The organism is Neoroseomonas lacus, assembly GCF_014644535.1.
Classification (GTDB): Bacteria; Pseudomonadota; Alphaproteobacteria; order Acetobacterales; family Acetobacteraceae; genus Neoroseomonas; species Neoroseomonas lacus.
The window spans coordinates 499,854-611,788 of sequence record NZ_BMKW01000002.1 but is presented as its reverse complement, the minus strand read 5'-3'; the positions used below and the strand labels follow the sequence as shown (position 1 = coordinate 611,788).

Genomic DNA, 111,935 nt, shown 5'->3' with positions numbered 1-111,935 from the left:
GACCTCGCCGCGCTCCTCCGCAAGATCAACGCCACCAGCACCAGCCAGGGGTGATGCCATGACCTACGACATGAACGATGCCGAGTTGCCGCGTGGCTCTGACCTCATCCCGGACGGCAGCTTCGTGAAGGTGACCATGCACCTCCGCAAGGGCGGGCTGGACGGCCAGGGCGAGGCCGATCGCGGCCTGCTCAAGGCCACCAAGACTCCTGGCAGCGACGTGAAGATGCTGGACTGCGAGTTTACGGTCACGGCCGGCCCGCACATCCGCCGGAAGTTCTGGCAGACCTTCACCGTCATCGGCGGGAAGGTGGACGAGCAGGGTGTCTCGATCGGCTGGAAGATCTCGAAAGGGGTCTTCCGGGCGATGATCGACAGCGCGCTCGGGCTGGACTCGCAGGATATGAGCGAGGCGGCGAAGGCCAGGCGCATGCTGCGCGGTCTGTCCGATCTGCACGGCATCACCTTCGCGGCCAAGGTGCGCGTCGAGCCCGCCAGCGACCCCCGGTATTCCGACAGCAACCGGCTGGACCGCGTCGTGCTGCCGGGCGAGCCGGAATACGCGCGGGTCATGGCGGGCGAGGCCGTGCCGGCGCAGCCCAGCAACCGGTCGGCGCGTCCGCCCGCCGCGACTGCAACCACACCGCCCGCCTGGGCCGCCCCGGGCGCAGCGACGCCATCTGCGGCCGCGCCCCGCATGTGGGAGCGCCCCGCTGCCACCAGTCCCGCCCCCGTGGCGCCTCAGCCCGCAGAACCGTCTCTCACTGCGCCGGCCATGGGCGGCCCGGCTTGGTTGAACGGGTGATGCGTCGGTGGTTCGTCGCCGCTGGGCGCGGTCGGCACCGCCGCGTGCCGCGGTGGCAGCGCCAGCGCCAGCGCCGCTTCCCGGCTGCACGCCCGCAGATCAGGTCCGACGGCTCACCTGCGCGCTGTGCCGACGTGAGGCGAAGGGCTTCGGCTACGTGCACGAGATGCGGCTCGGCATCCACCCAAAGCTGTCCTTCTGCTCGATGCGCTGCTGCGACGCCGGCAGCGCGCTGGCGCGGCGGAGCGGCGGCGTGATCGACAAGACACCCATGGAGGCACGCGCGGTGAAGGACGCGCGCCGGCCGCTCGCGGAAGTGCTGGTCGAGCTGAACCTCATGGCGCCGTTCCACGACCGCAGCGCGGCGGAGATCGATCGCATCATCGAGGCATGCGTCGATGGCTTCCAGGCCTCGATGCAGCGCCAGGCTGCCGAGCGGGATCCGCTCGACGACCCTCTCCCGTTTTGAGGATGATCATGGTCCTCGACCTCAATCATCAATCCGGCCTGGTCTATGGACGCGTCGTGCACGGCGCCGCCGACACCACCGCGAGGATCAACGCGCATGTCGATGCCGCGCTGATCGCGCGGAACCGCGAGCAGCGACCGCGTGACTATCTCGGCGGCAGCCGCATCGGCGAGGCCTGCGCGCGCAAGCTGATCTACGAGGTGGCGCACGCGCCGAAGGATGCGGGCCGCGATTTCGACGGCAGCATCCTCCGCGTCTTCGATGCCGGGCACCAGTTCGAGACCTTGTCCATCCGCTGGCTGCGCCAGGCGGGTTTCGACCTGCGTGATCGCGGCGCCGATGGCGAGCAGTTCGGCTTTGCCGCCGCGGGCGGAAAGCTGCGCGGCCATGCCGATGGCGTCATCGTCGCGGGTCCCGATGTCGGCATCCGGTGGCCCTCTCTCTGGGAGCACAAAGCCCTCGGCCAGAAGTCGTGGAACGACCTGGTCAAGCACGGCCTGCGCCAGTCCAAGCCGGTCTACTTCGCGCAGGTGCAGCTCTATATGGCCTACTTCGAGCTCGAGGTGGCGCTGCTCACGGCGCTGAACCGCGACACGCTGGCGCTGCACCACGAGGCGGTGCCCTTCGACGCAGCCGAGGCACAGCGCCTGTCCGATCGCGCCGTCGACATCCTCCGCGCTGCTGACGCCGGCGAATTGCCGCCGCGCATCGCCGCGCGCGCCGATTTCTACCTCTGCCGCTTCTGTCCCTATGCGGCGCGCTGCTGGGAGGCGCCGGCATGAACGACATCACACCCTCCGACACCCAGCACCGCGCCATCGCTGCGATCCGGGCATGGTTCGAGCACGGCACCGAGAAGCAGCAGGTGTTCCGCCTGTTCGGCTTTGCGGGCACCGGCAAATCGACTGTCCTGAAGTTTGCGCTGGAGGAGCTCGGCCTCGAGCCGCATCGCGACGGCGGTGATGGAGAAGGCTGCGTGTCCGGCGTCGTCACCGCCACCTTCACCGGCAAGGCCGCGCTGGTCCTGCGCCGCAAGGGCACGCCGGCGCGCACCATCCACAGCCTGATCTACAGCGTCATCGAGGCGACCGAGGAGGAAGTCGAGGCCGCCGAGAAGAAGATCACCGAGGCGATGGCCAGCGCGCGACAGCTCTCGGGCTTCGACCGCACCACCGCCGAGGCGACGATCGAGGTGATGCGCCAGGCCGTCTCCGAGATGAAGCGGCCCCGCTTCGCGCTGAACCCAAAGAGCGACGCGGCGCATGCGAGGCTCATCGTGCTCGATGAGGTCTCGATGGTCGGCGAGGACATGGCGCGCGACCTGATGAGCTTCGGTAAGCCGATCCTGGTCCTCGGCGATCCCGGCCAGCTTCCACCCATCCAGGGCGAAGGCGCGTTCACGAAGGACGCGCCTGACATCATGCTCACCGAGATCCACCGCCAGGCCGCGGAGAGCGCCATCATCCGCCTCGCGACCATGGCCCGCAAGGGCGTGGCGATCGGCTTCGGGCAGTACGACACCCACGTCTGGAAGATGCGCAAATCCGACGTGACGCCGGAGCAGGCGCTCCGCGGTGGCCAGGTCATCTGCGGCATGAACGCGACGCGCCTGCAGCTGAACAACGCCATGCGTCAGGCTGCCGGCTTTGGGCCAGGCTCGCTGCCAACCGGCCCGGCCGAGAAGATCGTCTGCCTGAAGAACCAGAACGACCTCGGGCTGATCAACGGCATGTTCCTCTCGCTCGACGCCGTCGTCGACGAGGGGACCCACTACTTCTCGGCGGTGGTGACCGATGAGGACGGTAATCGCATCGGGCCGCCGCAGCAGGACGGCAGCCGCGGTCGACTGCGCATCTACAAGGGACACTTCGAAGATCACATCGCCTTCGACAAGCAGCGCCACGACCGCGACTGGAAGACCAAGCGCGCGCTGACCGAGGCGACCTTCGGCTGGGCCATCACCGGCCACAAGAGCCAGGGCTCGCAGTGGGAGAACGTGGTGGTCTGGGACGATGGTCTCGGCCGCACGGAGCTCGATCGCCGTCGCTGGCTCTACACCACGATCACCCGCGCCGAGCAGGGCCTGGTGATCCTGGCATGAACGCCGAACCCCATCCCGCCGCCACCGCACCAGCATGCATCGACCTCAACGATGCCGGGCCCATGCTGCCAGTTCGGCATGACCTGGCCGAGGTCCGTCGCAGGCTCGCGGACACGGCGCGGAACTGGCTGCCGGCGCTGTTCCCGCAGGCGGTCCGCTCCCAGGACCGGAAGACGCTGCGCTGCGCCGATCTGTCCGGCCGCCGCCCCCGTGGCGAGGGATCCTGCGTCCTGCACCTCGAGGGTCGCTTTGCGGGATGGGGATTTGACCATGCAACCGGCGAAAGCGCCGGGCCGATCGACATGGTCTATCACGCGACGGGGCTGACGGAGGCGCGGCTCTTCGCCGAGGCCGCGCGGCTTGCCCATATGGAGCGGTCGGCGGCGAGCCAGCGGCCGCAGGAGCCGAGGCCAGACCATAGCCGCGAGGTGGCGCGCTTGCTGGAAGGCTGCCAGACGCTCGTCGGCACGGTGGCCGAGACCTATCTGCGCGGCCGCGGGCTGGAGGTGCCGGACAGCCCCGACCTGCTGTTCCACCCGGACCTCCCTGACTTCGAGACGAAGCGTGGCTGGGCGGGGATGGTGGCAGTCGTCCGTGATGGCGCCGGCGAGCCCACCGGCGGCATCCATCGCACCTACCTGCTGGACGACGGCTCTGCGAAGGCGCCGCCGGGGAAAAAGATGCTGGGGCCCGTGGCCGGCGGCGCAGTGCGCCTGGCGCCGTTCCCCGCCGACGGCCGGATTGGCGTTGCCGAGGGCATCGAGACCGCGCTCTCGGCGCTGGCGATCTTCGGCGTGCCGACCATGGCTGCGCTCTCCGCAGATGGGCTGCGCCGTTGGCGGCGGCCGGACGGCACCACTCACGTCACCATCTTCGCCGATGCCGGCCTGCCGGGCATGCAGGCCGCGGCCACGCTGGCGGACCAGCTGAACCTCGCCAATATCCCTTCACGAATCGTCGCGCCGCTGCATGGCGACGACTTCAACGACGACCTGCGGCAGGGCGTGACGGCCGAGCACTATGCGGAGCCGGCAACAGCGTCTCCAGCTGAAGCAGGCGCGCTGCCCGCTGACACCGCCACGCTGGACGACATGCTCGCCGCGGCATCGGCGCTGACGAATCCACCGGATATGGCGCCGCTGTCGACGCTGCTCGGCCGATTGGTGACAGCGCGGCTGGAGCCGCTCCCCGAACGGCAGGTCCTTGCCGCGGTGAAGTCCGCCACGGGCATCGCCGTCTCCATCCTGGAAAAGCAACTGACGGAACTTCGCCGCCGGCTGAATGCCACCGGCGATGTCCACACCGCGCCGATCCGGCCGCGCTGGTCCTCTCTGCTGCGCCTCGACCTCAGCGGCATCCCTGAGCGCAACGAGGCCAACGTCATAACGGCCCTGTCCCTGGATCCCGCGTTCGCCGGCGCACTGGCATTCGACGAGTTCAGCCAAGAGATCATGATCACCCGCTCGCTGCCCTGGGAGGGCACCGAGATCGCGCTGCCGCGCCCGTGGGGCGATGCAGACGATGTCCGCTGCGCCGAATGGCTCCAGCGCCACGAGATCAATGTGCCACCCGTCGTGGTCGGCCGCAGCGTCGTGGCGGTGGCCCGCAATGTCCGCCTGCACCCCGTGCGGGACTATCTCAATGCGCTCGCCTGGGACGGCACACCGCGGCTCGAAGCCTGGGCATTGACCTATCTCGGCGCAGCCGACACGCGCCTGAACCGTGCCATGGCGTCGCTGTGGATGATCTCCGCCGTCGCGCGGATCATGCAGCCCGGCTGCAAGGCCGACCACATGCTCATCCTGGAGGGGCCGCAGGGTATCCGGAAATCAACGGCGCTGAAGGTCCTGGCTTCGGAGCCCTGGTTCACCGACGAACTTGCCGAACTGGGATCGAAAGACGCCGCGCAGCAGATGCGGGGCGTGTGGATCATCGAGATGGCCGAGCTCGACGCAATGGGCCAGGCTGATGTCTCCCGCATCAAGGCCTTCCTTAGCCGCACGACCGATCGATACCGCCCTCCCTATGAGCGGTACGTCGTGACTGTGCCGCGGCAATGCGTGCTCGCCGGAACGGTGAACCCGGACACCTACCTGCGCGATGAGACCGGCAATCGGCGCTTTTGGCCGGTGCGCTGTGGCGACATCGACCTCGACGGGCTGCATCGCGATCGCGACCAGCTCTGGGCCGAGGCCATCGTTCGCTATCGCGCCGGCGCACCATGGTGGATCGAAGACCGGGCAGTGGTTGCCGAGGCAAGCGCCGCGCAGGAGGAGCGCTACCAGGGCGACGCGTGGGATGGGCGCATTGAGCGCTGGCTGGCCTGCGAAAGGCACCCGGTCAATGTTGGCTTTGGGCAACACGAGGATTGGCAGGATCGCTACGTGCCGCGGCAGAAGCCGCTGACCGATGTCTCGATCGGCGAGGTGCTTGAACAGGCGCTCGGCATCGAGGCCGCCAAATGGACGCGCGCCGACCAGATGCGCATCGGGGCGTTCTTCCGCGCGAGGAAGTGGGTGAAGTATCGGACGAGGACCTCACCTCGTGAATGGCGATACGTGGCGCCCGGGATGCCGGTGCCATGACGCGGCCGGTCCGCTGTCCAACCTCGTCCAACCTTGTCCAACCTGCTCGGCGGAGGTTGGACAGCCGGAAGTCCAGGTCTTCTGGGACTTTCCGCGTGTCACGCCGTCGTTGTCCAACCTGTCCAACCTTTTCCCTTAGAGCCATATGCGAAGGGTGTAGGTCGGCCAGACATACATTCTCCTATACGGGTTTAGGGAGATGGTCGGCAGGTTGGACAGGTTGGACGGATCACGCCAACCCACTGATTAGTAATCGAAATTCCTGTCCAACCTGGGCGAGCCAGGTTGGACGGGGTTGGACGGCCAGCCTCCGGCAGCGTCGAGGCCCGATCGCCCGAGCGCCGCCGGCACCTCGATCAGTTCCTCGAAGCCGGGCGACGACGGCGAGCTCCGCCAAGAACCGCGCCGTCGCCGCCCTCACCACGATCATCCCCTCTCGGAGACCATCATGGCTCTTGCGACTCTCCCTATGCCCGCCACGCATGCAAGCGGCCCGCCCATCGCCCTCCCGCCCGCGATCAGCCTGGCGCATCACGCCGTGCTCGCCCTCGATCTTGGCACCACCGCCGGCTGGGCCCTGCGGTCGCGTGACGGCGGCATCACCTCCGGCACCATGACCTTCAAGCCGACCCGGTTCGAGGGTGGCGGGATGCGCTTCCTGCGTTTCCGCGGATGGCTGGCCGAGGTCGCCGCCCTGTCCGGCGGTGTGGCGCGGATCGTATTCGAAGAGGTGCGCCGGCACGCCGGTACCGACGCCAGCCACGTTTACGGCGGCTTCCTCGCTACGCTCACTGCCTGGTGCGAGGAACACGAGGTCCCCTACGAGGGGGTTCCGGTCGGGACGATCAAGCGCTTCGCCACCGGCAAGGGCAATGCCGACAAAGCGAAGATGGTCGCCGCCATCCAGGCCCGCGGCTTCCGCCCCACCGATGACAACGAGGCGGACGCCATCGCGCTGCTGCTCTGGGCGACCGAGCCCACGGGAGGCCGCGCATGAGCATGCACGGCGCACCGCTGCCGCCCCGCTCCTGCCTGGACCGTGGCACGCGCAGCCCGACCAGCGACAGCGAGGTGAACGCCATGCGCGCCGCCGCTTGGCATCGGCACGGCGTGGCCGCTTTGCTTGTGGCCGAGATCACCGATGACTGGCTGCGCCAAGCCATCATCAACGAAGCCAATCGGCGCTGGGGGCGTCGCAATGGGGAGAACCATCATGGCCGGTAAGCGCAAGCCGAAGCGGGTGATCGAGGACCTAGCGAAGCCATCGAAGTGGCGGTTGCAGCATGGCGACTTTTCGGAGCCAACGCGGGACGCCGATCCTGAAACCGGCACGCCCGTGGCGCATCGTCGCGCTGTGGACACGCTCGGCCAGATGCTCCTCAACGGCACTATCACGCCGCAGATGCACGAGGCGGGGTGCATCTTCCGGACGCTGTTCCGCTCCGCCGCGCTGGACGGCATTGCCACCACGCAGTTCGTGCGGCTCGGCGGCGCGACCGCCGACACCATGTCGGTCCGGCAGGTCGATGCACGACGACGCGTGGCGCGGGCTATCGACGCGCTGGGTGGGCACGACAGCCCCGCCGGCTCCTGCGTCTGGTTCGTCGTGGGCTTGGAGATGTCGGTGCGCGAATGGGCTGCACGCCGTGGCTGGAGCGGCAGGCCACTGCCGCAGCCAATCGCAGGGGGCATGCTGGTCGCTGGCCTCGGCATCCTGGCGATGCACTTCGGGCTGACGCCGCGTTCACAGGCGGCGTGATACCGCCAATGGCAGGGCTGCTGCGCGGGTAGACGCGGCTCAGGCGATTCCTTGAACGGCCCAAGCGCGGGCCGTGAGGCCGATGCTGCCGTTGGGCTCTGTGGGCAAGGAGGCGCGGAGATGTTCGCGCAAAGCAGCTCGGCGGTCCTCCGGAAGTGACATGCAATAGGCGGGCGCCGGGGCGCCGCCCGCCAGGAAGGGACGCCAGTAGTCGTCGAAGTCGCGGAAGACGGTGGGCACTTCGATTGCCGCCACCTCCACGTTGCTTAGCCCCGCCCGCTCGAACAATTCTCGCAGCGGGTCGGGACGGCAGAGCGCAAATCGCAGCGCTTCGTCCTTCCCTCCGGCGCCCTCAGGGTCGAGCGCGGCTGCTGCGTCCCAGAAGCGACGCATCATCTGCATGCCCTCAGCGTAGTCCCATACGTAAGCCGCGACGCGCCCGCCCGGACGGGCAGCGCGGCGCATCTCTGCAGCCGCCTTGGCTTGGTCCGGCACGAAGTTCAGCACGAGACCGCTCACCACCACGTCGAACTCATCGTCCGTGACGGGCAACGCCTGTGCATCTCCCAGGCGAAACTCTACCCGCTTGTCCGTGACCCGATGTCGAGCATAGGCCAGGAAGGCCTCAGAGGGGTCCACGCCCAGTACGGAGGAAGGGCCGAAGCGTTCGAGGACGGCGCTGCTGAGCGCCCCGGTGCCGCAGCCGACGTCCAGCCAGCGAGCGCCTTTGGGCACGCCGAGTTGATCGAGAAAGTCTGCGGCGACGAGCCGGCTCCAGCGTCCCACGTAGGGCTCGTAGGCTTCGCCTGCCGCCCACAGCTTGTCCGCTACACTCGTCCGCGGGACTGCCTTGTCGTCGGTCATCGCGTCCATCCTTGGCCGCCACGCGCCGATTGTAGCGGATCGGACGGCGTGAAACGAGCGGCAGCATCGGTCTGAACGCCTTCGTCGCGCTGTTACAATTCACACCATGGCGGCGCGCAAATCGAGTTGGCTATGATGGTGACACGTCGAGAAGGTGCGTCGGGCGCTGCGGCTCCCGAGCCACTCGCCAGCTGATCAGCCACTGTGGCTCTCGAGCCGCAGGGTCCTTCCTGGCCCCGCTGTATGCGGGGGGCGGAAGCGCGCTAGGTCGCTAGCGCCAGGCCGGAAATATGGTTTGCGGTTTGCAGCCTTTCCCTGCGCAATCAAACGGATAGCTGCAAACCACGCCGCGCCAGGTTGGCAGCCGCGGGCCGCATGGTTTGCACCCACCCCAGATACCGGATGGCCAGATGAGTCTCCCCTGGATGGCGGCGAAGATCTTGCTGCGTCCGGTGGTGGAGCTGCGCCCGCATGACGGCAACGCGCGCGTGCACAGCGCCGCGCAGCTCGAGCAGATCAAGGCCAGCATGCTGGCCTTCGGCTTCACCAACCCGCTGCTGGTGGACGAGGACGGCGTGCTGATCGCGGGCCACGGGCGGCTGGAAGCTGCGTCCGCACTCGGCATGGCCAAGGTGCCGGTGATCGTGCTGCGGCACCTCTCCGCGGCGCAGAAGGAGGCGCTGCGCCTCGCCGACAACCGCATCGCGGAGAACGCAACCTGGGACCAGGCGCTGCTGCGTGATGCGCTGGCCGCGGTGCGGGCGGCGCAGGACATCGACCTCGGCGCGCTCGGCTTCTCGGCGGATGAGCTCGCGGACATCCTCGCGGCGGCTGGAGATGCCGTGTCCGACGGCGACGCGCCCGAGGCTCTGTCCGCGACCGACGCCGAGAAGCCTTCCTCGCCCGCCATCGGCACCGAAGCGGATGCCGACGTCGATGATCCCGCTGATGCCGATCCACTTCCGCCGCGCCAGGCCGTCACGCGTCCCGGTGACCTCTGGGTGCTGGGCGACCACCGCCTTCTCTGCGGCGACAGCACCGACGCCGCCAGCGTGGCGCGCGTCATGGGCGACGACCGCGCCGCGCTGCTGTTCACCTCGCCGCCCTACGGCAATCAGCGCGCCTACACCACCGGTGGCATCTCGGATTGGGATGCGCTGATGCAGGGCGTCTTTCAGCACCTGCCGGCGATCCTCGCCGAGGACGGCCAGGCGCTGGTCAACCTCGGCCTGATCCATCGCGACGGCGAATGGCAGCCTTACTGGCAGGGCTGGGTGGAATGGATGCGCGCGCAGGGCTGGCGCCGCTTTGGCCTCTACGCCTGGGATCAGGGCCCCGGACTACCGGGCGATTGGAACGGCCGCTTTGCGCCGGCCTTCGAGCTGGTGTTTCACTTCAACCGGAAATCCCGCCAGCCGAACAAGATCATCCCCTGCAAGTGGGCTGGGACGGAGAACAAGGGCAGCGGGTTGCGCGCCGCGGATGGCGAGGTGAAGGCTTACACCCATGCCGGCCTGCCGGTGCAGGAGATGCGCATCCCCGACAGCGTGCTGCGCATCACCCGCCACAAGGGCCGCGGCATCGAGACCGAGCACCCGGCGGTGTTCCCGGTCGCGCTGCCCGAGTTGCTGCTGCAGACCTACGCCATGCTCGGCGATGCGGTGTTCGAGCCCTTCGCCGGCTCCGGCACGACGATCCTGGCGGGGCAGCGCACGGGGCGGAAGGTGCGGGCGATCGAGCTCGCGCCGGCCTATGTCGATCTGGCCATCGCGCGCTACCGCATGGTGTTCCCCGAGCTGAAGGTCACGCTGGCCGATGATGGCCGCGACTATGACGCCGTTGCCGCGGCGCGGACGGAGGTCAGCGCCAATGCAGCTTGATCTCGTCGTCTCTAGCCTGCCGGTGGCGGCGCTGGTCCCTTATGCCGAGAACGCGCGCACCCACTCGCCGTCGCAGGTCGCGCAGATTGCCGCCTCCATCGCCGAGTTCGGCTTCGTGAACCCGGTGCTGGTCGACGCGGAGGGCGTGCTCATTGCCGGCCACGGCCGCGTCATGGCGGCGAAACAACTGGGGCTCGCCTCAGTACCGGTGCTGCGGCTCGGCCATCTCTCCCCGGCGCAGGCGCGTGCGCTACGCCTGGCCGACAACCAGATCGCCCTGAACTCGGGGTGGGATGAGGCACTGCTCGCCGCCGAGATCGCCCGCATTCGCGACGAAGCGGTGGTCGACCTGGACGTGCTCGGCTTCTCCGGCATGGAATTGGATCGGTTGCTGGCCGCGGCCGATGCCGGCCTCGGCGATGATGCCGATGACGCCCCGCCACCGCCCGTTGTGCCGGTGAGCCGCACCGGCGACCTCTGGCGCTGCGGCGAGCATCGCCTGCTGTGCGGGGATGCGACGAAACTGGCCGACGTGCAGCGCGCCCTTGGCGCCGGCCACCTGGCCGACATGGGCTTCGTCGATCCACCCTATAATGTCGCTTACGAGGGCGGCACCGCGGCCAAGATGACCATCGCCAATGACGCGCTCGGCGGCGGCTTTCCCGAGTTCCTGCGTCCGGCCCTGGCCAACCTGCTCTCGGTCACGAAGGGCGCCTGCTACGTCTGCATGTCGTCGTCGGAGTGGCCGACGCTGCATCGCGTCTGGCAGGAGGCGGGCGGCAAATGGTCCAGCACGATCATCTGGGCAAAGAATACCTTCGCGCTCGGCCGTGCCGACTACCACCAGCAGTTCGAGGCCATGCTTTATGGCTGGAAGGCCGGCGCGCAGCATTATTGGTGCGGCGCGCGCGACCAGGGGAACGTCTGGCACTTCGACAAGCCAGCGCGGAACGACTTGCATCCGACGATGAAGCCGGTGGCCCTGGTCGAGCGCGCCATCCGCAACAGCAGCAAGCCGCGCGACACCGTGCTGGATTGCTTCGGCGGCTCCGGCACCACCATGATCGCGGCAGAGCGCACGGGGCGGCGCGCCGTGCTGCTAGAGATTGATCCCGCCTATGCCGATGTGATCGTACGGCGCTGGCAGGAGACGACCGGCGAAGCCGCGGTGCTGGAGGGTGACGAGCGGGTCTTCGCGGACATCGCGTCGTGCCGGGCTGCCGCCTCGACGTAGGTTGTCAGCGCCAGAGGCGGCGGACGCGCAGGAAGACGCGGTATCCGATCTCCAGGACGGGAAGCACGATCGGCGATGCTGCGAGCCTCCCGGCCCATGCGAGCTTCGGGAGTTGCTGCCAGATTTCGGCGAAGGCGGCGGCACCGGACGCCAAACTGCCGTCGGCGCGCCGGACATGCATGCGCGCCAGCGCCGCGTCGCGCGACAGACCAGGACCGAGACCATTCGCATCGCACGCGGTGACGTCAACGAAGTCGAGCCGTTCCGCGCCTGGGACCTTGCGGTACTGACCGATCTCGCGCGAGCAGATCGGGCACGCGCCATCGTAGTAGACGGTCGTGGTGGGCGCGGCGCTGGACGTGTTCATGCCGCAGACATGGCCCCTGCGTCGCTCAGCACCAGGCCGCCGGTATCGTGAACGGACAGGATCATCTGTCGATCCAGAATACCCAATCATAGCAACAAGATAACGCTGTATCGCGCTTGGCTCGTGCGCGCCACAGCGCGAATGGTCCGTCACACGCAGGGGATGCCCTGCACCACGACGGAGACGACCATGACCGACCGCGAAGCCTGCGCCGCCCGCAACCAGGAACGCAGCCTGGTCGCCTTCCTCGCGAAGAAGGCTGAATTCGACGCCCTCCTCGCGGAACTCACCCAGGCCAGCGCGGACCATTTCGGCGCGGACCCCGAGACGGTGGTTTGGGGCGAAGCGGCCTGGCTTTCGGATGCCACCGCGAAGCTGAAGGACATCGCGGACCAGCACTTCCGCCGCGGCGAATACGCCTGCTGAAGCGGACTGCCCCCGCACCGCCCCGACCGACGAGGCCGGCGGGGCTCCCGGCAGTAGGGGCCGATGACCGGCACCCGAAACCGGAGACCACCACGATGACCAAGCTTTCCGACACGCAATCGATGATCCTGCTCGCCGCCGCGCAGCATGAGATGGGCATAGCCCACGCGCCAAAAACTCTGCCGGCCGCGGCCCGCAACGCGGTGTTCCGCAGCCTGATCAAGAACAACCTTCTGACCGAGATCAACGCGCCGCGGGAGCATGTCGGTCTCGGCTGGCGCCAGGACGACGACGGCACCTGGATCGTGGCGCGCATCACCGACGAGGGGCTGCGCGCCATCGGCATCGACCCGAACGAGGGCGACGCAGGGGCCGGCGAGCCCGACTGCTCCGGCATCGAGGGCAGCGTGCCCTACACGGCGCCCACGGTGGCGCCGGCTGCGGAGCCCGCCACACGGGACGCCACGGTTGCCGAAGCCGCCCAGGCCGCGCCCCTGACGGAGGAGATCGCCATGCTCGACCAGGCCCTCGCGGCACGCGCCGTCGCGCCGCGGACCAGCCTGCGCGACGCCGCCGCGGCGGTGCTCGCCACCTGGGATGACGAGGCAAACCGTGCGGGCGACGGGATCGGCGGCCTGAACGCGCCGATGGAAGCCCTGCGCACCCTGCTCGTCGGCAAGCCCGCCCGCGCCCTGCGCGAGCCTGGCGCGCCGCGCAAGCCGCGCGAGGGCACCAAGCAGGAGCAGGTCCTGGCCATGCTGCGCCGCCCCGAGGGGGCGACGGTCGCGCAGATCGCCGAGGCCACGGGCTGGGCACAGCACACGGTCCGCGGCTTTTTCGCCGGGCTGAAGAAGAAGGGCCACACGATCGAGGTGAAGTCGCGCGAGCGGATGGTCGGCCCGAACAAGACCGGCGCGAATGGGTCCTTCACCATCTACGCCCTGGCAGATTAAAGCCGGGAGCGGTTGGTCAGGGATCGCCGCTGGAAGGCGGCGGACCCTGATGCCGTTCCCAGGGCTTCAACTTCGGCTTCGGGGGATCGAGGGCCAACAGCAATTCCTCCACTGTCCATCCTTGACGCTTCGCAGCGTTGGCAACGCCCTGCAGCACCTCGCGCGCATCATCGATGTACAGCTTCACAACACGCGGTGTGCCGACACCGTTCCCCGCCAGAGCCAGCGCTTTTGCCGTCGCGTAGATCATCTTCTCGATGTCTTTCGGTACGTTCCGCTGTGGCATCTCGGCCGTCCTCTGCTCGCCCCACGATGTTGCACATCGCGCGTCTCGGCGACCATCGAAAACCTAGTAGATAAGACCTGACGCGTGGCACCCGACGAATATGGCTGTTTTCGACCCGAAGCCGACGCTCGCCGCCTTCCCGACGACACCCCGGCGTTTCCGAAAAGGATGGTGTAATGGGAATGGTCGAGCGGCGGCAAAATTCGATCACGGCTGAACGCCTTTGGCCGTCCAAGCCGCCATCTCGCCATCGGCTAGGTCCTAAGCGACGCCTCAAATCACTTTGGGAAGTGAATGCCGCAAAGCTTATTGCCATCAGGATCACGAACGTAAGCCAGCTCGATCGTGCCCATGGAAGCTGTCTCCCGAGGTCCGGGGGGAGCCTCAATCGACGTACCGCCGGACGCTACCGCGACGTCGTGGAACTGCTTTACCTGCTCAGGCGAATTGCACTGGAACGCAACGGTGCCACCATTGGCGACGGTTGCTGGCTCGTCGTTGATGGGCTGAGTGACGATAAAGGCGGTACCATCCTGACCACGGTAGATAAGCCGGGTATGACCACTATTGGCCACGTTTAGCATCGCTTCTCCCACCCCAAGGGTGCCGAGGACGGTGTCGTAAAAGCGCTTGGATCGATCAATGTCGTTGGACCCGACCATGGTGTGGAAGAGCATGCATCTTCTCCTACTGAGATGTGTCACTATCTCACGCTATCTGTATTCCCAACAGTAGCGGAAATTGGGCGCCGGATAGACGGGGACGAGCGTACCGATTGAGCCTTTCGGCCATTCCCGATTAGGAATGTCCAGCGGGAAGCCCGCTTCCCAAGCGGGGCAGGACGGCGGGAGCGGGTATCCCTTTCCCGAAACCTGTTCCCAAATCGTCTTTCCCGAAGTTGCTCGACGCAGATGGGAAAACGGGAATGGCTCAGGCACGGTTGCGGCCCCTGCCGCACACGGGAGCTATGACCGCTTCCCACCACAAGCTGACCTGTGGCCATGGGTACCAAGCGTCAGGTTTCGTCGACTAGCGACCTTCGTCCGTTGTGAGAAGGCCGGCATCGCCATCACGCGCGGCGGGAGGTCGCCGCCATGCCCGAGCTCACCCCATCTACCCGCGAGGCCGCCCGGCGCCTTGGCGTGAGCGACACTGCCATCCACAAGGCCGAGCGTGCGGGACGCATCGCCCGCGAGCCGGATGGTCAGTGGGACATCGACAAGACCCGACGCCGCCTGGCGGAAACTGCAGATCCCGCCCGCTCGCCCCTGGCCAGCGGTGGCGGCGCGGAGGGCACGCCCTTCGCCCGGCTGAAGGTCGCGCAGCTCGCCCTCAAGGTGGAGGCGCAGCGCCTCTCGCTCGACGAGACCAAGCGCCGCCTGCTCGACGTCACTGAGGCGAATGCCGCGCTCGACGAGATCGGCAGCACCATGCGCGACGCGCTGCTGAACTGGCCCGCCCGCGTCTCAGGCCTGATCGCTGCCGAGATCAGCGTCGACCCGCACCTGCTGCAGACCATCCTGCAGAGCCACATCAACGACCTGCTGACGGAGGCGGCCGATCGCTTCGACCCAGCAGGCCTCGGAGGGGACCGGTCTTCGCAGCCGTGACCATGTGCGCCGGCGTGTCGGCGCCATGCTCCGCCCGCCGCCGCAGCTCACGGTTTCGGAATGGGCCGAACGGCATCGCATGCTCGGCAGCCGCGCCTCGGCTGAACCGGGCCCCTGGCGCACCAGCCGCACGCCCTACCTGAAGGACGTGATGGACGCGCTGTCGGCGGTGCATCCCGCTCGGCGCGTCGTATTCATGAAGGGCGCGCAGGTCGGCGCGCCGCTGGCCATCGACACGCCCATCCCGACGGCGGAAGGCTGGGCGGCAATGGGCTCGCTTATCGTCGGCGATACGCTGTTCGATGAGCGCGGTCGACCCTGCCGCGTCACCGGCGTGTCGCCGATCATCATTGGCCGTGCGTGCTACCGGATCACCTTCGACGATGGTGAGAGCGTTGTCTGCGATGGTGAGCATCGCTGGCCAGTCTGGGACTTCACCGATGGCGAGAAGCCGGCCGCGCGGGTTCTGCACACGCGGGAGATGATCAAATGGGTCCGCATCGGGCGTGGCCCGCGCTATCGCTATGCCATCGACTGCTGTGCTCATGCGGAACTGCCGGACCAGGACCTGCTCATCCATCCCTACGTGCTCGGGATGTGGTTGGGCGATGGCTCCTCGGCCATGAACCATATCAGCGTCCACGAGGAGGATGCGGAAGCCGCCGAGCACCTCCAGGCCTGCGGCGTGGTCGCGCAATTTCGTCTGCCCCGATGGCGCAAGGGCCGCTGTGCCAACATCGTCATCGACCCGACATTCCGGCTGGCCGACGATGGCGAGACGCTGGCCAGCATTCAGCACCGCTCGCAGTTTACGACGCGGCTGCGAATGCTGGACGTGCTGGACAACAAGCACATCCCCGCCGCGTATCTGCGCGCGAGCCGGGAGCAGCGGCTCGATCTGATCCGCGGCATGATGGATTCGGACGGCACCATCACGCCGGACGGCAAGCGCTGCGAGTTCTCGAATGCCGATCGCCGCCTGGTGGATGGCATGCTCGAGCTGCTGCGCAGCCTCGGCTACAAGCCGACCGTCTACTTTGCGGCGTCGCGGCGCAAGGTCATCAACGGTCAGGACCGGAGCTCTCTCGGCTACTGGCGGGTGTCGTGGACAGCCTATTGCGAGGAGCCGATGTTCCGGCTCTCCCGCAAGGTGGCGCGGATGCGCTCTATCGCGCGCGGCAGGCCCGGCAAGAGCCGGCGACGCCGCATCGTCAGCATCGAACCCACCAATAGCATGCCGGTCCGCTGCATCGAGGTGGACTCGCCGAACCACCTCTATCTCTGTGGCGAAGGTTGGATCCCGACGCACAACACCGAAAGCGGCAACAACTGGCTCGGCTACATCATGCACCACGTGCCGGCACCCGCGCTGGCGGTGCAGCCGACTGTGGAGCTGGCCAAGCGCTTCTCGCGCCAGCGTATCGACCCGCTGCTGGAGGAGACACCCGCGTTGCGGGAACGCGTCGCCCCGGCTCGGGCGCGCGACAGCGGCAACACCATGCTGTCGAAGGAATTCCCGGGCGGGATCCTGGTGCTGACGGGGGCGAACAGCGCGGTCGGGCTGCGCTCGATGACGGCGCGCTTCCTGTTCCTGGACGAGGTGGACGCCTATCCCGGTGATGTCGCCGGAGAGGGTGACCCGATCGCCCTGGCCGAGGCGCGCGCCCGCACCTTCGGCTGGCGCCGCAAGGCCTTCCTGGTCTCGACGCCGACCATCGCAGGCCGCAGCCGCATCGAGCGCGAATACGCTGCCTCCGACCAGCGACGGTTCTTCGTGCCGTGCCCCGAATGCGGGGAGATGCAGGGGCTGCGCTTTGAGCGGCTGCTCTGGGAGAAGGGTGCGCCGGAGACGGCGCGGTATCACTGCATCGCCTGCGACCATCCGATGCAGGAGCACGACAAGACCGCCATGCTCGGCGGCGGGGAATGGCGGGCGACGGCCGAGGGCCAGGATCCGCACACGATCGGCTTCCACATCTCGGCGCTCTACTCGCCGGTCGGCTGGCTCTCCTGGGCGCAGATCGCCCGGGATTGGGAGGCGGCCCAGGGCAAGCCCGAGGACATCAAGACCTTTCGCAACACCGTGCTGGGCGAGACCTGGCAGGAACAGGGCGAGGCGCCGGATTGGGAGCGCCTGGTCGAGCGGCGCGAGGACTTCCGGATGGGCGTCGTGCCGGCCGGGGCCCTCTGCCTCACCGCGGGCGTGGACGTGCAGGACGATCGCCTGGAATGCGATGTCTGGGGCTGGGCGGAGGGCTTCTCGTCCTGGCTCGTTGATCACGTCGTCATCACCGGCAGCCCGCGGGACCGCGAGCCCTGGGACGATCTGTCGAAGCTGCTCGCGCGCGACTGGCCGCGGCAGGGCGGCGGTGCCATGCGCATCGCCCGCCTCTGCGTCGACACCGGCGGCCGCGACACCGCCGCCGTCTATGGCCACCTGCGCCGCCTGCGGGATCCGCGCATCGCACCGACCAAGGGCATCGACGGCTGGAACCGGGCGCAGCCCGTGCAGGGTCCGACGCCGGTGGATGCGTTGGTCAACGGCCAGAAGCTGCGGCGCGGCCTGAAGCTATGGACGGTGTCGGTCTCGACCTGGAAGGCCGACCTGTACCGCCGGCTCTGGCTCGGCCGCGGCGACGCGGAGGAGGTGCCGCCCGGCTGGGTGCATCTGCCGCGGGGCATCGAGGCGGAGTGGGTCAAGCAGCTGGTCGCCGAGCAACTGCGCACCACCAACGATCGTCGCGGCTTCGCCCGGCAGGAATGGGCGAAGCTCAGGGAACGGAACGAAGCGCTGGACTGCGCGGTGCTCGCACGCGCCGCCCTGTGGCTGCTCGGTGCCGACCGCTACGGCGAGCGCTTCTGGCAGCAGCTGCGGGACCAGATCGCCGATGCGCCGCTGCGGCCGAGCGAGCTTCCCGCCGCTGGGAATGTCGCCCACCCACCGGCGTCACCGCAGGCCGAACTGGCGACGCCCGCAACACCACCCAGCGCCCATCGCCCGCGTGGTTGGCTCGCCCCGCGCCAGGGCTGGTTGCGCTGACACTGGAGATTCTGATGACCGCGATCGTGCCCGTGCGCACCAGCATCGCTGCCGGCCAGGCGCTGAGCGGACCCGTCGCCAGCGTCGGCTACGGCGTCTGCCTGCTGCTGCTGCCCGTCGCCTGGACCGACGCCCCGTTGACCCTGCAGGGCTCACTCGACGAGGGCGAGCCCGCGGCCTGGGCCGACCTGCATGACCATCTCGGCAATGAGGTGGTGCTGACGGCCGCCGCCGGCCGGGCGCTCACCCTACCGCCGACGCTGCTGCTTGGCTGGCGCTGGCTGCGGCTGCGCTCCGGCCTTGCCGCCGCGCCAGTGAATCAGGCAGCGGAACGCCTCCTCACCCTCGGCATCCGGCCGCTCGCATGACCGCGCTGTTCCAGCACTACCTGCCGCCCGCGCCAGCGATGCTGCCCTACGTCTCGGGGCGCTTCTACGCCTCGCAGCACGCCCGCGCGGTGGGCGGCGCGGTCGCGATGACGGCGAACCGGCTGTACTGCGTCCCCTACGTGCTGGCGCGGCCCGGGCTGTTCTCGGCCATGGCGGTGAGCGTGACGACGGGCGCCTCGGGCGTTCTGCGCATGGCGCTGGCTGCCGACAATTTCGCCGGCCGGCCGGGGGCAGTGATCGAGGAGCCGCTCGCGGACGCCGACACCACCTCCGCCGGCAATGCACTCTGCCCCTTTGCGCAGCCGCGCTGGATCTCGGCCGGGGTCTGGTGGCTGCTGCTGTACTTCTCGGGAGCGCCCTCGGTGCGCGGCACCAGCACGCAGGCGTTCAGCGGGGGGAACACGCTGCTGCTCGGCTCGGCCGCGGCGGATGGCGGCGCCGGCGGTGGCACCACCGGGAGCGAGAACGGGTTCTTCGCGTCGCTGCCCCATCAGGCCGGCGTGCCGATGATGCCGAACCCGCCCACCGGGCTGTCCTATCTGGTGAACGCCGCAGCACCGCTGCCGACGCTGCGGGCGGCGTGATGGACCCTGCTGTTCTCGCCTGGGCGCTGGCGCAACCTTCCGGCAGCCGTGCCGCCACCCTCGCGGCCGCCTACACCGGCGGTACCACGCGTGTGACTTTCGACGGCCGCACAGTCGAATACCGCTCGCTGGATGAACTCGGGCGGGCGCTCGCGGTGCTCCACGCGGCGGAGAACAGCGCCGCGCGTCGCCCGAGCGTCACCTTCGCCAGCTTCGCGCGCGAGGGAAGCAGGTGATGGGCCGTCTCCGTGATGCATGGAATGTCCTGCGCGGCTATGCCGCCGCGCAGGACCACCGCACCTCGGCCTGGGCACCTTCGGGCGGCAGCGCCAATGCCGAGGTCGGCATGGCCGCTGCGACGGTCGCGCGGCGCGCCCGCGACGCTGTCCGCAACGATCCCTATGCCAGCCGCATCGTCGATCTCTGGACCGGCAATGCTGTCGGCGCCGGCATCACCACGCGCTGGCCGGACGACGCGCACGGCCGGGCGTGGCAGCGTTGGGCGGAGAGCACCGCCTGTGATGCCGAGGGGCGGCTCGATCTGTACGGTCTGCAGGCGCTGGTCATGCGGGCGGTGGTCGAAAGCGGCGAGTGCTTCGTGCGCTTCTTGATGGTGCCGCCATCGTCTGCCAATCCGATCGGCTTGCGGCTGCAGATGCTGGAAAGCGACCATCTCGACACCGCGCGCAACGGCATGGTCGACGGCGCCGCCACGATCCAGGGCATCACCCTCGGCGAGGCCGGCGAGCCGGTCGGCTACTGGCTGCATCTGGTGCATCCCGGCGCCGCCTGGATGCTGCCGGGCGCGACCTGGCAGAGCAGCCAGCGCATCCCGGCGTCGGAGGTGCTGCACGTCTATCGCAAGCGCCGGCCTGGCCAGTTGCGCGACGTCTCGTGGCTCGCCCCGGTGCTGCTGCGACTGCGCGACCTCGGCGACTATGAGGCCGCGCTGCTGATGAAGGCCAAGATCGAGGCGTGCCTCGCCGCGGTGGTGACCGAGGAAGGCGAGGAGGCGCTGACGGGTGCGGCCGCCGGTCTGCTCCGGGATGCGCAGGGCCGGACGGTCGAGAGCTTTGAGCCCGGCATGATCCTGTATCGCCGCGGCATGGGCTCGGTGGAAGTCGTGAACCCCTCGGGCGGCGGCAGCCACGCCGCTTTCGCCCGTCGCGCCCTCGAGGCCGCCGCGGTTGGCGCCGGCCTGACCTACGACCAGGTGTCTGGCGACCTGACCCAGGCGAACTACTCCAGCCTGCGCGCCGGCAAGATCGAGTTCCGCCGCCTCTGCGAGCAGGTCCAGTACGGCATGCTGATCCCCATGCTGGTGCGCCCCATCGCGGAGCGCTTCCATGCGCAGGGCGCCTTGCTCGGGCTGTGGGGCGCGGACATGCCGGACGGCGTCAGCCACGTCCCGCCCGCACACGAGATGATCGACCCGCTGAAGGACACCACCGCGCTCATCGCCCAGGTGCGCGCCGGCTTCGTGCCGCAGCCCGAGGCGGCCGGGGCCTTCGGCTACGATTTCCGCGCCGCGGTGGAGATGATGCGTGAGGCCAATGCCCTGCTCGACGAGGCCGGCATTTCCCTCGACACCGATCCGCGCAGGGTCGCGAAGTCCGGCGCCGCGCAGGACGCGGCGCAGATGGCCGCGGTCGAGATCGCCGCTACCGGCGCCGCGGCACCGGTCAGAGGCAACGATGCCTGAGCGTTCTCGTAGACACAGATCAGTTAGGCGGCACGGCGGCCCGCGTAGCGAAATCGACACCTGACTGCATTGGCCGGTGGCCAGTCATAGACATATTCGAGATTGAAGCTGCCATAGTCGATCTGACCACGCGATTCACCGACCACGCCGCTGTCGCCCTCCCACCGGAGTTGTTCAAGGCCTCCGTTAGCACTTACCGGGCCGAAAAGACCTCTGCCGTTACCAAGCAGCAGCATACTCGCAGCACCTCGGGCGACGTTCATTGTAACCGGGAACTCGGCATTGCCGCCCGGGCAGCCAGTCCCAGAAACGAAGCGACCTGTCCCTTGATATCGGCCGTCATACGATGAGGCAGCTTGGGGCAATGCCCCTGTACTAGGAGCCGTAGAGCTGGTTGATGCAGTGCATCCAGCGAGCGCCAGGAGCAAGGCAAGAGCACTTGCGCTCCGACGGCAATCGACCATTCGAGTCTCCCTGACCTATCTCAGCGGTGTGCCGCCACTCAGCCTGTCACCGAAATCGTTACTGATGCAGTTGCTCCCTGTCCACGCGCAACCGAGGGAATAGGCATCTCGCTCGACACCGATCCGCGCCGGGTGGCGAAGTCCGGCGCCGCCCAGGACGCCGCGCAGATGGCTGCGGTGGAGATCGCTGCAACGGGTGCTGCGACCCAAGGATCCGCTGACCGGCCGCGACCCGATGAAGCGCGCATCATCTCGGACGGCGACGCCGCGGGGCGCTCCTATGTCGCCGAATAGAAGGTCTTCTCACTTATGGACCACCCGCCATCATCCCGCCGGATCATGGAGAGGAAGTCGGTGTAGTCCCGACCGTTCCAGCGCATCGACACTCTCACGACAGCAGCACGCCCGGCGCGTTCGATCGAGAGAATCTGCATGTCGAATGGCTCACCGACCGCTTGCCTGGATCCCAGGTCCGCGGCGTAACCCACGAATTGCTCGCGTGTGAGGCCTCGCCAGTCGCCGCCTCGGTATCCCTGGATCCGAGCTGTCGGATGGAAAGCAGCGTTCAGTTTCTCTGGGTCGCACTCGTGCATGCCGTCCATGTAGAGCCAAGCGACGCGCTCAATATCCGCAAGATCTGCGTCCCGCATCATACCCTCCCTTGCCAACCTGCCCTGCAGCGTATCGCGGGATAGGGTTCCACGGGATAGCCCCGTAGCGCCGAATTGCGCGGCGCAGAAAGGCACGCAGCTGGGCGCGGTCGAGATCGACGCCACCGGCGCCGCGGCTCCGCCGCGCGAGACCCCAGCACAGGGCTGAGCATGACCGAGACCACCGAACCGGGCGGCAGCGATGCTGCGCCGGATGCCCCATCCATGACCATCGTGGCGCAGCGCGCACTGGCGGCCCCGGCCACTGTCGATCGCGCCGCACGCTCCGTCGAGGTCGTGTGGTCCACCGGCGCCCGCGCGCGCAACTTCGTCCCCGCCCTCGGCCTGATCACCGAGGAGCTGGAAATGTCGCCGAACGCGGTGCGCATGGACGCGCTGCGCTCCGGCCAGGCGCCGGTGCTCGACACCCACCGCCGTGGCGGCGCGCGCGATGTGCTCGGCCGCGTCACCGCTGCCCGCCTCGAGCGCGGGCGCGGCTACGCCACGCTGCAGTTCAGCACCGCTGCCGATGTGGAGCCGGTCTGGCAGCGCATCGCCGACGGCACGCTGCGCGCGGTCAGCGTCGGCTATCGCGTGCACCGCTACGAGCCGCGGCCCGATGCCGCCACCGGCGAGACCGTCCACCGTGCGGTGGATTGGGAGCCCTTCGAGATCTCCGTCGTGCCGGTCCCCGTGGACCGCGACGCCGCAGTCCGCGCGCAGGGGGAGCAGGGCCTCCCCGCGCCAGCGATCGAGCCCGCCCTGCCTGATGAGGATCCACCCATGCCCGAGACGACGCCGGAGACCCCGGCTGCTGCCCCGTCGGCGCCGCCGTCCGCCGCGCCGTCCACCACCCCGCCCCAGGAGGCCACCGTGACCACCACGCTCAGCGCCCCGGTGCCCGCGCCAACCCGCGCAGCACCGGACCTCGACGCGGTGCGCGCCGAGGCCCAGCGCGCCGAGCGCGAGCGCATCGCCGGCATCGACGCCGCGGTCGACGCCGCCCGTGCCCTCCTGCCGGCGGACCGCATCACCCCGGTCCGTGCCGAGGCCATCGCCCAGGGCTGGACCGGCGACCAGGCCCGCCGCGCTCTGTTCGATGCCCTGGTGGTGCAGGGCCCGCGGCCGTCCATTCCCGCCCGGCCTGAGACCGGCGCCGGCCACGACGACCCGGCGCAGATCCTCGACGCCATGGCCGAGGCGCTCGCCGCCCGCGCGATGCCGGGCTACCAGCCCCAGGGGGAGAATGGTCGGAGCGGCCGCCACGCCGAGTTCATCGGCTGGCGTCCCTCCGACATGATCGGGGAGTTGCTCCGTGCCCGCGGCGAGCGCGGCGTGCCCCGCAACCCGACCCTGCTCGCCGAGCGCGCCTTCCACACCAGCTCTGACTTTCCGCTGCTGCTGGCGGCGGCAGCCAACAAGATGCTGCTCGCCGCCTATCAGCCGGCGCAGCCCACCTACCGCCAGGTCTTCCTCCGGCGCGACTTCCGCGACTTCAAGCCGCACCGCCACCTGCGCATCGGCGACTTTCCGACCCTGCTGCCGCTCGCCGAGAACGGCGAGATCCAGGTCGGGACCATGTCCGAGAGCCAGGAGATCGTCCTGCTGCAGACCTTCGCGCGGCGCATCCGCGTCACGCGGCCGATGCTGGTCAATGACGACCTCGGCGCCTTCACCGACTTCGCCGCCGCCATCGGCCGCCGCGTCGCCGAGTTCGAGAACGCCACCGCCTACAACCTGCTGAACTCGGCCAATGGTGACGGCCCGACGCTCTCCACCGGCAGCGCGCCCGTGTTTGCCACCGGTGCGGCGCGCGCCAACAAGGCCAGCACCGGCACCGTGCTCGACACCTCGACCATCGGCGCCGGCCGCACCGCCATCATGAAGCAGCGCACGCTGGACGGCCTGCCGATCTCCATGGGCCAGACCATGCGCCTGCTGGTCGGGCCGAACCTCGAGCTCGCCGCGCGCCAGGCGACGGTGGTGGTGCAGGCGAGCGAGATTGGCAAGGCGAACGTCTTTGCCGGCTTCGTGCAGCCGGTGATCGAGCCGCTGATCCAGGCGAACCGCTGGTACCTGTTCTCCGACCCGGTCGCCGCACCCGTCTATGTCTACGGCTACCTCAACGGCGCCGAGGGGCCGCAGGTGACGACCGGCCCGGTGCATGGCGCGGATGGCGTCGAAGTCAGCGTGATTTTCGACTTCGGCGTCGGCGCCATCGACTGGCGTGGCGCTTGGTTCAATCCGGGCACCTGATCCTTCCCACCACGCAGCAGCTTCGTCGAGGGCGCCCGTCCCCCGGGTCCCCAGCCAAGCATCCGCTTGGCTGGGCGGGGTGGGGCGCCTTCGGCGTTTCAGGAGACCCTTCCATGCGCAACTGCATTCGTCCCGACGCGCGCTCCATCCCGATGGTGGTGCCCTATGCCGGGGGGATCCTCTCCGGCCAGGGCATGCTGGTCGGCGCGTTCTTTGGGGTGGCGGCGTCCGACGCCGCGCAGAACGCCAGCGTCGACTGCGAGACCCGCGGCGAGTTCGAACTGACCAAAGAGCCCGCGCTCGCCATCACCCAGGGTGCGCGGGTGTTCTGGGACAACACGAACCGGCGCATCACCACCACGGCGACCGGCAACTTCCAGGTCGGCCTCTGCACCGTCGCCGCACTCGCCGCCGATGCCACGGTCCGCGTGATGCTGGCCCGCGTGCCGGCCTCGGGGGCGTGATGAGCGCGCTGCTGCCGCGCGACCGCGCGCGCCTCGAGGGCGTGCACCGCGACCTGGTGCGCGTCGTCGAACGGGCCCGCCTGGCGGTGCCCTTCATCGTCACGGAGGGGCTGCGCTCGCGCGAACGCCAGGCCCGGCTGGTCGCGATCGGCGCCTCGCGCACGATGAACAGCCGGCACCTCACCGGCCATGCCGTCGATCTGGCCTACTGGCTCGACGACGGCGACGGCGCGGTGGAACAGGGCGAGATCCGCTGGGACTGGCCGCTGTACGAGCAGATCGGTGCGGCGATGAAGGCTGCGGCGAAGGACCTCGGCGTGCCGATCGCTTGGGGCGGCGACTGGGCCTCCTTCCGCGACGGGCCGCACTTCGAGCTCGACCGCACGGCGTATCCGTGACCGGCGCCGCGATCCTCACGCTGCTTGGCCGGCACGCGCTGCCGATCGGTCTGGCAGCAGCCGTCGCCATGATGGCGCTGACCGCCTGGCACTTCCGATCGCAGCGCGACGCCGCCCGCGTCGATGCCGCGACGGCCAGCCGCACGGCGGAGGCGAACGCGGCGGCGCTGGCCCGCGCCACCACCGAGCACGCGCGCCATGTCGCCGCGCTGACCGGCGATGCCGAGCGCGCCCGTGCCCAGGCCGCGCGCCTCGGCGCCAACCTGGAGGCCCTCCGCCGTGATCCGAGCCACGCTGCCGGCGCTGCCCCTGTGCTGCGCGATGCTGTCGAGCGCCTGCGCGCCAGCCGTACCGCCGGAGATCCGGCTGCTGCCGCTGCGCCTCCCTGACGCGCTGCTCGTGTGTGCAGACGCGCCGGAGCTGCCGGCCACGCAAGAGTTGAGTCAGGGGCAGGTGGCGGAGCTGCTGCTGGCCTACGACGCGGCCTACGCCGACTGCGCCGGGCGGCTGGCGGCGGTGCGACGGCTGAACCACGCCGACGGGAGCGAGCAGTGAGCGCCTTCGCCGACGCGATGGCGACCCTGGTCGCCGATCCAAATCTCGGGGTCGAGGCGGTCTACCGCCAGGGCGGCAGTGGCATGCCGATCGCCCTTCGGGTGCTGCGCTCCTCTCCGGATCGCGTGGCCGATGCCTTCGGCACCGAGATCCTCTCCGCGACAGACATCCTCTCGGTCGCCATCGCCCAGCTCCCCGACCTCGCCGCCGGCGACAGCTTCGCCCTCGGTCCCGACCTGCTGACCGTCACCCACGCCGAGCGCGACGCCTCCGGCACCGCCTGGCGCGTGCTCTGCCAGCGATAGGAGTTCGCCATGCCGCAGAACGCTCTCACCCTGCTGGAGATCCTGCGCGACCTGCTGCTCGGCGCCGCCGCCGGCCTGGCCGGTGGCTTCGTGCGCTGGAACAACCCCGAGCGCCGGCGCTTTGGCTGGTGCCTCGCTTGGGAGGTGCCCTCCGCGGCCTTGGTCGGCAGTGCCGGCTATGCCCTCGGCGGCTTTCTCGAGTTCAACGAATACGGCCGGTTCCTCTTCGCCTTCGTGTTCGGCTACCTCGGCCAGGCGGCGCTGCACGACCTCGCCGTCGCCATCATTCGCCACCGCGCCGGCCTGCCGCCCGGCGGCGGCGGCACGCCGTGAGGCTCGCCGCCCGTATCGTCGGCGACCTGCGGCAGGTGCTCGCGGCCGAGGTCCGGGCCGGCGAGCGCGCCGCGATGGCGGCGATCCGCGCCGAGACGGAGCAGGTGAAGGCCGAGTTGCGGCGGCAGGTCACCAGCAGCTTCGGCGGCAACGCGCGCGGGATCGCCAATGCCTGGCGCTCGCAGGTGTTCCCCCGCTCGGGGCAGTCGCTGCGGCCCGCCGGGCTGGTCTGGACCAAGGTGCCGAACGTGATCGACGCCTTCGAGCGCGGGGCGCTGATCCGCGCCAAGGGCGGGCGGAAGTTCCTCGCCATCCCGACCGGCTTCAACGCGGCCAGGGGACGCCGAGGGCGTGGGGAGAAAGGCGTGCGGGTGACCCCGGCGCAGATGGTGGCGTCGGGGCAGGCCTTCCTTCGGCCGTTCCAGTCGGGCCGGGGCTTCGTGTGGTGCCTGCCGCTGCGCCAGGGCGAGCAAACCGGCAGGCGACGCCGCACCCGTCTGCTCGCCGGGGGCTTGGCCGAGATCGGCACCGGCAACCGCAAGGGCCGCGAGGCCTGGGCGCGCGGCATGCTCCAGCGCGGCATGGTGCCGATGTTCCTGCTGCTGCCGCAGGTAAAGCTCGCCAAGCGGCTGGACGTGAAGGGTGCGGCGGAACGCGGCCTGCGTCGTCTGCCCGGGCGCTTCGTGGCGGCCTGGGAGCGCGAGAGCGGGAGGGCGGCGCCGTGAGCATGCGCGAGGCCGCAATCGCCGCGCTGCACGGCCGGTTGGCCACATCCTTGGCCGACAGGAGTCCGGCGCCGCTGGTGCTGCGCGGCGAGACCATACCGCAGCGGCTGCCGCCGGGCGGGCTGGTCGTCATCCGCGACGGCGAGACGGTCGAGGAGACGGCAATCCTGTCGCCGCTCACCTGGGCCATCGAGCATCGCGCCGAGGTCGAGGTCACTGTTGGTGGCGCGACGCCGGCGGCGCGCGCCATCCTGCTCGACGCCCTGCTGGTAGACATCGCCGCCGCCATCACCGCCGACCGCACCCTCGGTGGTGCGGTGGAATGGGCGCAGCCCGGTGCGCCCGACTTCGAGGATGTCGAGTTCGAGGGCGCTGCCGCGGCCCGCGCGGCTTCCTTCCCCGTCACGCTGTTCTTCACCGTCGCCGGCTCGCCGCTGGCCTGACGCTTCCCCCTCCCGCTGATCCCGGAGATCTCCGATGCCCCGTGCCATCGGCGCCAATTGCCGTCTGCTCATGACCCCCGAGGCGACCTACGGCACCGCGCCCGCGGGCGACTGGCTGCGCATGCCGTTCCTCTCCTGCGATCTCGGCGCCGAGCAACCGCTGCTCGATGCCGACGTCATCGGCGTCGGCAGCAGCCGCGATCCCGCCGCGCCCTTCCTCGACACCGTCACCGTGCAGGGCCAGGCGGTGGTGCCGGTCGACCTGGTCAACATCGGCCACTGGCTACGCCTGCTGCTCGGCCCGCCGACCACCACCGGCACCAGCCCGAACTTCATCCACAGCTTCGGCTCGGGCGCCGCGGCGCTGCCCTCGAACAGCATCGAGATCGGCTACCCCGACGTGCCGAACTACGACCTGTGCACTGGTGTGCGCGCGGACACGCTGGAGATCGATTTCTCGCCGACCGGCCCCGCTACCGCCACCTTCGGGCTGATGGGGCAGGGCTCGACGCGCGGTGCGTCAAGCTCGGGCGGCACGCCGACCAGCGCTGCCTACACCGCGTTCAACAAAGCGCAGGGGGCGATCAGCCGGAACGGTTCCGCGCTCGCCCAGGTGACCGGGGCGCGGCTGACCTACGCGAATGGGATGGAGATGGTTCGCACCATCCGCGCCGACCGGAAGGTGGAGGGCGTGGATCCCGGCATCGCCCGCGCCACCGGCCAGATCACCGCGCGCTTCGCGGACACCTCGCTGCTGACCCAGGCGCAGAACAACGCACCGGCGGAGTTCGCCTTCAGCTACACAATCGATGCCAACCGCAGCCTGACCTTCACGCTGCACGAGGTCTACTTGGCGCTGGCCAAGACCCCGGTCGGAGGGCCGGGCGGGGTCGAGGCAAGCTTCGAGTTCCGGGCGGCCTTCAACGCGACGGCAACGCGCATGATGACCGCCGTGCTGAAGAACCAGCAGGCGGGGACGGAGTATGCGTGACGTCCATGGCGCTGCGTGAAGACGGCTTCGGGCAGATTTCAGACCTTAGTGCAAGGCCGTCCCGTCGCGCCGCAGCGGGAGGTCTGGGCACAGGACGAGCTTGCCCGCGAGACCGCCCGCTTCGAGACGGCGGTGCGCCTCGGCGACCTCGTCGAAAGAGATCCGCTCAGCGACGCGTGGCCGGATGGCGCCAGTATCTAACAGCTCGAAAAGCCGCTCTAGGTCCTCCCGGAACCAGGCGGGATGGCGCGCCCGCATCACGTTGATCGAGTAGAAGCTGGCACGCTTGCTGCCAGGCAACCACCTCCATAGGTACAGGCGCGCAATCCACATCAAGATGCTGAGCATGCTGCGCTGCGCCTGCACGCCCGCCGAATAGCCAATGGCACAAAGCAGGCCGCCGCGCCTGAGCGCCGCGAACGAGCGGCGGTAGCCGTCCTCGCCGATGCCGTCGACGACGACGTCGAACCCGTCCGGCAGGACGCGCGTGAAGTCTTCGCGTTGGTAGTCGATCGGCGAGGCACCCAACTCGCGGATCAGCGCCGCGTGCTCGCCGCGCGCGGCGCCCCACAGCTCGAGGCCGGCCAGCCTGCCGAGCGCGAGCAGCGCTTGGCCGACGGCGCCGGCGGCTCCGTGCACGAACACGCGCTGGCCTCGCTGCACCCGGGCGGCGCGGTGCAAGAGCTGGTATGCGGTCGTCCAGCTCAGGATCAGCGTGGCCGCCTCCGCCGCGTCGAGACCCGCCGGCACGCGGGCCAGACGGTCGGCCTGGAGCGTACAGTAGGCGGCGTTCGATCCGAGGACCGTCATGTCGGCCACGCGGTCGCCGAGCTGAAAGTCCGTCACGCCGTCGCCGAGCTGATCGATTTCCCCGATGACATCGTAACCCAGCACGAACGGAGGCCGGCGGCGCGCGGTTTGCGGGTAGAGGTGGCGCCGGATCAGCACGTCGGTGTAATTCAGGCTTGAGGCGAGCACGCGGACCCGCACTTCGCCCCGGCCGGCCGTCGGCAGAGGGGCGTCGACCACCTCCAGCTCTTCGGGACCGCCAAAGCGCCTGACTCGAACAACCCGGTTGCGCGGCTCCATCATGGGCGTAGTCCTTGCAACCTCGCAATCCAGCGCACAGGCAGGACAACGTTCCGCGACGGCTTTGCCGGCCGTCGTCTCACCGCCATGTCGGACGGTCGGGCTAGTGTGAAATTCTAACTCGCCTGCCCCCAGCCCGCCCTTGATGTTCCGCAAAGTCTGCGAAGGGGAGCCGGCGCGCCGCCCCAGCGCGAGCCGGGCCCCGCTTTCGTCCAGGCCGCGCCCGCGACTGATCTGGCAGTGTGGGTCCGCAGACTTCGCGCGCAATGACGAATGATGGCCCCGGCGGTGGTCCGTGCCCCACTGGCATGTCCGCAACAGGTCGAGGCCAGCCGTGCGACGGACGTTGGTGACGGCATGCTGCCCTCGGACAGAGGGGTGTTCGGCTGACGCGGCGTTCTCTCGCCGGTGAATCACTCGTCGGCAACACAGCCGCGCAGCCATCTCGCGGACGGTGTGGCCGCAGTTCCTGACGACCTCAAGGCTGGAGAAGCCCATGCTCACCCTTGACCTCCCGGCCGAGCCGTACTGGCTCGACCTGCCACGCGACGTGCGTGTGGAGATCCGCCCGGTGACGACGGCCGTCATGGCTGCGGCGCAGGCCGCTGCCGCGCGCCGCCTCGCCGCGATCCGCATCGCCGATCCGGACCTCGACCCCGACATGTCGCGCGGCCTGTCCTTCGCCTTCCTGGTCAAGGCGCTGGCCCGGCACGCCGTCACCGCCTGGGACGGCGTTGGCGACGCCGCCGGCAAGCCGCTGCCGCTCTCGCCCGAGGCGGTGGAGCGCCTGATGGACCTCGACGACATCGCCGCGTCGTTCTGGGACCGCGCCACGGCGCCGGCCGCCGCAGTGGCCACCGAGGGAAACGGCTGAGGGCCCGCGCCGCCTGGCACTTCGGCCGCGGGCCCGACTACTGCCGCGGCTGCGCCGCCCTGGAGCGCGACTGCGCCGACGCCTGCCCCTACGCCGCGCACGCCCCCACCAGCATCCAGGGCCACGCCTGCTGGTCCGCCGGCACCGCTTGCGCCGAGGCGACCATGGCTGGCCTGACCCTCGACACCGCCGGCGCACTCGCCGCAGCACGCGAGTTGGGCGCCACCGGCTGGACCGCCGCCGAACTGCTGCTTGCCGTCCGCATCGGCATGGCCGAGGGCAGCACCGCCCGCCGGGACGGGGAGGGAAAGCCGCATGGCGGATAGCACGCGCCGCGTCTCGGTCCGCCTCTCGCTGGACGACGCTGCCCGGGTCAAGGCCGGGCTACGCGAGGTCGGCGAGACCGGCCAGCGCTCCCTCGACCAGATCATGGGCGGCGCCGAGCGCGCCTCGCGCTCGCTCGACCTGCTCGACGTCGCGGTCCGCGGCATCCATCTCGCCGGCGTGGCGGTCGCGGTGCGCGCGCTGGTCCAGGCCGGCGACGCGCTGACGCAGAGCCTCTCCCGCCTGCAGAACGCCACCGGCTCTGTCGAGCGGGCAAGTTCGGTCTACGAGGCGCTGTACCGCAACGCGCTGGTCACGGGCGTTGCCGTCTCCGAAAGTGTCGACGCCTTCCAGCGCTTCTCGATCGCAGCACGGGAGATCGGCGCCACCTCCGATCAGGTGGTCCGCCTGGTCGGCGGCCTGCAGCGGGTCGCCATCGTCTCCGGCGCCTCCACGCAGGAGATCTCCTCGGCGACGCTGCAACTCGCCCAGGCGCTGGCCTCCGGCGTGCTGCAGGGCGACGAGCTCCGCTCCATCCTCGAGGCCATGCCGCTGTTGGCCGAGGGGCTGGCCAAGGAACTTGGCGTCTCCATCGGTGAACTGCGCAAGCTCGGCTCCGAGGGCAAGCTCACCGCCGAGCGGGTCTTCCCGGCCCTGCTGCGCGCCACCGAACGCCTCGGCGCCGAGCTCGACCGCGCGCCCCTCTCGCTCGGCCGCGCCTTCGGGCAGCTGACGGCGGCGACCGAGAACTTCCTCGGCCAGCTCGATCGCGCCATCGGCCTGTCCACCGCGCTGGCCCGGGCGCTCTCGGCCGCCGCCCGCGCGGTGGACGGCGTCCGCCAGGGTGCCGGCATGCTCAGCGAGGAGGAACGCTTCGCCGCAATGCGGCGCCAGGCCGAGGCGCTGGCGACGCAGATCGCTCGGCTGGAGAGCCAGCAGGACGGCCGCGCCAGCCTCACCGCCCCGGTCCGCCGCGGCAGCATCCGTCCCGGCCTGGTCGGCGCCGCCGAGCAGCAGGCCGGGGTCGATCGTACCGCCCGGCTGGAGGAGTTGCGCCGGCAGTACACGGACCTCCAGACCGAGATCACCCGCGGCGAGCAGGCCGCCGGCGAGCGCCTGCGCAGCGAGCAGGAGAGCGCCGCCGCCCAGGCCGCCGAGGCCCGCCGCCGCCGCGCGACCCAGGACGTCCAGGAGCTCACCCGCGACCTCGACGACCGCTTCCGGATCAACCGGGAATACGAGGAGCGGGTCCGCCGCCTGCGCGAGGCCGAGGCCGCCGGTGGCGTCACTGCGGCCGAGCGCACCCGCCTCGAGACCCTGGCGCTGCAGGAGCGCGACGAGGCACTGCGTCGCCTCGAACCCCGCGTCGCCGCCGTTCGCCGCGCCAGCAATGAGGGCGCGCGGGAGGCGCGCGAGGCCGAGCGGGAGCTCAACGAGCTGCTGCGGGAGCGCGAGCGGCTGATCCAGCAGAACGAGACCGCCTATGAGCGCTACCAGCGCCGCCTCGCCAATCTCTCCAGCCTGGTGGAGCGCGCGGAGCGGGCCGGCCGGGCGGTGCCCGACGAGACCATCCAGCGCGAGGCGGTCGCAGCGATGGAGGAGCTGGAACGGGCGGAGGAGCGTGTGCAGCGCGGTGCGGAACGCACCTCCGACACCGTCCGCGAGCTGGGCCTCACCTTCTCCAGCGCCTTCGAGGACGCGATCGTCAAGGGCGAGAAGTTCTCCTCCGTGCTCGAAGGGCTGCTGCAGGACATCACGCGCATCCTCGCCCGCAAGATCATCACCGAGCCGCTCGGCAATGCGGTCTCGGCCGGGCTTTCGGGCATCTCCTTCGACAGCATGTTCACCGATGTCGGCTCCTGGCTGGGCGGGCTGTTCCGCGCCGAGGGCGGACCGGTCACCGCCGGCCAGCCCTATGTCGTCGGCGAGCGCGGGCCGGAATGGTTCGTGCCACGGCAGGCCGGGACGGTGCTCCCCAACGGCGTGGTGCCCGGTGGGGGCGGCCCGACCATCCACACCAGCATCACCATCGACGCCCGTGGCGCGGATGCCGGCGTCGAGGCCCGGCTGCGCCTGCTGGCCGGGCAGATCGCCCGCCAGGCCTCGGCCATGACGCTGGACGCGATCCGTCGTGGTGGGGCGGCCTACGACACGGTGCGCGGGTAGCAGCCAATCTGTTCCATTGGATCATCGGCGTGGTGACCGCGGCGTTGAGTCCTACACCGCCACCGTGGCACGATCTGCGCGGCATTCGATGCGGATCGGAGCTCGTCAGGCCATGCACGACCAGGCTGATCAACCCGCTTCACCGCCCACGGACAACCCACACACGTGGCAGGCCCGCTATTGGAACAGCGCGGCTACGGCGCCCTGGGTGAGCCTTCAGACGCGGCTAGACGAACTGCTCGCACCGCTCACGCGCGTCGCTCTTGATCGGGCGGCGCCCGGTCCAGGCGAGCAGGTGCTCGATGTGGGATGCGGGTGCGGCGACACGACCCTGGCTCTCGCCCACCGTGTCAGCGCGTCTGGTCGAGTTGAAGGCGTGGACATCTCGGCACAGATGCTGGCCAGAGCGAGAGAGCGCGTTGCCGCGGGAGATTTTCCACAGGTGGGTCTCACGCTAGCGGACGCCTCCAGCCATGCTTTCGAGCCGGCCGTCTTTGACCTGATCTTCTCCCGGGTCGGCGTCATGTTCTTTGGCGATCCGGTCGCCGCTTTCGCGAACCTGCGTCGTGCGCTGCGTCCTTCGGGGCGCCTCGTCTTCGTCTGTTGCCGCACGGCCGCAGAGAATGGCTACATCACGGCCGCCGTGCGCGCGGCCTTGCCGCTACTGCCGGCCGGAGCGGTGCCGGTGCCAGGGCCGGATCAGCCGGGCATGTTTTCATTTGCCGACCCAGCGCGGGTCCGGCGCATCCTTGAGGGCGCCGGTTTTTCCGAGGTGGAACTGACGGCGCATGACGAGCCCATGCGCTTGGCCGGCCCGGGCGGCGCCGCTGATGCCGCCGATTTCTCCATCCAGTTTGGGCCGTTGACGCGCGTTCTGGACGAGGTCGCGCCTGCACTGCGAAGCGAGATCCTCGCCGCTATCACGGAGACCTATCGTCAGCTCGAGGGCCCTGAGGGGGTGGTGCTTCCAGGCGCCTTCTGGATCGTCGCCGCGCGTCCATGACCAATCGCGCCATCGCTGTTGAGTGCAAGGGCCCCGGACTCACGCGCTGATCGGCAGGCCGGCTTCGCGCCCCTGGCCGAGGCGCGGCTCATCGCCATTCCGCGAGAGAAGGTGCTGTGACCGAACATACCTGGCCGACAACGCTGCGACCGTCGCGGCTGAGCTTCTACCTGCAGCACAACACGCTGCGCTTCGTCTCGCCGGTCAGCCGCGCCACCCAGGTGCTGCGCCGCGACGGGGCCCGCTGGATCGCCGAGGCCAGCTTCGATCCGCTGAACCGTATCCAGGCCGGCGAGCTGGAGGGGCTGCTCGCCGCGCTGGCCGGCTCTGCCAACACGGTCCGTATCTGGGACTGGCGGCGCGAATACCGCACCGGCGATCCGCGGAGCCAGGGCGAGGTCCCGAGCGGACCCTACTCCTTCTCGGACGCGACCATCTTCACCGATGGGACGGGGATGGTGGTGGGATCGGGCACGCCGTCGCTCGCCGCCGGTGCGGCGCGCGGCGCCCTCTCCCTGCAAACCCAGGGCTGGTGGCCGAACACGGTCGCGGTCGGCGCCGGCGACCATATCGGCCTCGCCGGGCGGCTCTACATGGCGACGGAACAGGTGATCGCCTCCGGCGCCGGCACCGCGACCATCCCGATCGCCCCGCCGCTGCGCGCCGCCGCCCCGCTCGACGAGCTGCTGGTGCTGACCACACCCACGGTGGCGATGCGCCTCGCCTCCGATGACGAGGGCGCCAATCCCACCCGGCCCGGCCGCTTCACCGCCATCACCATCCGCCTGGAGGAGGTGCTGCCATGACCGACGGTATCGCCGCCACGCCGCGCCTTTCGCCCCAGGCCGCGGCGGCGGCGAGCGCCCCGGTGGCGACGCCCGTCGTCCTTGTCGAACTCGACTTCGCCTCCGGCCCCATCCGCGCCTGGACCGGGCTCGGGCCGCTGCACTGGGCCGGTGTGACGTACGAGGGCATGGGCACCATCGGCGCCGTCTCCGACATCGAGGAGACCGCGGAACTTAGGGCGGTGCGCATCACCCTCACGCTGTCGCCCGTGCCGCAGGAGGTGGTCGATATCGCACTCGCCGAGCAGTCCTTTCGGCTGCGCCCGGCGCGGCTATGGGGCGCGCTGCTCGATGCCGAGGGCGCGTTCGTCGCCGACCCGTTCCCGCTCTGGGCCGGGCTGATGGACACCATGCAGGTGGTGGACGGGGCCGAGCCGCGCATCTCGCTCACCTGCGAGAGCCGCCTGGTCGACCTCGAGCGCGCCGAGGTGCGCCGCTACACCGATGCTGACCAGCAGGCGGAGTATCCGGGCGATCGCTTCTTCGAGTTCGTCCCCGCCCTGCAGGAGGCGGAGATCCGGCTGCCGGGAGCCGGCTGAGGGACCCACAGGCCGATGCGGTGGCGCCTGAGTGGCGACTACGCTGGCGGGATAAGCGCCTTGCGAAAGATGATCTTGTCTTCGCCTGCCCGATAGAATTCCCGGATGCGTGCCTCTTCGGCGTAGCCAAGCCGCCGATAGAACGCGCGGGTGCGCTCGAACTCGGGCAGACCCGACGTCTCGACCAGCAGCACCCGTTCGCCGGATGCGGCCAACGTGGTCTCGATGTGCCGCGTCAGCTTCGCCCCGACACCCTGTCCCTGCCGCGCCGGGTGCACCGCGATTAGCAGGAGGTTCCACGTCCCGTGGGTCATCCGCTCGGAGGCGCAGTACGCGACCGCCACAGGGCCGTCCTCGTCAACCGTGAGCCATATCTCGCTGGGTGAGCCGCCGTCGAAGTGGCCGGCCGTCATCTCGTCCAGCATCTCGGCGGGAAACAGTCCAGTCGCATCAATGACGGCCTTCAGGCCGGGCATGTCGTCGCGTGTGATAGCTCTGATCGTCACTGGCTCTCCCCGGGCTTCAAGCGGCTCCGCATCGGCATTCGCCGTTGAACGGTCGAGAGTTACAGCCTGCGCGAGCACATTGCGCGTGCCAATCGCCGGAGCCACACGCTCCGAGCCTCGGTAGTGCGCGGCCGCGGGCCAGGCCGACTGAAGCGGAGCCCAGATGCATGGTGATCGCCCGCCGTCCGGACTGGGCGGCGCGGCTGGCAGCCTTGCTGGCCGCCGCCGAGACGCGTCCCTTTGATGCGCATCGCTGGAACTGCGGGCGGTTTGCATTGGCGGCGGTGATGGCTACGACCGGCCGTCGGCCGGGGTGGCGCAGCCTCACCTCGCTGGAGGCCACGGCCGACAGCGCCGGCTTCCCGCGCATCCCGCCGACCTTCGCACGGGCTGGGGATGTCGTCCTGGCGGGCGATCCGCCGCGCCTCGGCGTCGTCGTCGACGGCGGCCGCGCCGCCTTCGTCGGGCCCCGCGGCCTGATCCGCATCTCCCTGACCGATTGCACCACCGCCTGGCGCATCGACTGACGTCTCGGAGGACCGCGCCCGATGCCTGCCGCCGTCCCCCTCATCGCCGTCGCTGCCGCCGGTATCGCCTCCACCGCCGTCGGCGGCGGCATCATCGGCGCCGTGGTCGGCGCCGGCGCCGCCTTCATCGTCTCCGCCATCGGCCAGTCGGTCTTTCCCCAGAAGCAGAAAAGGCAGGCCAGCCTCAGCCCGCAGGCGGCGGCCATCGCCGGCTTCGACGCCGGCCAGCCCGGTGCCGGCCGCACCCAGGCTTTCCGCCAGCCCGTCACCGAACACCAGATCGTCCTCGGCCGCTGCAAGGTCTCCGGCCCGATCGTCTTCCTGCACTCGGCGACTGACGATGAGGGCCGCACGGACGGCTACTTCTACTCGGTGGTCGTGCTCGCCGCGCACCGCGTCCGCGCCATCGGCGCGGTCTATCTCGGCGACAAGGTCGAGAGCGATGGCTCGCTCGCCGGGCTGGCCCGCATCGACCGCCATCTCGGTGATCCCGACCAGGCGGCCGATGCCAACCTGATCGCCGAGACCGGCGGCCAGTGGACCAGCGAGCATCGCGGTCGCGGCCGCGCCTATGTCGCCGTCCGGCTCAAGCTTACCGCCGAAGCCTTCCCAGCCGGCCCGCCCAATATCGCCGCCATCGTCGAGGGCACCGACACCATCCTCGACCCGCGGACGGGGATGGTGGGCTGGTCCGACAACCCGGCCCTGCTGCTCGCCTGGTACCTCACCGCGCCCTTCGGCTGGCGGGCCTCGTGGTCCGACATCGACATCCCCGCGCTGATCGCCGCGGCCAACATCTGCGACGAGTTGGTTGGCACCCGGGCCGGGGTCTACGAGCGCCGCTACACCGCCAATGGCGTGCTGTCGCTCGCCGAGGGCAAGATCGCCATCACCCGCAAACTCGCCGCCTCCATGGCTGGAGCATTGGTTGTTAGTGGGGGGCGGTTCTTCATCCATGCCGGGGCGCCGGCGCTACCGGCGGCCACCCTGACCTCCGACGATCTCCGCGGCGACGTCACCATCCAGGGGGCGCGGCCGCGGCGGGATCTCTTCAACGGGGTGCGCGCCGTCTATGTCGAGCCAGCGGCCAACTGGCAGCCGACCGACGCGCCGCCGCTCCTGGCCTCCAACTATGTCGCCCAGGATGGCGGCGAGATGATCTACCGCGACCTCGAATTCCCGCTGACCACCTCGGTCAGCACGGTGCAGCGGCTCATGAAGGTCGAGCTGGAGCGCAACCGCCGCCAACGCACCGTCGCCTTCCCCGCCAACCTCTCGGCGCTGCGGCTACGGCCCTGGGAGGCGGCAGCGGTCGCCCTCGACCGGCTGACGCCTTTCCCGGCGCGGGTCACCGCCTGGTCGCTGGCGGCCGAGGGCGGTGTCGACCTCACCCTGGAGGAGGAGGACGCCGCGGTATGGGACTGGAACCCGGCGGTCGATGAACGCGCCACCGGCAGTAACCCCGCCGTGGTGCTGCCCAACCCGGGCGTCATCGCCGCCCCCGCCAGCATCGCGGTGGAGACGCCGGAGACGACGGCCTTTGCCGTCCTGGCCGTGTCCTGGGCCGCGGTCGGCTCCTCCCATCTCGCCGGCTACCAGGTCGAGTTCCTGCCGGCCTCCGTGGCGGCCTGGCAGGGCTACGGTGGGTCGCTCGGCGCCACGGCGGCGGTCCTCCCCACGGCCGAGCCGACCGGCTTCCGGGTGCGTGCCGTGGCGCGTAGCGGCGCCGTGTCAGGCTGGCGGCAGGCGCTCGTCCCGGCCGCGGTGGCGGCGCCCACGGCGACGGGAATTGCCGGCGGCATCCGCCTCGCTGGTGGCTTTCCGGCCGACGCCGTCCGCCTGCAGGTGTTCGAGGCCAGTTCGAACAGCCTCGCCGCAGCAACCAAGCTGCCCACCGAGCCGACCAGCCTCTTCTGGGACCGCACCGGCCTCAGTGTCGGCGACACCCGTTGGTATTGGCTGCGCGCCGTCTCGGCCGAGGGCAACGTCTCCGCCCTGGCCGGCCCCGTCACCGCCACCGCGCTCTGAGCCGGAGCATCCCACATGCCCGCCCGCATCGACGACCTGCTGGTGCTCGACACCGCGGTCAGCAAGACCGATCTCGCCAAGTACCTGCGCGACCGCGAGACCGTGCTGCCAAATGACTTCGGCGGCCTCGGCGATGGCGTCGCCGACGATCGCGCCGCCATCCAGGCCGCCTTCGATCGCGCCGCGGCGGACCAGAAGTTCGCGGCCATCCCGCCCGGCACCTGGAACGTCTCTGCCGGCGTCACCCTGAGCGGTAGCGCCCGCGGCCTGATCATGCACGGCATCATCCGCTACACGGGATCGGCCGCGGCCTCCGTGCTGACCCTTGGCGACGGCGGCACCACCCGCAATGGCGAGAAGCACTATGCCGGGCTGCAGGTCATCCGGCAGACCCAGTCCGATTGGCTCGACGAGGCCGATATCGGCATCCTGGTGCGCAACATCGACGCCTCGGTGGTCGAGCTGCGCCTGGTCTCGGGCTTCACCATCGGCATGCGGACACTGGGCGACGGCCGCGGTGTCGAGGACAGCACCTTCCAGCTGGGGCGCATCCTCAACAACCGCATCGGCCTCGACATCCACTGCGCCACCGCCACCGCCTGGAACACCTCCATCCGCTACTATGGTGGCCACTTCGCGATCGCGACCGGGATCAACCCCACCATCGACCGCTTCGGAATCCGGCTGTCCAAGGCGGACGGAGCCTATTCCAACCACAACCGGCACGTCTTCGACGCGCCGAACTTCGAGCTGCGCCAGCTCGACCCGAATGTGGCGATCCCCTTCCTGAACGAGACCAGCGGCTCGGCGATCATCGGCCGGGCGCTGCGCATGGAGGCCTGCTCGCCGATCGTCGCCCGGCACACCGCCGCGGCGCAGGACTGCGAGTACGAGATCGCCTGGTCCAACACCTACCAGGTTGGCATCGACTACACCGCCACCGCCACCCGCTGCGGCAACACCGTGATCAACCGCCACCGCGCGCCGGCGTCGCGCCATCTGCGGCTGCTCGGGGCGGTGCCGAACGTCCGCGCCCAGGCCTTCCGGCACAGCGCCACCGAGATCGGCGTCGAGGGGCTGGCGGTGGTCGCCACGTCCACGACCAGCGCCACGACGCTCTCCGGCCTGTCCTTCAACGGCCTGGACGACATCACGCCGACAGGGCGCGGGCTGCTGCTCGCGGCACAGCGGGGCCTGGCTTTCGTGGTGGAGTGCTCACAGGCCAAGGAGTTCGCGCTGGTGCATTCCCTGGTCGGCGGCGCTGACGGCGGGCGTATTTTCGTGCGCTGCTTCGATGCGTCGATGAATGTGCGGGAGAATGGCGCCGGCGACGCGCTGGCCTCGATCACCACCCTGCTGTGGAACGTCCCGTCCAAGGCGTGGACCGGCGGGGCGGCCATGGCCGACGCATCGCTGAACAGGCGTATGACGGTGCGGCTCGGCGCAGGCGTGGCCTTCGCCCAGATCGGCATCGTCGGCTTTGACGGGCAGATCGAGCTCGAAGCGCTGCGGCTCTACGGGCTGCCCGAGGCGGCGCCTGCCCTGCTGTGTGGCACGCCCGCTCTACCGGCGGGGCAGCGGGAGTTCTCCGCCGAGGTGTCCTGGGACCTGCCGAGCCTCGCACCGGGGGCGACCAGTCTGCTCGACGTCACCGTCAACGGTGCTCGGCAGGGGGACCTTGCCCAGGCGGCGCTGGCCTCGTCGACGCGCTTCGTCGAGCTCAACGCCGCGACTTGGTCCAACAACACGGCGCGCGTCATGGCCAGGAACATCTCGCCGGCAACGTTCGATTTGGCGGCGGCGACACTATCCGTGGCCGTGACGAAGCGGCGGGTGCCGTGAACGAGCTCAGAACACGCGGCTGGCGATCATTAGCAGCCTGTCGGGCCGGCCGGCGCTACGACAAAGCAGAGGCACAGGATCCCGATTCCATGTTCTGGCATTCTGCTTGTGCATGGGGTCCCGTGAGGTCGTCGCCGCGCCTGCTTCCCCGCAGGACCTAATGGCGCTCACGAGCAAATTGGAGCGGGTGAAGAAGGTTTCTCCATCGCCCGCAACCTCTGGGCCATCATCGATGACAATGGTCTACGCGGACCGCAATGTCTCGCAGAGAAACCAAGCGCGGCGCTCAGCGTCGTCGACCCATACCTCGATGAGGCTCGCCGTCGCCACGTCCTTGTGTTCGTTGCAAAGATCATGCGCTGCAAGCAGCACGGCAGCGTAAGCCTCATTGTCTTCCAAAAGCTCGGCGAGCATTTCCGCGGGGCCAACGTGGTCCACTTCGTTCGGCTTGACCCGAGACATCACGGCCGCCTGATTGATCGAGCGGAGCGTTGTGCCGCCAATCTTGCGGACGCGCTCGGCAATGTCGTCGGTGATGGCAAAGATCTTGTCGGCCTGGTCATCGAACAGGAGATGATAGTCCCGAAAGTTCGGACCGGAGACGTGCCAATGGAAATTCTTCGTCTTCAAATACAACGCCAGACTGTCAGCGAGCAGCATGTTGAGCGCGTCGGAGATGTCCTTGAAGGCGTCTGGGCCGAGATGAGTTCGCGCGCCGAGGCCGCCGCCCGAGCGCGGGGCTGGGGTCATCATCGTCAACTTCCGTCCTTCCTTTGCATCCGAATCCGGGTCAATCGGGTCGGCATCCGCCATCGTCCTGCCCGGACGCGGCAACTGCTGCGGCTGGCATATGGGACCTTCGTCCTGCCCGCTTGGTGCGGCGTGGACGTGCCGCTGCGCTAACCGGCGCGAGATCATCGCGCCGCGATCAGCTTTGCAGGAAGCTGAGCATGTCATCGTTCAGCTTCTGCTTGTGCGTATCGGTGATCCCATGCGGGGCCCCGGCATAGACTCTCAACCCTGCATGCGGGACGAGGCGCTTTGCAGCTCGGGCGGCTGCATCGATCGGCACGACCTGATCGTCGTCGCCGTGCACAATCAAGGTCGGCTTGTCGAACTTCCTGAGATCATCGGTGAAGTCCGTCTCGGAGAATGCCTTGATCGAGTCGTAGGTGTTCTTGTGGCCACCCATCATGCCCTGCAGCCAGAAGCTGTCGATCATACCCTGGGAGGGCGTGGCGCCGGGCCGGTTGAAGCCGAAGAAGGGCCCGCTCGCGATGTCCTGATAGAGCTTGGAGCGGTCGGCGATACTGGCCGCGCGGAGGCCGTCGAACACCGCGATAGGCAGCCCACCTGGATTGGCCTCGGTCTGCAGCATGAGTGGCGGCACTGCGGAAATCAGGCCCAGCCGCGCGACCCGGCCCGTCCCGTGGCGGCCGACGTAGCGCGCGACCTCGCCACCGCCGGTCGAGAACCCGAACAAGGAGACCGCACGCAGGTCGAGAGCCTCGATCACCTGCGCCAGGTCATCGGCATAGTGGTCCATGTCGTTGCCGTCCCAGGGCTGACTGGATCGGCCATGGCCGCGGCGGTCATGCGTGATGACGCGAAACCCGTTGCTGGCCAGGTGGAAGGCCTGCGCCTCCCAGCTGTCCGAGCTGAGCGGCCAGCCATGGCTGAGGATGACGACCTCGCCATTGCTCGGGCCCCAGTCCTTGAAGTAGATCTCGACGTGATCGCGCGTGGTGAGTCTGGGCATGGGCGTGGCTCCGGTGCCGGCAAGGGTGCCGGGATGTGTTGCGTGTGCGGGATCGCTGGCCAGCGTGGCTGCGGCGGTGAATGCGGCACCCGACAGGAGCAGACTCCGGCGCGACGCGAGCACCATGACTGCTGCCTCATCGGCGGTTCGGGCTTCGGCCGCCTCACCCTCGCGCCGGTCGTGCCGTGCATGCTGGTTCGTCATGCGGCCAACACGTCCTCGATGCGGATCGGAAGGTCGCGCACACGTTTGCCTGTCGCGTGGAACACCGCATTTGCGATTGCGGGCGCCATGCCGACGAGCGCGATCTCGCCGAGACCCTTCACGCCAAGCGGATTGACATGCGGGTCGTGCTCTTCGACGAACAACGCCTCGAGTGCGCCAATGTCGAGGTTCACCGGCACGAGATACTCGGCCATGTGCGCATTGACCGGGCGGCCGTCTCGCTTGTCGAGCAAGGTGCGCTCCATGAGCGCCATGCCGATCCCGCCGACCATGCCACCGGTGCATTGGCTGGCAGCAAGGCGGGGATTGATGATGCGGCCGGCCCCATAGGCGCCAACCGCGCGACGCACACGGATGGTCCCGACATCGGGATCGACTGCGACCTCGGCGAAGACGGCGCCGAATGCGTGCATCGAGTACCGGCCCGCCACCTCCGGATCGCGTTGCGCCGATGCGTCGGCCTCGATCGCCTCACCCGCACGGACCACGATGTCTTGGTAGCTCTCGCCATACGATGAGTCGCCGTGGCGACGCAGGCGTCCCTCGTGCCAATGCAAGGCGTCGGGCGTTGCGTCGAAGAAGGCGGAGCGCCGGTCGGCAATGGCGCGGCGCGCCGCCTCCTGCTGCACCGCGATGCAGGCCGCACGGATCGCCGAACCGACGGACGCCATGGTCCAGGAGCCGCCATGCGACGGCGTCGGCGGATAGTCCGAGCGGCCCAGCCGGAAGCGAACCTGACTCGGCGGAAGACCCAGCGTCTCGGCGGCAACCTGCGTCATCGACGTGTAGGTGCCGGGCCCCATGTCGCTCGCCGCAGCCTCGACCTCGGCGGTGCCGTCGGCCTGCAGGCGGACCCGCGCGCTGGCCGGCGCGTGGTAGGCCGGATAGCTCGCGGAGGCCGTACCCATTCCAATCAGCAGCCGGCCATCACGCATGGAGCGAGGCGCCGGGTTTCGCCGCGACCAACCGAAGCGCTCAGCCGCCGTTGCGTAGCATTCCATCAGCGAGCGACTGGAGAAGGGCTTGCCGCTGCTCTCGTCGACGACGGGCTCATTCAGGCGCCGGAGTTCGATCGGGTCGATGCCGAGTTCGTAGGAAAGCTCATCCATCGCGCATTCGAGTGCGAAGATGCCGCTCGCCTCGCCCGGTCCGCGCATGTGGTTCGGTGTGCCGGTGTCGAGCTGCACCAGGCGATAGCGCGTGCGCAGGTTGGGGCAGGCATACATGAGGCCCGAGGCTGCGGTCAGCGCCTCCATGAATTCCTCGTGTCGGCTCGTCTCGCCCATGCCCTCATGCACGAGGCCGGTCAGTCTGCCATCTGCGGTCGAACCAAGGACGATGCGTTGGTGGGTGCGCGGACGATGGCCCGTCAGCGAGAACATCTGCTTGCGGGTGAGAACGAGCTTGACGGGCCGCGCAACCTCGCGTGACGCCATGGCTGCCAGCGTCACATGCGGCCAGGTCCTGAGCGACGTCCCGAATGCGCCGCCGATGAAGGGGCAGATCACCTGCACGTCGTCGGCGGGAATGCCGAAGACGGCGGCGATCTCGGCCTGCTCGTTCACGACGTACTGGCTCTTGCTCCACAGCGTCAGCCGGTCGCCGTCCCACGCAGCGACGGTCGCGTGAGGCTCCATCGGGTTGTGGTTCTCGCGAGCGATGCCGTAGGCCGCATCGATCCGCACGGGCGCGCGCGCAACCGCGACGTCCGCATCGCCACGCGAGGTGTCCGCGCGAATCCAGGCATCCGGCTGAATGCCCGCTGCAGGGATGACGGTTGTCGCGCCTGGGCCGACCGGTTCGACAATGGGCTCCTCGGCGATGTAGCGGACATTGAGGCGGGCAGCGCCATGGTCCGCATGGTCGAGCGTATCGGCGATGACCACCGCGACCGGCTGGCCCTGGAAGTGCACGAGATCGTCCTGGAGCACGTGCAGGCGTTCGCCGACCGCCGGGTCGATCACCGCCTTGTGGGGCAGGTAGGCGAGCCGGGGCGCATTGAGATGCGTCAACACCGCGATGACACCCGGCATGCCGAGAACCTCTTCGGCGTCGATGCCCGAGACGCGGCCCAGGCCGATCGTCGCACCGACGATGACCGCATGGGCCTGGCCCGGCTGGTTGAAGTCGGCCGCATACTGGGCGCTTCCCGTCACCTTCGCGCGCCCGTCCACGCGAGCGAGTGGCTTGCCGATGATGTTCGTGGTCATGCCATATCTCCGGCCATTTCGAGGGCGCGGACGATGGTCCGCCGCAGCAGGTCGACCTTGTAGTGATTGCCGGACAGCGGCCGCGCACCCCTCACGGCCAGTTCCGCGGCGGCCGAGAATGCTTCCCGAACCGGCGCCTTGCCGATGAGTGCGGCTTCGGAAGCGCGCATGCGCCAGGGCCGCGTGCCGACGCCACCGGCGGCGATGCGCGCGCTCAGGATCCGGTCATCCTGGATGTCGAGTACCACTGCCGTGGAGACGAGTGCAAACTCGTACGAAGCCCGGTCGCGCACCTTGAGGTAGCGGGCTTTCCGGGCCGGTGGACCGTCCGGCACCCGTACCTCGACGATCAGTTCGCCGGGCATCAGCGTGTGCTCGAGGTGTGGCGTCTCTCCCGGCAGACGAAAGAGATCCTCAACCGGGAAGCTGCGTTCGCCTTCCGGCCCGCGCACCCGCAGCGTCGCGTCGAGGGCGACAAGTGCCACGGCCAGGTCCGAGGGATGCGTTGCGACGCAGTGTTCGCTCGTGCCCAGGATCGCATGGCCGGCATTGAGCCCGCCGATGGCCGAGCAGCCGGTTCCTGGCATGCGCTTGTTGCAGGCTGCGTCGCGCATGCGGAAGTAGGGGCAGCGCACGCGCTGCAGGAGGTTGCCGCCAATCGAGGCGGCATTGCGCAATTGAGGTGATGCGCCTTCGAGCAGGCTCTCAGCGATGAGTGGATGCAGCCGCAACGTCTCCGGATGGCCCGCGACGTCGGCCATGCGGGCAAGTGCACCGATCAGCAGATCGCTGCCTTCCGCTCGGATTTCCGCCAGCGGCAGCGCATTGATGTCGACCAGGTGCCGAGGTTGCTCGATCTCTTCGCGCATGAGGTCGATGAGGGTCGTTCCGCCGGCCAGGAAGCGCCCACCTGCCGCCGCGGCCCGTAGCGCCTCGTCCTCGGTGCGGACCTTCTCTAAGCTGAAAGGGAACATTTTCAGCTCCTCCCGGCCGCTTGTGAGATGGCCGCGATGATCCCCGGGTAGGCACCGCAGCGGCATATGTTGCCGCTCATCCATGCCTGAATCTCCGCGGCGGAACTCGCGTGCCCCTCGTTGATGCAAGCGACGCCCGACACGATCTGGCCCGGCGTGCAAAAGCCACATTGCAGCCCATCACAATCAATGAAGGCGGCCTGCAGCGGATGCAGGGCGTCACCGGTCGCGAGGCCCTCGATCGTCGTTACCTCCGCGCCGTCGTGCATGAACGCGAGCGTGAGGCAGGCATTGATTCGCCGACCATCGACAAGCACCGTGCAGGCGCCGCATGCGCCCTGGTTGCAGCCCTTCTTCGTGCCAGTTAGGTGCAGGTGCTCCCTCAGCGCGTCGAGCAAGGAAGTCCGCGGATCGCACTCGATGGATCGCGCTTCACCGTTGACCGTGATGGTCACCCCTCGTGTTGACATGGCGCTGCTCCTTCAATGGGCGATCGGGTTGCGGGTGATGGCGGCGGCGCTGCAGGCATCGTGCTCGCGACGAGCTGCGGCGTGGCCGCCGCAGGCGAATGACCTGACGGCGGCAAGGCTTTTTCGGCGGCTTCGCCACCAGGCACGGGCTTCGGCAAGAGATTCGATGGTTCGCTCACGCGTGGTCGCTCGATCTCGTTGGTTTGCGGCCTGAAGATCATCGGACGTGCAAGGAATCCCTAGTCATTCTTCCTGCGGTCGTGTTTAGTTTTTCTGATGCCAAACAGAGCGCGTTTGCCCCTTGGCGCGTTACGCGCCTTCGAATCCGTCGCTCGTCTTGGCGGCGTCCGTCGCGCCGCTCTGGAACTGTGCGTGACGGAAGGGGCAGTCAGTCAGCAGCTCCGCACGCTCGAGGTGGTGCTGGGCGTGCCGCTCGTCTCACGCGGCCCTGATCGACGCCTCACGCTCACGGAGGAGGGCACTGCGATGCTACGCAGGCTCACTCCAGCCTTCGATCTGATGGAATCCGCAACACGCGACGCGATGACTGCAAGCGGGCCACAGCGTCTGCGGGTCCGCATGCTGCCGACGCTTGCGATCAGGTGGCTTGTTCCTCGCCTGGGGCAGTTCTTCGAGCGCCATGGCGACATCAATATCGAGGTGTCCACTGCTGCCGAGCGGGCGGCGGCCCTGCGTCCCGATGACGATTTCGTCGCATGGCAGGGAGATGGCTCATGGCGTGGCGTACACGCCGAGTTGCTCTTTCACGACGCCCTCGTCCCCGTCTGTTCGAGCCACCTTGCGCGCACGGCGCATGAGCCAGCAGCGCTCAGATCGGCCACGCTCCTGCATTCGATGTTGCGCCCGGAGGCATGGCGAATTTGGCTCGATGGAGCGGGTGTCGAGGGTGTTGATGCAACGGCGGGACGGCAGTTTGCCAACGCCTCGCTTGCCTACCAGGCAGCGATGGACGGGCTTGGCGTGGCCATTGCGCAGCGTGTCTACGTTGAGGCGGACCTGAAAAGCGGGCGACTGGTCGCGCCTTTCGAGAGGACGGTCGTCAGCGGCGAAGGCTACTACCTCATCTGCGAGGCAGAGCGGGCAAGCCTTCCTCGTCACCAGGCTTTCCTATCCTGGATCCGAGACTGCGTCAGGAAGGACATGCAGAAGGATGACCGTGAGGTGGTTTCGCGCCTCATCGGCGCGGAGCCCTCGGCCAAGCCCGCCACGCGGACCCGTCGTCGTTCCTCATGATCGTGGCTCACACAGGGCGCCGCCGCCCAAAGACGGATGTTGAGATTTGGTAGGTACTTGGCCGTAGCCGCACCTTTAATTGCTCTCCAAGGCTCCAGCCTGGAGACCGCCTGTACCGAGTCGCACTTCCTTCGCCAGAACCTCCCCAAGCCATCCCCTACCAGACACCGAACCCAAGGTCTTTCTTGGGTTACAGCGCGAACGGTCCACAATCGTCCGCAACCCGCGCTTCGACAGGACCGGGGGAGATCCGGGGGGGCGGATGGGCGAATGAAGGGTCCGCCCAACCATGCCGCGACCGACCAAGCAGAACGACGCAGCAACACCCCGCCTTGGCGCCTCCGACATAGAGGGGCTGCCGCAGGGTCGCCATCCCGTCCATGACCGTGCCGTGCCCGGCCTCCATGTCGAGGTGAAGCGCAGTGCCGTCCTTCATCTTGTCGGCCTCATCGACGGCGATCAGCAGGAGCAAAGGGCGATGCGCGCGGCGGCAAAGATGCAGGATCAGCGGGACGTGGATTTCCGCCACCTACCGCGGCCGGAGCCGGCGCCACTGTCGACGCCAGCCGGCGCGAACGCCCAGCAGCGCGCGGCCTTCTACTTGGCAGTGAACGAACTGAAGGCGCGATGCAGGGCGGCGTCGAAGGTCAGCCGCGGCTGGACGGCCGCCACCTTCGCCGGCAAGGCGCCGCCCGGCTGCAGCCCGCTGGTCATGCGGATCGACGCGAAGCACGCGCGCATCGCGATCGACCTGCGCGGTCGCCTGCGCCTGGTCGACGGCGCGAAGGCCGGCCCGGTCGTCAGCATCAGCGAAGCCGCCGCCATCGCCGCCGGCCGCTGATCCTACCCGACGGCACCGAGACCGAAGGATCGCGAACCTTGCGCTTGCGCCACGCCCACGGCCGCACGCGTGAGGCGGGCTTTGATTCCCGACTTGAGTCGAAAGCCAGTTGCCGCCAGCGACTACGGCGGCAGACGCTCCATCCCCGGCGCCTGATGCGCCTCTTCGTTCTCGCCAGCGCCACGCTGCTGTGCGGCGCTTGGATCGAGCCGCCCCGGTCGCTGCCGGCGGCACCGGCTCCTGGGTCGTGGCCTATTCCTGGATGTCGGCACGCCCGACTGAGCGGGCCGCCGGCGCCTGTTCACGCCCGAGTATCGGCGACGAACTAGCCCACTGCGGCAGGCTTACCTGGGCGCAGGACCACGAATCCGATCAGTGCCAAAACGCCAAAGCCGTAGAGCCCGGCCGCGACGAAGAGCGGCGCCGCGACGCTTCCCGTCGCATCCGCCGCGTAGCCGGCCAGCGGCGGCAGCACGGTGAGGGAGCCGTAGAAGACAGCGTAGAAGATGCCCATCCCGAGTGCGCGCTGCTGCGGCGCCAGGACCTCATTCGGCAGCGCCATGATGGGGCCGGACATGACACCGGTCACCGCACCGAGCAGGAACAGCGCTGGTACCGCCGGCCATTCACTGACCAGCGCAAGCAGTGCGGCGACGCTCATGACGAGGCTGGCCGCGACGATCTTCAACGGATGCCCGATATGCCCGACCAGCCACCCCGCCGCGGGGGCGAAAGGCACGATGATGAGCGGGGCAAGGCTAAGTAGCAGGCCTGCCGTGGCGGGCGGCATGCCTTGCGCCACGAAGAACGCTGGGGCGAAGCCGAGGAACGCAGCGAAGCCGCAATTGAGCAGGGCCCAGACGCCGGCAATAGCCAGCAGGGCGAGCAGGGGCCGCCTGTCGGGCCAGGGCGTACGGCCGACCACCGTAGCGGGCCCGCCGTCCACCTTGCGGACAATGAAGGCAGCCGCGACCAGCGCCAGCGCGCAGAGCCCGGCGACCAAGCCCATCGCAGGGCGCCAAGATCCCGTGATCGGGAGCAGCCCGAGCGCGAGCGCGTTGCCGAGCGGATAGCCGACGATTAGCGCGCCCATCGCCGCCGGCAACTGCGGGGCGGGAAACCGGTCCATTACCATCTTCGGTGCGACAACGACGACCAGTACGCTGCCCCCACCAGACAGCAGTCGGGCGAGCAGGGCGACCTCGAAGATTGGAGCGCTGACCAGCATCACGCCGCCCGCCATCATGAGGCCGATCCCGAGCAACAGGATCCGCCGGTCCCCGAAGCGGCCGATCAGCCACCCGCCCGGCAGGGCTACGAAGAGGCCTAAGGCGGAGTAAGCGCCGATCAGCGTGCCGAGCGCCGCAAAAGTGAGATCAAGGCTGCCCATCACCGCCGGCCCGACGGCACCGAGCGAGGGGTACTGCATGCCGTAGGCCGTTCGCGCCAGAACTAGCACACCGAGGACGACGCATGGATGGGACATGGTCACTCGCGCTCCCTGGGACCGGCCTTGGGCAGCACGTCCCAGATCGCGGGGCGATCAGTCCACTGGATGACCAGCGTAGCGGTCATCCGACTCTTCTCGCAATGAAAACACTGAAGTTGGAGTTGAAGTTACCCCGCTTCCATGGACGGCTTGCGGGTAGAGATCAGTCGGCCAACAGATTCTGTTCACAACATTCTCCGGGCTGCCCTGGTGCAAAGGTACTTCCGCAGTGCTCGGTAGGCGTCGCCACATGGGAGGAATCGTCAGAGGGCGCCCCCAGAGCGTCAGGATGGTTAGGCAGCCGGCACACCCCCGGCCCGCGCCCGATCAACCCCGCTTCCGGCCCCGGCGTGGCCGCCCTAGCGTTGCATCATGGACCGGCTGACCGCTCTCCGGCTTTTCCTGCGCACCCTCGATCGGGGCGGCATCGCCGCGGCGGGTCGCTCGCTCGGGCTGTCAGCAACTGCCGCATCGCGGGCGCTGCGTGACCTGGAGGATGAACTCGCGCTGCGGCTGTTCGACCGCACGACGCGCCATGTCGCGCCGACAGAGGCGGGGCGGCGCTTGGCTGCCCGCATCATGCCTCTGCTCGAGAGCCTCGACGCCGCCATGGTCGAGGCGCGCGAGATGCACGAGGAAGCAACCGGCACGCTGCGCGTCGTCGCGCGGCGCTCCTATGCGCTGCGGCATGTGGTGCCGCATCTCGCCGGCTTCCGCGCCGCGCATCCGCGGGTGGAGATCGACCTGGAGCTGACCGAGCAGACCGGGCTTGTGCCCGCGCATGGGGTGGACCTGGTCATCCGCCTCGGCCTGCCGGCGGGAAAATCCTTCATCGGGCACCGGCTGGCATCGGGCCGGCGCATCCTGTGTGCCAGCCCAGGCTACATCGCACGGCACGGCGCCCCGGCCTCGCCCGAGGCCGTACTGCAGCACCCCTGTCTGATCTATCGCGAGGCCGACGAGGCGCCGATCTGGGTCTTCACCACCGCCGACGGCGCGCGGCAGGAGGTCGCGGTGTCCGGGCCGTTCCGCTCCAATAGCGGGGAGGCGCTGCGCCAGGCAGCGCTGGATGGCATGGGCTTGGTGCTCCTGCCCGAATGGATGCTCGGCGAGGACGTCGCCAGCGGTCGCCTGACGCCGCTGCTGCCCGGCCTGCCGGCCTGGCCCGGGCGCTACCAGGCCGAGATTCATGCTGTGCATCTCCGCGCCGATCGCCTGCCGGCAAAGATCGCTGCCTTCGTCGCGCATCTGCTCGCCGTCGCGGATCCTGCCGCCTGACGGCAGAGTGTTTTGCGAAGATGGCGGCTGGCGCCCGAATGCGACGCGGCGCCAAGGTGGGGGAAGGAGGAAACGCCCCATGATCGAGACAACCCCGCTCACCCCCGTTCTCGGCGCCCGCATCACCGGCATCGATATCGCCCGCGGCGTGGACGCGGCGCGCATGGCCGCACTGCGCGACGCGCTCGATCGCTTCTCGGTGCTGGTCTTTCCCGACCAGCGGATCGACGACGCGGCGCAGATCGCCTTCAGCGAGGGGTTCGGGCCGCTCGAACGCACCCGTCCCGGCGCACCCGGGGCGGGGAGCCCGGTGATCATCCTGTCCAATATCGGCCCGGACGGCGCGATCACGGCGCCCACCGACAAGCAGGTGCTGAACAACAAGGCGAACCGGTTCTGGCACCATGATTCATCCTTCAAGCCGCTGCCGGCGCGGGCCTCGCTGCTCTCGGCGCGGGAGATTCCCTCGGCCGGCGGGGATACGGAATTCGCCTCCATGCGCGCGGCCTTCGCGGCGCTCGATCCGGCCGAGCAGGACGCCTTGCGGGGCCGTGTCGCGATCCACGATTTCGGCTGGTCGCGCACGCGTGTCGATGCCGCGCTGGTGACCGAGGCCGAACACAGCCAGCACCCGCCGGTGCGCCAAGCGCTGGTGCTCGAGGAGAACCCGCATGGCCCGGCCCTGTATCTCGGCGCGCATGCCCGCAGCATCGAGGGGATGGGCGAGGCGCAGTCGCGCGCGCTGATCGATCGGCTGATGGCGCTGGCGACGCAGCCTGCCTTCACCTACGCGCACAGGTGGCGGCCCCATGATCTGGTGATGTGGGACAACCGCGCCGTGCTGCACCGTGCCACCCCCTTCGCGACGACGACGGAACGGCGCCACATGGTTCGCACTTGCGTCGCCGGCACCGCGCCGACCCTTGCTGCGGCGGCATGACGGCGGAGACTTTCGAGGGCGATTGGGACCACATCATCGTCGGCGCGGGCAGCGCGGGCTGCGTGCTGGCCAATCGCCTCTCGGCCGATCCGCGCCGCCGCGTGCTGCTGCTGGAAGCGGGTGGTGAGGCGCGACACCCCTACCTCCAGGTGCCGGCCGGCTTCCTCAAGACCTTCCGCGATCCACGCTTCAACTGGAACTTCGCCACTGAACCCGGCCCCGGCGTGAATGGGCGCATGCTCCATACGCCGCGCGGGCGCGTGCTGGGCGGCTCCTCGGCGATCAATGGGCATCTCTGGGTGCGCGGATCGGCGCGGGACTTCGACGACTGGGCACAGGCGGGCTGCCGGGGCTGGTCGCATGCGGATGTGCTGCCCCACTTCCGCAGCCTCGAGGACTACCGCGACGATGCGCATCGCGGCGCCGGTGGGCCGCAGCATGTCTCCGACATCCCCGTGCTGCATCCGATCGTGGACGCCTTCCTGCAGGGCGGCGCCGAATGCGGCCTGGCGCGCAACCCGGACTACAACGGCGCAGCGCAGGAGGGTGTCTTCACCTACCAGCGCAGCATCCGCCGCGGCCGGCGCCTCAGCGCGGCGAGCGCCTTCCTCGCCCCGGTCCGCGGCCGCGCCAACCTGCGCGTCGTCACCGGCGCGCAGGTGCTGCGCATCGAGACGCAGGCGGGCCGCGCCACTGGCGTCACCTTCGCCCGTGACGGCCGTACGCTGACGGCGCATGCGAAGGGCGACATCGTGCTGGCCGCGGGCGCGATCGGGACACCGCATCTGCTGCAGGTCTCGGGCCTCGGCCCGGCGGCGCTGTCGCGGGCGCTCGGCGCGCCGGTCATCGCCGATAATCCGGGTGTCGGCGAGAATCTGCAGGACCATTACGCCACGCGCGTGGTGCATCGCGTCACCCGTCCGGTCACGCTGAACGAGCAGGCGCGGCCGCCGCGCCTGTGGTGGGAGATGGCGCGCTGGCTGCTGACGCGGCGTGGCATGCTCGCCTTCAGCCCCGCCCATGCCGGCGCCTTCGCCCGGTCGCGTGAGACACTCGACGAGCCCGACCTGCAATTTGTCTTCACCCCCGCCTCCTATTCCGAGGAAGGCGTGACAGGGCGGTTGCAGGACGTGCCGGGCATGACCATCGGCGTCTGGCAGTGCCGGCCCGAGAGCCGTGGATTCGTGCGCGCCAGGGACGCGGACCCTCGCCAAGCACCGGCCATCCAGCCGAACTACCTTATGGCGACCGAGGATCGCGAGGCGGCCGTCGCCGGGCTGCGCGTCGCGCGCCGGCTGTTGGGCGCGCGCGCCCTCGCGCGCTGGTCGGCGGCGGAGACCGCGCCCGGTCCGGCGCGGCAGGATGACGCGGCTCTGCTCGCCTACGCCCAGGCGAAGGGATCGACCGTCTATCACCTGTGCGGCACCTGCCGCATGGGTGGCGACGGCGCGCCCGTGACGCCAGAACTTCGGTTGCGCGGCATCGACGCGTTGCGCGTGGCCGATGCCTCGGTCATGCCACGGATCGTCTCGGCCAATACGAATGCGACGACGATGATGATCGCAGCGAAGGCCGCGGCGATGATGCTTGGTCAGTCCATCGCGAAGCCGTAGGTCAGGCAGACGTCGCCGACACTATGCAGGCGGGCCGACCGGCCGGTGCGGGCCGGGGGCGGCCCGCTGCTTGATCAGGCGTGCGAAGCCCGCTGGCCGTCTCGGCCAGCGCCGGCACCCGGGCAACGCCCAGAGAGAGTTGTGTTCTCAGTTCCCACCGCTGCAGCGGTGGGGATTCGAACTCTCGGCCCCGAGCCAACCTCGCGTGGCTACGATGGCGGCGATCAGATCGAAATCGTCACGTATTGGGATCGTCGGTTGTGTATCTCCGATTTAAACCTGTGGCCGGTCCGTGATCCACGCGATGGCGGCAGTCATGACGGATGCAGGTATGTTCGGTATAAGTGGGTATGCGCCCGCGCCCCCTCCTTCTTTTGTCAGTCACCAGGGCACGCAAGGGGAAGGGGCACCGCCCATCATGAGCGGGGATGATTATCTGGCGCGGTTGAACCCGGAGCAGCGCGCCGCGGTCGAGGCTGTGGATGGGCCGTTGTTGGTGCTGGCCGGGGCGGGGACGGGCAAGACGCGGGTGCTGACCACGCGCTTCGCCCACATCCTGTTGCAGGGCAAGGCCTATCCGTCGCAGGTGCTTGCCGTCACCTTCACCAACAAGGCGGCGCGGGAGATGCGCGAACGCGTCTCCGCGCTGCTTGGCGAGCCGGCCGAAGGATTGTGGCTCGGCACCTTCCATGCGCTGGCGGCACGCATGCTGCGCCGGCATGCCGAACAACTCGGGCTGAATTCGAACTTCACCATCCTCGACACCGACGACCAGACCCGGCTGCTCAAGCAGGTGATGGAAGCCGCGCGCATCGACACCAAGCGCTGGCCGCCCAACGGGCTGATGGCAGTCATCCAGCGCTGGAAGGACAAGGGGCTCGAACCCACCGCGGTGACGCCGGCGGAGGACACCGACTATGCCGGCGGGCGCGCGACCGAACTCTACGTCGCCTACCAGGACCGGTTGAAAGCGCTCAACGCCTGCGACTTCGGCGACCTGCTGATGCATGTGGTGACGCTGCTGCGCAACCATCCCGACATCCTCGCCGAGTACCATCGCCGCTTCCGCTATATCCTGGTCGACGAATACCAGGACACCAACCTGGTGCAGTATTACTGGCTGCGGCTGTTGGCGCAGGGGCACAGGAACATCTGCTGCGTCGGCGACGACGACCAGTCGATCTATTCCTGGCGCGGCGCCGAGATCGAGAACATCCTGCGCTTCGAGAAGGACTTCCCCGGCGCGCAGGTCGTCAGGCTGGAATCCAACTATCGTTCGACCAAGCCCATTCTCGCCACCGCCGCCGGGCTGATCGCGCACAACACCGATCGTCTCGGCAAGACGCTGCGCGCGGGCCGCAACGATGCAGAGGGCGAGAAGGTCCGCGTCATCTCGGCCTGGGACAGCGAGGAAGAAGCGCGCATGATCGGCGAACGCATCGAGGCCGCGCAGCGCGAGGGGCAGTCGCTCGGCGAGATCGCCATCCTGGTGCGCGCCGGCTTCCTGCATCGCGCGCTGGAGGAACGGTTGATCGCGATCGGCCTGCCCTATCGCATCATCGGCGGCGCACGCTTTTACGAACGCGCGGAAATCCGCGATGCCATGGCGTATTTCCGTGTCGTCGCGCAGCCGGCGGACGACCTCGCCTTCGAGCGCATCGTCAACCTGCCCAAGCGGGGCTTGGGCGATACGGCGATGCAGGCGATGCACGCCATCGCGCGCAGTGAGTCCATCCCGCTCTGTCTCGCCGCGTCGCGCGCGCTGGAGACCGGCGCGATCAAGCAGGCCAAGGCGCGCGAGGCGCTGCGCGAGTTGCTGCAGGGCTTCGAGCGTTGGCGCGCGATGCTGGATGTCGAGGGCCATATCGTAATGGCGCAGACGCTGCTCGATGAGAGCGGCTATGCGCCGATGTGGCAGCAGGACAAATCGCCCGAGGCGCCGGGGCGGCTGGAGAACCTCAAGGAACTCGTCAGCGCCATGGCGGATTATGAGAGTCTGGCCGCCTTCCTCGAACACGTCGCCCTCGTGATGGACAACGATGAGGCGGCGGAAGGCGAGCGGGTCTCGCTGATGACGCTGCACGGCGCCAAGGGGCTGGAATTCGACATGGTGTTCTTGCCGGGCTGGGAGGAAGGCGTGTTTCCCTCCCGCCGCAGCATCGACGAAGGCGGCGACAAGGCGCTCGAGGAGGAACGACGCCTCGCCTATGTCGGTATCACCCGGGCGCGGCGCGTGGCGGTGATCAGCCATGCGGCGAACCGCAATATCTTCGGCAATTGGCAGGCGCAGATCCCGTCGCGTTTCCTCGACGAACTGCCCGCGAGCGAGATCATTCGCGAAGGCAGCACGCAGCGGGACAACCGCCCCCGCGCCTCGGTTTTCGCCGGCGGTGGGATGTTCGCCCAGCGTCCACGGCGGATGATCGAGGCCGGTGCGTGGGAAGTGAAGCCGCGGCCCGCCGCATCCTCCGCCTTCAAGGTGGGCGAGCGTGTCTTCCACCAGAAATTCGGCTATGGGCGCGTCCTCGCGATCGATGAGAACCGTCTCGACATCGCCTTCGAGAAAGCCGGCGAGAAGCGCCTGCTCGACAGTTTCGTGGAGAAGACCTGATGCGGCCGTCAGGCCCTGATGCGCCCGGCGCCTTGTCGCGCCGTCGTGCCGAACCGCTGGAAGCCCTGGTGATCGACGGGCTGCCCGAGCATGCCGTGCCGGTCTTCGAGGCCGCGCTGGAACAGGTCTGCACCACCGTTGCGCTGTTCCGCGACGAGCCGACCGACACCTGGCGCATCGAAGGCGTGCGCGAGGCCGGCGCGCATGATGATCAACTGGATGACGCGCTCGCGCTCGCCGCCGCCGTGGCCGGCATCGACCCGCCGGTGCTGCAGGCCGCGCCGGTCGAGGCCGAGGGCTGGCTCGCCCGCACCGTGCAGGCCTTTCCGGAGATGCCGGTCGGCCGGCGCTTCGTCATTCGCCCGACCCATGTGCCGGACCCGGTGACCTATGGGCGCGTGGTGCTGAAGCTCGATGCGGGGCTGGCCTTCGGGTCGGGTGAACATGCCTCGACGCAAGGCTGCCTGCGGGCGTTCGAGGGCATTGCCTATCGTCGCCCGCGCACGGTCTGCGACCTCGGCAGCGGGTCGGGCATCCTGGCGATGGCGGCAGCGAAGACGCTGCCCTGTACGGTACTGGCGACGGATATCGAGCCGTGGAGCGTGCGCGTCTGCGAGCAGAATGCGCGCATGAACGAGCTGGTCCCGCGGCGCATGCGCACCATCCTCGCCGATGGCTGGAAGCCCCGGCTGATGAAGGGCGTGCGCTACGAGCTGATTTTCGCAAATATTCTCGCCCGGCCCTTGTGTGCGATGGCGCGGGACCTCGGGCTGCACCTCGCGCCGCGTGGCACGGCGATCCTCGCGGGGCTGCTCGGCACACAGGCGCGGATGGTCCTGGTGGCCCATCGGCGGCAGGGGCTGGTGCTGGAACGGCGGATCGATGTCGGGCCGTGGACGACGCTGGTGCTGCGGCGCGGGGCGTGAAGCATTTCGCTGCGCGCTGCATGGCTTCGCGGGACGGTGCGTTGAAGGAGACGCGCCATGCCTGTCGAGATCAAGGAACTCCACATCAAGGCGACCATTCTCCCCGAGGGTAACGCGCTGCGGTTCCAGGCGTCGGACGCCTCGGGCAAGGGGACGCATTCGGGCGGCGTCAACATCACCTGGGGCGACGGCAGCGTACGCGCGGTGGATGATGGCCCTGGGGATCAGTCCTTTGCCGCGGATGATCCCGGGCCGGTTCCGACGGAGCAGTTCTCGTTCAACGACGCGAAGATCGAGATCCCCAGCATGGATGGGCCGGACCTGTTCTTCTGACCGGGGTCAGGCGCCCAGGCTGATCGCCCGGCGCTCGATCGCATCATGACGTTCCATTGCCTTCGCGTTCGCCTCATAGGCGCGGCGTGCCTGGGCCGCGTCGGCCATGGCGCTCTCAACGTCGCCACTGGCCTGGGCGGCGGTGAGACCCTGATTACCAGAAGGCGGCGCGGGGGAAGGATCGCTGCCGCGTGCCGTCTCCGACACGGGGCTGGCGATGGTGGCAGCGGCGCGGTCGAGCTTCTCGGTCGCGCGCTGCATGCCCTGGATGGGGGCGGTGGACCCGATCTGCATCGTTTCACCGTACGAGACGAGTGTTGACCGCGGGTTAATCTCGCCGCGGCCGTCAGCGGACCCACGGTGTGACCATCATCGTCACGCCGTACATGCCGAGCCCGGCAAGCCCGAAGACCTGCAGGCCGACGATGGCATGCAGTTGTGCGCCGAAAGGCTGCTTGCGCGTCTTGTGGCGGAATGCCTGCCGCGCGAGCAGCGCGCCGCCTGACCCGCCGAGCAGCGCCAGCATGAGCAGGGTCTGTTCGGAGATTCGCCAGCCTCCCGCCTGTGCCATGCGCTTGTCGTGATGAAAGGCGATCACCGCCAAGCTGTTCGCGACGAGCAGCCAGCAGCCGGTTCCGAGGGCCCAGAACAGCGCGTCGCCTGGCACCGCCGGCTATTCCGCGGCCTTCGCCGTGGCCATGACGTGTTGGCGCAGCCGCGGCATCACCTCCTGCGCCAGGCGTTGCATCGTCTCCGCCTCCCACGCCGCGTTCACGCCGGACCAGTCGAGCCCGGCCATCAGCAGGTGGCCGAAGGGGCCGACCTCCTCGCGCAGCGCCACCAGCCGGTCGAGCACCGTGGCCGGGCTGCCGGCGATGACGCAGGCGTCGATCATGTCCTCGGTGGTGGCGGTGGTGGGGTCCATGTTGTCGCGCGGGGTCATGGTGGCGCCGAAGCCGGCGCGCTTCGCGATGGAGCCGAGATAGTCGAAATAGTAGTGCGTCGCGCCTTCGGGGGCGGTGGCGCGAGCCTTGGCCTCGGCATCCGTTCTGGCGATGACGAAGTTGCGGGCCGCGCGCCACTTGCCGCCATCGACCGGATGCCCCGCCTTTTCCATGCCGGCGGCCATGCTGCGCCAGTGCCCGGCGATGATGCGGTGGGCGACGAAGTTGGCACTGATCACGCCCCAGCCGCGCGCCGCGGCGACGGCGACACCCTGGCTTTCCGCACTGCGGGCCGAGACATGGATGGAGGGGCCGCCCTTCTGGAACGGTTTGGGCATGAAGCCCACGCCATATTCGGGCGAGACGGTGCGCGACAGCTTGATCGGCCAGGTCGCGCCGGGAATGTCATAGGGCGGGTCCTGCGCCCAGATCGCCTGGACGGTGGTGATCGCCTCGATCATCCGCTTGCCGCGTTCGGGCGGGGCGAGGTCGCCGAACATCTCGGAATCGGAGGGCAGCCCGCCCGGACCGATGCCGAACATCAGCCGTCCGCCGGACATGTGGTCGAACTGCGCGATTTCGGCGGCGACGATCGCCGGGTGGTGGTTGGGCAGGTTCACCACGCCGGTGCCGAAGGTCAGCCGCGTGCGGTGGACCAGCCCGGCCATGAACATCAGCGGCGACGCGATGGGTTCCGAACTGGCCGAGAAATGCTCGCCGACCCACAATTCGTTGAAGCCAAGGCGGTCGGCGAGGAGGGATTTCTCCGTATCCTCGGCCAGCGTCTCGTGCAGCGGCCGGTGCGGCGGGTGCAGCGGCATCATGAACAGGCCGAGTTGCATCGGGCGGCTTCCTTCCCTGGACCCGACCGATCCTAGGGCATGATGACCGCAGTCGCGAACGCACCGAAGGTCTGAATCACGCTCCATGGAGTGGCGGCGCGCTTGAGATGACGGCGTGCCGCCAGCGTCATACCGGCGCGAGGCGCGGCGCCCGCGTCGCCCAGTTGCTGACGATCGCGACCACGCCTACCGCCAGCATCACGGGCCAGAAGGCGGCGTAGGAGCCGGTCATGTCGACCACGATCGCACCCGCGCCGGCGCCCAGGAAGCCGCCGACCTGGTGCGACAGGAAGCACACCCCGTATAGCGAGCCGAGGTCGGCCACGCCGAAGCGCCGGGCGATGGCGGTCGAGGTCAGCGGGATGGTGCCGAGCCAGATGAAGCCCATCGCCGCCGCGAAGATCATGGTGCCCCATTCGGTCGGCACGGTGATCGCGAAGATGCCGACGAGGATTGTGCGCAGCAGGTAGATGCCGCCGAGCGCCAGTTCCGGCCGGACGACGTTGCCGAGGCGCCCGCACAGCCAGGAGCCGGGGATGTTGAACAGCCCGATCAGCATCAGCGCGGTCACGCCGAGGCCGGTCGGAAAGCCGCATAGCGCCAAGTGCGCCGGCAAGTGGACAGTCAGGAAGGCGAGTTGGAAGCCGCAGGCGAAGAAGCCGAGCGTCAGCAGCGCGAAATCCCGGTCGGCCAGCGCTCGACGTGCCAGGTCCGGCAGGCCTGCGATGCCCACGGGCATGGCATTGCCGACGCGGATTGGCGCACGCCATTCGAGCCGCGGACAGATCACCAACGCCAGCAGCATGGTCGCCGCCAGCATGGCGAAGGCGAAGGAGGTGCCGCCCGTCTCGATGCCCCATTGCGCGAAGGGGACCATCGCCGCCTGGCCGACCGATCCGCCCGCGGAAGCAAGGCCCAGCGCGTCGCCGCGTCGGCTTTCCGGTACCGCCCGCGCCACGGCGCCGAGCACGGTGCCCGCGCCGGCCGCCGCAGTGCCAAGGCCGGTCAGGATGCCGATGCCGATGATCAGGGTCGCCGCGCAGGGGTAGATGGCCGGCATCAGCAGGCCGACGGCGTAGATACCGGCGCCGCCCAGCGCGACGCGCCCGGTGCCGAGCCGGTCGGCCAGCGCGCCCGCGAAAGGCTGGCTGATGCCCCAGATCAGGTTGTGGATGGCGACCGAGGCGCCGAGCACGGTGGCCGCGATGCCGTGCTCGATGCCGAGCGGCAACAGGAACAGCCCGAAGGTTTGCCGCGCGCCGAGCGACAGCGAGACCGAGGCGGCGGCGGAAAGGACGATGATCCAGGCAGCGGCGGGCATGATGGCATCTCAGCCGTCGTGCCCCGCTGCCGCAAACGGTGCTGCGGCATGGCAGCTACGCGTCGGCCGCTCCGTCAAGGAGCCTGCCGGCGCGCGAAGGGTGGGGCCGCGACGAGGGGGGCGATGCCGCGGCCCCGCCGCGCATCAGGCAACCCGGGGGGAGGGCTGCCGGCCGGCGTCATTCGCCGGGCGCGGATTGAAGTTCGGCTCGAAGACGCGGCCGATGTCGAAGCGGTTCATGCCGATGTCGCGCAGTTCGCGATCCGACAGGCCGTGCAGCGCGTTGTAGGTGGCGATGCGCGCCGGCAGCGAAGCCACGAAGCGGATCGTGGCGCGCAGGCCACCCAGGATCCAGGCGGCGACGGCCTCATCGCGCGCGGCGACGGCGGCGAGGCGGATCGCCTCGGCATCGCTCTGGCGGCGCGAAGCGGCGGTGGTGGCGGGCATCAGCAGAGCGGCCTCGGCCTTGGTGAAATGGTCGTCCATGATAAGTGTCCTTGGTGAGGGCGGCGCCCCGTCATGGGGGACGCCAACCTTTCGTGTGCGCAATCTAAGTGCGCCCGGGCCACAGGTGATGCGCCAAGGTCACGCTATAGACATGCATCAAACGCGGAGCTTCCTGTGGATATATGCAACAACGCGGTAACGAGGATCACAGCCCTGTCACCGACCGAACGCCTTGCCGCGCTGCGCGCCCGCCTCCTGGAGGCCGGGGTGCAGGGCTTCATCGTCCCTCGTTCCGACGAGCATCTGGGCGAATACGTTCCACCTGCCGGTGAACGCCTGGCCTGGTTGACTGGCTTCACCGGCTCGGCCGGCATGGCGATCGTACTGCCCGACCGCGCCGCGGTGTTCACCGATGGGCGCTACACCTTGCAGGTGCGCGACCAGACCGACCCGACCCTCTGGGAATGCCGCCACATCACGGAAGAACCGGCGAGCGCCTGGCTGAAGGCGCACGCCCAGGACCTTGCCATCGGCTACGACCCCTGGCTGCTGTCGGTGCCGGCGGTCGAGCGGCTCGCCGCCCCTGGCGTGCACTTCGTGGCGCTGGCGACCAATCCACTCGACGCCGCCTGGACCGACCGCCCGGCCGCGCCGATGGCCGCCGCGGTGCCGCATCCGCTGGCCTATGCCGGCCAATCCTCCGCCGACAAGCGGGCCGAGGCGGCCGCCGCCCTGCGTGAGGCGGGCGAGGCGGCGGTGGTTCTGGCCGACCCGCATTCGGCGGCCTGGCTGTTGAACATTCGTGGCGGCGACCTAGACCATACGCCGCTCGCCCTCGGCTTCGCGGTGCTGCATGCGGATGCGCGGGTCGAGCTGTTCATGGCGCCCGAGAAAGTGCCGGCCGAGACGCGCATGCATCTCGGCAACCAGGTGGTGGTGCGCCCGCGCGAGGAACTGCCCCGCGCGCTCGATGCCCTGCGCAGTCAGCGCGTGCGCATCGACGCCGAGACCACCCCGGCTTGGTTCACCCATTGGCTGCGCGAGGCCGGCGCCGAGATCAGCCCCGGCGAAGACCCCTGCCGCCTGCCGCGCGCCTGCAAGAACCCGGTCGAACGTGATGGCGCGCGGGCCGCGCACCGGCGTGACGCTGCGGCGATGGCGCGCTTCCTGTGCTGGTTCGCCACCGAGGCGCCGAAGGGTGGGCTGACCGAGATCTCGGCCGCCGCGCAGCTCCTGGCCTTCCGCCGGCAGGTTCCGCATTTCCGCGCGGAATCCTTCCCCGCCATCTCCGGCGCCGGCGAGCATGGCGCCATCGTGCACTACCGTGTGACGCCGGAGACCAACCGCGGCATTGCGCCGGATGAGTGCTACCTGATCGATTCCGGTGCGCAGTTTGTCGACGGCACGACGGACGTCACACGCACCCTGTGGTCGGGGCCCGGCCCGGCGCCGGCCAGGTTGAAGGACCGCGTGACGCGGGTGTTGAAGGGCCATATCGCGCTGGCCACGACGCGCTTTCCGGCCGGTGTGGCGGGGCCGCATCTCGATGCGCTGGCGCGGCGGCCGCTGTGGGATGCCGGGCTTGATTACGACCACGGCACCGGGCATGGCGTGGGCTCGTTCCTGTCCGTGCACGAAGGGCCGGTCGCCTTCAGCCGCGCAGCGCGAATCGTGCCGCTGCGCGAGGGCATGATCCTGTCCGATGAGCCAGGATTCTACGCTGCCGGCGAATACGGCATCCGGCTCGAGAACCTGCTGCTGGTGGTGCCGGCCGACCTGCCACAGGCGACCAAGCCCTTCCTGTGTTTCGAGACGCTGACGCTGGCGCCCTTCGACCGCGCGCTGATCGAACCGACGCTGCTGACGGCGGCCGAACGCGACTGGCTCGACACCTATCACGCGCGGGTGCTGGCCGAGGTCGCCCCGCAGGTCGATGACGTGACGGCGGCATGGCTGAACATTGCCTGCGCCCCGCTGTGACCTGGTGTGGTGCAGGCGATGGAACGCAAGCGTGACGGTCTGGCGCCCTTGTCGATCCCGTCGAGACCAGCGCTCCTGTCGATGCCGGACTCGTCTGAGCAGGAATGGGGACCGGGACGGATGAGATCGATCGCAGGCATGGCTGTTGCCATCGCGCTCACCTGCGCGGCGCTGCCGGCCGCGGCAGAAACTCTGCGCACCCTACAATCCGGCCATGAACGCGCCAGCGAGAACGCCCCCAGCCGCTGGCGGGGCAGCTGGTCCCGGCTGCGTGACGATGAGCGCACTCGCGCAGGTGCCCCGGCGCTGCGCCTGGCGGTCAGGCACGATGCGGTCGGCCCGGTCGAGGTCCCGTGGGTCGCCGATCGCGGCATCGGCGGTGACCCGAATGCGCCACTCCGCGAATGGGCGGACCCCTGGGGCACGGCGCGCGCCGTGGCGGATGGGCCGAGGGCGCTGGCCGTCCTGCTGTGCATCTCGGCCCATGCCGACGACCCCTTCCCGCCGGTGCTGGACCGGCGCGGGAACGGGAAGGCGACGGCGCGGCTGGTGACGGAGATGGGTGATCCTGCCTGTCGCCTCGATGCCGATCGGGAATAGCGACCTGCGCCTGGATGGGCAGCGCGTGCTGCTCGTCTATGGGTTGATGGGCGAGCTGGTCGCCGCCTTCCAGCCATTTGGGTTGGAATACATGCATCCGTTGGCCGATTGGCTGCGCGCGCAGGGGGCGGTGCCCTCGGTCGTGAAGCTGCGCACGGCCGAATCGGTTTCAGCCAATGCGGCGCGGCTGCGCACCGAGCTTCTCGCCGACCCGGCCCCCGCCCTGGTGATCGCCCACAGCAAAGGTGGGTTGGAGGCGCTGGCGGCGCTGCTTGACCCGGCGGCACAGGCGCATTGCGTGGGGTTCCTGGCGATGCAGTCGCCCTTCTATGGCAGCCCGATCGCCGATGTGGTGATCGGCGCCAAGCCGCTGGAGGCCGCCGCCGGCGGGCTGGCGCGCATGCTGCGCATCGGGTCGGAGGAAGGGGTGCGCGACCTCACCACCTCGGCCCGGCGGGCCTGGATGGCGGCGGCCGAGGCGCCGATCGCCCGGCTGATCGCCGCGCTGCCGGTGTGCTGCGTGGCGACGGCGCTCGAGGATGGCCAGGCGCAGGGGCGTGAAAGGCTGCATCTGGCGGCAGCGCAATGGATGGAGAGACGCGGCTACGGGCCGAATGACGGGCTGGTGCCGGTGGACAGTGCGTTGATCCCCGGGGCGCGGCATGTCGTGCTGCCGGGCAGCCATATTGCCAGCGTCAGTCGGGGACCGGGACGCGATCCGGTGGCGGTGATGCGGGCGGGGCTGGAGGCGCTGTTCGCCGGCTCTGGCGGGATCGTTGCTACCGGGGCATTCCCGCCAGCATCCTGACGCCCAGGCCAAGGAACAGCGTCCCTGCCGCGCCATCCAGCCAACGCCCGGCCGATGAGGCGCGGAGCCGCCCGGCGATGCGCGCGGCCCCGGCGATCAGCACGGCGAAGAACGGGATCGAGATCGCCGGCAGCAGCGGCCCGAGGATCAGCATCTGCACCCATGGCGCGCTGCGTGTCGGGTCCACGAAGAGCGGCACGAAGGCGAGGAAGAACAGCCCGACCTTGGGGTTCAGCAGATTGGTCAGGAAGCCCTGGCGCCAGGCGGCGATCAGCGACGTGGTGGGCGCGCCTGCCTCACCGAGCCCGCCCACCCCGCGCAGGGCCGCGCGAATGGCATGGAAGCCGAGATAGAGCAGGTAGAGCGCGCCGATGATCCGCAGGCCCGTGAACAGCAGCGGATTGGCGGCGACCAGGGCGGCGACGCCAGCCGCGGCGGCCAGGATATGCACCGAGGCGCCGGTGAAGACGCCGATCGTCGCGGCCCAGCCGCGCCGCGCGCCGCCAGACAATGTCTGGCCGAGCACGAAAGCCATGTCCGGTCCCGGCGTCAGCACGAGCACCACACAGGCGAGCAGGTAACCGGAAAGGAGGCTGGGGTCGACGGGCATGGGCAGCGTCATGCGGCACCCACGCCTCATTCGTCCAACGCATTGGACTGATGGGAGGCATCAGGCGCGTTGATGCGGGTGTCAGAGATCGTTTGAAAAGCCCGGCACCGGCCCGCACCCCCACCCGGCCACCCACGTCAGTATCCTGGAATGGGTGGCCGGGTGGGGGTGCGGGCCGGTGCCGGACCTCAAAATGCGCCCCCTGGCGCATTTTCAATCGGTCTCTCAGCCCCCGTGGACGGCCAGCGTCACGTCCACATTGCCGCGCGTAGCGTGGGAGTAAGGGCAGATCTTCTCATGCGCTTCCTTCGCCAGGGCTTCGAGCGTCGCCTGGGGAACGGAGGGGTCTTCGACCTTCAGCGTGACCGCCAAGCCGAAGCCGCCACCCTCACGCGGGCCGATCGAGACCGCCGCGGTGATGGAGGCGCCGGCGGCATTCACCTTGTGTTGCTTGCCGACGAAGTCGAGCGCGCCACCGAAACAGGCAGCATAGCCCGCGGCAAACAGGTGTTCCGGCGTCGCCGTATCGGGCTTGCCGGGGCCGCCCATCGCCTTGGGCACGGACAGGTTGACGGAGACGATGCCGTCATCGGAGGCGGTGTGCCCGTTGCGGCCGCCGGTCGCGGTGGCGAGAGCGGTGAATTTCGGGTCGATCTTGTCCATGGCGGCGGTTCTCCTCGGTGGTGGCGACCCTTGAACTGGGGCGCAAGGCGGCATCGGCAAGCGTCACGGGCATGACGATTGGGTGGGCCGCGCCCGCATCGAGACGGACGTCGCCATGCTCGCCCCGCGTCACATCCCGGCCATGTCGCGGTATTCGGCCTCGGTCAGGATGCGCAGGCCGAGTTCGGCCGCCTTGGTCGCCTTCGAGCCGGCATCGGCGCCGACCACGACGAAATCGGTTTTCTTCGAGACGGATTTGGTGACCTTGGCGCCGCGGCGTTCGGCCTGCGCCTCGGCCTCGTCGCGCGACATCGTCTCGAGCGTGCCGGTGAAGACCAGCGTCTTGCCGGCGAAAGGGCTGTCCGACGCGGCGGTGGCCTCGGCCGGCAGCGGCGATGCCTGGGCGACCAGGTCATCCAGCGCGGTGACAGCGCGCGGTTCGGCGAAGAACTCCACCAGCTCTTCGGCGATGGCCGGGCCGATGCCCTGGATGGAGCCGAGTTCCTCACGCGCCTCGGAGCCGATGATGTGGGCGGCGATCATCCGGTCCCGCCATTCTTCGAGCGTGTGGTAGTGGCGCGCCAGCAGCTTGGCGGTCTGCTCTCCGATGCGGCGGATGCCGAGGGCGAAGATGAAGCGCTCCAGCGCAACATGACGTCGCGCCTCGATGGCATCGAGCAGCTTCGTCACCTTGCGCTCGCCCCAGCCTTCCAGCGCGAGCAGCGCGTCGCGGTGGTCGCGAAGGCGGAAGATGTCGGCGGGGGATTTCACCAGGCCGCGGTCGAAGAGGAGCTGGATGTTCTCCTCACCGAGGCCCTCGATATCCATCGCGCGGCGCGAGGCGAAATGCTTGAGGCGTTCGACGGTCTGCGCGGCGCAGATGAGCCCGCCGGTGCAGCGGCGCACGACGTCCTCGCCATCGCGGATCGCGTGGCTGCCGCAGACCGGGCAGACGGTGGGGAAGACAAAAGGGACGGCGGTGGGTGGGCGTTTTTCCAGTACCACGCTGACGATTTGCGGAATCACATCACCGGCGCGCTGCAGGATGACGGTATCGCCGATGCGGACATCCTTGCGGGCGATCTCGTCCTCATTGTGCAGCGTCGCGTGGCGGACGACGACGCCGCCTACGGTGACCGGCTGCATCACCGCGCGCGGCGTCAGCGCGCCGGTGCGGCCGACCTGGATCTCGATGGCTTCGAGCACCGTCATCGCCTGCTCGGCGGGGAATTTCCAGGCGGTCGCCCAGCGCGGCGCACGGCCGACGAAGCCGAGCCGGCGCTGCCAGTCGATCCGGTCAAGTTTGTAGACAACACCATCAATGTCGTAGTCGAGGCCGGCACGCTGTTCGCCCAGACTGCGCTGGAACGTCGCAGCCGCTGTTTCGTTGTCGAGCAGGGTGGAGAGCGGGTTCACGGCGAAACCCCACTGTTCCAGCCGTTGCAGGAAGGCGTGGTGGCTCTCGGCGGGCGGTTCGCTCGTCGCGCCCATGGCGTAGGCGAAGAGCTTCAGGGGGCGCGAGGCGGTGATGCGCGCATCGAGCTGGCGCACCGACCCGGCCGCGGCATTGCGCGGATTGGCGGGGATGACGATGGCGTCGCCGAGCTTCTCGCCGCGGGCGCGGCGCTCTTCGCGGTCGTTTGCGGCCTGTTCCTGGGTGGCGCGGAAGGCGAGGAAGTCGGCCTTGTCCATGAACACCTCGCCGCGGATCTCGATGCGGGCGGGGAAGGGGGCGTGCAGGCGTTCGGGCAGGGAGGCGATGGTGCGCAGATTCGCGGTGACATCCTCGCCCTCGGTGCCATCGCCGCGCGTGGCGCCCTTCACGAAGTGGCCGTTCTCGTAAAGCAGATTGATCGACAGGCCATCGATCTTGGGTTCGGCCACGAAGCGCAGCGTCTCCTCCGCGGTCAGGCCGAGGAAGCGGCGGATCGAGGCGCAGAATTCGGCGAAGTCTTCTTCCGAGAAGACGTTGTTCAGCGAGAGCATCGGCTCGCCATGGCGCGACTTGGCGAAGCCCTCGGCGGTTGCCGCGCCGACGCGGCGGGACGGGCTGTCGGCGCGGGTCAGGGAGGGGAAGCGCGCCTCGATGGCGCGGTTGCGACGGACGAGCGCGTCGTAGTCGGCATCGCTGATCTCTGGCGCGTCCTTGCCGTGATAGAGCGCGTCGTGATGGGCGATCTCGGTGGCGAGGGTGGCGAGTTCGTCGGCTGCTTCGGCTTCCGTCAGGGTGGCGACGTCGCGGGCGCGGAGCGTGGTCATGGGACGGCCTCGGCGGCGAGGTTGCGGAAATCCTGTTCGACAATGGCGAAGGCGATGACGGGTTCACCGCGGCTGCCCAGGTGACGGTAGAAGGCGTGGGCGGCGGTGTTGTCAGGCTTCGCCGTCAGCCAGAGATGACGCGCGCCGGTGACATGCCCGTGGCGGGCCAGCGCGGCCAGCAGGGCGCGGGCGACGCCCTGCCGGCGATGACCCGGCGCGACGTAGAGATCACCGACATAGAGCCCGTGTTCGGCGTGCGCCGTCTCGTAGGTGCGATGGGCCGTGACGTAGCCGGCCAGGCTGTGGTTGGCGGCCTCGGCGACGAAGACGATGCTGCTGTCCTGCCCGATGAGGTCGCGCTCGATCTGGCTTGCCGGGAGCCTGTCGTCGGGATCGTGCTGCTCGCGGTTCATCGCCGCGATCAGTTGTTCGAGTGCCTTCGCATCCTGTGCCGTTGCCCTGCGCGCGATCATGGCGCTGTCCCTGTTCGAGGGCGGAAGGATATAAGAAGGAGGGGGTGCGGGGGAGTTCGCTCCCCCGCTGCTTCCTGCATCACCGCACATCGGCCAGCAGCGATTCCGCTGCCGCGCGCGCCGCGTCCGTCACGCGTTCCCCGGCCAGCATCCGGGCGAGTTCCTCACGCCTTTCGCCATCCGGCAGGATCTCGACGCGGGTTTCCGCGCGCCCGCCTTTCACCTGCTTGGCGACGCGCATATGGGCTGCGCCGCGTGCTGCGACCTGGGGCGAGTGGGTGACGACGAGGACCTGCAACCGTTCCGCGACGCGGGCGAGGCGTTCGCCGACAGCGGCTGCGGTGGCGCCGCCGATGCCGGAGTCGACTTCGTCGAAGACCAGCGTGGGTACGGGCGAGCCGCGCGCGAGCACGACCTTGAGCGCGAGCATGAGGCGCGAGAGTTCACCACCGGAGGCGATCTTGGCCAGCGGCCCCGGCGTCTGGCCCGGGTTGGTGGAAACCAGGAAGGCGACGCGGTCCTGCCCGTCGGGGCCCCAGGCGCTCTCGTCCCGCGCGCCGATATCGATGGCCAGGCGGGCGCGGTCGAGCTTGAGCGGCGGCAATTCCTTCGCGACGGCCTTCTCCAGCCGGCCGGCGGCTTCCCGGCGCGCCTCCGTCAGGGCGGTGGCGGCGGCGAGATAGGCGCGACGGGCGGCGTCCTCATCGCGTTCCAGCGCGGCGACGCGGCCGGAACCGGCATCGAGCGCCTCGAGCCGCGCGCGCATGTCGGCGGCGAGCGCCGGCAGGTCCACCACGGCCACGGAATGCTTGCGCGCCGCGGCGCGCAGGGCGAAGAGGCGCTCCTCGACCACTTCCAGCCGGCGCGGGTCGGGGCCGGCTTCCTGCAACAGGCGGGATAGGGCGGTCTCGGCCTCGGCCAGCGCATCCTGGGCGGTGGCGAGCGCGACCAGGGCCGGCTGCGCCTCCTCATTGGGTGGCGGCAGGCGTTCCAGGGCGCGGGCGGCCTCGCGCAGCGCGCGTGACGGGGAGACTGCGCGGCGGTCGCGCGGGGTGAGCTCCGCGATGGCTGTGGCGATGGCCTCGGCGCGGCGCTCGCCCTGCTGGAGGCGCTGGCGCTCGGCTGCCAGACGCTCATCCTCGCCTTCTTCGGGGTTCAGGTCCTTCAACTCGGCGACGGCGTGACGGAGCCATTCCTCCTCGCGCTGTGCGGCGGCGATGGCCTCGCGCGCCTCGACCAGGCGCTTGCCGGCGATGCGCCAGGCGGACCAGGCGTCTGCGGAGGCTGCACGGCGGTGTTCCAATACGCCGAAGGCATCGAGCAGCCCACCATGGCTCGCCGGATCGGCGAGGCCGACCTGGTCATGCTGCCCCTGCACCTCGACGAGGGTAGCCCCGAGGCGGCGTAACAGGGCGACACCGACCGGCTGGTCATTGACGAAGGCGCGTGAGCGGCCATCGGCCTGCACGACGCGGCGCAGCACCAAATCGTCCTCAGGCTCGATGCCCTGTTCGCGCAGCAGGTCGAAGGCAGGGTGGCCGGCCGGCGGATGGAAGGCGGCGGCGACCGAGGCCTGGGCCTGGCCGGCCCGCACCATGCCCGATTCGGCCCGACCACCCAGGGCGAGGCCGAGGCTGTCGAGGAGGATGGACTTGCCCGCACCGGTCTCGCCGGTCAGGGTCGTGAGGCCTGGACCAAAGGCAAGGTCCAGGCGCTCGATCAGCACCACATCGCGGATGGCGAGGCTGGCGAGCACGGTTGCGCCGTGCCCCTGCTCAAAACAGCCAGTTGAGCGAGCGAGTGAGGAAGCCTGGGCGCTCATCGCCCGACCGCGGCGCACCCTCGACCAGTAGGGCGTAGGAATCCTGGTACCAGGGGCTGCCCGGATAGTTGTGGCCGAGCACCGAGGCGGTGGTCCGTGCCTCCTCCGTCAAGCCGAGGGAGAGATAGATCTCGGTCAGGCGGTGCAGCGCCTCGGGTACGTGATTGGTGGTCTGGTACTGTTCCACCACGCGGCGGAAGCGGCCGATTGCGGCGGTCATCAGGCCCTGGCGCTGATACCAGCGGCCGACATGCATCTCGCGCCCAGCCAGATGGTCGCGGCCGAGGTCGATCTTGAGGCGCGCATCACGCGCATAGGCGGTGTCCGGGAACCGGTTCACCACCTCCTGCAGGGAGGCCATGGCGGTGATGGTCTGCTGCTGGTCGCGCTCGGAATCGTTGATCTGCTCGTACTGCGCCAGGGCGCGCAGATAATACGCATAGGCAATGTCGCGATGTGCCGGATGCAGCAGGATGAAGCGGTCGAGCGCGCCGATCGCCTCGGTATACCGGTTGCGGTGATATTCAGTGTAGGCGGCCATCAGCTTGGCGTTGGTGGCCCAGGTGGAATACGGGTGTTCGCGTTCAACCGCGTCGAACAGGTCGACGGCACGCTGGTAGCGGTTGTTGCGCAGTTCCTGCATGCCGGCGGCGTACAGCGCTTCGGGCGACTGCTCGGCCGCGTCGGCGGGTGCCGTGTTGGGGTTCAACGACGGGTCGGCCCCGGTTCCCTGACGGAAACTGCTGGAGCCGCAACCGGCCAGGAACGCGACAAGGAGGATGGGCAGGAATCGACGGGGCATCTCGTGAGCCATGATGACGCGCCGCTCTATATCATGCGACGGGGCTGCCCCGCCAAGTCGCCGCGTGAGCGGAAGGCGGATCAGGCGATCGCGGGGGCGGCGGCAGCGCGCATGGGGGAGGTCGAAAACCCCTCCGCAAAGGCGGGCTGGCCGACAAAACGCCAAGCGGATGCGTCCGCGAAGAGCGCCCGCAGCAAGCGATTGTTCAGTGCATGGCCGGACCGGCTGCCGCGGAAGCGGCCACGCAGCGGGGCGCCGGCCAGCGCCAGATCTCCCACCACATCGAGCAGCTTGTGGCGCACGAATTCGTCGACGCGACGCAGACCGCCCGGATTGAGCACCAGCGGGCCGTCCACCACCACCGCATTGGCGAGGCTGCCGCCCTGCGCCAGGCCGACGGCGCGCAGCCGGGCGACGTCCTCGGCCAGGGTGAAGGTGCGCGCGTCGGCGAGGCCTTCGCGGAAGCTGCGCTCGGAGACACGCATGGTGACGTCCTGGCGGCCGATCGCGGTATTCGGGAAGTCGATCTCGAGTTCGGCGTCGAAGGCGGCCTCGTAGGCAGGCAGCAACTCGGCGAAGGCGCCGTTGGCTTCCTCGACCCTGACAGGGCGCAGCACTTCGATCGTCGCGCGCGGCGCGGCCGTGGTGGCGATGCCGGCACAGTCGATCAGGAACACGAAGGGGGCGGCGGAACCGTCCATGATCGGCACTTCGGGGCCATCGACCTCGACGATCGCGTCGTCGATGCCGGTGCCGGCGAGGGCGGCCATGACGTGCTCAATGGTCGATACACGGGCGGTGCCAGCGCCGATCGCGGTGCACAGGCGGGTGTCGACCACATGGTCGAAGAGCGCGGGGATCTCGATGCCGCCGAGGTCGATGCGGCGGAACACGATACCGGTACCGGCCGCGGCGGGGCGCAGCGTGACGGTGGCGCGGAGGCCGGAATGCAGGCCGACGCCGACACACCCGATGGGTGCCTTCAGCGTCCTGCGCCGCCCCGTCTCAACCGTGATGAAACCGTCCATCAAACCCGTCGCCTTTCCGGGGTGATCCGCGCTGCCTTGGCCGGCCCAGGCCAGGAAGGCCGGGTACGGAAGGCAGCGGTGGTTAACACCCAGGCCTACAGAAGCACTGTGCGATGCGGGATGCCATTCAAGCCTTGTTTCTCCGTATTACGCTGCAAGATATTGATTTTATTGAATTGGTGCGTCGCGGAATGGGGCGAAATTGGGGCGTGTTGCATTGCGACGTTCTGAACCGCCGAACAAAAAACCACGCCCCGAAAGCTGTGAGGCCTTCGGGGCGTGCAAACAGGGCGGTGCTCAGAGGTCGCGTCAGTTGCTCTGGCGGCGCAGGAAGGTCGGGATTTCGAGGCCCATCTCATCCTGCTGCTGAGCGGGGCGCGGCGCCTGGCGGGCCGGTGCCGCCGCCATGGGGGGGGCGCCCACCGATGGCTCCATACGCACCGATGGGGCGGTGCCGTGATGCTGCTGCACCGGCGCGGGCGCCTCGGGCAGGGTGCGGCGCATCATGCTGCCCAGGCCGGTCGCCTTCTGGAACAGGCCGCGGAAGCCGGCGCCGGCGTTGCGCTGCGCCTCGACCACAGCCGGGCGCATCGCCGGCATCGGGTCGTGGTGCATCGGCGCCGGCGACATCATCACCGGGGCCTGCTCCATGGTGGTCTGCGCTTCGGCGGTCTCGGCCAGCTGCGCTTCATGATACTGCGGTTCGGGTGCGGCTTCGACCACTGCCGGACGCATCGTCGGCATGGCGGTGACGGGGGCCGGGCCGGCATCCGCCACGCGGCGCACGAAGGAGGCGGCGGCCGGGCGCGGCGCAGTGACGGGGGCCACATTCTGCGTCGACACCGCGGAGACCGGCGCAGCACCGCCATTGACGACGAGCTTCGGCCGAACCGCTTCCTCCTTCACCACCAGGTCGATGCCGGTGGCCACGACCGAGACGCGCACGCGCCCGTTCATGTCCTCATCGACCGAGGTGCCGAAGATGATGTTGGCGTCCTCGTCGACTTCCTTGCGGATGCGGTTCGCGGCTTCGTCCACCTCGAACAGCGTCATGTCGAGGCCGCCGGTGATGTTGATCAGCACGCCCTTGGCGCCCGCCATCGAGATGTCCTCGAGCAGCGGATTGTTGATGGCGGCTTCGGCGGCCTTGCGGGCGCGATCCTCGCCCTCGGCCTCGCCGGTGCCCATCATCGCCTTGCCCATTTCCGCCATCACGGTGCGGATATCGGCGAAGTCGAGATTGACCATGCCCGGGTTGACCATCAGGTCGGTCACGCCGCGCACGCCCATGTACAGGACGTTGTCGGCCATCTTGAACGCTTCCTGGAAGGTGGTGCGTTCATTGGCCAGCCTGAACAGATTCTGGTTCGGGATGACGATCAGCGTATCGACGAAGGACTGCAGTTCCTCGATGCCGGAATCAGCGGACTTCTTGCGCTTCGGGCCTTCGAAGTCGAACGGCTTGGTCACCACGCCGACGGTCAGGATGCCGCGCTCGCGCGCCATGCGCGCGATGACGGGAGCGGCCCCCGTGCCGGTGCCACCGCCCATGCCGGCGGTGATGAAGATCATGTGCACACCCTCGATGTGGTGCGCGAGTTCTTCCATCGCTTCTTCCGCGGCGGCGCGCCCGATCTCGGGCTTCGCGCCGGCGCCGAGGCCCTGCGTCAGATGCGGGCCGAGCTGCACGCGCCGTTCGGCGCGCGAGTGGAACAGCGATTGGCTGTCGGTGTTGGCGACGAGGAATTCGACGCCGTCGAGCCCCATCGCGATCATGTTGTTGACCGCGTTGGTACCACCGCCGCCGACGCCGACGACCGTGATGCGCGGGCTGAAATCCGTATGCGTGCTCGGCGGCACGGTGAGGTTCAGGGTCATGGGGCGGGCCTCCTTGAGATTCTCTACGGGATCGCGTCGATTCGTGGCGAGGGCCGAATCACACGCGGTCTTTGATCCAGTTGACGAAGCGTCGGAATCCACCGCTTGTCCGTGCGGGTCCCGGTGCGATGTCCAGCACGGGGCGGCCTTCACCGGCGCCCCACAGCAGCAATCCGATGGCGGATGCGAAGGCCGGGCCCGATGCGGCCTCGGCCAGGCCGCGCACCGGCAAGGGGCGACCGACGCGCACCTGGCGGTCCAGCACTCGGGCGGCGAGTTCACGGACGCCAACGAGTTGGCTGCCGCCGCCGGTCAGCACCACGCGCGTGCCGCCTTCCTTGCCGAGGCCGGCGGCATCGAGCTTCTCGCGCACCAGTTCGAAGGTTTCCTCGATCCGCGGCTTGATGATGCCGACGACCATGGCGCGCGGGATGCGGGCAATCGCGTGTTCATCCTCCCCGAGCAGCGGCACGGGCAGGTATTCGCGGTCGTCATCCGAACCGCCATGCACGCTGCCATGCAGTGTCTTGATGCGTTCGGCATGCGCCACCGGCGTGGACAGCACGGTGGCGAGGTCGTTGGTCACCTGCCCACCGCCGATCGCGACCTGCGCGGTGTGCACGAGGTGGCCTTCGCTGAACACGGCGAGCGACGTGGTGCCACCGCCCATGTCGATGACCGTCGCGCCGAGCTGCTTCTCATCCTCGACGAGTGTGGCGAGGCCGGCGGCGAAGGGGGCGGAGACCAGTTCCTCGACCTCGAGGTCGCAGCGCATCAGGCAGGCGCCGAGATTGCGCAGGGATGCCTGCGACGCGCTGACCATGTGCAGCCGCGCGCCGAGCGTGTCGCAGATCATGCTGCGCGGATCATCGACGCCGGGCGTCGCATCCACCGTGAAGCCGAGCGGGATGGCATGCACCGTCTCGCGCCCTTCTTCGGAGGTCCGGCGGCGGCCTTCATGCAGGATGGCGCGCAGGTCGTTCTCGGTGACGGCGCGCCCACCGATGCCCCATTGGATGTTGAGCTGGCGCGAATCAGGTTGGCCGCAGGACAGGTTGACGATGGCGCCGGGGATGCGGGTATCCGCCATCTCCTCCGCCTGGCCCACCGCTGCGCGGATGGCGCGTTCGGCTTCCTCGAGGTCGACGATCGAACCGCCCTTCACGCCACGTCCGCGTTGCCACCCGAAGCCGAGCACGCGCGGCGATCCGTCGCTCTCGATGCGCGCGATCAGGCAGACGGCCTTGGTCGAGCCGATGTCGATCACACCGAAGGTGCCGCTGCGCGCATGACGGCGGCGGCGTTGCGGTGCGCCGGGATCGATGGGAACCGGAAGGCGGGTCATCTGGTTCATCCGCGCCGTGCCCTCGTTGCCTGTTGCTGGGCTGGCTGCTCGGCCGGTTCCGCCTGGCGCGTCGGGCGCAGCACCAGCCGGTCCGGCAGCCGCAGGTCGATGGCTGCGAGCGGCCGGTCGAGCAGTTGCGCCTCTCGCTGCAACTCGCCCAGGCGTTGAATGGCCACGGCTTCGTGATTCTCGGGCAGCAGCACGTCGGTGCCGTTGTGCAGGCGCAGGTTCCAGCGACGTTCGTGGATGCGCACCATCGCCTGCACGCGCTCGGCGACTTCGGGCTGCTGGCGCAGCACGTCGTGCAGCGCGGCGCCCGTGGTATCGGCACCGGTGCCGACCAGCAGCGGCAGCGGGCCGAACTGGTCGAGCCCGTCGGAGGCGACGACACGCCCTTCGCGATCGATGATCACGAAGTGGCCATTGTTCTGCCAGATGGCGAAGGGGCGCCGTTCCTCGATGCGCACCAGGATGGTGCCGGGCAGGCGGCGTTCGACATGCGCCTGTTGCACCCAGGCGATGGTCTCGATGCGGGCGCGCGCCTGCTCGGGGGAGAATTCCAGCATCGGGTCGCCGCGCGCGACGCCGAGGGCTGCGCGGATCATGTCGGTCGGTGTATTGCGACGGCCTTCCAGGATGACATGTTGCACCTCAAGACCGAAGGCTTCGCCGACGCCGCCGAAGGCTTCGGCGATGGAACGCACGCGCCCGGCCGGGTCGACCGCGCGCACCGCCAGCACCACCACCCCGAGCGCGGCGCAGCCGAGCGCGCCATAGATCGCCGGACGCAGCAGCGACCGGCGCCGCTTGACCCAGATGCGCAGCCGCGATGGCCGCGCCGGGTCCTTGTGCGGCACCGAGGTGCGGGCAAGGCGTTCGCGAGCCGCGGCGCGGGCGGGGTCACGCGCCATGGCGCGCTTCCTTCACCATCCAGGCGCAGAGCGCGGGGAAGGGGATGCCGCAATGCGCGGCCTGTTCCGGCAGCAGCGAGGTCGGCGTGAGCCCGGGCTGGGTGTTCACTTCGAGCAGCACCAAGCGGCGCGCGCCCTCGGCGGATTCGTCATAGCGCAGGTCGGCGCGCGAGGCGCCGCGGCAGCCCAGCGCCTGGTGGGCGCGCAGCGCGATGTCGAGCGCGCGGGCGTAATCCTCCTGCGGCATCTGCGCGGGAATGACGTGGCGCGATCCACCGGCGGCATACTTCGAATCGTAGTCGTAGAAGGTGCCGGCATCGGCGATGATGTCGGTCACCGCCAGCGGGCGGTCGCCCATCACGCCGACCGTCAGCTCACGGCCGGGCACGTAGCTCTCCACCATGGCGTGGTCGCCATAGCGCCAGTTGCGGGCGATCTCGGCGCGCTGGTTGCTGCCCTTCAGCACGATATGCACGCCGACCGAGGACCCCTCATTCACCGGCTTCACTACATAGGGCACCGGCAGCGGGTCGGCGGCTTCGAGTTCGTCGCGGGTGACCAGGCGATGTTCGACCACCGGCAGGCCCGCCGCGCGGAACACCGCCTTGGCGGCCGCCTTGTCCATCGCCAGCGCGGAGGCGCGCAGCCCCGAATGCGTATAGGGAATGCCCAGCCAGTCGAGCACGCCCTGGATGCAGCCATCCTCGCCGAAGCGGCCATGCAGCGCGTTGAAGACGGCATCGGGGCGCGGATGCGTCAGCGCGTGAATGACGGCGGGCAGGTCGTCGGTCACGTCGATGGGGATGACCTCGAAGCCCGCTTCGCGCAGCGCAACGATGCATTCGCGGCCGGTGGAGAGGGAGACCTCGCGCTCGGTCGATTTGCCGCCATAGAGCACCGCGACTTTTTGCGTCATGACACCGCTCCGATGGCCGGAGGGCCCGCAGGCCCGGAGGATTGGGTCGGTTCGGCGGGGAGGTGCCTCCCGACGCGCTTGATTTCCCATTCGAGCTCGACACCCGACGCTGCTTTCACGCGGGCACGGACCTCTTCGCCCAGCGCTTCGATGTCGCAGGCCGTGGCACCACCGTTGTTGAGCAGGAAGTTGCAGTGCTTCTCGCTAACCTGTGCCGCGCCGCGCGCGAGGCCGCGGCAGCCTGCGGCGTCGATCAACTCCCATGCCTTCTTCGCGCCGGGCGGGTTCTTGAAGGTCGACCCGCCGGTCCGGGCGCGGACCGGCTGCGTCGCTTCGCGCGCGGTGCGGATCTCGTTCAGCCGGGCGGTGATCACGGCAACATCGTCCGGCGTCGTGCGGAAACGCGCGCGGGTGACCACGGCCCGCGCGGGCAGATCGGCACGGCGATAGGCGAAGTGAAGCTCATGGGCCGTCATGCACAGCAGGCCGGTCGGCGTGGCGACCTCGGCCCAGTCCAGGACGTCCTTCACCTCGGCAGCATAGGCACCGGCATTCATCGCCACGGCACCGCCGATGGTGCCGGGAATGCCGACCAGGAATTCAAGCCCGCCCATCGCGTGCTGCGCGGCGGTTTCCGCCACCGTCACATCCAGCGCCGCCGCGCCGGCCACGATGCCGTCGGCTTCGATCACGATCTCGCCGAATCCGCGCGCCAGGCGCACCACCACGCCGGCCACGCCGCCATCGCGGATGATCATGTTCGACGCAGCGCCCAGCACGGTCAGCGGCACGTCATCGGGCAGGTCGCGAAGGAGCAGCAGCAGGTCGTCGACATCCGCCGGGCGCACCAGCACATCCGCCGGCCCACCGACGCGGAACCATGTCGCCGCACCGAGCGGCGCATCCCGCTGCACGCGACCGCGCAGCGGGGGGAGGGTGGCGTGGGCCTGCATGCCGGGCCTCACTTCATCGCCCCGGCGAGCCGGCCGCGCGAACGCTGCTGTAGATCTTGCAGCTGCGTCGGCAGGGCATGCGCCCAGGTCGTGATGTTCCCGGCGCCGAGGCAGACCACGTAGTCGCCCGACTTGGCGATGGCGTGGATCATCTCCGGCAGCGAATCCGGCCCCGGCAGCGGCACCACCGAACGGTGGCCGCGGGCGCGCAACCCCTCGACCAACGCATCCTTGTCGATACCTTCGATCGGCTGCTCACCAGCGGCATAGACATCGGCGACGATGACCGTGCCGGCATCGTTCATGCAGGTGCAGAAGTCCTCGAACAAGGATTGCAGCCGCGAATAACGGTGCGGCTGCACCACCGCGATCACATCGCGCGCCCCGGCCTGGCGTGCCGCCTTCAGCACGGCGGCGATCTCAACCGGATGGTGGCCGTAATCGTCGATCACGGAGATGCCGCCGGCCTCACCCGTGCGGGTGAAGCGGCGCTTCACGCCCTTGAAGCCGGCGAGCGCGGTGCGGATAGTGGCTTCGTCCACATCCATCTCGACACCGATGGCGATGGCGGCGAGCGCGTTCTGCACATTGTGCTGGCCGAGCATCGGCAGGCGGAACGGCTTCATCTGGCGGACGCGGCCGGTGGCGCGGTCGGTGATCGTCACCTCGAAGGTCGCGCCCATGCGGTCGGTGATGATCTTCTCCGCCCGCACATCCGCCTGCGGCGAGAAGCCGTAGGTGACGATGCGCCGGTCCGACAGGCGCGGGATCATCGCCTGCACTTCCGGATGGTCCATGCACAGCACGGCAAACCCGTAGAAGGGGATATTGCCGACGAACTGCGCGTAGCCTTCCTTCATCGCCTCGCCGGTGCCCCAGTGGTCGAGGTGCTCCGGGTCCATGTTGGTGACAACGGCAACCACCGCCGGCAGTTTCAGGAAGGAGCCGTCGGATTCATCGGCCTCGACGACCATCCAGTCACCGCCGCCCATGCGCGTGTTGGTGCCATAGGCGTTGATGATGCCACCATTGATCACGGTGGGGTCGAGCCGCGCGGCTTCCAGCACGGCGGCGACCAGCGAGGTCGTCGTCGTCTTGCCATGGGTGCCGCCGATCGCGATGGCCCATTTCAGGCGCATCAGCTCGGCGAGCATCTCGGCCCGACGCACCACCGGGATGAAGCGCTTCCGCGCGGCGACGACCTCGGGGTTGTCGCGCTTCACCGCGGTGGAGACCACCACCACCTGCGCATCGCCGAGATTGGCGGCGTCATGTCCGACCGCGACCGGGATGCCGGCGTCGCGCAGCCGCACGACATTGGCGCTCTCGTTCAGGTCGCTGCCCTGCACCTGGTAGCCCAGGACATGCAGCACTTCGGCAATGCCGGACATGCCGATGCCGCCGATCCCGACGAAATGGATGGGCCCGATATTCAGTGGCAGCGCGCGCATCAGGCGACCCCCATCGTCGCGCGACGCGCCAGCGCCAGCACTTGGTCAGCAAGGTCTCGCGCCGCCTGCGGGCGGGCGAGGGCGGCAGCGGCGGCAGCAGCCGACGCCAGGCGTTCCGGCACGCTGAACAGCGCGGTCAGCCGTTCCGTCAGCGCCGCCGGTGTGAAGGCCGGTTGTGGATAGACCCAGGCGGCATCGGCTTCGGCCAGGGCGCGCGCATTGGCGTTCTGATGGTCGTCGATCGCCGAGGGCAGCGGCACCAGGATCGAGGGTCGGCCGGCGCATTCCAATTCCGACACCGTCGACGCGCCGGCGCGTGCCACCACCAGATGCGCGGTGCCGAGACGCCCCGCAATGTCGGGGAAGAAGGGCGCGAGATCGGCGACGACGCCCGCGGCGCGATAGGCGGTTTCCGTGCGAGCCAGGTCTTCGGCACGGCATTGCTGCGTCACCAGCAGCCGCGCGCGGATCGCTTCGGGCAGCGCGGCGACCGCGGCGGGCACGACATCGGCGAAGATGCGCGCGCCCTGGCTGCCGCCGGTCACCAGCAGGCGCAGCGCGCCACCCTCGGGCGGCATCGGATAGGGTTGGCCGGCAAGCGCGGCGAGTGCCGGCCGCACCGGATTGCCCACCACCGCGCTGCGCGTGCCGGCCGGCACATTGGTGGTGCCCTCGAAGGACAGCGCGAGCAGGTCGGCCGCGCGTGCCATCAGACGGTTGGCGCGGCCGAGCACCGCATTCTGTTCATGCAGCACGATCGCCGGCCGCCGTGCCGCACCCATCAACCTCGCGGCGGCCAGCGGCGGAAACGACGCATAACCGCCGAAGCCGACCACGGCCGAGGGCATCAGCATCGCCAGGTGCCGCCGCGCCTGCATGGTACCGGCCATCAGTTGCATCGCCCCGCGCGCCGCGCGACGGAAGCCGCGTCCGGACAGGCCGGCACCGGAGAGCACGAAGCGCTCGGCATTGGCGAAGGCGGCGCTATCATAGGCGGCGGAGCGCGCATCGGTCATCAGCGCGATGCGCTCGCCACGGCGCAGCAATTCGGCGGCCAGTGCCTCGGCCGGAAACAGATGTCCGCCGGTCCCGCCGGCGGCGATGATGATCGGTTGCACGGCCGGGCCCCTCACCGCGCCCCTCCCGCCGCCAGGGCGGGGGCGGGGCTGTGGTCGGCGGTGCTGTCGCCGCTGCGCGCGCCGACACGACGGCGCGTGAGCGCCAGCAGCATGCCCATCCCCATCGCGATGGCGAGCACCGAGGAACCGCCATAGGAGACGAAGGGCAGCGTCATGCCCTTGGTCGGGATCAGGTGCAGGGTCGAGGCCATGTTGACGAAGGCCTGCAGGCCGAACTGCGTCAGCAGCCCGGTGCCGGCGAGCATCACGAACAGGTCGGTCTCCGACAACAGCCGCGCGAGGCCGCGCACCACGATGAAGGCGAACAAGCCGAGGATGACGAGGCAGATCACCATGCCGAATTCCTCGCCGGCGACGGCGAAGACGAAGTCGGCATGGGCGTCGGGGAGCACGTTCTTGACGCGACCCTCGCCGGGCCCGCGGCCGAGCAGCCCGCCATTGGCGAAGGCCTCCAGCGCGACATTGACCTGGTAGGAATCGCCCGAGGCGGGGTCGAGGAAGCGTTGCACGCGCGACTGCACATGCGGGAACAGCAGGTAGGCGCCCGCCGCGCCGGCGATGCCCACCCCGCCCACGGCGCCGACCAGGAACATGTTCATGCCGGCAACGAAGAACTGCGCGAAGAACACCGCCGAGACGACGAGAAGCATGCCGATATCCGGCTGCCCCTTCAGGATCGCGCCGACGACGAGGAACAGCCCCAGCGCGATGCACGCGCCCCAGACCCTGGAGCCCGGCATGCGCCCTTCGGCGATCAGCCAGGCGGCGACCACGGCGAAGAAGGGCTTGAGGAATTCGGAAGGCTGCAGCGACAGGAAGGGGATCGGCAGCCAGCGCCGCGCGCCCTTGATCTCGACACCGACGACGAGCGTCGCCGCCGTCAGCACCAGCGCGATGGCGAAGCCGGCCAGCGCGAAGCGCCGCACGCCGCGTGGCGAGAGCAGCGACACGGTGATCATCAGCACCGCCGCCATCATCAGATAGGCGACCTGCTTGAAGAAGAACATGTTGCGCGAGGAGGCGCCGATGCGTTCGGCCACCGCCGGGGAGGCGGCGAGCATCATGATGTAGCCGAAGCCGATCAGCGCCAGCAGCGCCGCCAGCGTCCAGCGGTCCACCGTCCACCACCAGCGGCCCAGCACGGAGGTATCGGCGCGGGAGAATGCCATCAGACGGTCTCCTGCGCGATGCGACGCGCGAGGTCGCGAAAACGGTCGCCACGGGCGTCGAAGCCGGTGAACTGGTCCCAGGAGGCGCAGGCCGGCGAGAGCAGCACGACCGGCGCCGCGCCGGTGAAGGCGGCCTTGGCGGCGGCATCCACCGCGGCATCGAGCGTGCCGACCACCTCATGCGCCACCCCGTGGGCCGCCAGCGTCTTCGCCAGCACCGGCGCGTCGCGACCGATCAAGAAGGCGCGGGCGATGCGCGGAAAATACGGCGCCAGCGATTCGATACCGCCCTGCTTGGCCTCGCCGCCGGCAATCCAGACGACGCGGTCATAGGAGTCGAGCGCGCGGGCCGCGCTGTCGGCATTGGTCGCCTTGCTGTCATTCACGAAGACTACGTCGCGCGCCTTGGCGACGGTCTCCTGCCGGTGCGGCAGGCCTGGATAGCTGGCCAGGCCGGCGGCGACCTGCTCGCGCGTCAGGCCGAGCGCGAAACAGGCCGCGGCGGCGGCGGCGGCATTCTGGGCGTTGTGGCTGCCCGGCAGGGCCAGCGCGGCATCGAGGTCGAGGATCGCGCCGGCGTCGTCGCGCAGCAGCCGCCCTTCGGCCCAGATGCCACCCTCCTGCCGTGTCAGCCCAGAAATCGGCACCATCCGGGCGGCGAGGCCGCGGCCCATCGCGACCGTCGCAGGGTCGTCCTGGCCGACCACCGCGACGTCCTCCGCCGTCTGCCGGGCGAAGATTCGCGCCTTGGCAGCGGCATAGCCGGCCATGTCACCATGACGGTCGAGGTGGTCGGGGCTGAGGTTCAGCATGACAGCCACGTTGAAGCGCAGCGTGGCGATTCGCTCCAACATGTAGGACGACATTTCGAGGGTGTAGACCCCGTCGGACCCCAAGATGTTGAATCCGAGCGCGGCGGGACCGAGATTGCCCCCTGCCAGGGAAGGCCGCCCGGCGCCGGTCAGCAGGTGGTGGATCAGTGCCGTGGTGGTCGATTTCCCGTTGGTGCCGGTCACGCCCACGAAACGTGCCTGGGCATGGGCCACCAGGACGGCTCGATAGAGGAATTCGACATCCGAGAGGATTGGCGCCCCGGCCGCCTCGGCCGCGCGCGCGGCCGGATGCGCCTGGGGCAACCGGTGCGGGATACCCGGCGAGAGCAGGAGCGCATCGGCGCGGAAGCGGCCCTCGGCCGGATTGTGCAGTGTGAGGCCGGCTTCCTCGGCTGCGCGGCGGGCGGCCTCGCCATCGTCCCATGCCTCCACCTCGGCGCCCCATTCGACCAGGCGCAGCGCGGCCGGCAGCCCGGCGCGGCCGAGCCCGACCACGGCGATGCGCGCGCCGCGAAACGGGGTGAAGGGAGGTTCCGGCGCGTTCATCGCACTTTCAGCGTGCTCAGCCCGACCAGGGCGAGGATCATGGCGATGATCCAGAAGCGGATGACGATGGTCGGTTCGGCCCAGCCCTTTTTTTCGAAATGATGGTGCAGCGGCGCCATCAGGAAGACGCGCCGGCCGGTGCGCTTGAACCAGAACACCTGGATGATGACCGAGACGGTCTCCACCACGAACAGGCCGCCGACGATCGCCAGCACGATCTCATGCTTGGTCGCCACGGCGAGCCCGCCCAATGCGCCGCCGAGCGCGAGCGAGCCGGTATCGCCCATGAAGACCGCCGCCGGTGGCGCGTTGAACCACAGGAAGCCGAGGGCGGCGCCGATCACCGCCGAAGCCAGCACGGCCAGTTCCCCGGTGCCCGGCACGTAATGCAGTTGCAGATAGTCGGCGAAGAGCCGGTTGCCAACCAGATAGGCGATCAGCGCGAAGACCGCGGCGGCGATCATCACCGGCACGATGGCCAGGCCGTCGAGCCCATCGGTCAGGTTCACCGCATTGGACGCGCCCATCATCACCAGCATGCCGATCAGCGGGAACAGCAGGCCGAAGGGGATCAGCAACTCCTTGAAGAAGGGCACCGCCAGCCTGTCGGCCAGCGGGCCGGGCATCAGCGCGGTGATCCACAGCGCCGCGACTAGGCCAAGCCCGGCCTGCACCGCCAGCTTCATGCGCCCCGACACGCCCTTGGTATTGCGCTTGGTCACCTTCAGCCAGTCATCGGCGAAGCCGAGCGCGCCATAGCCCATGGTGATCATCAGCACCGCCCAGACCATGCCCGAGCGCAGATCCGCCCACAACAGCGTCGAGACCACCAGCGCGAGCAGGATCATCACGCCGCCCATGGTCGGCGTGCCCTTCTTCTCGATCAGGTGGCGTTCCGGTCCGTCGTCGCGGATCGGCTGGCCGCCGCGCTGGAAGCTGCGCAGCCAGCGGATGATCGAACTGCCGAAGATCAGACTGATCAACAGCGCCGTCATGCAGGCGGCGCCGGCGCGGAAGGTATGATAGCGCGCCAGGTTGAACAGGAAGAAGTCATCGGCGAAGGGGGTGAGCAGGTTGTAGATCATGCCCGCGCGCCTTCGGTCAGCGCGGCGACGACCACTGCCATGCGAGAGCCGAGCGACCCCTTCACCAGCACCGCGTCACCCGGTCGCAGCGCGGCCTTCAGCACCGGGGCGAGGGCGGCGGAATCGGCGAGATGCGCGCCGCGCTTGGACTCCGGCAGCGCGCGATACAGATGACCCATCAATTCCCCACAGCAGTACACAAGATCACAGGTGGCGGCGGCGTCGGGCGCGAGCGATGCATGGATCGCCGGCGCGTCGTCGCCGAGTTCGCGCATGTCGCCCAGCGCGGCAAGGCGACGGCCCGCCGCCTGCGCGCCGAGCACGGCGAGGCCGGCGCGGATCGAGGGCGGCGAGGCGTTGTAGGAATCGTCGATCAGCAGCGCTTCGCCGCCGGCCACGGCGATGCGCATGCGCCGACCGCGCCCGGCCGGCGGCCCGAAGGCCGGCAGCGCGGCGGCGGCGACGCGCGGTGCGAGACCCAGCGCGGCGACGGCGGCGAGCACCGCGCAGGCGTTGAGCGCGACATGGCGCCCCGGCGCGGCGAGCGTCAGCCCGATGCGCTCGCCCCGCAGCAGGATCTCGGCGCGACCGCCATCGTCGCTGCCGTCATAGGAGAGCAGCCGCGCATCAGCACCCGGCGCCTCGCCATGCGTCAGCACGTCGAGGCCTGTCTCGCGCGCCCGCGCCGCGAGCCGGGCGGCGAAGCGGCTGTCGAGCGGCAGCACCAGCGCGCCACCGGGGGCGATGCCGGCGATGATGTCGCCTTTCTCCTCGGCGATGGCTTCCTCGCTGCCGAGACGGCCGATATGGGCGGTGCCGATGTTGGTGATGACGCCGACACGAGGGCGGGCGAGGCGCGCGAGTGGCGCGATCTCCCCCCGATTGTTCATGCCCATCTCGATGACCGCGAAATCGGCGTCGCGCGGCAGGCGGGCGAGGGTCAGCGGCACGCCCCAATGGTTATTGTAGGACGCCGCGGCGGCATGCGTGGTCCCGTAGGCGGAGAGGGCGACGCGCATCATCTCCTTCGTCGTGGTCTTGCCGACCGACCCGGTGATGCCGACGAACACCGCCTCGCTGCGCGCCCGCGCCGCCGCGCCCAACGCGGTCAGTCCTGCCAGCGTATCGGCGACGCGCAGCAGTGGCGCATCCGGCGCGACGCCAGGCGGGTCACGATCGACCAGGGCGCAGGTGGCGCCACGCGTCAGCGCCTCGGCGACGAATTCATGCCCGTCGCGCACATCGCGCAGGGCGACGAACAGATCGCCCGCCGCGATGCTACGCGTATCGATCGACACGCCAGTGACCCCGACATCAGCGGCCAGCGTGCCGCCGGTCGCTGCGCGCAGCTCGGTGGCGGTCCACAGCGCCGTCACGACGCCACCCCCGCGAGGCGACGCACCACCGATACATCGTCGAAGGGATGCTTGACGCCGGCGATCTCCTGCCCGGCTTCATGGCCCTTGCCGGCCACTGCCAGAACATCGCCCGGGCGCAGCTCTGACAGGGCGGCGGCGATGGCCGCCTCCCGCGCGCCGGCATCGATCGCGCCGGGCGCGCCGGTCAGCACGGCGGCGCGGATCGCGGCGGCATCCTCGCTGCGCGGATTGTCGTCGGTCACCCAGACCACATCGGCACTCGCCGCCGCGGCGGCGCCCATCAATGGCCGCTTGCCCGGGTCGCGATCGCCCCCCGCACCGAACAGCACATGCAGCCGCCCCGTCGTATGCGGCCGCAGAGCGGCGAGCAGCCGTTCCAGCGCATCCGGCGTATGGGCGAAATCGACATAGACCACCGCGCCGTTGGCCAGCACGGCGGCGCGTTCCATCCGGCCGCGCACGCCCACGAGATTCGGCAGTGCCGCCAGCACGCGGTCGGCCGGCTGGCCGGCGCCGACCGCCAGCGCCGCGGCGAGCAGGGCGTTGTCAGCCTGGAAACGGCCCGGCAATGGCAGGTGGATCTCCTGCCGTGTGCCGAAGGCGGTGATGGTGAGCGCCAGCCCATCCGGCAGTGGCCGTGCGGCATGGAGGCGGATCGCCTCGCCTGCCTCGCCCACGGTCAGCAGGCGCAGCCCACGCAGCCGCGCGATGTCGCGCAGCGCGGCCAATGTCTCGGCGTCCATCTCGGTGCAGGCCGCCGCCGGCGCGCCTTCGGGCAGCAGCGTGTCGAACAGCCGCAGCTTGGCGGCGCGATAGGCCGCCATGCCGCCATGATAGTCGAGGTGGTCGCGCGTCAGGTTGCTGAACCCCGCCGCCGCCAGCACCACGCCGTCGAGGCGTCGTTGGTCGAGACCGTGCGAGGAGGCCTCGATCGCCGCCGCGCCGAACCCCGCCCGGGCCAGCGCCGCGAGCGTCGCCTGCAGCGCCACCGGATCGGGTGTGGTCAGGGTCGGACCTGTCGGGAAGCCTTCCGCCACCAGTCCGAGCGTGCCGAGCGAGGCGGCGCGCTCGCCGCCGGCGATCCAGATCTGACGCAGGAAATCCGCCGTGCTGGTCTTGCCGTTGGTGCCCGTCACCGCCACCACGTGGCGGGGCTGGGCGCCGTGGAAGGCTGCCGCCATCAGTGCCAGCGCGCGGCGCGGATCGGCCGCGGTGATCAGCGGGCGTACCGGCACGCCCGCCGGCCATGTGGTGCCCTCGGGCGCCAGCACCGCTGCCGCACCGCGCGCCACGGCCGCGGCGATGAAATCGCGGCCATCGGCGTGTGCCCCCGGCAGGGCGGCGAACAGCATCCCCGCACCGACCGCGCGGCTGTCGGCCGTCAGCCCGGCGATCGCCATCTCGGCGGCCGGTCCGGTGAGGCCCGCTCGATGCATGATCTCACCGAGGCGCAAGATTCGCCTCCCGCTGCACGGCCGGGCGGGGCGTGGCGGCGGCGGGGCGCGTGGTGGCGGGGCGAACCGGGACAGGCGTCTCGGCGGCGGGCGTGCCGCCCGGCGGGACGAAGGCCGGCACGCCGCGACCATTCATGGGCATGGAAATGGCGCGGGTGATCTCGGGCGTGGCCGGTTCGGGCAGCATGCCGAGGATCGGCGCGATGCGGGAGATCACCATCCCCGCCGCCGGCGCCGCCACCCAGCCGGCGGTGGCGAAGCCATGGCTGCGCGCATTCGGCTTCGGCTCATCGATCATGACATAGACGGCATAGCGCGGCGCATAGATCGGGAAGGCACCGACGAAGGCGGCGATGCGCTTGTTCGGCAGGTAGCCGCCGCGCGGGCCGGTCTTCTGCGCCGTGCCGGTCTTGCCGCCGACGAAATAGCCCGGGATATCCGCGTTGCGGCCGGAGCCGTCGGTCACCACCAGGCGCATCAGCCGGCGCATGATCGAGGAGGTGCGTTCGCTCATGACGCGCGTGCCCGGGCGCTCGACGCCCGGCGGCTGCGCCAGGATGGTCGGCTGGCGCAGGATGCCGCCATTGACGATGGCGGTCGCCGCGGTCGCGACGTGCAGCGGTGTCACCGAGATGCCGTGGCCGAAGCCGATCGTCATGGTGCTCAGCTCGTGCCAGGCGCGCTGCGAGGGCACCAGTGGCAGCGCCGTCTCCGGGATCTCGATGCCGAGGCGCGACGTCATGCCCATGCGACGCATGAAGTCGCGATGGTCCGTCGCGCCGACCGCCGCGGCCATGCGAGCGGCGCCAAGATTGGACGAATAGGCAAGGATTTCCGGCAGGGCGAGCCAGCGCCCCTTGCCGCGATAATCGGTGATGGTGAAGCGGCCGGCACGGATCGGCTGCGACGCGTCGTAGCCCTGCCAGGTCTGCAGCCCGTGTTCGAGCGCCATCGACGCCGTCAGCAGCTTGAAGGTGGAGCCCGGTTCATAGACGCCGACGGTGACGCGATTGAAGCGCTGGTCCGTCGTCGCGGCGCCGACGTCATTGGCGTCGTAGTCGGGCAGACTGACCAATGCCAGCGTCTCGCCGGTATTGACGTCGATCACCACGCCGGCGCCGCCGATGCCGTTGTATTCGGTGATGGCGCGCTGCACGCCGTCGCGCAACGCGAGCTGGACGCGGATGTCGAGCGACAGGCGCAGCCGTTCGGTCGGATTGTCGCGCAGCCGCGCGTTGAAATGCCGTTCAACGCCGGCGATGCCGTGGCCGTCCACGTCGACGCCGCCGATGATGTGCGCGCCGTTGCGCCCCTGCGGGAAATAGCGCCGCTCGGCTTCCTCGAAATACAGGCCGGGGATGCCGAGGCCATTGACCTGCGACATCTCCCGCGGGGTCAGCGCGCGGGCGATGTAGGCGAATTGCCGCTCGCCGCTCATGCGCTGGATCAGCCGTTCGCGGTCGAGCTGCGGCAGGATGCCGCGCAGCCGGTCGGCGACCTCGCCCGGGTTCTGGATCTCGCGCGGATTGGCGTAGAGCGCGGTCAGCGGCAGCGAGACGGCGAGGATCTCGCCATTGCGGTCGGTGATGGTGGCGCGCGCGACCGGCGCCTCGGCGGCCGGCGCTGGCGGCCGCGAGAGCGCGGCGGCGCGGCGGCCATCGGCCGGGTTCAGCACGGTCGCGAGCGCGAGCTTGACCGCAACCACGCCGAAGATCGCGGTGAAGCCGAGGGCGGCGACGACCAGCCGGCCGCGCGACTTTTCAAGGATCGCCCGGCGCATCAGGTCCGGCTGCGTGACGCGCACCAGGGCGCGCGGGCCGGCATCGACGGCCACCGGCCGGTGCAAGCCGTAATTGCTGGCCGGGACTGAATCCGGTTGCGGCGGGCGGATCGTCGCGCTGGGTGGGAGGTCGGTCATCGGCGGAGTGCGGCCCTACCGCGTCATGCCGGCCGGCAGCGTCGAGGCCGCGGCGCGGGCGATCGGCACCGGCGGCGCGAGGGCGGGCATGCCGCTGCCGCCGAGCGAGGAGAAGCTGACCGCGGAGGCCGTCGGCCGCACGACATTGGCGGCGACAGTCTGCGCCTGCGGCGCCCGGGGCGGCCGCGCCGGCGCCGGGCGATGTTCCACATGCACGGCCGGCTGCACCGCCGCAGCGACGCGCGTCGGGGCGGCCGCGCGAGGGGTGGCCGGCGGCGGGGTACGCGCGGGCTCGACGCGGGCCGCTTCGACGCGCGCAGGCTCGACGCGCGCAGGTTCGACCGCGGCCATCATCGGGGCGGCGGTGACCGGGGTGGGGGTCGCGGCGACCGGCGCGCGGACCGGTGCGGCGGCAGGCTCGGACGTGGCGACGGCTGCTGCCGCGGCGGCGAGGGTCGCGGCCGGCAGTGTGCGCGGTTGGGCGGTGGCGATCGCCATCATGGTCGCGCTGCCGTCGCCGGCAGGCTCGGTGGGCATGAAAAGCGACGGCGGCCCGGCGAATTGCCGGGCATTGGGCAGGCGGCGCTCGATTTCGCTGAGGCGGACGAACTGCGTCGGCATCATGGCATCGAGCGGCAGATAGCGCTGGGCAACCTGGCGCAGTCGGTCCGGCTCATTCAGCATCGCCCATTCGGCACGCAGTACCTGGGTGCGCTCGCGCGCCTGTTCGGTGCGGCGATTGACGTCGCGCAGCTCGCGGTCAAGCTCCGAGACCGAGTGCTTGACTTGGTACAGATACAGGCCCGCACCGGCGGCGGCGCAGAGCGTGATGAGGGTCAGGGGGCGGATCATGCGGCCTCCTCCAGTCGTTCCATGGCGCGCAGCCGGGCCGATCGCGCGCGGGGATTGTTCGTGGTCTCGGCCCCACCCGGGCGCAGCGCGCGCGAGGTGAGGATGCGGAAACGCGGCGCGACGCGCGCGGCGAGTGCGCCGGGGTCGTGACGGGAGGCACCGCCGGCGCGGCCCGTGGCTTCGGCCATGAAGCGCTTAGCGATGCGGTCCTCGAGCGAATGGAAGGCGACGACGACCAGCCGCCCACCCGGGGCGAGCAGTTGCGCCGCGGCGGCCAGGCCGCGCTCGACCTCGCCGAGTTCGTCATTCACGGCGAGGCGCAGTGCCTGGAAGGAGCGCGTGGCGCCATCGATGCCGGAGGGGTCGCGCGGCACCTTGGAACGCACCAGGGCAGCGAGGTCGCCGGTGGTGGTGAAGGGCTGCTCGGCGCGGCGGGCGACGATGGCGCGGGCAATGCGCCGGGAGAACCGTTCCTCGCCGAGATGGTAGAGGATGTCGGCGATCTCCGCCTCTGAGCGCGTGTTGACGATGTCGGCGGCGGAGGGACCGTGCTTTTCCATGCGCATGTCGAGCGGGCCGTCGGCGCGGAAGGAGAAGCCGCGCTCTGGCTGGTCGATCTGGAACGAGGAGACACCGAGGTCCATCACCACGCCGTCGAGCGCGGTGACGCCGCGCTCGGCGAGGTGGCCGAGCATGTCGCCGAAGCGGCCTTCGATGAGGTGCAGCCGCGGCGCGTAGCGTTCGGCGAGGGCGGCGCCGCGGGCGATGGCGTCGGGGTCGCGATCCATGGCGAAGAGCGTGCAGCGTGGCGCGGAGTCGAGGATAGCCGTGGCATAGCCGCCACCGCCGAAAGTGCAGTCGAGATAGGTTGCGTCATCGCGCGGGGCGAGAGTGGCGATCACCTCGGCGAGCATGACGGGGAGGTGGCCGCTCATGCCGCGCCTCCCTCGGAGCGGGAGACAGCGGCGGGGGAGGGCAGCGTCAGGCGGGCATTGCGGGCACTGGCACGGGCGTCGCGGATGTGGGCGGCGGCGCGTTCGGGATTCCAGATCTGGAAGCTCTGATTGGCGCCGAGGAAGGCGATGGTGTCGGACAGGCCGGCTTCCTCGATCAGGTCCTCGGGCAGCACCATGCGGCCCTCGCCATCGGGGCGGGCGGCGTGGGCGGTCGCGAAGAGCGCGGCGCCGAGGTTGTCGGAAGCGTCGGAGAAGATGTCGAGGCTGCTGTGGCCGCTCGACAGCACGGCGAAAGCCGGCTGCGGCCAGACCTCGATGCAAGGATGCCGGAAGGACGGAAAAAGCACGATGTCACTGGTTCCCAGGGCTTCGAGGACAGCGCGGAACGAGGCCGGGACCGAGATGCGGCCCTTCTTGTCCAACTTGCCCTTGTGCGTGCCCAGGAACTGGGTCATCGCCCCCCGCTGACGGCCCCGCGATGCCGCGATTGAAATCTGTTCCGTTCCGGATCAGCGGCCGGCGAGGCCCCCCGACCTCGCCGGCTCGCCCGACCATCCCGCTCCGAAACCCTCTCGCCCCCCCGAGCGTACTGGGATCCTCACGGGATGACATGGGATAACATGGGAAAACACGGGACAGCAAGGGAGAAGAATCATTGCGGCATTCAGATATTATCGAAAAAACATAGTGAATACGGATGCTTGCGAGCAGAGCTTGCAGCATTTGTTCAGCAATTGCGACGAATTTTGGAATGGTGTGTCCTGCGGGGCCCACCCGGCCGCGAGCCGACGCATCAAGGCGCTGCGGCGGTGCGGCCACATGCCGCGGTCAGCGTCGCGTTGACGACGCCGGCAGGCCGGTGAAGCGGTGCCGGTGGTCGGCCGGAACCAGGGTGCAATTCGTGCGGTGGCCAAACCACCGGTAGCGGCGCCGGGCGATGACGCCATAGGCGGCATCGCGCAGTGGTCTGGGCAGGACGGCCAAGGCCGCGAGCCATCGCCAGGGCCGTCGCAGATGGCGCAGCAGCGCGATGGCGGCATCCGAGCGCACCAACACCTGGCTTCCGTTCAGCAGCAGGAAGGTCTCGTTGAGGTCGGCGCGGGTGAAGCCGTGCCGTGCGGCCAGCGCCAAGCCTTCGTCGGACCAGGCGCCGGCGAAGCGCAGCGTCGGTGACCGCTCATGGGCGAGGATGAAGACGACCATACGGCTGCACAGCACGCAGTCGGTGTCGAAGATGAGGATGGGCCCATCGGCATCCATGAAGCGACGATAGCCGATCCGCGGGCAGAGGCGCGCTCGCGGCATGCCGAACACAGCGGATCGAGGCAGCAGCCTCCATCCAGGAGCGTACGGCGCGACCGCGCCCAGACAATCAACCGCCGAAAGAACGACAGCGGATGGCGCGAAGGCAAGCCGCGCGGATGCGCGGCGCCCGCCGTTTGAGGGCATCAACAACAATAACCGCACGGCCTCGCTGCCGCGAGGCCGTGGAGTAGCGTCAGACGGCCTGTAAGCCGGGTTCTGTCACACCCGTTGCCGGGCATGGACGGCCATTCCTCTGGAACCCGCATCGCTGCGGGCTTCGCGCGGCCAACCCGGGTGGAGAGGCGGGACCGCCCCTGCGACAACGCCCGAAGGCGCCTCGCCGTCCACCCCTATTCGGCCTTGCTCCCGGTGGGGTTTGCCGTGCCGCCGCCGTTGCCGGAAGCGCGGTGGGCTCTTACCCCACCGTTTCACCCTTGCCGCGGGGTGTTGCCCCGAGGGGCAATACGCCGCGGCGGTCTGTTCTCTGTGGCACTTTCCCTGGGGTCGCCCCCGCCGGTCGTTGACCGGCACCGTAGTCCCGTGGAGCCCGGACTTTCCTCCAGTGCGGGATCGCTCCCGCACCAGCGGCCGTCCGGCCGTCTGACGCGGGGCTCCTGTGCGCCGTGGTGCGCCCGCCCGTCAAGCTGTCGCGGCGGAGCCGCGCTTCAATCGAGCATGTTGGAGCCGCGCTCTGATCGACCAGGGCGGCGCCGCGACTCAAGCGACCCCGGCAGCTTCGGCGCGCATCCAGTCCCAGAACAATTTCGCCGGGCGACGCAGCGGACCGACCGGCCGCGCCAGATGGAAGGCGCGCGGCCCTGGTGCGGCGAAGGGATGTGCATAGACCAGCCGACCCGAGGCGATCTCGCGTTCCGCCAGATCCCCGCGCGTCAGGGCGAGGCCCAGCCCCGCCGCCGCAGCCTCGAGCGTCAGGCCGAAATCACTGAATACCAGGCCGTTGGTCGGCGCCTCCCCGCGCCAGCCGGCGGCGGCGAGCCAGCCCGCCCAATGGTCGCGATTGACGTCGAAGATCAACGGCAGGCGCTCGGCGATCGCCTTGAGCGAGGGCGTGCCGCGCAGACGGAACTGCGGCGAGCACACCGGGCGCAGGGTCTCGGCCATCAACAACTCGGCCTCGAGCCCCGGCCAGGGGGGCAGGCCGTGCCGCACCAGGAAGTCGAGCCCGTCACGCTGCGCGTCCTGCAACGCCGTGGTGGCCACCACCTCGACGCGGATCGAGGGATGCGACCGAGTGAAGCCGGCCAGTCGCGGCAGCAGCCAGCGCGCGGCGAAGGTCGGCACGACGCCGACCCGCACCTCCCCGGCGCCCTCCTGGCCGCGCCGGCGACCGCGCGAGGCGGCGCGGCGTGTCGCTTCCTCAATGCCGGCGAGCAAGGGGGCGACCTCGGCATGGTACCGCGTGGCGAGGGCGGTCGGCTCGGCACCGCGCGGGCTGCGCAGGAACAGCGGCGCGCCAAGCATCGTCTCCAACGCCGCGACGTGCCGGCTGACCGCGCCGTGCGTCAGGCCGAGCGCGGCGCCGCCCCGCCCGAAGCTGCCGGCGCGCAACGCGGCATCGAGCGCGCGAAGCTGCTCCATGCTCGGCAGGCGGGTCGGGCGCATGGCCGTGAGTATTCCTCACCTCTGGCGTGAATGCGAGGCTCTTTCGTGAGCCATGCCATGTGCGCAAGGCTTGTCGGCACGGCGCCTTCCGCAACCCCGCGCCGCAGGAGCAGATCATGTCCGTCGACCGCATCGCCAACCCCCTCCGGACCGCAGGGCACCGGGTTTCGGCCGCGGCGCCGGGGCTCATGACGCGCCTTTGGTTCACGGCTGTGGTCGCGATCGAGCGTCGCCAGGCACGTAAACTGGTCGGCCAGATGGATGACCGCATGTTGCGCGACATCGGCATCCATCGCGGCGATACCGAGCGCGCAATTCGACAGGGGCGCGACCACGGCGCGCCAGTGCAGCCGTGGTGGGGCCAATAAGGGCCGGCGTCAGGCCACGACGCCTGGGCTGAGGGTCGGGGAGGGGTCGAGGAAGCCCCCTCTCCGACGCACCATTGCGGCCGCACATTGCGCCAGCCTGTGCCGCGGCCCATCTGCGTCCGCATGGTCATCCTGCGCCCCTCACTCTCCCGCAAGACGTTCGGCTGGTCGTTGCTCACGATTGGCGCGCTCGGCTTGGTGCTACCCTTCCTGCAGGGCTTCCTGTTCCTCGCGATGGGCGTGTTCGTGCTGCGCGACCAGCATATCTGGGCGGCACGGCGCTGGGGCTGGGTGGCCGGGCGCTGGCCGCAGCAGGTCACCCGCATCGAGGAAATGGAGGCGTCTCTCGGCCGCCGTCTCGCCGGCGCCCGCGAGCGGGTGTGGCGGCTGTTCAGCCGGCCGTGACAGGCGCGGTTGCGTCTGATCGGCAATGCCTGAGCCCGCCAGGCCGCGCATGGTCACGCCGATGGCTGATTTCAGGCCCCGGCGATCTGATCTAAAGGCTCACCCATGCATCGTCTCTGGCTGTTCCTTGGTGCCCTCGTGGGCCTTGCCGCCGTCGCCCTGTCCGCCTGGGCGGCGCATGGCGCGCCGGCAGGCTTCGCCACCACACCGCGCCGCGCGGTGGACAATGCACTGATGATCCAGGGCTGGCATGCCTTCGCGCTGCTCGCCGCCGGCCTGATGGCCGAGCGCGGCAGCCGCCTCGCGCATCTCGCCGGCGCGGCCTTTGCCATCGGCACCGCGCTGTTTTGCGGGGCGGTGTGGTGGGGGGTGCTGGGGCATCCCTCGCTGGGGCCGGTGGCCCCGACCGGGGGGATGACGCTGATGGCCGGCTGGGCGTTGCTCGCCGTCGCGGCGCTGAAGCGGTGATCCGCAGCGCCTATCTCGCCGCCGAGGGGTTCGAGGCTGACCTCGCCGAGGATCTCCACCGCGCCGGCGCCCGCATCGACACCTGGCATGGACGACTGGCGCTCTCGCCAGACCTGCCGGTCACCGCTCCCTGGGCCTTGGAGGCCTGGACCGATGCGCGCGAGATCGCCGTTCCGTCCGTGAAGGCCGGCGCCGATGCGCTGCGGACGATCCAGCGCAACTGGGCCCATTACCCGCTGCTGCATCATCGCCGCTCGATGCTGCTGGCCGAGCGCCTGCCGCCGGTCAAGGCGCGTCCGCTGGTGTTTCCCGAACCGGCGCCGACCGGGCATCTCGGTGCCTGGACGTTGCTCGCCACCGACCGGATGCTGGCCAGCCCGACCAAGACCAGCCCCTTCGTCAATGGCGAGGTGCATTTCGCCGAAGACCGCGAAGGCCCGCCCTCGCGCGCCTATCTGAAGCTGTGGGAAGCGCTGACCCGCATCGGCCGGCATCCCGGCCCGGGCGAGACCTGCCTCGATCTCGGCGCCTCGCCGGGTGGCTGGACCTGGGTGTTGGCGCGGCTTGGCGCGCGGGTGACCGCGGTGGACAAGGCGCCACTCGATGCTGCCATCGCCGCCATGCCCGGCGTTTCCTGCCGGCAGGAAAGCGCCTTTGGCCTCGACCCCCGGCAGGAAGTGCCGGTCGACTGGCTGTTCTCGGACATCATTTGTTATCCGGACCGCCTGCTCGGCCTCGTGCGGCGGTGGATGGAGGCCGGCGCGGCGCGCAATTTCGTCTGCACGCTGAAGTTCCAGGGCGAGACCGATCACGCCACCGCCGCGGAATTCGCCGCGATTCCAGGAGCTTGCCTGTTCCACGGTTTCCACAACAAGCATGAACTGACCTTCGCGCTGCTCGCCTGAGTACGCTCTGGCACGGCGGCTGCAATGCCCTGTCCGCGCCAGGACGGCGTGGCCCGACAGAAGGACGGGCGACAGACCAACAAGGAGTATGCAGCCATGCAGATCATCCCGGAACGTTCGCTGACAGCGCCACAGGCGATCCGGGCCTTCCGCATGCAGAGCCAGCAGGATGCGGCTCGGCTTCAGGCTGAAGGCGGCGCACAGGAATTCGCCGCCAGGCTGCAAACATTGCAGCAACGTCCCGCCAATATGGCGGGGCCAGGTACATCCACGGGCAACACGCTCGCCGCTCTGCTCCAGCGACTGGACACCGACCAGGATGGACGGATCACGTCGCTGGAGCTGCGCGCCGCTTCTGACGGGCAGGAACCGCCGAAAGCGGCCGGGACCACGCGGGAGCCGTAGACGTCAAGGCGAGATGGCGCCGCGACGATTCCTTCCTGCCTGATTCAGGCCGAGAGCGTGCGACGCTCACGTGGGTTCACGCCGCCTGCTCCGGGCGTTCCCTGACGAGCATCTTCACGCGTTCGGAAGTTTCCATCCAACGGTGATCTGCTCTAGCTGTGACGGCATGGATGTGATGCCGCCGGTTCGTCCGCGAAGGTCTCGTCGCCGGGGCGCGATCGCCATCGGCCGGCGGGTGATGCACGCTGCCGCGTCCGACCGCATTTCCCTCACCGCCGCGGGCTGCGCCTTCTACGCCATGCTGGCGCTGTTCCCCGGCATCTTCCTGCTGGTGCTGATCTACGGCCTGGCGTTCGACAGCGCGACCGTGGAACCGCAGCTCGAAGTGTTGCGGGAGTTGGTGCCGGCCGAGACCTATCTGCTGATCGCCGACCGGCTGCATGCGCTGGTCGCGCAGCCGCGACCGGCGATGAACTGGGGGGCGATCGTCTCGGGCGGCGTGGCGATCTGGTCGGCCTCGGCCGGCACGCGGGCGATGCTCGGTGCGCTCAACATGGCGCACAACGTCGCCGAGACGCGCCGCTTCCTGCATTACCATTCGCTGGCCATCGGCATCACCCTGGCGGTGACGCTGGCGGCGACGCTCGCCATCGCGTCGCTGGTGGCGCTGCCGGGGGTGGCGGCGCTGCTCGGCCTGCCGGCACCGCAGGCCTGGGCGTTGCGCGGCACGTCGATGGCCACGCTGCTGCTGTTCGTTTTTGTCGGGCTGATCGTGGTGTATCGGCTGGGCCCCTCGGGCCAGCATCCTGGACTGCTGTGGACCTTGCCTGGCGCGGTGGTGGCGACGCTGATCTGGGCGGCGGCCTCCTTCGGGTTCACGCTGTATGTGTCGAACTTCGCGACCTATGACCTGATGTACGGGCCGCTCGGCGCCGTGGTGGTGCTGCTGATGTGGTTCTGGGTGTCGGTCTATGTCGTGCTGTTGGGGGCGGAGCTGAATGTCGCCCTGTCGGAGCTGCGCGCCTCGACGCCGGGCTGAGGGGCGGGCAGGATCGCGGCCGGAGGAACATCATCATGACGCTGCCGGTCATTGCCGAAATCCGCGTGCGCGCGGTGGACGCACCGCTCGACCCGCCGCTGCGCAACAGCCTCAACGTCATCCCGCGCGCGCCTCTGGTGATCGTCGATGTGCGGACGGCCTGCGGTGCCGCCGGCACGGCCTATGTGTTTCCCTATACGCCGGCGGCGCTGGGGCCGACCGCCGCGCTGGCGCGCAGCCTCGGTGCCGGCCTGGTCGGACGGACGCTGGCGCCGGCGACGATTTGGCGCGAGTTGCATGATGCTGGGCGCATCCTTGGCACCGAGGGGCTTGTGCAGATCGCCCTCTCGGCGCTCGACATGGCGATGTGGGATGCGCTGGCGGTGCGTGCCGGGCTGCCGCTCTGTACGTTGTTGGGTGGCGAAGCGCGGCCGGTGCCGATCTATGCGTCCCTGCGTGGCTGGGGCCCGGCGATGCTGGCCGAGGAGGCCGGCAAAGCGGTGGCGACGCTCGGTGCGCGCTGGCTGAAGTTCAAGATCGGCCATGCGCGGCTGGAGGATGACCTCGACACGGTGCGCGCGGTGCGCGAGGCCGTCGGCGATGAAGTCGGCATATTGGTGGACTACAACCAGGCGCTGTCGCTGCCTGAGGCTGAACGACGCGGCCGCGCGCTGGAGGCGCTGGATATTCGCTGGCTCGAGGAACCGCTGCCCGTGCAGGACGACGCCGGGCTGGCGGAACTGGCGCGGCGGCTGACCGTGCCGGTGCAGGGCGGCGAGAATTGGTGGGGACCGGCGAGCATGCAGCGCGCGCTCGCCGCCGGCGCGGTCGATCTGTGCATGCCGGATGCGATGAAGATCGGCGGCGTGACGGGTTGGATGCGCGCGGCGGCGATCGCGGCCGCGCATCGCGTGCCGATGTCCTCCCACATCTTCATCGAGGCCAGCGCGCATCTGCTGAATGTGACGCCGACGGCGCATCTGCTGGAACATCTGGACGTGGCGGCGCCGCTGCTCGATGTACCGCTGGCGGTGCGCGACGGCATGGCGCTGGTGGCAGACCGGCCCGGCATGGGCATTGTGTGGAATGAGGCGGCGCTGACGCAGCACGCCGCGGATGTGTGAACAGGAGAGCCCGATGCGTGCCGCTTTCGTCGATGCCAATGCCTCACTCGCCGCCATCATGCGGCGCCTGCACCGCGCTGATGACCTGCCTGTCGCCATCCATGAAGACCCCGACATCGCGCCCGAGGCGCTGCCCGCCTTGCTGAAGGGTGTCGAGATCGCCATCGACGACCACACGCATTTCCCCGTCGATGTCGTGAAGCGGTGTCCGGACCTCAAGCACATCGTCTTCCTTGGCACCGGTGCGCGGTCCTACATGGACCCCGAGGCGCTGGAGGCCGAATGCGGCGTGAAGGTCCACATCATCAAGGGCTATGGCGACACGGCTGTGGCTGAGATGGCCTTCGCCCTGATGTGGGCGGCGGCACGGGGCATCGGTCCCACCCATCATGCGATGACCGGCGGCGGCTGGCCGCGCGACGAGGGCATGCAACTGACCGGCAAGACTGTCGGCATCGTCGGTTTCGGTGGCATCGGTGCGGAGATGGCGCGGCTGTGCAACGGAGCCGGCATGAAAGTGCTGGCCTGGAACCGGACGGCAAAGACGCATCCGGGCGTGACCTTCACCGATCTCGACACGCTGCTCGAGCAAAGCCATGTCGTCTCGCTGCATCTGCTGCTGAATGACGAGACGCGCGGATTCCTCTCCGCGGAACGTCTCGCGAAGATGCGCCCCGGCGCGCTGTTCGTGAACACCGCGCGCGGGGCGATCGTCGATGAGCCCGCGCTGATCGAGGCGCTGCGCAGCGGGCGCATGGGCGCCGCCGGGCTCGATGTGTTCGTCGAGGAGCCGCTGCCGGCGGGGCATCCGATCGCCGCGCTGCCCAATGTCACGCTGACCTCGCATTCCGCCTTCCGCACGCCGGAAGCGACGGACAATCTGCTGGAGGCCTCGCTGGAACACTGCCGACGGATCCTGCGCGAGGGCGCGTGAGCTTCATCGACCCGCGGGACGGCGACCTCGAGGACGACGCCTCCAGCACCTCGCGTCATTCGCTGCTCGGCCATGCCTCGCGCATGCTGCTCGAGATCAGCCTGCCCAAGCTCGCCTTGGCGGCGGTCATGCTGCTGGTGGTGCCGGCACTGTTTCTCGGCGCCGTGCCGAAACTCGTGCTGTGGGTGACCGAGACGGCTTGGCATGGTGTCGCGCGTTTCGGGGTGATCATCGCCCTGGTCAGCTTCACGTTGATCGCCGGCATCGCTGTCTGGCGCTGGGGCCGGACGTTGTTCCGTGTCGTCGAGCGCAATTTCTGGGCGCTCAATGCGGGCCTGGTGCAGCCGCTCTACACGGCACTGCGGGAAGCGACGCGCCTCGCGTTGGAATCTGCCGCACCCGACCGCCCGCTCGCGACGACGCGGCGCGATGCGGGGCTCGTCGCCGGCGTGATCATCGCGCTGCTGGGCGCCGCCGTCGCCTGGTGGGCGGGGCCGCTGCCCACCCTGCGCGTCGCTGCCTTCGGTGCCGGTGATCTCGTGGGCATCGCGCTCGATGCCATCCGCAACGGCGTCTGGGTCATCGCGGTCTATCTGATGGTCGGCGCGCCGGCCTGGAGCATTGCCGAGGCGCTCGCCGGCACGCCACAGGACATCGGCCCACCCGATATTGGCGAGCCGCGTTGGCGTGTCGCGCATCTGTCGGACATCCACCTCGTTGGCGATGCCTTCGGCTTTCGACTTGAATGCGGGCGCGACGGGCCGCGCGGCAATGAGCGGTTCGACCGGGTGCTGGAATTGCTGGAGGCGGAGGATGCCGTGCAGCGCCTCGATGTCGTGCTGATCACCGGCGACATCACCGATGCCGCTCGCAATGCCGAGTTCATCGCCTTCGAGGAAGCCCTCGCGCGCCACCCGTCGCTGCGCGACCGCATCCTGATCATCCCCGGCAATCACGACGTGAACATCGTCGATCGTGCCAATCCGTCGCGGCTGGAACTGCCGATCGCGCCGGGCGGGCCGCTGCGGCGGCTGCGCTTCCTCTCGGCCATGGCGCGGCTGCAGGGGCGGCGGGTGCGCGTCGTCGACCATGACAGCAAGCGCGTCGGTCCGACCTTCGATGCCTGGCTCGCGCAGGATGGCCGCGGCGAGACGTTGGCGCGCTTCATGGATGATGGCGGGCTGCGCGCCGGCCTCGCCGCGCGCGCGACCTGGAACGAGGCCTTCCCGCTGATCGCCCCGCCGCCGACGCCCGATGGGCTCGGCGTGGTGCTGCTCGATTCCAATGCCGAGACGCATTTTTCCTTCACCAACGCGCTCGGCATCCTCGGCATGAGCCAGCTGCGCGCGGCGGAGGCGGCGATGCGCGAGTGGCCGCAGGCGCGCTGGCTGGTCGCGCTGCATCATCACCTGGTGGAATATCCGCGCCCCGGGGCGTCGCTCGCGGAGCGCATCGGTACCGCGCTGGTCAACGGACATTGGGTGCTGCGGCGGCTGCGGCGGCATGCGCGGCGGATCGTGGTACTGCACGGCCACCGGCATTATGACTGGATGGGCCGCAGCGGGGCGTTGCGCATCATCTCGGGACCCTCACCGGTGATGGGCGCGCTGGACCATGAAGCGCGATATTTCTGGCTGCATGCCTTGGCGCCGGCGGCCGATGGCGGTCTGGTGTTGCTTGCACCGCAGCGGATCGAGGTGCCGGGCCATGGCCCCGTGACAGAGCGGGGTTAGCGGGGATACTTCCCTTCTTCGGCGATTCGGTCGGGGCTGATCGTGCTGCCGAGGGGATCTACAGCGCCCGCCTGGCGGAATGGTAGACGCAGCGGACTTAAAATCCGCAGTCCGCAAGGACATGCCGGTTCGAGTCCGGCGGCGGGCAAATCCTTCGATGCCGGGCTATGGCGTCACCTCGGCGCCGGCCGTCTGCCCCAGCAGCGCCTGCTCGCGCGGCAATTCGAACCACAGGCAGGGCTCGTCCCGCCCTCGCGCGGGGCACCAGATGCGCCCCTCGCCCATCGGCGCCATGCCGAGCAGCCGGACCACCGCGAGAGACGGCGCATTGTCCCCCTGCACCGCGGCGCGCAGCCGCTGGATATCCATCAGTGCGAAGGCCTCGCGCATCGCCGCCGGCGCGGCCTCGCGCATATAGCCGTGACCATGGAAGCCTTCGCCGAGCCAATAGGTGATCAAGCCGGTCTCCGGAGCGCCCGGCGCGCGAGAGATGCTGATCCAACCCATCACGGCACCATCGGCGCGCCGTTCGACGATCAGTGGCAGGGACCGGCGCTCTGCCGCCGCCATGCGCACGCCGGAGATGCGGTCTAACGCCATGACGGGCGTGTACGGCACCGGCCAGGAGGCCAAGCGTCGGCTGATAGCCTCGCTCATGAGCGCGGCGAGCGACATCGCATCGCGCTCTTCAGCGCAGCGCAAGCGAAGCCGTTCCGTATCAACGGGCGGAAGTGTTTGCGTAGCCACGACCATATGGTGAGAGTGCCTTTTTCAGGATTATGGTACCAGAAAGTTGAGCAATTTCTCGGCAATCGCCTGTCGTGACGGGTCAAATAACCGTGGCGGCGATAGCCCACCATGCCGGACCCGTGCCGCAAGGTCGTGCCGGTATGAAATCCTTGCCCTGGCTGGATGCGTTCCTCGCCTGAACGACTGACCTCAGCCGAGGCTGGGGCGTCGGGATGGCCGACGTCGCGCATATCCTGATCGGACGAAATCGGCCCGCACCCCCGCGCGGCCGCCCAACGACAGCATTGAGAATGGATGGCCGCGCGGGGGTGCGGGCCGGTACAGACTCAGCTTGGGCGGAATTTGCGCCAGCGCCCGGCGATGCAGGCCTGACCGGGATTACCCCCGGCGACCACGTGTCAATTGGCGGCCAATGGCCGTCGCCGCCGCCTCGCCCGACAGCGCCGCGGCCTCGATCGTTGCGGGCAGGCCGGGCCAGGTCCAGTCCCCGGCCAGGGCCAGGTTACGCAGTGGCAGGCGCGGTGCGACCGGCGGAAAGCCGACGCCGTGGCGCGGCGTGGCCCGGCGTTCCTTCACCGCCCGGCAGCCCGGTGGCGCCTTGGGCCAATCGCCCGGCAGGCCGAAGGCGGCGGCGGCGGTGCGGATCTCCGCCCAGGCACGCGGCGCGAGGGTCTCGATTGCCTCGTCGGCCTCCGCATCGGCGGCGCTGACCGTGACGCTGATGCCCGATGGCCGCACCAGCACCCATTGCACCAGCCCGCCGAGCACACCGAGGAAACGCACCGGCCCCACCCCGGCGCGGGGGAAGTGCAGGTTCAGGATCGGCGCGTGGCGTTCCGGCACGCGCAGGCCGGTGATCAGCCGCGCGGCTTCCCACGGCGGCATCGCGAGGATGGCGGTATCGCCGGTGCCCAGCGTCAGCGTCTCGCCGCCGATATGCAGCGCGACGGCCTGCTGCTCGGCCGTGGTGATCGCGCGCAGCCGGGCGCCGAGGCGCAGCGCCACGCCGGCGGCCTCCAACGCCGCCATGGCCGGAGTGATGAGGTTCGGTCCCAACCCGTCGCGCGCCACCAACAGCCGTGCCGCTCCGGCGCCCCCCAGGCGCCGCAATACCTGGCCGAGCCGGGCCGAGGAGGCCTCGGCGACCGGCGTGTTCAGCGCGGCGACGGTCAGCGGTTCGACGAAGCCGCGCAGCAGCGCCGGGTGCCTGGCCATCACCGCCGCCACCGGCCGGTCGGTGATCCCCGCCGCCATGGAGCCCAGCGCCAGCAGGCCACCGAAGCTGAGCCCCGGCGGCCGTCGCGCTGGGTCCCGCCAAGCCAGCGGCGCGGCGGCGATGCGGCGCGCGGCACCATCCGCCAGGTCGAGCAGCGGCAACCCGTCTGGCTCGGGCTCGACCCAGCCTTCCCGCGCGCCGATGGCGTCGAGGAAGCCCAGCGCCGCGTGGTTCGCGCCCATCAGCGCATGGGTGCCGTTGTCGGTGCCGTCCGGCAGCGCGCGGCAGCGGCCGCCGACCAACGGGGCAGCGTCATGCAGCGTCACCGCATGGCCGGCGCGGGACAGGGCGAGAGCCGCGACCATCCCGGCAATCCCGGCGCCGACGACATGCACGCTCATCGCGCGGCGATCGGGGCCAGGCGCAGGGCGAAGGCGGCCATGCGCGCCTTCTCGGCGGTGGTCAGGCGCGGCCGCGCGCGGGGTGGGGCGAAGCCGCGCGCTACCAGCCGGTCGAACAGCCTGCGATAACCCCACATCATGATGCGCGCCGGCAGCAGCGCGGGGCTGCCGAGACGGTGCAACTCCGCCTCTGCCAGCCCGAAACCGGCTTCCGCCCGGGCGGCAATCTGCCGCGCGACGGAGGCGATGCCGGGCGCGGCGAGGATGCGCGCGGCCGGTCCATCGTCGATGCCCTGCGCCGCCAGCATGTCGAGTGGCAGATAGACCCGGTCGCGTGTCGCATCCTCGTCGAGGTCGCGCAGGATGTTCACCAATTGCAGCGTCTGGCCGAGGGCGTGGCCAAACGCGACCGCCTCGGGCGCGCCGAATATACGCACCGCCATCGCACCGACGCTGCCGGCGACGCGGCGGCAATACAGCGCCAGCGCAGCGGAATCGGCGAGGCGGACGATGGGCGCGGCATCGGTCCGCATGCCGTCGATCATCGCGTGACATTCCTCGACCGGCAGCGCGTAACGGTCGCGCGCGCGGGCGAGCTCGCGCGACAGGGCGCAGTTTGGCCGCGCAAGTTTGCGGCGCCAGTCTGCGAGGAAGCGTTGCTTCTCGGCATCGGGCATGGCGCCGTCGGCGATGTCGTCCACCACGCGGCAAAAGGCATAGACCGCCCAGAGCGCGCGACGCCGGTCGCCGCGCAGCGCGGCCATGCCGCGGGTGAAGGACGACCCGGCGGCGGCGACACGCGCACGCACCAGCGCGGCATCGGAACGCCCGCGGAAGGGCGCAGCGAGGAAGGCACGCAGCGCATCGGCCTTGGTGAGTGCGACACGCGTGGTGACGGGGTCCGCTGCGCGCAGCCGCGCCAGCAGCCGACGCGCCATCGCCAGCGTGACGGCGGCTTCCATGGCGAGGCGGCGCGAGGCGACCAGGCGCGGCAGCGCGGCGGCCGCGTCGAGCCGTTCGGCCACGCGGTCCAGCGCGGCATCAAGCACGGCGCGGCGCGGTGCGATGTTGGCAGGGGCGAAGAAGGCGGCCTCGCCCCCGGACAGCGCGACCCAGGATGTGGGAAGATAGACGCGGTCCAGCGCGGCGAGGTCCGGCACCAGATCCTGCAGATGGTTGAGGATCTGCAAGGCGGTGCTGAGCGCATCCGCGGCCTCTGCCGCGTCAGGCGCCGCTTCGTCATGCAGGCGCAGCAGCATCCGCCCGACCGGATTGGCCGATGCCGCGCAGTAGGCTTCGAGCGCCGCCCAATCGGCGTAGCGATGCTGCGTCGCGTCCTGGCGGAAGGCATGGAGCATGCGGCGCGCTTCGGCCGTGCCGGCGGCGTTGGCGTGCAGGACCTGCGCGGCGTGTTCGGTCGTGGCGGGGTCATCCAGCGCGCGGTCCAGCGCGTCGAGGCGGGCGAGCTTTTCGTCGGATGTCAGCGCGGGGCTGTCGGCGATGTCGTCGGCGGTGCGCACGAAGCGATAGAAGCCGAGCACCTTCGGGCGCAGCGCAGGTGCAATGAGCCGCGAGGCGACGGGGAAGTTCTCGCTGCCCGCATCGCGAGTTGGGGGGGTGGCGGCGAGGGTCATGGTGTCGTTGGCTCGGGGCGGGCGCGGCAGCCTTGGAGGAGCGCTGCCCCTTCAGACCACGGCTTCACGCTCCTATCGACAATGCTGCGCATCCCCGATCGGGTCCTGAACGTGCCGTGCACACTTCTGTCGGCGCCGTTCTTCACGGCCAGGACCGGCGCCGTGACCCGCCTCGGTGCGCGGCGTCCGCGATGCGGGCCACCGCGACAGTCCTGCCCAACGCCCGAAGGAGGTTTCCAAAGGCCCTTAGGCCTTTGGTGGGGTGGCTTGGAGGGGCGACGCCCCTCCAGTTCCCGCGCTGGGCCGTTCAAGCCGCCAGCGCCCCCTCGATCTCCGCGATGCGCCCTGCCGTGCGCGGCAGCAACCGGCGCAGATAAAATTCCGCCAGAGCGCCATATGCCTTGCCGTCCTCGGCCGCCGCCCGCGCCAGCATCCAGCCGCCGAGCAGCCAGCCTGCCGCTTCAAGGTACGTGACGGCAACCGACTGCGCCGCCTCCGCATCGCGCCCCTGCGCGTCCAGCACCAGGGTCGTCGCGGTGTCGAGCCGGTCGGCGGCGGTGCGCAGCCGGGGGTCGGGGAGGCGCCGGACCTCGTCGAGCAGGACGCGCATCTCCGCGCCGCCATCCTTCGCGAGTTTGCGCACCAGCAGGTCGATCGCCTGGATGCCGTTGGTCCCTTCGTAGATCGGGGCGATGCGCGCGTCGCGCAGCATCTGCGCCGCGCCGGTATCCTCGACGAAGCCCATACCGCCATGCACCTGGATGCCGGTGGACGCTGTCTCGACACCACGATCGGTGCACCAGGCCTTCAGGATCGGCGTCAGCAGGGCGAGGCGCGTCTGTGCATGTTCGTCGCCCAGCAAGCGGTGACGGTCGACGCAGAGCGCGGTCTCCAGCGCCAGCAGTCGGCCGGCGAGGGTGATGGCGCGCATTTCCATCAGCATGCGCTGCACATCGGGGTGCTGGGCGATCGGGCGGCCGCCCTGCACGCGCATCTCGGCGTAGCTCTCGGCGAGGCGCAGCGCGGCCGCGCCATGCGCGACACCCTGCGTGCCGACGCCAAGCCGCGCATTGTTCATCATGGCGAACATCGCGTTCAGGCCGCGATGCGGCTCGCCGACCAGTTCGGCCTCGGCGCCCTCGAACAGCATGACGCAGGTGGGCGAGGCGTGGATGCCCATCTTGCGCTCGATGCCGCCGCAGCGGAGGTCGTTGCGCGTGCCGTCCTCCTTCAGCTTGGTGGCGACGAACAGGCTGATGCCGCGCGAGCCCGGCGGTGCATCGGGCAGGCGGGCGAGCACCAGGTAGACGATGTTGTCGGTGCAGTCGTGCTCACCCCAGGTGATGAAGATCTTCTCGCCGCGCAGGGCGTATTTGCCGTTGCCGAGCGGCTCCGCCCGCGTCTTCAGCACGCCGAGGTCGCTGCCCGCGCCGGGTTCGGTCAGGCACATCGCGCCGGTCCATTCGCCGGTCACCATCTTCGGCAGCCAGCGGTCGGCCTGGTCCGGCGTCGCGTAGTGCACCAGGCAGTCGATCGCGCCCGCGGTCAGCAGCGGGCCGAGCATGAAGGAGGTATCCGCCGCCATGCCGAGCTCGGTCATCGCGATCCACAGCGAGGCCGGCAGGCCTTGCCCGCCATGCGCCTCGGGTGCAGCGAGGGATTGCCAGCCGCCTTCGACCCATTGCGCGTAGGACGCCGGATAGGAAGGCGGCGTGGTGACGACGCCATTGGCGTAGATCGCGCCATGCCGGTCGGCGGCGGCGGCGTTGGGCAGCAGCACCTCGGTGCAGAAGCGGTCGGCCTCGGTGACGATCTGGGCGATGTCCTCGGCGCCGAGCGGCGCGCCGGCCTGTTCGGTCAGCGCCGGCAGGCCGACCACGCGGGTCAGGCCGAAGATCAGGTCGGTGGCGGCGGTGGAGCTCATGCGGTGGCACCTTCCAGGGCGGCGAGCAGGCCAGGGGCAGGGGGTGCTTCGCCCGCCGCCCAGCCGGGCAGAGCGGGCATCAGCGCGGGATCGGCGACAGCGGCGGCCAGGGCCAGGCCCAGCAGAGGCCCGAACTTGAAGCCATGGCCGGAAAAGCCGGACATCACCAGGCAGCGCTCGCTCAGCGGTTCGATGACGAAGCGCTCGCCATCCTCGACATCGTAGTAGCACGCCCGCGCACCGAGGATGCGGTAGCCCGCCATGTCCCGCAGGCGAGGGCGCGCGAAGGCGAGGATTTCCTCGGCTTCATCCGCCGTTGCCTCGCGCGGGTCGGCCTGCGCATCACCGCGTCGGGAGAAGCGATGGTCGCCGATCTTCAGCGGCGTGCCGGCGACCGGCGGCACGGCGTAGAAGCCGCCATCCTCCGCCAGGTCGAGCAACATGGGCGCGCGCGACCAGCCCTCGCGGTGCGGCGCCGGCGGTTCCAGCCGCACGATGATCTGGCGCGAGGCGACGACGCGCGGTGCCAGCGCGGCCGGCAGCAGGCGTGGCGCCCAGGGACCGGCGGCGACGACCAGAAGGTCGGCGGCGCGCTCGCTGCCGTCCTCCAGCAGCAACGTGGCGCGGGTCGGGTCGACGGAGGCGGCGCGGGCCTGCTCGATCTCCACGCCGCGGTCAGCGCAGGCGCGCACCAGCCCTGCGATGATGCGCTCGGCCAGCAGCACGCCACCGCTGGCCATGTGGAAGGCGGCGCCGATGCCGGCCTCGGTGAAGATCGGGAAGCGGCTGGCGACCTGTTCCGCCGTCAGGTCGGTGACGGCGTGGCCATCGCCCCGCAGCGTGGCGCGACTGTCGCCCAGCCAGCCCGAGGCGGTGCCGGAGACGGCGAGCACCCCGGTCGGGATGTGCAGCACCTCGCCCAATTCGCGCCAGACCTGGTCCCAGGCGGCATAGGCCGGGTCGATCATGCGCATGTACCCAGCTTGCGCCCCGTAGGCGTGGCGGATCAGCCGGTGGTGGTCTACCGAGGCGCCGCGCGGGTTCGGCACCGGGTCCTGTTCGACGATGCGTACCGCGAAGCCCTGGCGCGTGAGCGCCCAGGCAGCGGACAGGCCCATGATTCCGGCGCCCAGGACAAGGGCGGTGCGAGGCGTTCCCATGCCCCCATCCTATGCCGTGCCTCAGGGCTGGTGTGAACTCTCCGCGCGCAACGTGATGCGTCCGGTCATGGATTCACCCGGGGCGAGCTGCCGCATCGGGCCGAGCGACGCCATCGCCGGCCGATTCGCCACATCGGGCAAGTGGGAGGATGGCTCGACGCACAGCACCGGAAGCGCGGGCGGGGCATAGACCTGCAGGTTGCCCGCCAGCGCCCCGGTCGCCCGCATGTGCAGGGTGAGGTGCGGCCAGGTGATGGTCGCCACCCCGTCCCATCCGGCGAAATGGGTGTCGAGGCCGAGAAACGCGTCCTCCCCGCCATCCAGCCCGTGACTCGGCGTCGCGGCGACAGGCAGGCAGCGCTCGTCATGGGTGCAGCGATGGGTGGCGCGGAAGGACAGAAGCGTGCCGGGCGGGCGGACAAACCAGGGATGCCAGCCGGCGCCGAAGGGCATCGGTGCCTCGCCCCGATTGGTCACGGTAAAGTCAAGCGAGAAACCCGCCGCATCAAGCATGACGGCGAGCAGCGTCTCGTAGTGATAAGGCGCGGCATCGACCTGTTGGGTCAGCAGGACGCGGTCCGGTGCCTGGCCCTCGACCAGAAAGGGTCGGTCGCGCGACAGGCCGTGAATGGCGGTGCCGTCCTGCGCCCGGTTGATCGGCAGGCGATGCGGCCCGAGCCGCCCGCCATCGAGGCGGTTCGCCCAGGGGATCATCCAGAAGGCGCCGAAAGGACCGCCGAGCGGGGTGCCAACCGGCGCCGGCACCAGGATGTCCTGGCCGCTGAAGCGCAGCGCCGTGATGCCGCCGCCATCCTCCGGTGCCAGCCAGGCGGACCAGCCGCCGCCATCGAGGCTCAGCGCCACCTCAGTCCTCGAGCGCGAAGGGGTCGCGCGGGGAGGGCGTGGCGCGCGAATACTCCATCGTCGGGAAGCCGCCGCCCTGGTAGCGCTCGGTGATCGGGTCGGCGGTGATGTGGCCGACCTCGGCGCGGTATGGCTCCGCGGAGTCCTGCGGCGCCCAGCCGATGCGCTCGCGGTGGTCGCGGCCCCAATAGGAGGCGGGGTTGTCGGAACAGGCCCAGATCACCGCATGGCCGGCGCGCTCGGCGAGCACGCAGCGTTCGCACAGCCGCGTCAGGTCGGCATAGGACAGCCAGGTGGACAGCATCCGCCGGTCGACCGGCTTGGGGAAGCAGGACCCGATGCGCAGGTTGACGTTCTCGACGCCGTGCTTGTCCCAGTACATCCGGCCCATGAGTTCGCCATAGGCCTTGGACAGGCCGTAATAGCCGTCGGGGCGGAAGGCGCAGTCGTAGTCCAGCCGCTCCGCATTGCCGCTCGGCCGTTCGTGGAAGCCGATGGAATGGTTGGAACTGGCGAAGATCACGCGCGCACCTTCACGGCGGGCGGCCTCATAGACGTGATAGAGGCCGCGCAGGTTCGGGCCGAGCACTTCCTCGAACGGCCGTTCCACCGAGACGCCACCGAAATGCAGGATGGCGCCGCAGCCTTCGGCCTGGCGCAGCAGCGCCACGCCGTCGTTGATGTCCGCCTTCACGAAGGACGCGCCGGAGGGCAACGGGTCGGGGAAGGGCGTGATGTCGGTCAGGCGCAGCCGCCAGCCTTGGTCGCCCAGCGTCTTCGCCAGATGGCGGCCGAGATTGCCGGAAGCGCCCGTCAGCAGGACGGGTTTGGTGGGTGCGGTCATGGCATCAGCCTCCGTAGCCGAGCAGCAGGCGCGGCAGGGTCAAGGACACCGCAGGCCAATAGGTGGTGAGTGCGAGCGCGACAAGGATCGCCCCCCAGAAGGGGATGATGGTCTTCATGATGTGCTCGATGCGGATATTGCCGATCGCGCAGCCGACGAACAGCACCGCCCCGACCGGCGGCGTGGTCAGGCCGAGGCCGAGATTCATCATCATCACCATGCCGAACTGCACGGGGTCCATGCCGATCGCCACAACCACCGGCAGGAAGATCGGCGTGGTGATCAGGATCAGCGCCGCCATGTCCATCACGCAGCCGAGCAGCAGCAGGCACACATTGATCATCAGCAGGATGACGATCGGGTTGTCGCTGATCGCGAGCATCCCTTCCGTCAGCAGGTCCGGCAGGCGGTACATCGCCAGCAGCCAGGCGAAGGCGGTGGCGGTGCCGACCAGCAGGAACACCACCGCCGTGGTGCGCACCGAGGCGCGCACGGCGACCACGAAGCTCTCCCAACTGAGTGCTCGATACACGAAGACAGTGACGAGCAGCGCCCAGATCGTGCCGAAGGCGGCACTTTCGGTCACCGTGAAGATGCCGCTCAACACCCCGCCCAGGATGATGACCGCCGTGAGCAACCCGGGCAGCGCATCGACGAAGGCCCAGGCCAGGTGGCGGAAGCCCTGCCAACCATCGGCCGGGTAGCCTCGCCGAACCGCCATGACATAGGCCGCGACGGCGAGCAGCAGGCACATCAGGATGCCCGGCACGATGCCTGCGATGAACAGCGCGGTAACCGAGATGCCGCCGCCAGCCGCCAGCGAATACAGGATCATGTTGTGGCTGGGCGGGATCAGGATGCCGGCGATCGACGACGTCACCGTCAGGGACACGGCATAGTCCACGCCATAGCCCTTGGCCTTCATCGCCGGGATCAGGATGACGCCGGTCGCCGAGGTATCGGCCACGGCGGAGCCGGAGATGCCGCCGAACAGCATCGAGGTCGAGACATCGACCATCCCGAGCCCTCCGCGCATCCAGCCGACGGCGGCCGAGGCGAGCGCGACCAGCCGCCGCGCGATGCCGCCATGCAGCATCAATTCGCCGGCGAAGATGAAGAATGGGATGGCGAGAAGCGAGAAGATGCTCATCCCGCTCGCCATCTGCTGGAAGGCGACAGCGGGGTTCAGGCCTTCATACAGAAAGCCCGCCACGGCGGCGATGCCGAGGCAGAAGGCCACCGGCACGCCGGCGACGATGCCGATGCCGAAGATCGCGAAAATCAGCAGGAGACCCGGTTCCACGCAGACTACTCCAGGAAGGCGGCGGAGATGCCGCGCTGTTCCGGTCCCTCCGGCGAGAAGATGTCGTGCAGCACCTGCTCGATGGCGTAGAGCACCATCAGCCCGCCGCCGACGACCATGGGCGCATAGGTCCAGCCCTGGCTGATGCCGAGCAGCGGGATCTTGAAGGCGCCGACCATCGACACGAGTTCCCACGACCACCAGGCCATGGCCGCGCCAAAGGCGCCCATCAGCACATCGCAGCCCAGCGCCACCCAGCGCTGCATGCCGAGCGGCAGCATCTCACGCAGGCCCAGCACCGAGAGGTGGAAGCGTTCACGCACCCCCACCGCCGCCACCGGCATGGCGATGGCGAGAATGGCGAGCGTCGCGGCGCGCTCGATCCAGGTCGGCGTGTCGTTCAGCACGTAGCGGCCGAACACCAGCCAGCCCATCATCGCCACCAGCCCGACCAGGGCGATGCCGGCCAGGGTGATGGTCAGGGCGGACAGCCAGCCCAAGGCACGGGAGAAGGCGCGTAGCGCCGCGGGCTCCTGACGGGCCCGCGGCGCCGTGGTGTCCGCAGTGCTCACGGCATTTCGCGGATCTGGCGCACCAGGGCGGCCAGGCGCGCTTCCGAGGCGTATTTCGCGTAGACCGGCTCCATCAGTGCGGCCCAAGGGGAGCGGTCGGTGATCTCGATGACTGTCACGCCGGCGGCGACCACGCGCTCACGCGACACGCGCTCGCGTTCCGCCCAGGCAGCGCGCTGGATGCGTGCGGATTCCTGCGCTGCCTCACGCAGGATGGTGCGGTCCGCCGGGCTCAGCCGACCCCAGCGCTGCGCCGAGACGGCCAGCACT

General features: G+C 69.7%; 111 protein-coding genes, 1 tRNA gene and 1 other RNA gene (2 of these 113 cut by a window edge). 58 read left to right on the top strand and 55 right to left on the bottom strand.

Annotation, left to right across the window (positions count from 1 at the left end; translation table 11 throughout):
* From IEY36_RS06335 to IEY36_RS06295, 9 genes are all read left to right on the top strand, one after another.
* Window positions 1-54, top strand: partial view of an ATP-binding protein gene (locus IEY36_RS06335; protein ID WP_188966053.1) — the end only. 786 nt of this gene lie to the left of the window's left edge; the window shows 54 of its 840 coding nt (coding positions 787-840); its start codon lies beyond the left edge, outside the window; the stop codon is at window positions 52-54.
* Between the two features lie 4 nt (window positions 55-58).
* Window positions 59-805, top strand: coding sequence for a hypothetical protein (locus IEY36_RS06330; RefSeq protein ID WP_188966052.1), 747 nt, complete (start codon window positions 59-61; stop codon window positions 803-805).
* Window positions 806-812: 7 nt separating this feature from the next.
* Window positions 813-1,274: a DUF6511 domain-containing protein gene (locus tag IEY36_RS06325; RefSeq protein WP_229681170.1), complete on the top strand. Its 462-nt coding sequence runs from the start codon at window positions 813-815 to the stop codon at window positions 1,272-1,274.
* An 8-nt stretch (window positions 1,275-1,282) separates the two neighbouring features.
* On the top strand, window positions 1,283-2,056 hold the full coding sequence (locus IEY36_RS06320) for a hypothetical protein (protein ID WP_188966051.1): 774 nt from the start codon (window positions 1,283-1,285) through the stop codon (window positions 2,054-2,056).
* Entirely contained in the window at window positions 2,053-3,375 is a 1,323-nt protein-coding gene (locus IEY36_RS06315) for an ATP-dependent DNA helicase (protein ID WP_188966050.1), read from the top strand. Before IEY36_RS06320 ends, IEY36_RS06315 begins: the two co-directional genes overlap by 4 nt.
* A 302-nt stretch (window positions 3,376-3,677) precedes the next feature.
* Window positions 3,678-5,960 carry a VapE domain-containing protein gene (locus IEY36_RS06310; protein ID WP_229681169.1) on the top strand — a complete coding sequence of 761 codons (2,283 nt, stop codon included), beginning with the start codon at window positions 3,678-3,680 and terminating at the stop codon, window positions 5,958-5,960.
* 448 nt (window positions 5,961-6,408) lie between these two features.
* Entirely contained in the window at window positions 6,409-6,957 is a 549-nt protein-coding gene (locus IEY36_RS06305) for a crossover junction endodeoxyribonuclease RuvC (RefSeq protein ID WP_188966049.1), read from the top strand.
* A complete protein-coding gene (locus tag IEY36_RS06300) occupies window positions 6,954-7,184 on the top strand; it encodes a hypothetical protein (protein WP_188966048.1) in 231 nt (76 codons plus the stop codon). The genes IEY36_RS06305 and IEY36_RS06300 overlap by 4 nt, the downstream gene beginning before the upstream one ends.
* On the top strand, window positions 7,174-7,719 hold the full coding sequence (locus IEY36_RS06295) for a hypothetical protein (RefSeq protein ID WP_188966047.1): 546 nt from the start codon (window positions 7,174-7,176) through the stop codon (window positions 7,717-7,719). Before IEY36_RS06300 ends, IEY36_RS06295 begins: the two co-directional genes overlap by 11 nt.
* A 39-nt stretch (window positions 7,720-7,758) precedes the next feature.
* On the opposite strand, the gene IEY36_RS06290 is transcribed toward IEY36_RS06295, so the two are convergent.
* Window positions 7,759-8,583, bottom strand: coding sequence for a class I SAM-dependent methyltransferase (locus IEY36_RS06290; RefSeq protein ID WP_188966046.1), 825 nt, complete (start codon window positions 8,581-8,583; stop codon window positions 7,759-7,761).
* A gap of 410 nt (window positions 8,584-8,993) precedes the next feature.
* On the opposite strand from IEY36_RS06290, the gene IEY36_RS06285 reads away from it, so the two are divergent.
* Both IEY36_RS06285 and IEY36_RS06280 read left to right on the top strand, forming a co-directional pair.
* A complete protein-coding gene (locus tag IEY36_RS06285; RefSeq protein WP_188966045.1) occupies window positions 8,994-10,463 on the top strand; it encodes a site-specific DNA-methyltransferase in 1,470 nt (489 codons plus the stop codon).
* Window positions 10,453-11,697, top strand: coding sequence for a site-specific DNA-methyltransferase (locus IEY36_RS06280; protein ID WP_188966044.1), 1,245 nt, complete (start codon window positions 10,453-10,455; stop codon window positions 11,695-11,697). Before IEY36_RS06285 ends, IEY36_RS06280 begins: the two co-directional genes overlap by 11 nt.
* A gap of 4 nt (window positions 11,698-11,701) precedes the next feature.
* On the opposite strand, the gene IEY36_RS06275 is transcribed toward IEY36_RS06280, so the two are convergent.
* On the bottom strand, window positions 11,702-12,064 hold the full coding sequence (locus tag IEY36_RS06275) for a thiol-disulfide oxidoreductase DCC family protein (RefSeq protein ID WP_188966043.1): 363 nt from the start codon (window positions 12,062-12,064) through the stop codon (window positions 11,702-11,704).
* A gap of 189 nt (window positions 12,065-12,253) precedes the next feature.
* Between IEY36_RS06275 and IEY36_RS06270 the strand changes: the two genes are divergently transcribed.
* On the top strand, window positions 12,254-12,490 hold the full coding sequence (locus tag IEY36_RS06270) for a hypothetical protein (protein WP_188966042.1): 237 nt from the start codon (window positions 12,254-12,256) through the stop codon (window positions 12,488-12,490).
* A 95-nt stretch (window positions 12,491-12,585) separates the two neighbouring features.
* Window positions 12,586-13,443, top strand: a complete 858-nt coding sequence (locus tag IEY36_RS30570; RefSeq protein ID WP_229681168.1) for a DUF3489 domain-containing protein — start codon at window positions 12,586-12,588, stop codon at window positions 13,441-13,443.
* A gap of 16 nt (window positions 13,444-13,459) precedes the next feature.
* Here IEY36_RS30570 and IEY36_RS06260 read toward each other — a convergent pair whose 3' ends face one another.
* Both IEY36_RS06260 and IEY36_RS06255 read right to left on the bottom strand, forming a co-directional pair.
* Window positions 13,460-13,729, bottom strand: a complete 270-nt coding sequence (locus tag IEY36_RS06260; protein ID WP_188966041.1) for a hypothetical protein — start codon at window positions 13,727-13,729, stop codon at window positions 13,460-13,462.
* A 278-nt stretch (window positions 13,730-14,007) separates the two neighbouring features.
* A complete protein-coding gene (locus IEY36_RS06255) occupies window positions 14,008-14,406 on the bottom strand; it encodes a VOC family protein (protein ID WP_188966040.1) in 399 nt (132 codons plus the stop codon).
* A gap of 417 nt (window positions 14,407-14,823) precedes the next feature.
* Between IEY36_RS06255 and IEY36_RS06250 the strand changes: the two genes are divergently transcribed.
* Genes IEY36_RS06250 through IEY36_RS06225 form a run of 6 tightly spaced genes read left to right on the top strand, consistent with a single transcriptional unit; the run spans window position 14,824 to window position 21,054 of the window.
* The gene (locus IEY36_RS06250; protein WP_188966039.1) at window positions 14,824-15,339 is read left to right on the top strand and encodes a MerR family transcriptional regulator; all 516 of its coding nucleotides are present in this window, start codon (window positions 14,824-14,826) and stop codon (window positions 15,337-15,339) included.
* Window positions 15,340-15,364: 25 nt separating this feature from the next.
* The gene (locus IEY36_RS06245; RefSeq protein ID WP_188966038.1) at window positions 15,365-18,379 is read left to right on the top strand and encodes a terminase gpA endonuclease subunit; all 3,015 of its coding nucleotides are present in this window, start codon (window positions 15,365-15,367) and stop codon (window positions 18,377-18,379) included.
* A gap of 14 nt (window positions 18,380-18,393) precedes the next feature.
* Window positions 18,394-18,747 (top strand): hypothetical protein, encoded by a 354-nt coding sequence (locus IEY36_RS06240; RefSeq protein WP_188966037.1) that lies wholly within the window; start codon window positions 18,394-18,396, stop codon window positions 18,745-18,747.
* The gene (locus IEY36_RS06235) at window positions 18,744-19,352 is read left to right on the top strand and encodes a hypothetical protein (RefSeq protein WP_188966036.1); all 609 of its coding nucleotides are present in this window, start codon (window positions 18,744-18,746) and stop codon (window positions 19,350-19,352) included. The genes IEY36_RS06240 and IEY36_RS06235 overlap by 4 nt, the downstream gene beginning before the upstream one ends.
* Window positions 19,352-19,588, top strand: coding sequence for a phage head-tail joining protein (locus IEY36_RS06230; RefSeq protein WP_188966035.1), 237 nt, complete (start codon window positions 19,352-19,354; stop codon window positions 19,586-19,588). The genes IEY36_RS06235 and IEY36_RS06230 overlap by 1 nt, the downstream gene beginning before the upstream one ends.
* Window positions 19,588-21,054, top strand: coding sequence for a phage portal protein (locus IEY36_RS06225; protein WP_188966034.1), 1,467 nt, complete (start codon window positions 19,588-19,590; stop codon window positions 21,052-21,054). The genes IEY36_RS06230 and IEY36_RS06225 overlap by 1 nt, the downstream gene beginning before the upstream one ends.
* 23 nt (window positions 21,055-21,077) lie before the next feature.
* Here IEY36_RS06225 and IEY36_RS06220 read toward each other — a convergent pair whose 3' ends face one another.
* Entirely contained in the window at window positions 21,078-21,290 is a 213-nt protein-coding gene (locus IEY36_RS06220) for a hypothetical protein (protein WP_188966033.1), read from the bottom strand.
* A gap of 506 nt (window positions 21,291-21,796) precedes the next feature.
* Window positions 21,797-22,294: a nuclear transport factor 2 family protein gene (locus tag IEY36_RS06215; protein WP_188966032.1), complete on the bottom strand. Its 498-nt coding sequence runs from the start codon at window positions 22,292-22,294 to the stop codon at window positions 21,797-21,799.
* 45 nt (window positions 22,295-22,339) lie between these two features.
* On the opposite strand from IEY36_RS06215, the gene IEY36_RS06210 reads away from it, so the two are divergent.
* The 9 genes from IEY36_RS06210 to IEY36_RS06170 all read left to right on the top strand — a co-directional run bounded on the left by IEY36_RS06210 (window position 22,340) and on the right by IEY36_RS06170 (window position 28,638).
* On the top strand, window positions 22,340-24,424 hold the full coding sequence (locus tag IEY36_RS06210; protein ID WP_188966031.1) for a prohead protease/major capsid protein fusion protein: 2,085 nt from the start codon (window positions 22,340-22,342) through the stop codon (window positions 24,422-24,424).
* Between the two features lie 113 nt (window positions 24,425-24,537).
* On the top strand, window positions 24,538-24,888 hold the full coding sequence (locus IEY36_RS06205) for a DUF2190 family protein (protein WP_188966030.1): 351 nt from the start codon (window positions 24,538-24,540) through the stop codon (window positions 24,886-24,888).
* Entirely contained in the window at window positions 24,888-25,286 is a 399-nt protein-coding gene (locus tag IEY36_RS06200; protein WP_188966029.1) for a M15 family metallopeptidase, read from the top strand. The genes IEY36_RS06205 and IEY36_RS06200 overlap by 1 nt, the downstream gene beginning before the upstream one ends.
* Entirely contained in the window at window positions 25,283-25,675 is a 393-nt protein-coding gene (locus IEY36_RS06195; protein WP_188966028.1) for a hypothetical protein, read from the top strand. Before IEY36_RS06200 ends, IEY36_RS06195 begins: the two co-directional genes overlap by 4 nt.
* A 162-nt stretch (window positions 25,676-25,837) precedes the next feature.
* Complete coding sequence (locus tag IEY36_RS06190) at window positions 25,838-26,146, top strand: head-tail joining protein (protein WP_188966027.1); 309 nt, start codon at window positions 25,838-25,840, stop codon at window positions 26,144-26,146.
* 9 nt (window positions 26,147-26,155) lie between these two features.
* Window positions 26,156-26,479 (top strand): phage holin family protein, encoded by a 324-nt coding sequence (locus IEY36_RS06185; RefSeq protein WP_188966026.1) that lies wholly within the window; start codon window positions 26,156-26,158, stop codon window positions 26,477-26,479.
* Window positions 26,476-27,204 (top strand): DUF6441 family protein, encoded by a 729-nt coding sequence (locus IEY36_RS06180; RefSeq protein WP_188966025.1) that lies wholly within the window; start codon window positions 26,476-26,478, stop codon window positions 27,202-27,204. Before IEY36_RS06185 ends, IEY36_RS06180 begins: the two co-directional genes overlap by 4 nt.
* 2 nt (window positions 27,205-27,206) lie before the next feature.
* Complete coding sequence (locus IEY36_RS06175; protein WP_229681167.1) at window positions 27,207-27,647, top strand: hypothetical protein; 441 nt, start codon at window positions 27,207-27,209, stop codon at window positions 27,645-27,647.
* 34 nt (window positions 27,648-27,681) lie between these two features.
* Window positions 27,682-28,638 (top strand): phage tail tube protein, encoded by a 957-nt coding sequence (locus IEY36_RS06170; protein WP_188966023.1) that lies wholly within the window; start codon window positions 27,682-27,684, stop codon window positions 28,636-28,638.
* 45 nt (window positions 28,639-28,683) lie between these two features.
* On the opposite strand, the gene IEY36_RS06165 is transcribed toward IEY36_RS06170, so the two are convergent.
* A complete protein-coding gene (locus IEY36_RS06165; protein ID WP_188966022.1) occupies window positions 28,684-29,730 on the bottom strand; it encodes a medium chain dehydrogenase/reductase family protein in 1,047 nt (348 codons plus the stop codon).
* Window positions 29,731-30,223: 493 nt separating this feature from the next.
* Here IEY36_RS06165 and IEY36_RS06160 point away from each other — a divergent pair, with 493 nt between their 5' ends.
* From IEY36_RS06160 to IEY36_RS06135, 6 genes are all read left to right on the top strand, one after another.
* Window positions 30,224-30,601, top strand: coding sequence for a hypothetical protein (locus IEY36_RS06160; protein ID WP_188966021.1), 378 nt, complete (start codon window positions 30,224-30,226; stop codon window positions 30,599-30,601).
* 164 nt (window positions 30,602-30,765) lie between these two features.
* The gene (locus IEY36_RS06155; RefSeq protein ID WP_188966020.1) at window positions 30,766-30,927 is read left to right on the top strand and encodes a hypothetical protein; all 162 of its coding nucleotides are present in this window, start codon (window positions 30,766-30,768) and stop codon (window positions 30,925-30,927) included.
* Window positions 30,917-33,091, top strand: a complete 2,175-nt coding sequence (locus IEY36_RS06150; RefSeq protein WP_188966019.1) for a tape measure protein — start codon at window positions 30,917-30,919, stop codon at window positions 33,089-33,091. Before IEY36_RS06155 ends, IEY36_RS06150 begins: the two co-directional genes overlap by 11 nt.
* A gap of 112 nt (window positions 33,092-33,203) precedes the next feature.
* Window positions 33,204-34,094, top strand: coding sequence for a class I SAM-dependent methyltransferase (locus IEY36_RS06145; RefSeq protein WP_188966018.1), 891 nt, complete (start codon window positions 33,204-33,206; stop codon window positions 34,092-34,094).
* 116 nt (window positions 34,095-34,210) lie between these two features.
* Complete coding sequence (locus IEY36_RS06140) at window positions 34,211-34,900, top strand: hypothetical protein (RefSeq protein ID WP_188966017.1); 690 nt, start codon at window positions 34,211-34,213, stop codon at window positions 34,898-34,900.
* A complete protein-coding gene (locus IEY36_RS06135; RefSeq protein WP_188966016.1) occupies window positions 34,897-35,478 on the top strand; it encodes a hypothetical protein in 582 nt (193 codons plus the stop codon). Before IEY36_RS06140 ends, IEY36_RS06135 begins: the two co-directional genes overlap by 4 nt.
* Window positions 35,479-35,516: 38 nt before the next feature.
* Here the strand turns inward: IEY36_RS06135 and IEY36_RS06130 are convergent, their stop codons facing one another.
* The gene (locus tag IEY36_RS06130) at window positions 35,517-36,089 is read right to left on the bottom strand and encodes a GNAT family N-acetyltransferase (RefSeq protein ID WP_229681166.1); all 573 of its coding nucleotides are present in this window, start codon (window positions 36,087-36,089) and stop codon (window positions 35,517-35,519) included.
* 62 nt (window positions 36,090-36,151) lie between these two features.
* On the opposite strand from IEY36_RS06130, the gene IEY36_RS06125 reads away from it, so the two are divergent.
* Genes IEY36_RS06125 through IEY36_RS06115 form a run of 3 tightly spaced genes read left to right on the top strand, consistent with a single transcriptional unit; the run spans window position 36,152 to window position 40,381 of the window.
* On the top strand, window positions 36,152-36,511 hold the full coding sequence (locus tag IEY36_RS06125; RefSeq protein ID WP_188966014.1) for a DUF6950 family protein: 360 nt from the start codon (window positions 36,152-36,154) through the stop codon (window positions 36,509-36,511).
* Between the two features lie 21 nt (window positions 36,512-36,532).
* Window positions 36,533-38,539: a phage tail protein gene (locus IEY36_RS06120; protein ID WP_188966013.1), complete on the top strand. Its 2,007-nt coding sequence runs from the start codon at window positions 36,533-36,535 to the stop codon at window positions 38,537-38,539.
* 15 nt (window positions 38,540-38,554) lie between these two features.
* The gene (locus IEY36_RS06115) at window positions 38,555-40,381 is read left to right on the top strand and encodes a pectate lyase family protein (RefSeq protein WP_188966012.1); all 1,827 of its coding nucleotides are present in this window, start codon (window positions 38,555-38,557) and stop codon (window positions 40,379-40,381) included.
* A gap of 243 nt (window positions 40,382-40,624) precedes the next feature.
* Here the strand turns inward: IEY36_RS06115 and IEY36_RS06110 are convergent, their stop codons facing one another.
* The 5 genes from IEY36_RS06110 to IEY36_RS06090 form a co-directional block, all read right to left on the bottom strand.
* Window positions 40,625-41,299 carry a Dps family protein gene (locus IEY36_RS06110; protein ID WP_229681165.1) on the bottom strand — a complete coding sequence of 225 codons (675 nt, stop codon included), beginning with the start codon at window positions 41,297-41,299 and terminating at the stop codon, window positions 40,625-40,627.
* A 10-nt stretch (window positions 41,300-41,309) separates the two neighbouring features.
* On the bottom strand, window positions 41,310-42,140 hold the full coding sequence (locus tag IEY36_RS06105) for an alpha/beta fold hydrolase (RefSeq protein ID WP_229681183.1): 831 nt from the start codon (window positions 42,138-42,140) through the stop codon (window positions 41,310-41,312).
* Window positions 42,141-42,340: 200 nt separating this feature from the next.
* Window positions 42,341-44,575 carry a xanthine dehydrogenase family protein molybdopterin-binding subunit gene (locus tag IEY36_RS06100; protein ID WP_188966011.1) on the bottom strand — a complete coding sequence of 745 codons (2,235 nt, stop codon included), beginning with the start codon at window positions 44,573-44,575 and terminating at the stop codon, window positions 42,341-42,343.
* Window positions 44,572-45,549: an FAD binding domain-containing protein gene (locus tag IEY36_RS06095; RefSeq protein WP_188966010.1), complete on the bottom strand. Its 978-nt coding sequence runs from the start codon at window positions 45,547-45,549 to the stop codon at window positions 44,572-44,574. The genes IEY36_RS06100 and IEY36_RS06095 overlap by 4 nt, the downstream gene beginning before the upstream one ends.
* A 2-nt stretch (window positions 45,550-45,551) precedes the next feature.
* Window positions 45,552-46,019: a (2Fe-2S)-binding protein gene (locus IEY36_RS06090; RefSeq protein WP_188966009.1), complete on the bottom strand. Its 468-nt coding sequence runs from the start codon at window positions 46,017-46,019 to the stop codon at window positions 45,552-45,554.
* A gap of 276 nt (window positions 46,020-46,295) precedes the next feature.
* On the opposite strand from IEY36_RS06090, the gene IEY36_RS06085 reads away from it, so the two are divergent.
* On the top strand, window positions 46,296-47,273 hold the full coding sequence (locus tag IEY36_RS06085; RefSeq protein ID WP_188966008.1) for a LysR substrate-binding domain-containing protein: 978 nt from the start codon (window positions 46,296-46,298) through the stop codon (window positions 47,271-47,273).
* 391 nt (window positions 47,274-47,664) lie between these two features.
* Window positions 47,665-48,114, top strand: coding sequence for a hypothetical protein (locus IEY36_RS06080; protein WP_188966007.1), 450 nt, complete (start codon window positions 47,665-47,667; stop codon window positions 48,112-48,114).
* Window positions 48,115-48,439: 325 nt separating this feature from the next.
* Here the strand turns inward: IEY36_RS06080 and IEY36_RS06075 are convergent, their stop codons facing one another.
* Entirely contained in the window at window positions 48,440-49,600 is a 1,161-nt protein-coding gene (locus IEY36_RS06075) for an MFS transporter (protein ID WP_188966006.1), read from the bottom strand.
* Window positions 49,601-49,975: 375 nt separating this feature from the next.
* Here IEY36_RS06075 and IEY36_RS06070 point away from each other — a divergent pair, with 375 nt between their 5' ends.
* From IEY36_RS06070 to IEY36_RS06045, 6 genes are all read left to right on the top strand, one after another.
* Window positions 49,976-50,881, top strand: a complete 906-nt coding sequence (locus IEY36_RS06070) for a LysR family transcriptional regulator (protein WP_188966005.1) — start codon at window positions 49,976-49,978, stop codon at window positions 50,879-50,881.
* A gap of 79 nt (window positions 50,882-50,960) precedes the next feature.
* On the top strand, window positions 50,961-51,821 hold the full coding sequence (locus tag IEY36_RS06065) for a TauD/TfdA dioxygenase family protein (protein ID WP_188966004.1): 861 nt from the start codon (window positions 50,961-50,963) through the stop codon (window positions 51,819-51,821).
* Window positions 51,818-53,434, top strand: a complete 1,617-nt coding sequence (locus IEY36_RS06060; protein ID WP_188966003.1) for a GMC family oxidoreductase — start codon at window positions 51,818-51,820, stop codon at window positions 53,432-53,434. The genes IEY36_RS06065 and IEY36_RS06060 overlap by 4 nt, the downstream gene beginning before the upstream one ends.
* 418 nt (window positions 53,435-53,852) lie before the next feature.
* Entirely contained in the window at window positions 53,853-56,045 is a 2,193-nt protein-coding gene (locus IEY36_RS06055) for an ATP-dependent helicase (RefSeq protein WP_188966002.1), read from the top strand.
* Entirely contained in the window at window positions 56,045-56,971 is a 927-nt protein-coding gene (locus IEY36_RS06050; RefSeq protein WP_188966001.1) for a 50S ribosomal protein L11 methyltransferase, read from the top strand. Before IEY36_RS06055 ends, IEY36_RS06050 begins: the two co-directional genes overlap by 1 nt.
* 57 nt (window positions 56,972-57,028) lie before the next feature.
* A complete protein-coding gene (locus IEY36_RS06045; protein WP_188966000.1) occupies window positions 57,029-57,304 on the top strand; it encodes an H-X9-DG-CTERM domain-containing protein in 276 nt (91 codons plus the stop codon).
* Window positions 57,305-57,310: 6 nt separating this feature from the next.
* Here the strand turns inward: IEY36_RS06045 and IEY36_RS06040 are convergent, their stop codons facing one another.
* The 5 genes from IEY36_RS06040 to IEY36_RS06020 form a co-directional block, all read right to left on the bottom strand.
* On the bottom strand, window positions 57,311-57,598 hold the full coding sequence (locus tag IEY36_RS06040) for a flagellar basal body rod C-terminal domain-containing protein (protein WP_188965999.1): 288 nt from the start codon (window positions 57,596-57,598) through the stop codon (window positions 57,311-57,313).
* Window positions 57,599-57,650: 52 nt separating this feature from the next.
* Complete coding sequence (locus IEY36_RS06035) at window positions 57,651-57,971, bottom strand: DUF1294 domain-containing protein (RefSeq protein WP_229681164.1); 321 nt, start codon at window positions 57,969-57,971, stop codon at window positions 57,651-57,653.
* A 6-nt stretch (window positions 57,972-57,977) separates the two neighbouring features.
* A complete protein-coding gene (locus IEY36_RS06030) occupies window positions 57,978-59,090 on the bottom strand; it encodes an LLM class flavin-dependent oxidoreductase (protein WP_188965998.1) in 1,113 nt (370 codons plus the stop codon).
* Window positions 59,091-59,217: 127 nt separating this feature from the next.
* Window positions 59,218-60,411 (bottom strand): MFS transporter, encoded by a 1,194-nt coding sequence (locus IEY36_RS06025; protein WP_188965997.1) that lies wholly within the window; start codon window positions 60,409-60,411, stop codon window positions 59,218-59,220.
* 144 nt (window positions 60,412-60,555) lie between these two features.
* Window positions 60,556-60,897 carry a DUF1127 domain-containing protein gene (locus tag IEY36_RS06020; protein ID WP_229681163.1) on the bottom strand — a complete coding sequence of 114 codons (342 nt, stop codon included), beginning with the start codon at window positions 60,895-60,897 and terminating at the stop codon, window positions 60,556-60,558.
* Window positions 60,898-61,038: 141 nt separating this feature from the next.
* On the opposite strand from IEY36_RS06020, the gene IEY36_RS06015 reads away from it, so the two are divergent.
* The 3 genes from IEY36_RS06015 to IEY36_RS06005 all read left to right on the top strand — a co-directional run bounded on the left by IEY36_RS06015 (window position 61,039) and on the right by IEY36_RS06005 (window position 64,246).
* Window positions 61,039-62,838, top strand: coding sequence for an aminopeptidase P family protein (locus tag IEY36_RS06015; protein ID WP_229681182.1), 1,800 nt, complete (start codon window positions 61,039-61,041; stop codon window positions 62,836-62,838).
* 138 nt (window positions 62,839-62,976) lie between these two features.
* The gene (locus IEY36_RS06010; RefSeq protein ID WP_188965995.1) at window positions 62,977-63,438 is read left to right on the top strand and encodes a hypothetical protein; all 462 of its coding nucleotides are present in this window, start codon (window positions 62,977-62,979) and stop codon (window positions 63,436-63,438) included.
* Window positions 63,401-64,246: a hypothetical protein gene (locus tag IEY36_RS06005; protein ID WP_188965994.1), complete on the top strand. Its 846-nt coding sequence runs from the start codon at window positions 63,401-63,403 to the stop codon at window positions 64,244-64,246. The genes IEY36_RS06010 and IEY36_RS06005 overlap by 38 nt, the downstream gene beginning before the upstream one ends.
* On the opposite strand, the gene IEY36_RS06000 is transcribed toward IEY36_RS06005, so the two are convergent.
* The 26 genes from IEY36_RS06000 to IEY36_RS05875 all read right to left on the bottom strand — a co-directional run bounded on the left by IEY36_RS06000 (window position 64,218) and on the right by IEY36_RS05875 (window position 93,616).
* On the bottom strand, window positions 64,218-64,856 hold the full coding sequence (locus IEY36_RS06000) for a LysE family translocator (protein ID WP_188965993.1): 639 nt from the start codon (window positions 64,854-64,856) through the stop codon (window positions 64,218-64,220). The two genes, IEY36_RS06005 and IEY36_RS06000, sit on opposite strands and share 29 nt — an antisense overlap.
* 225 nt (window positions 64,857-65,081) lie before the next feature.
* Window positions 65,082-65,519, bottom strand: coding sequence for an organic hydroperoxide resistance protein (locus IEY36_RS05995; protein ID WP_188965992.1), 438 nt, complete (start codon window positions 65,517-65,519; stop codon window positions 65,082-65,084).
* Between the two features lie 129 nt (window positions 65,520-65,648).
* Window positions 65,649-67,778: an NAD-dependent DNA ligase LigA gene (gene ligA / locus IEY36_RS05990; RefSeq protein ID WP_188965991.1), complete on the bottom strand. Its 2,130-nt coding sequence runs from the start codon at window positions 67,776-67,778 to the stop codon at window positions 65,649-65,651.
* Complete coding sequence (locus IEY36_RS05985; RefSeq protein WP_188965990.1) at window positions 67,775-68,251, bottom strand: GNAT family N-acetyltransferase; 477 nt, start codon at window positions 68,249-68,251, stop codon at window positions 67,775-67,777. The genes ligA and IEY36_RS05985 overlap by 4 nt, the downstream gene beginning before the upstream one ends.
* Window positions 68,252-68,330: 79 nt before the next feature.
* Complete coding sequence (recN, locus tag IEY36_RS05980) at window positions 68,331-70,007, bottom strand: DNA repair protein RecN (RefSeq protein ID WP_188965989.1); 1,677 nt, start codon at window positions 70,005-70,007, stop codon at window positions 68,331-68,333.
* A 19-nt stretch (window positions 70,008-70,026) separates the two neighbouring features.
* Window positions 70,027-70,875 (bottom strand): outer membrane protein assembly factor BamD, encoded by an 849-nt coding sequence (locus IEY36_RS05975; RefSeq protein WP_188965988.1) that lies wholly within the window; start codon window positions 70,873-70,875, stop codon window positions 70,027-70,029.
* A gap of 80 nt (window positions 70,876-70,955) precedes the next feature.
* The gene (gene lpxC / locus IEY36_RS05970) at window positions 70,956-71,903 is read right to left on the bottom strand and encodes a UDP-3-O-acyl-N-acetylglucosamine deacetylase (protein ID WP_188965987.1); all 948 of its coding nucleotides are present in this window, start codon (window positions 71,901-71,903) and stop codon (window positions 70,956-70,958) included.
* A gap of 309 nt (window positions 71,904-72,212) precedes the next feature.
* Window positions 72,213-73,781: a cell division protein FtsZ gene (ftsZ, locus tag IEY36_RS05965; RefSeq protein ID WP_188965986.1), complete on the bottom strand. Its 1,569-nt coding sequence runs from the start codon at window positions 73,779-73,781 to the stop codon at window positions 72,213-72,215.
* A 58-nt stretch (window positions 73,782-73,839) separates the two neighbouring features.
* Complete coding sequence (ftsA, locus tag IEY36_RS05960) at window positions 73,840-75,135, bottom strand: cell division protein FtsA (protein ID WP_188965985.1); 1,296 nt, start codon at window positions 75,133-75,135, stop codon at window positions 73,840-73,842.
* The gene (locus tag IEY36_RS05955) at window positions 75,132-76,037 is read right to left on the bottom strand and encodes a cell division protein FtsQ/DivIB (RefSeq protein ID WP_229681162.1); all 906 of its coding nucleotides are present in this window, start codon (window positions 76,035-76,037) and stop codon (window positions 75,132-75,134) included. Before IEY36_RS05955 ends, ftsA begins: the two co-directional genes overlap by 4 nt.
* Entirely contained in the window at window positions 76,027-76,953 is a 927-nt protein-coding gene (locus tag IEY36_RS05950; RefSeq protein WP_188965984.1) for a D-alanine--D-alanine ligase, read from the bottom strand. The genes IEY36_RS05955 and IEY36_RS05950 overlap by 11 nt, the downstream gene beginning before the upstream one ends.
* A complete protein-coding gene (gene murB / locus IEY36_RS05945; RefSeq protein ID WP_188965983.1) occupies window positions 76,950-77,906 on the bottom strand; it encodes a UDP-N-acetylmuramate dehydrogenase in 957 nt (318 codons plus the stop codon). The genes IEY36_RS05950 and murB overlap by 4 nt, the downstream gene beginning before the upstream one ends.
* Before the next feature lie 8 nt (window positions 77,907-77,914).
* Window positions 77,915-79,357, bottom strand: a complete 1,443-nt coding sequence (gene murC, locus IEY36_RS05940) for a UDP-N-acetylmuramate--L-alanine ligase (RefSeq protein WP_188965982.1) — start codon at window positions 79,355-79,357, stop codon at window positions 77,915-77,917.
* The gene (gene murG / locus IEY36_RS05935; protein WP_229681161.1) at window positions 79,357-80,475 is read right to left on the bottom strand and encodes an undecaprenyldiphospho-muramoylpentapeptide beta-N-acetylglucosaminyltransferase; all 1,119 of its coding nucleotides are present in this window, start codon (window positions 80,473-80,475) and stop codon (window positions 79,357-79,359) included. The genes murC and murG overlap by 1 nt, the downstream gene beginning before the upstream one ends.
* 11 nt (window positions 80,476-80,486) lie before the next feature.
* Window positions 80,487-81,668, bottom strand: a complete 1,182-nt coding sequence (locus IEY36_RS05930; protein ID WP_229681181.1) for an FtsW/RodA/SpoVE family cell cycle protein — start codon at window positions 81,666-81,668, stop codon at window positions 80,487-80,489.
* Window positions 81,665-83,044: a UDP-N-acetylmuramoyl-L-alanine--D-glutamate ligase gene (gene murD / locus IEY36_RS05925; RefSeq protein ID WP_188965979.1), complete on the bottom strand. Its 1,380-nt coding sequence runs from the start codon at window positions 83,042-83,044 to the stop codon at window positions 81,665-81,667. The genes IEY36_RS05930 and murD overlap by 4 nt, the downstream gene beginning before the upstream one ends.
* The gene (gene mraY, locus IEY36_RS05920; RefSeq protein WP_188965978.1) at window positions 83,041-84,129 is read right to left on the bottom strand and encodes a phospho-N-acetylmuramoyl-pentapeptide-transferase; all 1,089 of its coding nucleotides are present in this window, start codon (window positions 84,127-84,129) and stop codon (window positions 83,041-83,043) included. Before mraY ends, murD begins: the two co-directional genes overlap by 4 nt.
* On the bottom strand, window positions 84,126-85,505 hold the full coding sequence (locus IEY36_RS05915; RefSeq protein ID WP_188965977.1) for a UDP-N-acetylmuramoyl-tripeptide--D-alanyl-D-alanine ligase: 1,380 nt from the start codon (window positions 85,503-85,505) through the stop codon (window positions 84,126-84,128). The genes mraY and IEY36_RS05915 overlap by 4 nt, the downstream gene beginning before the upstream one ends.
* Window positions 85,502-86,944: a UDP-N-acetylmuramoyl-L-alanyl-D-glutamate--2,6-diaminopimelate ligase gene (locus tag IEY36_RS05910; protein WP_188966129.1), complete on the bottom strand. Its 1,443-nt coding sequence runs from the start codon at window positions 86,942-86,944 to the stop codon at window positions 85,502-85,504. Before IEY36_RS05910 ends, IEY36_RS05915 begins: the two co-directional genes overlap by 4 nt.
* 4 nt (window positions 86,945-86,948) lie before the next feature.
* Entirely contained in the window at window positions 86,949-88,880 is a 1,932-nt protein-coding gene (locus IEY36_RS05905) for a peptidoglycan D,D-transpeptidase FtsI family protein (RefSeq protein WP_188965976.1), read from the bottom strand.
* A 15-nt stretch (window positions 88,881-88,895) separates the two neighbouring features.
* Window positions 88,896-89,732 carry a cell division protein FtsL gene (gene ftsL, locus IEY36_RS05900; RefSeq protein WP_188965975.1) on the bottom strand — a complete coding sequence of 279 codons (837 nt, stop codon included), beginning with the start codon at window positions 89,730-89,732 and terminating at the stop codon, window positions 88,896-88,898.
* Complete coding sequence (gene rsmH / locus IEY36_RS05895) at window positions 89,729-90,667, bottom strand: 16S rRNA (cytosine(1402)-N(4))-methyltransferase RsmH (protein WP_188965974.1); 939 nt, start codon at window positions 90,665-90,667, stop codon at window positions 89,729-89,731. Before rsmH ends, ftsL begins: the two co-directional genes overlap by 4 nt.
* Window positions 90,664-91,143 (bottom strand): division/cell wall cluster transcriptional repressor MraZ, encoded by a 480-nt coding sequence (locus IEY36_RS05890; protein ID WP_188965973.1) that lies wholly within the window; start codon window positions 91,141-91,143, stop codon window positions 90,664-90,666. Before IEY36_RS05890 ends, rsmH begins: the two co-directional genes overlap by 4 nt.
* A gap of 373 nt (window positions 91,144-91,516) precedes the next feature.
* Window positions 91,517-91,993: a thiol-disulfide oxidoreductase DCC family protein gene (locus IEY36_RS05885; RefSeq protein ID WP_229681160.1), complete on the bottom strand. Its 477-nt coding sequence runs from the start codon at window positions 91,991-91,993 to the stop codon at window positions 91,517-91,519.
* Between the two features lie 189 nt (window positions 91,994-92,182).
* Window positions 92,183-92,597, bottom strand: an RNA gene (rnpB, locus tag IEY36_RS05880) — RNase P RNA component class A.
* 113 nt (window positions 92,598-92,710) lie between these two features.
* Entirely contained in the window at window positions 92,711-93,616 is a 906-nt protein-coding gene (locus IEY36_RS05875) for a LysR substrate-binding domain-containing protein (protein WP_188965972.1), read from the bottom strand.
* A 116-nt stretch (window positions 93,617-93,732) separates the two neighbouring features.
* Here IEY36_RS05875 and IEY36_RS05870 point away from each other — a divergent pair, with 116 nt between their 5' ends.
* From IEY36_RS05870 to IEY36_RS05825, 10 genes are all read left to right on the top strand, one after another.
* Window positions 93,733-93,984 carry a DUF1127 domain-containing protein gene (locus IEY36_RS05870; protein ID WP_188965971.1) on the top strand — a complete coding sequence of 84 codons (252 nt, stop codon included), beginning with the start codon at window positions 93,733-93,735 and terminating at the stop codon, window positions 93,982-93,984.
* Window positions 93,985-94,107: 123 nt separating this feature from the next.
* Window positions 94,108-94,389, top strand: a complete 282-nt coding sequence (locus IEY36_RS05865) for a PGPGW domain-containing protein (RefSeq protein WP_188965970.1) — start codon at window positions 94,108-94,110, stop codon at window positions 94,387-94,389.
* A gap of 105 nt (window positions 94,390-94,494) precedes the next feature.
* Window positions 94,495-94,857, top strand: a complete 363-nt coding sequence (locus IEY36_RS05860) for a DUF423 domain-containing protein (protein ID WP_188965969.1) — start codon at window positions 94,495-94,497, stop codon at window positions 94,855-94,857.
* Window positions 94,854-95,762 carry an SAM-dependent methyltransferase gene (locus IEY36_RS05855; RefSeq protein WP_188965968.1) on the top strand — a complete coding sequence of 303 codons (909 nt, stop codon included), beginning with the start codon at window positions 94,854-94,856 and terminating at the stop codon, window positions 95,760-95,762. Before IEY36_RS05860 ends, IEY36_RS05855 begins: the two co-directional genes overlap by 4 nt.
* 96 nt (window positions 95,763-95,858) lie before the next feature.
* Window positions 95,859-96,167, top strand: a complete 309-nt coding sequence (locus tag IEY36_RS05850; protein WP_188965967.1) for an EF-hand domain-containing protein — start codon at window positions 95,859-95,861, stop codon at window positions 96,165-96,167.
* A gap of 238 nt (window positions 96,168-96,405) precedes the next feature.
* A complete protein-coding gene (locus tag IEY36_RS05845) occupies window positions 96,406-97,206 on the top strand; it encodes a YihY/virulence factor BrkB family protein (protein ID WP_188965966.1) in 801 nt (266 codons plus the stop codon).
* Window positions 97,207-97,241: 35 nt separating this feature from the next.
* The gene (locus IEY36_RS05840; protein ID WP_188965965.1) at window positions 97,242-98,330 is read left to right on the top strand and encodes an enolase C-terminal domain-like protein; all 1,089 of its coding nucleotides are present in this window, start codon (window positions 97,242-97,244) and stop codon (window positions 98,328-98,330) included.
* Window positions 98,331-98,343: 13 nt separating this feature from the next.
* Complete coding sequence (locus IEY36_RS05835) at window positions 98,344-99,264, top strand: NAD(P)-dependent oxidoreductase (RefSeq protein WP_188965964.1); 921 nt, start codon at window positions 98,344-98,346, stop codon at window positions 99,262-99,264.
* Window positions 99,261-100,997 (top strand): metallophosphoesterase family protein, encoded by a 1,737-nt coding sequence (locus tag IEY36_RS05830; protein WP_188965963.1) that lies wholly within the window; start codon window positions 99,261-99,263, stop codon window positions 100,995-100,997. The genes IEY36_RS05835 and IEY36_RS05830 overlap by 4 nt, the downstream gene beginning before the upstream one ends.
* Window positions 100,998-101,062: 65 nt before the next feature.
* Window positions 101,063-101,145, top strand: a tRNA-Leu gene (locus IEY36_RS05825).
* 17 nt (window positions 101,146-101,162) lie between these two features.
* Here the strand turns inward: IEY36_RS05825 and IEY36_RS05820 are convergent.
* The 10 genes from IEY36_RS05820 to IEY36_RS05775 all read right to left on the bottom strand — a co-directional run.
* On the bottom strand, window positions 101,163-101,699 hold the full coding sequence (locus IEY36_RS05820) for a GNAT family N-acetyltransferase (protein ID WP_188965962.1): 537 nt from the start codon (window positions 101,697-101,699) through the stop codon (window positions 101,163-101,165).
* 426 nt (window positions 101,700-102,125) lie between these two features.
* Window positions 102,126-103,364, bottom strand: coding sequence for a hydroxysqualene dehydroxylase (locus IEY36_RS05815; protein ID WP_188965961.1), 1,239 nt, complete (start codon window positions 103,362-103,364; stop codon window positions 102,126-102,128).
* Window positions 103,361-104,998, bottom strand: a complete 1,638-nt coding sequence (locus IEY36_RS05810; protein ID WP_188965960.1) for a squalene/phytoene synthase family protein — start codon at window positions 104,996-104,998, stop codon at window positions 103,361-103,363. Before IEY36_RS05810 ends, IEY36_RS05815 begins: the two co-directional genes overlap by 4 nt.
* 307 nt (window positions 104,999-105,305) lie before the next feature.
* Entirely contained in the window at window positions 105,306-106,922 is a 1,617-nt protein-coding gene (locus IEY36_RS05805) for an acyl-CoA dehydrogenase (protein ID WP_188965959.1), read from the bottom strand.
* On the bottom strand, window positions 106,919-108,082 hold the full coding sequence (locus IEY36_RS05800; RefSeq protein WP_188965958.1) for an FAD-dependent oxidoreductase: 1,164 nt from the start codon (window positions 108,080-108,082) through the stop codon (window positions 106,919-106,921). The genes IEY36_RS05805 and IEY36_RS05800 overlap by 4 nt, the downstream gene beginning before the upstream one ends.
* A 21-nt stretch (window positions 108,083-108,103) precedes the next feature.
* Window positions 108,104-108,946, bottom strand: coding sequence for an aldose epimerase family protein (locus IEY36_RS05795; protein WP_188965957.1), 843 nt, complete (start codon window positions 108,944-108,946; stop codon window positions 108,104-108,106).
* Window position 108,947: 1 nt separating this feature from the next.
* Complete coding sequence (locus IEY36_RS05790) at window positions 108,948-109,790, bottom strand: NAD-dependent epimerase/dehydratase family protein (RefSeq protein ID WP_188965956.1); 843 nt, start codon at window positions 109,788-109,790, stop codon at window positions 108,948-108,950.
* A gap of 4 nt (window positions 109,791-109,794) precedes the next feature.
* Entirely contained in the window at window positions 109,795-111,093 is a 1,299-nt protein-coding gene (locus IEY36_RS05785; RefSeq protein ID WP_188965955.1) for a TRAP transporter large permease, read from the bottom strand.
* Between the two features lie 5 nt (window positions 111,094-111,098).
* Window positions 111,099-111,665 (bottom strand): TRAP transporter small permease, encoded by a 567-nt coding sequence (locus IEY36_RS05780; protein WP_188965954.1) that lies wholly within the window; start codon window positions 111,663-111,665, stop codon window positions 111,099-111,101.
* Window positions 111,662-111,935, bottom strand: the 3' portion of a protein-coding gene (locus IEY36_RS05775; protein WP_188965953.1) for a TRAP transporter substrate-binding protein. Its footprint extends 728 nt past the window's final position; only the last 274 of its 1,002 coding nucleotides appear in the window; its start codon lies beyond the right edge, outside the window; its stop codon occupies window positions 111,662-111,664. The genes IEY36_RS05780 and IEY36_RS05775 overlap by 4 nt, the downstream gene beginning before the upstream one ends.

Excerpts from the sequence above, each read along its gene's own strand:
- rsmH (WP_188965974.1), bottom strand. The coding sequence starts at position 90,667 with ATGAGCGGCCACCTCCCCGTCATGCTCGCCGAGGTGATCGCCACTCTC.
- IEY36_RS05955 (WP_229681162.1), bottom strand. The coding sequence starts at position 76,037 with ATGGCGCGTGACCCCGCCCGCGCCGCGGCTCGCGAACGCCTTGCCCGC.
- IEY36_RS06060 (WP_188966003.1), top strand. The coding sequence starts at position 51,818 with ATGACGGCGGAGACTTTCGAGGGCGATTGGGACCACATCATCGTCGGC.
- IEY36_RS06235 (WP_188966036.1), top strand. The coding sequence starts at position 18,744 with ATGACCGCGCTGTTCCAGCACTACCTGCCGCCCGCGCCAGCGATGCTG.
- IEY36_RS06120 (WP_188966013.1), top strand. The coding sequence starts at position 36,533 with ATGCCTGCCGCCGTCCCCCTCATCGCCGTCGCTGCCGCCGGTATCGCC.
- IEY36_RS06125 (WP_188966014.1), top strand. The coding sequence starts at position 36,152 with ATGGTGATCGCCCGCCGTCCGGACTGGGCGGCGCGGCTGGCAGCCTTG.
- IEY36_RS06095 (WP_188966010.1), bottom strand. The coding sequence starts at position 45,549 with ATGTTCCCTTTCAGCTTAGAGAAGGTCCGCACCGAGGACGAGGCGCTA.
- IEY36_RS06200 (WP_188966029.1), top strand. The coding sequence starts at position 24,888 with ATGAGCGCGCTGCTGCCGCGCGACCGCGCGCGCCTCGAGGGCGTGCAC.
- IEY36_RS05985 (WP_188965990.1), bottom strand. The coding sequence starts at position 68,251 with ATGATCGCGCGCAGGGCAACGGCACAGGATGCGAAGGCACTCGAACAA.
- IEY36_RS06260 (WP_188966041.1), bottom strand. The coding sequence starts at position 13,729 with ATGCCACAGCGGAACGTACCGAAAGACATCGAGAAGATGATCTACGCG.
- IEY36_RS06135 (WP_188966016.1), top strand. The coding sequence starts at position 34,897 with ATGACCGACGGTATCGCCGCCACGCCGCGCCTTTCGCCCCAGGCCGCG.
- IEY36_RS05805 (WP_188965959.1), bottom strand. The coding sequence starts at position 106,922 with ATGAGCTCCACCGCCGCCACCGACCTGATCTTCGGCCTGACCCGCGTG.
- IEY36_RS05975 (WP_188965988.1), bottom strand. The coding sequence starts at position 70,875 with ATGCCCCGTCGATTCCTGCCCATCCTCCTTGTCGCGTTCCTGGCCGGT.
- IEY36_RS06040 (WP_188965999.1), bottom strand. The coding sequence starts at position 57,598 with ATGCAGATCGGGTCCACCGCCCCCATCCAGGGCATGCAGCGCGCGACC.
- IEY36_RS05905 (WP_188965976.1), bottom strand. The coding sequence starts at position 88,880 with ATGACCGACCTCCCACCCAGCGCGACGATCCGCCCGCCGCAACCGGAT.
- IEY36_RS05865 (WP_188965970.1), top strand. The coding sequence starts at position 94,108 with ATGGTCATCCTGCGCCCCTCACTCTCCCGCAAGACGTTCGGCTGGTCG.
- IEY36_RS06225 (WP_188966034.1), top strand. The coding sequence starts at position 19,588 with ATGGGCCGTCTCCGTGATGCATGGAATGTCCTGCGCGGCTATGCCGCC.
- IEY36_RS06115 (WP_188966012.1), top strand. The coding sequence starts at position 38,555 with ATGCCCGCCCGCATCGACGACCTGCTGGTGCTCGACACCGCGGTCAGC.
- IEY36_RS05875 (WP_188965972.1), bottom strand. The coding sequence starts at position 93,616 with ATGCGCCCGACCCGCCTGCCGAGCATGGAGCAGCTTCGCGCGCTCGAT.
- IEY36_RS06220 (WP_188966033.1), bottom strand. The coding sequence starts at position 21,290 with ATGCTGCTGCTTGGTAACGGCAGAGGTCTTTTCGGCCCGGTAAGTGCT.
- IEY36_RS05850 (WP_188965967.1), top strand. The coding sequence starts at position 95,859 with ATGCAGATCATCCCGGAACGTTCGCTGACAGCGCCACAGGCGATCCGG.
- IEY36_RS06295 (WP_188966047.1), top strand. The coding sequence starts at position 7,174 with ATGGCCGGTAAGCGCAAGCCGAAGCGGGTGATCGAGGACCTAGCGAAG.
- IEY36_RS05950 (WP_188965984.1), bottom strand. The coding sequence starts at position 76,953 with ATGACGCAAAAAGTCGCGGTGCTCTATGGCGGCAAATCGACCGAGCGC.
- IEY36_RS06010 (WP_188965995.1), top strand. The coding sequence starts at position 62,977 with ATGGCTGTTGCCATCGCGCTCACCTGCGCGGCGCTGCCGGCCGCGGCA.
- IEY36_RS05840 (WP_188965965.1), top strand. The coding sequence starts at position 97,242 with ATGACGCTGCCGGTCATTGCCGAAATCCGCGTGCGCGCGGTGGACGCA.
- IEY36_RS06300 (WP_188966048.1), top strand. The coding sequence starts at position 6,954 with ATGAGCATGCACGGCGCACCGCTGCCGCCCCGCTCCTGCCTGGACCGT.
- IEY36_RS06055 (WP_188966002.1), top strand. The coding sequence starts at position 53,853 with ATGAGCGGGGATGATTATCTGGCGCGGTTGAACCCGGAGCAGCGCGCC.
- IEY36_RS06250 (WP_188966039.1), top strand. The coding sequence starts at position 14,824 with ATGCCCGAGCTCACCCCATCTACCCGCGAGGCCGCCCGGCGCCTTGGC.
- IEY36_RS05910 (WP_188966129.1), bottom strand. The coding sequence starts at position 86,944 with ATGCATCGAGCGGGCCTCACCGGACCGGCCGCCGAGATGGCGATCGCC.
- IEY36_RS06045 (WP_188966000.1), top strand. The coding sequence starts at position 57,029 with ATGCCTGTCGAGATCAAGGAACTCCACATCAAGGCGACCATTCTCCCC.
- IEY36_RS06065 (WP_188966004.1), top strand. The coding sequence starts at position 50,961 with ATGATCGAGACAACCCCGCTCACCCCCGTTCTCGGCGCCCGCATCACC.
- IEY36_RS06175 (WP_229681167.1), top strand. The coding sequence starts at position 27,207 with ATGCGCGAGGCCGCAATCGCCGCGCTGCACGGCCGGTTGGCCACATCC.
- IEY36_RS06315 (WP_188966050.1), top strand. The coding sequence starts at position 2,053 with ATGAACGACATCACACCCTCCGACACCCAGCACCGCGCCATCGCTGCG.
- IEY36_RS06020 (WP_229681163.1), bottom strand. The coding sequence starts at position 60,897 with ATGGACGACCATTTCACCAAGGCCGAGGCCGCTCTGCTGATGCCCGCC.
- IEY36_RS06100 (WP_188966011.1), bottom strand. The coding sequence starts at position 44,575 with ATGACCACGAACATCATCGGCAAGCCACTCGCTCGCGTGGACGGGCGC.
- IEY36_RS05995 (WP_188965992.1), bottom strand. The coding sequence starts at position 65,519 with ATGGACAAGATCGACCCGAAATTCACCGCTCTCGCCACCGCGACCGGC.
- IEY36_RS06145 (WP_188966018.1), top strand. The coding sequence starts at position 33,204 with ATGCACGACCAGGCTGATCAACCCGCTTCACCGCCCACGGACAACCCA.
- IEY36_RS06030 (WP_188965998.1), bottom strand. The coding sequence starts at position 59,090 with ATGCAACTCGGCCTGTTCATGATGCCGCTGCACCCGCCGCACCGGCCG.
- IEY36_RS06085 (WP_188966008.1), top strand. The coding sequence starts at position 46,296 with ATGCCAAACAGAGCGCGTTTGCCCCTTGGCGCGTTACGCGCCTTCGAA.
- IEY36_RS06000 (WP_188965993.1), bottom strand. The coding sequence starts at position 64,856 with ATGCCCGTCGACCCCAGCCTCCTTTCCGGTTACCTGCTCGCCTGTGTG.
- IEY36_RS06290 (WP_188966046.1), bottom strand. The coding sequence starts at position 8,583 with ATGACCGACGACAAGGCAGTCCCGCGGACGAGTGTAGCGGACAAGCTG.
- IEY36_RS05845 (WP_188965966.1), top strand. The coding sequence starts at position 96,406 with ATGCACGCTGCCGCGTCCGACCGCATTTCCCTCACCGCCGCGGGCTGC.
- ftsL (WP_188965975.1), bottom strand. The coding sequence starts at position 89,732 with ATGATCCGCCCCCTGACCCTCATCACGCTCTGCGCCGCCGCCGGTGCG.
- IEY36_RS06075 (WP_188966006.1), bottom strand. The coding sequence starts at position 49,600 with ATGTCCCATCCATGCGTCGTCCTCGGTGTGCTAGTTCTGGCGCGAACG.
- ligA (WP_188965991.1), bottom strand. The coding sequence starts at position 67,778 with ATGACCACGCTCCGCGCCCGCGACGTCGCCACCCTGACGGAAGCCGAA.
- IEY36_RS05835 (WP_188965964.1), top strand. The coding sequence starts at position 98,344 with ATGCGTGCCGCTTTCGTCGATGCCAATGCCTCACTCGCCGCCATCATG.
- IEY36_RS05790 (WP_188965956.1), bottom strand. The coding sequence starts at position 109,790 with ATGACCGCACCCACCAAACCCGTCCTGCTGACGGGCGCTTCCGGCAAT.
- IEY36_RS06240 (WP_188966037.1), top strand. The coding sequence starts at position 18,394 with ATGACCGCGATCGTGCCCGTGCGCACCAGCATCGCTGCCGGCCAGGCG.
- IEY36_RS06165 (WP_188966022.1), bottom strand. The coding sequence starts at position 29,730 with ATGATGGAGCCGCGCAACCGGGTTGTTCGAGTCAGGCGCTTTGGCGGT.
- IEY36_RS06320 (WP_188966051.1), top strand. The coding sequence starts at position 1,283 with ATGGTCCTCGACCTCAATCATCAATCCGGCCTGGTCTATGGACGCGTC.
- IEY36_RS05885 (WP_229681160.1), bottom strand. The coding sequence starts at position 91,993 with ATGCCGCGAGCGCGCCTCTGCCCGCGGATCGGCTATCGTCGCTTCATG.
- IEY36_RS06330 (WP_188966052.1), top strand. The coding sequence starts at position 59 with ATGACCTACGACATGAACGATGCCGAGTTGCCGCGTGGCTCTGACCTC.
- IEY36_RS06285 (WP_188966045.1), top strand. The coding sequence starts at position 8,994 with ATGAGTCTCCCCTGGATGGCGGCGAAGATCTTGCTGCGTCCGGTGGTG.
- IEY36_RS06160 (WP_188966021.1), top strand. The coding sequence starts at position 30,224 with ATGCTCACCCTTGACCTCCCGGCCGAGCCGTACTGGCTCGACCTGCCA.
- IEY36_RS06270 (WP_188966042.1), top strand. The coding sequence starts at position 12,254 with ATGACCGACCGCGAAGCCTGCGCCGCCCGCAACCAGGAACGCAGCCTG.
- ftsZ (WP_188965986.1), bottom strand. The coding sequence starts at position 73,781 with ATGACCCTGAACCTCACCGTGCCGCCGAGCACGCATACGGATTTCAGC.
- mraY (WP_188965978.1), bottom strand. The coding sequence starts at position 84,129 with ATGATCTACAACCTGCTCACCCCCTTCGCCGATGACTTCTTCCTGTTC.
- murC (WP_188965982.1), bottom strand. The coding sequence starts at position 79,357 with ATGCGCGCGCTGCCACTGAATATCGGGCCCATCCATTTCGTCGGGATC.
- ftsA (WP_188965985.1), bottom strand. The coding sequence starts at position 75,135 with ATGAACCAGATGACCCGCCTTCCGGTTCCCATCGATCCCGGCGCACCG.
- IEY36_RS06090 (WP_188966009.1), bottom strand. The coding sequence starts at position 46,019 with ATGTCAACACGAGGGGTGACCATCACGGTCAACGGTGAAGCGCGATCC.
- IEY36_RS06305 (WP_188966049.1), top strand. The coding sequence starts at position 6,409 with ATGGCTCTTGCGACTCTCCCTATGCCCGCCACGCATGCAAGCGGCCCG.
- IEY36_RS06050 (WP_188966001.1), top strand. The coding sequence starts at position 56,045 with ATGCGGCCGTCAGGCCCTGATGCGCCCGGCGCCTTGTCGCGCCGTCGT.
- IEY36_RS06245 (WP_188966038.1), top strand. The coding sequence starts at position 15,365 with ATGCTCCGCCCGCCGCCGCAGCTCACGGTTTCGGAATGGGCCGAACGG.
- IEY36_RS06110 (WP_229681165.1), bottom strand. The coding sequence starts at position 41,299 with ATGATCTCGCGCCGGTTAGCGCAGCGGCACGTCCACGCCGCACCAAGC.
- IEY36_RS06205 (WP_188966030.1), top strand. The coding sequence starts at position 24,538 with ATGCGCAACTGCATTCGTCCCGACGCGCGCTCCATCCCGATGGTGGTG.
- murD (WP_188965979.1), bottom strand. The coding sequence starts at position 83,044 with ATGAACGCGCCGGAACCTCCCTTCACCCCGTTTCGCGGCGCGCGCATC.
- IEY36_RS06170 (WP_188966023.1), top strand. The coding sequence starts at position 27,682 with ATGCCCCGTGCCATCGGCGCCAATTGCCGTCTGCTCATGACCCCCGAG.
- IEY36_RS06230 (WP_188966035.1), top strand. The coding sequence starts at position 19,352 with ATGGACCCTGCTGTTCTCGCCTGGGCGCTGGCGCAACCTTCCGGCAGC.
- IEY36_RS05800 (WP_188965958.1), bottom strand. The coding sequence starts at position 108,082 with ATGGGAACGCCTCGCACCGCCCTTGTCCTGGGCGCCGGAATCATGGGC.
- IEY36_RS06280 (WP_188966044.1), top strand. The coding sequence starts at position 10,453 with ATGCAGCTTGATCTCGTCGTCTCTAGCCTGCCGGTGGCGGCGCTGGTC.
- IEY36_RS06255 (WP_188966040.1), bottom strand. The coding sequence starts at position 14,406 with ATGCTCTTCCACACCATGGTCGGGTCCAACGACATTGATCGATCCAAG.
- IEY36_RS30570 (WP_229681168.1), top strand. The coding sequence starts at position 12,586 with ATGACCAAGCTTTCCGACACGCAATCGATGATCCTGCTCGCCGCCGCG.
- IEY36_RS06155 (WP_188966020.1), top strand. The coding sequence starts at position 30,766 with ATGGCTGGCCTGACCCTCGACACCGCCGGCGCACTCGCCGCAGCACGC.
- IEY36_RS06185 (WP_188966026.1), top strand. The coding sequence starts at position 26,156 with ATGCCGCAGAACGCTCTCACCCTGCTGGAGATCCTGCGCGACCTGCTG.
- IEY36_RS05870 (WP_188965971.1), top strand. The coding sequence starts at position 93,733 with ATGTCCGTCGACCGCATCGCCAACCCCCTCCGGACCGCAGGGCACCGG.
- IEY36_RS05810 (WP_188965960.1), bottom strand. The coding sequence starts at position 104,998 with ATGACCCTCGCCGCCACCCCCCCAACTCGCGATGCGGGCAGCGAGAAC.
- lpxC (WP_188965987.1), bottom strand. The coding sequence starts at position 71,903 with ATGGACGGTTTCATCACGGTTGAGACGGGGCGGCGCAGGACGCTGAAG.
- IEY36_RS06150 (WP_188966019.1), top strand. The coding sequence starts at position 30,917 with ATGGCGGATAGCACGCGCCGCGTCTCGGTCCGCCTCTCGCTGGACGAC.
- IEY36_RS06275 (WP_188966043.1), bottom strand. The coding sequence starts at position 12,064 with ATGAACACGTCCAGCGCCGCGCCCACCACGACCGTCTACTACGATGGC.
- IEY36_RS05890 (WP_188965973.1), bottom strand. The coding sequence starts at position 91,143 with ATGACCCAGTTCCTGGGCACGCACAAGGGCAAGTTGGACAAGAAGGGC.
- IEY36_RS05860 (WP_188965969.1), top strand. The coding sequence starts at position 94,495 with ATGCATCGTCTCTGGCTGTTCCTTGGTGCCCTCGTGGGCCTTGCCGCC.
- IEY36_RS06310 (WP_229681169.1), top strand. The coding sequence starts at position 3,678 with ATGGTCTATCACGCGACGGGGCTGACGGAGGCGCGGCTCTTCGCCGAG.
- IEY36_RS06070 (WP_188966005.1), top strand. The coding sequence starts at position 49,976 with ATGGACCGGCTGACCGCTCTCCGGCTTTTCCTGCGCACCCTCGATCGG.
- IEY36_RS06210 (WP_188966031.1), top strand. The coding sequence starts at position 22,340 with ATGACCGAGACCACCGAACCGGGCGGCAGCGATGCTGCGCCGGATGCC.
- IEY36_RS06105 (WP_229681183.1), bottom strand. The coding sequence starts at position 42,140 with ATGCCCAGACTCACCACGCGCGATCACGTCGAGATCTACTTCAAGGAC.
- IEY36_RS05815 (WP_188965961.1), bottom strand. The coding sequence starts at position 103,364 with ATGAGCGTGCATGTCGTCGGCGCCGGGATTGCCGGGATGGTCGCGGCT.
- murB (WP_188965983.1), bottom strand. The coding sequence starts at position 77,906 with ATGCAGGCCCACGCCACCCTCCCCCCGCTGCGCGGTCGCGTGCAGCGG.
- IEY36_RS06025 (WP_188965997.1), bottom strand. The coding sequence starts at position 60,411 with ATGCCCGCCGCTGCCTGGATCATCGTCCTTTCCGCCGCCGCCTCGGTC.